Source organism: Bacillus sp. F56 (assembly GCF_001748205.1).
Lineage (GTDB): Bacteria > Bacillota > Bacilli > Bacillales > Bacillaceae > Bacillus > Bacillus stercoris.
Genome location: NZ_BDFC01000008.1, coordinates 230,687 through 346,029 on the forward strand (window position 1 = coordinate 230,687; position 115,343 = coordinate 346,029).

117 protein-coding genes, 1 pseudogene and 2 riboswitches (2 of these 120 running past the window's edge) are annotated in these 115,343 nt (G+C 45.2%); of the genes and pseudogenes, 79 read left to right on the forward strand and 39 right to left on the reverse strand.

Annotated features, from left to right (window positions below; all coding sequences use genetic code 11):
• The 6 genes from BFW96_RS14775 to bsdA all read right to left on the reverse strand — a co-directional run.
• On the reverse strand, positions 1-41 hold the 5' end (the start) of the coding sequence (locus BFW96_RS14775) for a 4'-phosphopantetheinyl transferase (protein ID WP_069839838.1). 634 nt of this gene lie to the left of the window's left edge; 41 of the gene's 675 nt are visible here — the first part of the coding sequence; the start codon lies at positions 39-41; its stop codon lies beyond the left edge, outside the window.
• Between the two features lie 103 nt (positions 42-144).
• Positions 145-792, reverse strand: coding sequence for a YczE/YyaS/YitT family protein (locus BFW96_RS14780; protein ID WP_069839839.1), 648 nt, complete (start codon positions 790-792; stop codon positions 145-147).
• Between the two features lie 319 nt (positions 793-1,111).
• Positions 1,112-1,855 (reverse strand): cystine ABC transporter ATP-binding protein TcyC, encoded by a 744-nt coding sequence (gene tcyC / locus BFW96_RS14785; RefSeq protein ID WP_003246629.1) that lies wholly within the window; start codon positions 1,853-1,855, stop codon positions 1,112-1,114.
• Between the two features lie 13 nt (positions 1,856-1,868).
• Positions 1,869-2,573, reverse strand: coding sequence for a cystine ABC transporter permease TcyB (gene tcyB / locus BFW96_RS14790; protein ID WP_014662754.1), 705 nt, complete (start codon positions 2,571-2,573; stop codon positions 1,869-1,871).
• Positions 2,560-3,366, reverse strand: coding sequence for a cystine ABC transporter substrate-binding lipoprotein TcyA (gene tcyA / locus BFW96_RS14795; RefSeq protein ID WP_069839840.1), 807 nt, complete (start codon positions 3,364-3,366; stop codon positions 2,560-2,562). Before tcyA ends, tcyB begins: the two co-directional genes overlap by 14 nt.
• Before the next feature lie 115 nt (positions 3,367-3,481).
• Positions 3,482-4,354, reverse strand: a complete 873-nt coding sequence (gene bsdA, locus BFW96_RS14800; RefSeq protein ID WP_069839841.1) for a transcriptional regulator BsdA — start codon at positions 4,352-4,354, stop codon at positions 3,482-3,484.
• An 89-nt stretch (positions 4,355-4,443) separates the two neighbouring features.
• On the opposite strand from bsdA, the gene BFW96_RS14805 reads away from it, so the two are divergent.
• The 5 genes from BFW96_RS14805 to BFW96_RS14825 all read left to right on the forward strand — a co-directional run bounded on the left by BFW96_RS14805 (position 4,444) and on the right by BFW96_RS14825 (position 8,097).
• Positions 4,444-5,058, forward strand: coding sequence for a non-oxidative hydroxyarylic acid decarboxylases subunit B (locus tag BFW96_RS14805; RefSeq protein WP_069839842.1), 615 nt, complete (start codon positions 4,444-4,446; stop codon positions 5,056-5,058).
• A gap of 2 nt (positions 5,059-5,060) precedes the next feature.
• On the forward strand, positions 5,061-6,482 hold the full coding sequence (gene bsdC / locus BFW96_RS14810; protein ID WP_069839843.1) for a phenolic acid decarboxylase BsdC: 1,422 nt from the start codon (positions 5,061-5,063) through the stop codon (positions 6,480-6,482).
• A 16-nt stretch (positions 6,483-6,498) separates the two neighbouring features.
• Positions 6,499-6,726, forward strand: coding sequence for a phenolic acid decarboxylase subunit BsdD (gene bsdD, locus BFW96_RS14815; protein WP_019257455.1), 228 nt, complete (start codon positions 6,499-6,501; stop codon positions 6,724-6,726).
• Positions 6,723-7,187: a pyridoxamine 5'-phosphate oxidase family protein gene (locus BFW96_RS14820; RefSeq protein ID WP_069839844.1), complete on the forward strand. Its 465-nt coding sequence runs from the start codon at positions 6,723-6,725 to the stop codon at positions 7,185-7,187. Before bsdD ends, BFW96_RS14820 begins: the two co-directional genes overlap by 4 nt.
• A 64-nt stretch (positions 7,188-7,251) precedes the next feature.
• A complete protein-coding gene (locus BFW96_RS14825; protein WP_069839845.1) occupies positions 7,252-8,097 on the forward strand; it encodes an alpha/beta fold hydrolase in 846 nt (281 codons plus the stop codon).
• Between the two features lie 39 nt (positions 8,098-8,136).
• Here the strand turns inward: BFW96_RS14825 and BFW96_RS14830 are convergent, their stop codons facing one another.
• The gene (locus BFW96_RS14830; RefSeq protein WP_014662760.1) at positions 8,137-9,615 is read right to left on the reverse strand and encodes a peptide MFS transporter; all 1,479 of its coding nucleotides are present in this window, start codon (positions 9,613-9,615) and stop codon (positions 8,137-8,139) included.
• A gap of 279 nt (positions 9,616-9,894) precedes the next feature.
• Between BFW96_RS14830 and BFW96_RS14835 the strand changes: the two genes are divergently transcribed.
• Positions 9,895-11,649 carry a right-handed parallel beta-helix repeat-containing protein gene (locus BFW96_RS14835; protein WP_069839846.1) on the forward strand — a complete coding sequence of 585 codons (1,755 nt, stop codon included), beginning with the start codon at positions 9,895-9,897 and terminating at the stop codon, positions 11,647-11,649.
• A 14-nt stretch (positions 11,650-11,663) separates the two neighbouring features.
• Here the strand turns inward: BFW96_RS14835 and BFW96_RS14840 are convergent, their stop codons facing one another.
• On the reverse strand, positions 11,664-11,885 hold the full coding sequence (locus BFW96_RS14840) for a YczF family membrane protein (RefSeq protein WP_069839847.1): 222 nt from the start codon (positions 11,883-11,885) through the stop codon (positions 11,664-11,666).
• A 124-nt stretch (positions 11,886-12,009) separates the two neighbouring features.
• Between BFW96_RS14840 and gerKA the strand changes: the two genes are divergently transcribed.
• The 3 genes from gerKA to gerKB are packed head-to-tail and all read left to right on the forward strand — an operon-like array spanning position 12,010 to position 16,003.
• Positions 12,010-13,644 carry a spore germination protein GerKA gene (gerKA, locus tag BFW96_RS14845; protein ID WP_069839848.1) on the forward strand — a complete coding sequence of 545 codons (1,635 nt, stop codon included), beginning with the start codon at positions 12,010-12,012 and terminating at the stop codon, positions 13,642-13,644.
• On the forward strand, positions 13,634-14,857 hold the full coding sequence (gene gerKC / locus BFW96_RS14850; RefSeq protein ID WP_069839849.1) for a spore germination protein GerKC: 1,224 nt from the start codon (positions 13,634-13,636) through the stop codon (positions 14,855-14,857). Before gerKA ends, gerKC begins: the two co-directional genes overlap by 11 nt.
• Before the next feature lie 24 nt (positions 14,858-14,881).
• The gene (gene gerKB / locus BFW96_RS14855; RefSeq protein ID WP_069839850.1) at positions 14,882-16,003 is read left to right on the forward strand and encodes an endospore germination permease GerKB; all 1,122 of its coding nucleotides are present in this window, start codon (positions 14,882-14,884) and stop codon (positions 16,001-16,003) included.
• Between the two features lie 104 nt (positions 16,004-16,107).
• On the opposite strand, the gene BFW96_RS14860 is transcribed toward gerKB, so the two are convergent.
• Positions 16,108-16,788 (reverse strand): ABC transporter ATP-binding protein, encoded by a 681-nt coding sequence (locus tag BFW96_RS14860; RefSeq protein ID WP_069839851.1) that lies wholly within the window; start codon positions 16,786-16,788, stop codon positions 16,108-16,110.
• A 15-nt stretch (positions 16,789-16,803) separates the two neighbouring features.
• On the reverse strand, positions 16,804-18,279 hold the full coding sequence (locus tag BFW96_RS14865) for an ABC transporter permease (protein ID WP_069839852.1): 1,476 nt from the start codon (positions 18,277-18,279) through the stop codon (positions 16,804-16,806).
• 212 nt (positions 18,280-18,491) lie between these two features.
• Between BFW96_RS14865 and yclJ the strand changes: the two genes are divergently transcribed.
• From yclJ to phrC, 4 genes are all read left to right on the forward strand, one after another.
• On the forward strand, positions 18,492-19,175 hold the full coding sequence (gene yclJ, locus BFW96_RS14870) for a two-component system response regulator YclJ (protein ID WP_041521471.1): 684 nt from the start codon (positions 18,492-18,494) through the stop codon (positions 19,173-19,175).
• Positions 19,162-20,583 carry a two-component system sensor histidine kinase YclK gene (yclK, locus tag BFW96_RS14875; protein ID WP_083252891.1) on the forward strand — a complete coding sequence of 474 codons (1,422 nt, stop codon included), beginning with the start codon at positions 19,162-19,164 and terminating at the stop codon, positions 20,581-20,583. The genes yclJ and yclK overlap by 14 nt, the downstream gene beginning before the upstream one ends.
• A gap of 162 nt (positions 20,584-20,745) precedes the next feature.
• Positions 20,746-21,894 carry a response regulator aspartate phosphatase RapC gene (rapC, locus tag BFW96_RS14880; protein ID WP_069839854.1) on the forward strand — a complete coding sequence of 383 codons (1,149 nt, stop codon included), beginning with the start codon at positions 20,746-20,748 and terminating at the stop codon, positions 21,892-21,894.
• Complete coding sequence (gene phrC, locus BFW96_RS14885) at positions 21,878-22,000, forward strand: phosphatase RapC inhibitor PhrC (RefSeq protein ID WP_014662771.1); 123 nt, start codon at positions 21,878-21,880, stop codon at positions 21,998-22,000. The genes rapC and phrC overlap by 17 nt, the downstream gene beginning before the upstream one ends.
• Positions 22,001-22,097: 97 nt before the next feature.
• Here phrC and BFW96_RS14890 read toward each other — a convergent pair whose 3' ends face one another.
• Entirely contained in the window at positions 22,098-22,208 is a 111-nt protein-coding gene (locus BFW96_RS14890) for a YjcZ family sporulation protein (protein WP_040084173.1), read from the reverse strand.
• A 111-nt stretch (positions 22,209-22,319) separates the two neighbouring features.
• Entirely contained in the window at positions 22,320-23,684 is a 1,365-nt protein-coding gene (locus tag BFW96_RS14895) for an aspartate kinase (RefSeq protein WP_069839855.1), read from the reverse strand.
• Positions 23,685-24,068: 384 nt separating this feature from the next.
• On the opposite strand from BFW96_RS14895, the gene yclN reads away from it, so the two are divergent.
• Genes yclN through yclQ form a run of 4 tightly spaced genes read left to right on the forward strand, consistent with a single transcriptional unit; the run spans position 24,069 to position 27,686 of the window.
• Entirely contained in the window at positions 24,069-25,019 is a 951-nt protein-coding gene (gene yclN / locus BFW96_RS14900; RefSeq protein ID WP_014662773.1) for a petrobactin ABC transporter permease YclN, read from the forward strand.
• Positions 25,012-25,959: a petrobactin ABC transporter permease YclO gene (gene yclO / locus BFW96_RS14905; protein WP_069839856.1), complete on the forward strand. Its 948-nt coding sequence runs from the start codon at positions 25,012-25,014 to the stop codon at positions 25,957-25,959. The genes yclN and yclO overlap by 8 nt, the downstream gene beginning before the upstream one ends.
• Positions 25,953-26,711 carry a petrobactin ABC transporter ATP-binding protein YclP gene (gene yclP / locus BFW96_RS14910; RefSeq protein ID WP_040084168.1) on the forward strand — a complete coding sequence of 253 codons (759 nt, stop codon included), beginning with the start codon at positions 25,953-25,955 and terminating at the stop codon, positions 26,709-26,711. Before yclO ends, yclP begins: the two co-directional genes overlap by 7 nt.
• Before the next feature lie 21 nt (positions 26,712-26,732).
• Entirely contained in the window at positions 26,733-27,686 is a 954-nt protein-coding gene (gene yclQ, locus BFW96_RS14915) for a petrobactin ABC transporter substrate-binding protein YclQ (protein WP_069839857.1), read from the forward strand.
• 47 nt (positions 27,687-27,733) lie between these two features.
• Here yclQ and BFW96_RS14920 read toward each other — a convergent pair whose 3' ends face one another.
• The 4 genes from BFW96_RS14920 to BFW96_RS14935 form a co-directional block, all read right to left on the reverse strand.
• The gene (locus BFW96_RS14920; protein WP_069839858.1) at positions 27,734-29,152 is read right to left on the reverse strand and encodes an MDR family MFS transporter; all 1,419 of its coding nucleotides are present in this window, start codon (positions 29,150-29,152) and stop codon (positions 27,734-27,736) included.
• Positions 29,153-29,171: 19 nt separating this feature from the next.
• On the reverse strand, positions 29,172-30,050 hold the full coding sequence (locus BFW96_RS14925) for a TetR/AcrR family transcriptional regulator (protein ID WP_069839859.1): 879 nt from the start codon (positions 30,048-30,050) through the stop codon (positions 29,172-29,174).
• A gap of 163 nt (positions 30,051-30,213) precedes the next feature.
• Positions 30,214-30,963, reverse strand: coding sequence for an oxygen-insensitive NADPH nitroreductase (gene nfsA / locus BFW96_RS14930; protein ID WP_069839860.1), 750 nt, complete (start codon positions 30,961-30,963; stop codon positions 30,214-30,216).
• A gap of 16 nt (positions 30,964-30,979) precedes the next feature.
• Positions 30,980-31,267, reverse strand: coding sequence for a putative quinol monooxygenase (locus BFW96_RS14935; RefSeq protein ID WP_014662780.1), 288 nt, complete (start codon positions 31,265-31,267; stop codon positions 30,980-30,982).
• 140 nt (positions 31,268-31,407) lie between these two features.
• Between BFW96_RS14935 and BFW96_RS14940 the strand changes: the two genes are divergently transcribed.
• A complete protein-coding gene (locus BFW96_RS14940) occupies positions 31,408-31,722 on the forward strand; it encodes an ArsR/SmtB family transcription factor (protein WP_003234476.1) in 315 nt (104 codons plus the stop codon).
• A gap of 1 nt (position 31,723) precedes the next feature.
• On the opposite strand, the gene gabR is transcribed toward BFW96_RS14940, so the two are convergent.
• The gene (gene gabR, locus BFW96_RS14945; protein ID WP_069839861.1) at positions 31,724-33,163 is read right to left on the reverse strand and encodes a MocR-like transcriptional regulator GabR; all 1,440 of its coding nucleotides are present in this window, start codon (positions 33,161-33,163) and stop codon (positions 31,724-31,726) included.
• A gap of 105 nt (positions 33,164-33,268) precedes the next feature.
• Between gabR and gabT the strand changes: the two genes are divergently transcribed.
• Positions 33,269-34,579 carry a 4-aminobutyrate--2-oxoglutarate transaminase gene (gabT, locus tag BFW96_RS14950; RefSeq protein ID WP_069839862.1) on the forward strand — a complete coding sequence of 437 codons (1,311 nt, stop codon included), beginning with the start codon at positions 33,269-33,271 and terminating at the stop codon, positions 34,577-34,579.
• A 68-nt stretch (positions 34,580-34,647) separates the two neighbouring features.
• Positions 34,648-36,036, forward strand: a complete 1,389-nt coding sequence (gene gabD / locus BFW96_RS14955; RefSeq protein WP_069839863.1) for a succinate-semialdehyde dehydrogenase — start codon at positions 34,648-34,650, stop codon at positions 36,034-36,036.
• 99 nt (positions 36,037-36,135) lie between these two features.
• Here the strand turns inward: gabD and BFW96_RS21230 are convergent.
• From BFW96_RS21230 to BFW96_RS22115, 4 genes and pseudogenes are all read right to left on the reverse strand, one after another.
• Positions 36,136-37,281, reverse strand: a pseudogene (locus tag BFW96_RS21230) (IS3 family transposase).
• Between the two features lie 179 nt (positions 37,282-37,460).
• Entirely contained in the window at positions 37,461-39,218 is a 1,758-nt protein-coding gene (locus BFW96_RS14965; protein WP_069839864.1) for an ATP-binding cassette domain-containing protein, read from the reverse strand.
• Positions 39,219-39,510: 292 nt separating this feature from the next.
• The gene (locus BFW96_RS14970; protein ID WP_069839865.1) at positions 39,511-40,095 is read right to left on the reverse strand and encodes a hypothetical protein; all 585 of its coding nucleotides are present in this window, start codon (positions 40,093-40,095) and stop codon (positions 39,511-39,513) included.
• Positions 40,085-40,618 (reverse strand): MauE/DoxX family redox-associated membrane protein, encoded by a 534-nt coding sequence (locus BFW96_RS22115; protein ID WP_069839866.1) that lies wholly within the window; start codon positions 40,616-40,618, stop codon positions 40,085-40,087. The genes BFW96_RS14970 and BFW96_RS22115 overlap by 11 nt, the downstream gene beginning before the upstream one ends.
• Before the next feature lie 357 nt (positions 40,619-40,975).
• Between BFW96_RS22115 and glcU the strand changes: the two genes are divergently transcribed.
• Together glcU and gdh are read left to right on the forward strand one after the other, a co-directional pair.
• The gene (gene glcU, locus BFW96_RS14980) at positions 40,976-41,839 is read left to right on the forward strand and encodes a glucose uptake protein GlcU (protein ID WP_014662784.1); all 864 of its coding nucleotides are present in this window, start codon (positions 40,976-40,978) and stop codon (positions 41,837-41,839) included.
• A gap of 19 nt (positions 41,840-41,858) precedes the next feature.
• Entirely contained in the window at positions 41,859-42,644 is a 786-nt protein-coding gene (gene gdh / locus BFW96_RS14985; RefSeq protein WP_014662785.1) for a glucose 1-dehydrogenase, read from the forward strand.
• Positions 42,645-42,688: 44 nt separating this feature from the next.
• Here the strand turns inward: gdh and BFW96_RS14990 are convergent, their stop codons facing one another.
• The 3 genes from BFW96_RS14990 to cutR are packed head-to-tail and all read right to left on the reverse strand — an operon-like array spanning position 42,689 to position 45,549.
• Positions 42,689-43,303, reverse strand: coding sequence for a YcnI family copper-binding membrane protein (locus BFW96_RS14990; protein WP_069839867.1), 615 nt, complete (start codon positions 43,301-43,303; stop codon positions 42,689-42,691).
• Between the two features lie 13 nt (positions 43,304-43,316).
• Positions 43,317-44,942 (reverse strand): copper transporter YcnJ, encoded by a 1,626-nt coding sequence (ycnJ, locus tag BFW96_RS14995; protein WP_069839868.1) that lies wholly within the window; start codon positions 44,940-44,942, stop codon positions 43,317-43,319.
• A gap of 34 nt (positions 44,943-44,976) precedes the next feature.
• Entirely contained in the window at positions 44,977-45,549 is a 573-nt protein-coding gene (gene cutR / locus BFW96_RS15000; RefSeq protein ID WP_069148960.1) for a copper uptake transcriptional regulator CutR, read from the reverse strand.
• A gap of 164 nt (positions 45,550-45,713) precedes the next feature.
• Between cutR and BFW96_RS15005 the strand changes: the two genes are divergently transcribed.
• The 6 genes from BFW96_RS15005 (at position 45,714) to sipU (ending at position 51,111) form a co-directional block, all read left to right on the forward strand.
• Positions 45,714-46,067 (forward strand): hypothetical protein, encoded by a 354-nt coding sequence (locus BFW96_RS15005; RefSeq protein ID WP_003246726.1) that lies wholly within the window; start codon positions 45,714-45,716, stop codon positions 46,065-46,067.
• A gap of 173 nt (positions 46,068-46,240) precedes the next feature.
• Entirely contained in the window at positions 46,241-47,677 is a 1,437-nt protein-coding gene (locus BFW96_RS15010; protein WP_069839869.1) for a PTS mannitol transporter subunit IIBC, read from the forward strand.
• A gap of 24 nt (positions 47,678-47,701) precedes the next feature.
• Positions 47,702-48,133, forward strand: a complete 432-nt coding sequence (locus BFW96_RS15015) for a PTS mannitol transporter subunit IIA (RefSeq protein ID WP_069839870.1) — start codon at positions 47,702-47,704, stop codon at positions 48,131-48,133.
• A 1-nt stretch (position 48,134) separates the two neighbouring features.
• A complete protein-coding gene (locus BFW96_RS15020) occupies positions 48,135-49,256 on the forward strand; it encodes a mannitol-1-phosphate 5-dehydrogenase (RefSeq protein WP_069839871.1) in 1,122 nt (373 codons plus the stop codon).
• Positions 49,257-49,349: 93 nt separating this feature from the next.
• Complete coding sequence (locus BFW96_RS15025) at positions 49,350-50,414, forward strand: tartrate dehydrogenase (RefSeq protein ID WP_083252892.1); 1,065 nt, start codon at positions 49,350-49,352, stop codon at positions 50,412-50,414.
• Between the two features lie 133 nt (positions 50,415-50,547).
• Complete coding sequence (gene sipU, locus BFW96_RS15030; RefSeq protein ID WP_069839872.1) at positions 50,548-51,111, forward strand: signal peptidase I sipU; 564 nt, start codon at positions 50,548-50,550, stop codon at positions 51,109-51,111.
• 61 nt (positions 51,112-51,172) lie between these two features.
• Here the strand turns inward: sipU and BFW96_RS15035 are convergent, their stop codons facing one another.
• Entirely contained in the window at positions 51,173-51,781 is a 609-nt protein-coding gene (locus BFW96_RS15035; protein ID WP_069839873.1) for a dienelactone hydrolase family protein, read from the reverse strand.
• A gap of 85 nt (positions 51,782-51,866) precedes the next feature.
• Between BFW96_RS15035 and BFW96_RS15040 the strand changes: the two genes are divergently transcribed.
• Positions 51,867-52,259 carry a 3-hydroxyacyl-ACP dehydratase FabZ family protein gene (locus tag BFW96_RS15040; RefSeq protein WP_014662795.1) on the forward strand — a complete coding sequence of 131 codons (393 nt, stop codon included), beginning with the start codon at positions 51,867-51,869 and terminating at the stop codon, positions 52,257-52,259.
• Between the two features lie 32 nt (positions 52,260-52,291).
• On the opposite strand, the gene BFW96_RS15045 is transcribed toward BFW96_RS15040, so the two are convergent.
• Entirely contained in the window at positions 52,292-52,456 is a 165-nt protein-coding gene (locus BFW96_RS15045) for a hypothetical protein (protein ID WP_069839874.1), read from the reverse strand.
• 132 nt (positions 52,457-52,588) lie between these two features.
• Here BFW96_RS15045 and BFW96_RS15050 point away from each other — a divergent pair, with 132 nt between their 5' ends.
• The 9 genes from BFW96_RS15050 to BFW96_RS15090 all read left to right on the forward strand — a co-directional run bounded on the left by BFW96_RS15050 (position 52,589) and on the right by BFW96_RS15090 (position 60,007).
• Positions 52,589-53,338, forward strand: coding sequence for a Cof-type HAD-IIB family hydrolase (locus BFW96_RS15050; RefSeq protein ID WP_069839875.1), 750 nt, complete (start codon positions 52,589-52,591; stop codon positions 53,336-53,338).
• A 201-nt stretch (positions 53,339-53,539) separates the two neighbouring features.
• Positions 53,540-54,313 (forward strand): 5-oxoprolinase subunit PpxA, encoded by a 774-nt coding sequence (pxpA, locus tag BFW96_RS15055; RefSeq protein ID WP_069839876.1) that lies wholly within the window; start codon positions 53,540-53,542, stop codon positions 54,311-54,313.
• 14 nt (positions 54,314-54,327) lie between these two features.
• The gene (locus BFW96_RS15060; protein WP_014662799.1) at positions 54,328-55,542 is read left to right on the forward strand and encodes an NRAMP family divalent metal transporter; all 1,215 of its coding nucleotides are present in this window, start codon (positions 54,328-54,330) and stop codon (positions 55,540-55,542) included.
• 23 nt (positions 55,543-55,565) lie between these two features.
• Positions 55,566-56,339, forward strand: coding sequence for a putative hydro-lyase (locus BFW96_RS15065; RefSeq protein ID WP_083252898.1), 774 nt, complete (start codon positions 55,566-55,568; stop codon positions 56,337-56,339).
• Positions 56,340-56,383: 44 nt separating this feature from the next.
• The gene (gene pxpB, locus BFW96_RS15070) at positions 56,384-57,106 is read left to right on the forward strand and encodes a 5-oxoprolinase subunit PxpB (RefSeq protein ID WP_069839878.1); all 723 of its coding nucleotides are present in this window, start codon (positions 56,384-56,386) and stop codon (positions 57,104-57,106) included.
• Between the two features lie 2 nt (positions 57,107-57,108).
• Positions 57,109-58,116: a 5-oxoprolinase subunit PxpC gene (pxpC, locus tag BFW96_RS15075; protein WP_083252899.1), complete on the forward strand. Its 1,008-nt coding sequence runs from the start codon at positions 57,109-57,111 to the stop codon at positions 58,114-58,116.
• A gap of 15 nt (positions 58,117-58,131) precedes the next feature.
• Entirely contained in the window at positions 58,132-58,884 is a 753-nt protein-coding gene (locus tag BFW96_RS15080) for an IclR family transcriptional regulator (RefSeq protein ID WP_069839880.1), read from the forward strand.
• A 63-nt stretch (positions 58,885-58,947) separates the two neighbouring features.
• The gene (gene lipC / locus BFW96_RS15085; RefSeq protein WP_069839881.1) at positions 58,948-59,589 is read left to right on the forward strand and encodes a spore germination lipase LipC; all 642 of its coding nucleotides are present in this window, start codon (positions 58,948-58,950) and stop codon (positions 59,587-59,589) included.
• A gap of 172 nt (positions 59,590-59,761) precedes the next feature.
• Positions 59,762-60,007, forward strand: coding sequence for a YczI family protein (locus BFW96_RS15090; protein WP_014662805.1), 246 nt, complete (start codon positions 59,762-59,764; stop codon positions 60,005-60,007).
• 5 nt (positions 60,008-60,012) lie between these two features.
• Here the strand turns inward: BFW96_RS15090 and BFW96_RS15095 are convergent, their stop codons facing one another.
• Positions 60,013-60,300, reverse strand: a complete 288-nt coding sequence (locus BFW96_RS15095) for an antibiotic biosynthesis monooxygenase family protein (RefSeq protein ID WP_069839882.1) — start codon at positions 60,298-60,300, stop codon at positions 60,013-60,015.
• A gap of 150 nt (positions 60,301-60,450) precedes the next feature.
• Here BFW96_RS15095 and pbpC point away from each other — a divergent pair, with 150 nt between their 5' ends.
• From pbpC to BFW96_RS15115, 4 genes are all read left to right on the forward strand, one after another.
• Positions 60,451-62,457, forward strand: coding sequence for a penicillin-binding protein 3 (gene pbpC, locus BFW96_RS15100; RefSeq protein WP_069839883.1), 2,007 nt, complete (start codon positions 60,451-60,453; stop codon positions 62,455-62,457).
• 100 nt (positions 62,458-62,557) lie between these two features.
• Positions 62,558-63,460, forward strand: a complete 903-nt coding sequence (locus BFW96_RS15105) for an aldo/keto reductase (protein WP_069839884.1) — start codon at positions 62,558-62,560, stop codon at positions 63,458-63,460.
• Positions 63,461-63,646: 186 nt separating this feature from the next.
• Positions 63,647-65,731 (forward strand): mannitol operon transcriptional activator MtlR, encoded by a 2,085-nt coding sequence (gene mtlR, locus BFW96_RS15110; protein WP_069839885.1) that lies wholly within the window; start codon positions 63,647-63,649, stop codon positions 65,729-65,731.
• Positions 65,732-65,942: 211 nt separating this feature from the next.
• Positions 65,943-67,454, forward strand: coding sequence for a class I adenylate-forming enzyme family protein (locus BFW96_RS15115; RefSeq protein ID WP_069839886.1), 1,512 nt, complete (start codon positions 65,943-65,945; stop codon positions 67,452-67,454).
• 18 nt (positions 67,455-67,472) lie between these two features.
• Here BFW96_RS15115 and BFW96_RS15120 read toward each other — a convergent pair whose 3' ends face one another.
• Positions 67,473-68,069 (reverse strand): class I SAM-dependent methyltransferase, encoded by a 597-nt coding sequence (locus BFW96_RS15120; RefSeq protein WP_069839887.1) that lies wholly within the window; start codon positions 68,067-68,069, stop codon positions 67,473-67,475.
• Between the two features lie 150 nt (positions 68,070-68,219).
• Between BFW96_RS15120 and BFW96_RS15125 the strand changes: the two genes are divergently transcribed.
• From BFW96_RS15125 to amj, 5 genes are all read left to right on the forward strand, one after another.
• Complete coding sequence (locus BFW96_RS15125; protein WP_069839888.1) at positions 68,220-69,080, forward strand: SDR family oxidoreductase; 861 nt, start codon at positions 68,220-68,222, stop codon at positions 69,078-69,080.
• A 15-nt stretch (positions 69,081-69,095) separates the two neighbouring features.
• A complete protein-coding gene (gene lyxE / locus BFW96_RS15130; RefSeq protein ID WP_069839889.1) occupies positions 69,096-69,599 on the forward strand; it encodes a D-lyxose ketol-isomerase in 504 nt (167 codons plus the stop codon).
• An 87-nt stretch (positions 69,600-69,686) separates the two neighbouring features.
• On the forward strand, positions 69,687-70,232 hold the full coding sequence (locus BFW96_RS15135; protein WP_069839890.1) for a GNAT family N-acetyltransferase: 546 nt from the start codon (positions 69,687-69,689) through the stop codon (positions 70,230-70,232).
• 83 nt (positions 70,233-70,315) lie between these two features.
• Entirely contained in the window at positions 70,316-70,738 is a 423-nt protein-coding gene (locus tag BFW96_RS15140) for a pyridoxamine 5'-phosphate oxidase family protein (protein WP_069839891.1), read from the forward strand.
• Positions 70,739-71,242: 504 nt separating this feature from the next.
• Positions 71,243-72,052: a lipid II flippase Amj gene (gene amj / locus BFW96_RS15145; RefSeq protein ID WP_069839892.1), complete on the forward strand. Its 810-nt coding sequence runs from the start codon at positions 71,243-71,245 to the stop codon at positions 72,050-72,052.
• Positions 72,053-72,096: 44 nt separating this feature from the next.
• Here amj and BFW96_RS15150 read toward each other — a convergent pair whose 3' ends face one another.
• Positions 72,097-72,387, reverse strand: a complete 291-nt coding sequence (locus BFW96_RS15150; protein ID WP_014662816.1) for a DUF3817 domain-containing protein — start codon at positions 72,385-72,387, stop codon at positions 72,097-72,099.
• Between the two features lie 184 nt (positions 72,388-72,571).
• Between BFW96_RS15150 and lrpC the strand changes: the two genes are divergently transcribed.
• The 10 genes from lrpC to BFW96_RS15200 all read left to right on the forward strand — a co-directional run bounded on the left by lrpC (position 72,572) and on the right by BFW96_RS15200 (position 87,062).
• Positions 72,572-73,006, forward strand: coding sequence for a transcriptional regulator LrpC (gene lrpC, locus BFW96_RS15155; protein ID WP_069839893.1), 435 nt, complete (start codon positions 72,572-72,574; stop codon positions 73,004-73,006).
• A 64-nt stretch (positions 73,007-73,070) separates the two neighbouring features.
• Complete coding sequence (locus BFW96_RS15160; RefSeq protein WP_069839894.1) at positions 73,071-75,254, forward strand: DNA topoisomerase III; 2,184 nt, start codon at positions 73,071-73,073, stop codon at positions 75,252-75,254.
• Between the two features lie 201 nt (positions 75,255-75,455).
• Positions 75,456-76,544, forward strand: a complete 1,089-nt coding sequence (locus tag BFW96_RS15165; RefSeq protein WP_069839895.1) for a glycosyl hydrolase family 8 — start codon at positions 75,456-75,458, stop codon at positions 76,542-76,544.
• Positions 76,525-77,376 (forward strand): cyclic-di-GMP receptor EpsK, encoded by an 852-nt coding sequence (epsK, locus tag BFW96_RS15170; RefSeq protein ID WP_069839896.1) that lies wholly within the window; start codon positions 76,525-76,527, stop codon positions 77,374-77,376. Before BFW96_RS15165 ends, epsK begins: the two co-directional genes overlap by 20 nt.
• A 10-nt stretch (positions 77,377-77,386) precedes the next feature.
• A complete protein-coding gene (locus BFW96_RS15175; RefSeq protein ID WP_083252901.1) occupies positions 77,387-79,096 on the forward strand; it encodes a DUF2334 domain-containing protein in 1,710 nt (569 codons plus the stop codon).
• Complete coding sequence (locus BFW96_RS15180) at positions 79,089-80,351, forward strand: glycosyltransferase family 2 protein (protein ID WP_069839898.1); 1,263 nt, start codon at positions 79,089-79,091, stop codon at positions 80,349-80,351. The genes BFW96_RS15175 and BFW96_RS15180 overlap by 8 nt, the downstream gene beginning before the upstream one ends.
• A gap of 5 nt (positions 80,352-80,356) precedes the next feature.
• Positions 80,357-82,468, forward strand: coding sequence for a cellulose biosynthesis cyclic di-GMP-binding regulatory protein BcsB (locus BFW96_RS15185; protein ID WP_069839899.1), 2,112 nt, complete (start codon positions 80,357-80,359; stop codon positions 82,466-82,468).
• A gap of 136 nt (positions 82,469-82,604) precedes the next feature.
• Positions 82,605-82,748, forward strand: a riboswitch (cyclic di-AMP (ydaO/yuaA leader).
• A 193-nt stretch (positions 82,749-82,941) separates the two neighbouring features.
• The gene (gene kimA, locus BFW96_RS15190; protein ID WP_014662824.1) at positions 82,942-84,765 is read left to right on the forward strand and encodes a potassium transporter KimA; all 1,824 of its coding nucleotides are present in this window, start codon (positions 82,942-82,944) and stop codon (positions 84,763-84,765) included.
• A 56-nt stretch (positions 84,766-84,821) separates the two neighbouring features.
• Entirely contained in the window at positions 84,822-85,271 is a 450-nt protein-coding gene (locus BFW96_RS15195; protein ID WP_069839936.1) for an NUDIX hydrolase, read from the forward strand.
• 66 nt (positions 85,272-85,337) lie between these two features.
• The gene (locus BFW96_RS15200) at positions 85,338-87,062 is read left to right on the forward strand and encodes a pyruvate oxidase (protein WP_069839900.1); all 1,725 of its coding nucleotides are present in this window, start codon (positions 85,338-85,340) and stop codon (positions 87,060-87,062) included.
• A gap of 293 nt (positions 87,063-87,355) precedes the next feature.
• Here BFW96_RS15200 and BFW96_RS15210 read toward each other — a convergent pair whose 3' ends face one another.
• The 4 genes from BFW96_RS15210 to BFW96_RS15225 form a co-directional block, all read right to left on the reverse strand.
• Positions 87,356-87,622, reverse strand: a complete 267-nt coding sequence (locus tag BFW96_RS15210; RefSeq protein WP_069839901.1) for a hypothetical protein — start codon at positions 87,620-87,622, stop codon at positions 87,356-87,358.
• 104 nt (positions 87,623-87,726) lie between these two features.
• On the reverse strand, positions 87,727-89,004 hold the full coding sequence (locus tag BFW96_RS15215; protein WP_069839902.1) for an Nramp family divalent metal transporter: 1,278 nt from the start codon (positions 89,002-89,004) through the stop codon (positions 87,727-87,729).
• A 229-nt stretch (positions 89,005-89,233) separates the two neighbouring features.
• On the reverse strand, positions 89,234-89,491 hold the full coding sequence (locus BFW96_RS15220; RefSeq protein WP_003246519.1) for a GlsB/YeaQ/YmgE family stress response membrane protein: 258 nt from the start codon (positions 89,489-89,491) through the stop codon (positions 89,234-89,236).
• Between the two features lie 77 nt (positions 89,492-89,568).
• Positions 89,569-90,021 (reverse strand): DUF2188 domain-containing protein, encoded by a 453-nt coding sequence (locus tag BFW96_RS15225; protein ID WP_069839903.1) that lies wholly within the window; start codon positions 90,019-90,021, stop codon positions 89,569-89,571.
• A 118-nt stretch (positions 90,022-90,139) separates the two neighbouring features.
• Between BFW96_RS15225 and BFW96_RS15230 the strand changes: the two genes are divergently transcribed.
• From BFW96_RS15230 to BFW96_RS15245, 4 genes are all read left to right on the forward strand, one after another.
• Positions 90,140-90,958 carry an EcsC family protein gene (locus tag BFW96_RS15230; protein ID WP_069839904.1) on the forward strand — a complete coding sequence of 273 codons (819 nt, stop codon included), beginning with the start codon at positions 90,140-90,142 and terminating at the stop codon, positions 90,956-90,958.
• A 128-nt stretch (positions 90,959-91,086) separates the two neighbouring features.
• Complete coding sequence (gsiB, locus tag BFW96_RS15235) at positions 91,087-91,458, forward strand: glucose starvation-inducible protein GsiB (RefSeq protein ID WP_024714471.1); 372 nt, start codon at positions 91,087-91,089, stop codon at positions 91,456-91,458.
• Between the two features lie 133 nt (positions 91,459-91,591).
• A complete protein-coding gene (locus BFW96_RS15240; RefSeq protein ID WP_069839905.1) occupies positions 91,592-91,933 on the forward strand; it encodes a cupin domain-containing protein in 342 nt (113 codons plus the stop codon).
• Positions 91,927-92,286: a YdbC family protein gene (locus BFW96_RS15245; RefSeq protein WP_069839906.1), complete on the forward strand. Its 360-nt coding sequence runs from the start codon at positions 91,927-91,929 to the stop codon at positions 92,284-92,286. Before BFW96_RS15240 ends, BFW96_RS15245 begins: the two co-directional genes overlap by 7 nt.
• A 36-nt stretch (positions 92,287-92,322) precedes the next feature.
• Here BFW96_RS15245 and BFW96_RS15250 read toward each other — a convergent pair whose 3' ends face one another.
• Both BFW96_RS15250 and dctB read right to left on the reverse strand, forming a co-directional pair.
• Positions 92,323-93,144, reverse strand: coding sequence for a manganese catalase (locus BFW96_RS15250; protein ID WP_015382816.1), 822 nt, complete (start codon positions 93,142-93,144; stop codon positions 92,323-92,325).
• A gap of 84 nt (positions 93,145-93,228) precedes the next feature.
• Positions 93,229-94,281 carry a C4-dicarboxylate TRAP transporter substrate-binding protein DctB gene (dctB, locus tag BFW96_RS15255; RefSeq protein WP_069839907.1) on the reverse strand — a complete coding sequence of 351 codons (1,053 nt, stop codon included), beginning with the start codon at positions 94,279-94,281 and terminating at the stop codon, positions 93,229-93,231.
• A gap of 69 nt (positions 94,282-94,350) precedes the next feature.
• Between dctB and dctS the strand changes: the two genes are divergently transcribed.
• The 9 genes from dctS (at position 94,351) to BFW96_RS15300 (ending at position 104,185) form a co-directional block, all read left to right on the forward strand.
• Positions 94,351-95,958 carry a two-component system sensor histidine kinase DctS gene (dctS, locus tag BFW96_RS15260; RefSeq protein WP_069839908.1) on the forward strand — a complete coding sequence of 536 codons (1,608 nt, stop codon included), beginning with the start codon at positions 94,351-94,353 and terminating at the stop codon, positions 95,956-95,958.
• A complete protein-coding gene (gene dctR, locus BFW96_RS15265) occupies positions 95,948-96,628 on the forward strand; it encodes a two-component system response regulator DctR (RefSeq protein ID WP_069839909.1) in 681 nt (226 codons plus the stop codon). The genes dctS and dctR overlap by 11 nt, the downstream gene beginning before the upstream one ends.
• Positions 96,629-96,747: 119 nt before the next feature.
• A complete protein-coding gene (gene dctP, locus BFW96_RS15270) occupies positions 96,748-98,013 on the forward strand; it encodes a C4-dicarboxylate transporter DctP (RefSeq protein WP_014475862.1) in 1,266 nt (421 codons plus the stop codon).
• 147 nt (positions 98,014-98,160) lie between these two features.
• Positions 98,161-99,213, forward strand: coding sequence for an AI-2E family transporter (locus tag BFW96_RS15275; protein ID WP_069839910.1), 1,053 nt, complete (start codon positions 98,161-98,163; stop codon positions 99,211-99,213).
• 48 nt (positions 99,214-99,261) lie between these two features.
• Positions 99,262-99,392, forward strand: a riboswitch (cyclic di-AMP (ydaO/yuaA leader).
• A 72-nt stretch (positions 99,393-99,464) separates the two neighbouring features.
• Positions 99,465-100,703 carry a dicarboxylate/amino acid:cation symporter gene (locus tag BFW96_RS15280; protein WP_041521244.1) on the forward strand — a complete coding sequence of 413 codons (1,239 nt, stop codon included), beginning with the start codon at positions 99,465-99,467 and terminating at the stop codon, positions 100,701-100,703.
• A 90-nt stretch (positions 100,704-100,793) separates the two neighbouring features.
• Positions 100,794-101,720 carry an ABC transporter ATP-binding protein gene (locus BFW96_RS15285; RefSeq protein ID WP_040084122.1) on the forward strand — a complete coding sequence of 309 codons (927 nt, stop codon included), beginning with the start codon at positions 100,794-100,796 and terminating at the stop codon, positions 101,718-101,720.
• On the forward strand, positions 101,713-102,480 hold the full coding sequence (locus BFW96_RS15290; protein WP_069839911.1) for an ABC transporter permease: 768 nt from the start codon (positions 101,713-101,715) through the stop codon (positions 102,478-102,480). Before BFW96_RS15285 ends, BFW96_RS15290 begins: the two co-directional genes overlap by 8 nt.
• A gap of 94 nt (positions 102,481-102,574) precedes the next feature.
• On the forward strand, positions 102,575-102,910 hold the full coding sequence (locus tag BFW96_RS15295) for a hypothetical protein (RefSeq protein ID WP_003225151.1): 336 nt from the start codon (positions 102,575-102,577) through the stop codon (positions 102,908-102,910).
• Positions 102,911-103,039: 129 nt separating this feature from the next.
• Positions 103,040-104,185 carry an acyl-CoA dehydrogenase family protein gene (locus tag BFW96_RS15300; protein ID WP_069839912.1) on the forward strand — a complete coding sequence of 382 codons (1,146 nt, stop codon included), beginning with the start codon at positions 103,040-103,042 and terminating at the stop codon, positions 104,183-104,185.
• A 24-nt stretch (positions 104,186-104,209) separates the two neighbouring features.
• On the opposite strand, the gene fbpB is transcribed toward BFW96_RS15300, so the two are convergent.
• Together fbpB and BFW96_RS15310 are read right to left on the reverse strand one after the other, a co-directional pair.
• Positions 104,210-104,389: a Fur-regulated basic protein FbpB gene (fbpB, locus tag BFW96_RS15305; RefSeq protein WP_083252893.1), complete on the reverse strand. Its 180-nt coding sequence runs from the start codon at positions 104,387-104,389 to the stop codon at positions 104,210-104,212.
• A complete protein-coding gene (locus BFW96_RS15310) occupies positions 104,343-104,507 on the reverse strand; it encodes a Fur-regulated basic protein FbpA (RefSeq protein WP_069839913.1) in 165 nt (54 codons plus the stop codon). The genes fbpB and BFW96_RS15310 overlap by 47 nt, the downstream gene beginning before the upstream one ends.
• Before the next feature lie 246 nt (positions 104,508-104,753).
• On the opposite strand from BFW96_RS15310, the gene BFW96_RS15315 reads away from it, so the two are divergent.
• Positions 104,754-105,626: a cation diffusion facilitator family transporter gene (locus tag BFW96_RS15315; protein WP_069839914.1), complete on the forward strand. Its 873-nt coding sequence runs from the start codon at positions 104,754-104,756 to the stop codon at positions 105,624-105,626.
• A gap of 14 nt (positions 105,627-105,640) precedes the next feature.
• Here BFW96_RS15315 and BFW96_RS15320 read toward each other — a convergent pair whose 3' ends face one another.
• Positions 105,641-105,961: a thioredoxin family protein gene (locus BFW96_RS15320; protein ID WP_003234326.1), complete on the reverse strand. Its 321-nt coding sequence runs from the start codon at positions 105,959-105,961 to the stop codon at positions 105,641-105,643.
• A gap of 153 nt (positions 105,962-106,114) precedes the next feature.
• On the opposite strand from BFW96_RS15320, the gene BFW96_RS15325 reads away from it, so the two are divergent.
• The 5 genes from BFW96_RS15325 to BFW96_RS15345 all read left to right on the forward strand — a co-directional run bounded on the left by BFW96_RS15325 (position 106,115) and on the right by BFW96_RS15345 (position 112,654).
• On the forward strand, positions 106,115-107,200 hold the full coding sequence (locus tag BFW96_RS15325; protein ID WP_069839915.1) for a D-alanine--D-alanine ligase: 1,086 nt from the start codon (positions 106,115-106,117) through the stop codon (positions 107,198-107,200).
• A gap of 71 nt (positions 107,201-107,271) precedes the next feature.
• Entirely contained in the window at positions 107,272-108,645 is a 1,374-nt protein-coding gene (locus BFW96_RS15330; protein WP_069839937.1) for a UDP-N-acetylmuramoyl-tripeptide--D-alanyl-D-alanine ligase, read from the forward strand.
• Between the two features lie 401 nt (positions 108,646-109,046).
• Positions 109,047-110,531: a degradosome RNA helicase CshA gene (gene cshA / locus BFW96_RS15335; protein WP_003246685.1), complete on the forward strand. Its 1,485-nt coding sequence runs from the start codon at positions 109,047-109,049 to the stop codon at positions 110,529-110,531.
• A 172-nt stretch (positions 110,532-110,703) separates the two neighbouring features.
• Entirely contained in the window at positions 110,704-111,183 is a 480-nt protein-coding gene (locus BFW96_RS15340) for a PH domain-containing protein (RefSeq protein ID WP_014662848.1), read from the forward strand.
• Positions 111,173-112,654 (forward strand): PH domain-containing protein, encoded by a 1,482-nt coding sequence (locus BFW96_RS15345; RefSeq protein WP_069839916.1) that lies wholly within the window; start codon positions 111,173-111,175, stop codon positions 112,652-112,654. Before BFW96_RS15340 ends, BFW96_RS15345 begins: the two co-directional genes overlap by 11 nt.
• Here BFW96_RS15345 and BFW96_RS15350 read toward each other — a convergent pair.
• Entirely contained in the window at positions 112,651-113,250 is a 600-nt protein-coding gene (locus BFW96_RS15350) for a rhomboid family intramembrane serine protease (protein ID WP_040084115.1), read from the reverse strand. The two genes, BFW96_RS15345 and BFW96_RS15350, sit on opposite strands and share 4 nt — an antisense overlap.
• A gap of 94 nt (positions 113,251-113,344) precedes the next feature.
• On the opposite strand from BFW96_RS15350, the gene acpS reads away from it, so the two are divergent.
• From acpS to alr, 3 genes are all read left to right on the forward strand, one after another.
• Positions 113,345-113,710 carry a holo-ACP synthase gene (gene acpS / locus BFW96_RS15355; protein WP_069839917.1) on the forward strand — a complete coding sequence of 122 codons (366 nt, stop codon included), beginning with the start codon at positions 113,345-113,347 and terminating at the stop codon, positions 113,708-113,710.
• A gap of 165 nt (positions 113,711-113,875) precedes the next feature.
• The gene (locus BFW96_RS15360; protein WP_003234282.1) at positions 113,876-114,892 is read left to right on the forward strand and encodes a LolA family protein; all 1,017 of its coding nucleotides are present in this window, start codon (positions 113,876-113,878) and stop codon (positions 114,890-114,892) included.
• A gap of 114 nt (positions 114,893-115,006) precedes the next feature.
• A protein-coding gene (alr, locus tag BFW96_RS15365; protein ID WP_069839918.1) for an alanine racemase crosses the window boundary here: on the forward strand, positions 115,007-115,343 show its start. It continues 833 nt past the right edge of the window; the window shows 337 of its 1,170 coding nt (coding positions 1-337); its start codon is at positions 115,007-115,009; its stop codon lies beyond the right edge, outside the window.

Here is a 115,343-nt window from a genome sequence, read left to right on the forward strand (position 1 = left end):
TGTGAAAGCGGGCGGTCCATATAAATTCCGTAAATCTTCATTCTAGGTCCTCCGTCTGCAAAAGATTGTCAAAACCATCCTATCATACATCAACAAGACTCATATAGAGGAGAAAATAAAAAACAAAGCCAAGACGGCTTTGTTTTAGTGTACAGGCGGAGATGCTTTCACAGCGGCTGTCCGCCTTGCCACGGCATAATTCAGCAGCTGGATTGACTGCGGCAATGAAAAGCGCAAAATGAGTCCGGTGAAGATGGCGGTCAAAATGGTGCCAAAACCGATCGGGCCGCCCATGCCCCATGCCGCAAATAAAATAGTTAATTCCATGCCGTTCCGCACCCATTGCACATTCCAGCCGGTTTTTTCTGTAATCAGCATCATCAGTGAATCACGCGGCCCCGCGCCAAGGCCTGCTGATACATAAACACCGACGCCGTAACCGATCAGCACCACGCCGAGAGAGAAGACGATGACGGAGCCCGTGTAGGTCGAGGGAGCAGGCAGAAGAAAATTGAAAAAGTCTATAAATACACCGATGAGCACCATATTCAGGATCGCTCCAATTTTTGGCCAAGCCCTCGTGAACAATGACGTTAATCCGACGATGAGCGCTCCAATAATGATGGACCACTGGCCGACGGTAAGCCCGTAGTGCTGAAACAGGCTGTAATGAAATGCATCCCACGGACTAATGCCGAGTGCTTTTCCTTCTATCGTCAGGGATACACCAAAAGCCAAAATGATCAAACCGGCAAAATAAAATGTCCAGCGCAGAACAAGTTCTTGCTTCACGTGAGGTCCCTTCTTTCGTAAAATCAGTCGATTGTCATTGTAGCACATCTGACAGAAGGGCGGAATAGGCGAAAGGGGCTCAACAAAAAAACAGGGCCGCCGCAGGCGCCCTGTTTCAGCGTGTTGGCAAACCCTTGCATTCGTTGTCAGGCCTGTGCTTCGGTGCTCACGAATTTAACATTCGCTGTGCTCCAATGCTCGCCCTTCCTAGACTTCAAAGGTTTTCAATCACGCTGAAAATCACAAAATCCTAAAACGAAAATCGTTTTAGGATTTTGTCAATAATCTGAAACAGGGCGCTGGCGCCCTGTTTTTCTTATTACAGCGGGTTCAAAATCCGGTTCAAGAACCGCTGTGTCCGTTCTTCTTTTGGTGCGGAGAAAATTTGCTCCGGCGGTCCCTGCTCCACGATTACACCGCCGTCGATGAAGATGACTTCATCGGCAACCTCCTGCGCGAACTTGATTTCGTGGGTCACCACGACCATGGTCCAGCCTTCATTGGCTAAGTCCTTGATAACCTTCAGCACCTCTCCGACGAGCTCCGGATCAAGCGCTGAGGTCGGTTCGTCAAACAGCATGAGCTCAGGCTGAATCGCCAGTGCGCGGGCGATGCCGACACGCTGCTGCTGGCCGCCGGAAAGCTGGAACGGATATAAATCCATTTTGTCCTTCAATCCGACTTTATCAAGAAGCTGGATCGCTTCTTTTCTGACTTCCTCTTTGTTCCGTTTTTGCACCTGAACAGGGCCCTCCATCACGTTTTCGAGGGCTGTGCGGTGCGGGAACAGGTGATACGCCTGAAACACCATTCCGGATTTTCGGCGAAGCTTTAGGATATCCGCCTGTTTCACCTTTTTGGAGAAATCGATGGAGAAATCATCAAATGCAAGCTCTCCGCGATTCGGGATCTCCAGCGCGTTCAGGCAGCGGAGCAGCGTCGTTTTCCCTGAACCTGAAGGCCCAAGTATGGCGATGACTTTTCCTTTTTCAATCTTCATATCTATCTTTTTTAAAATTTCATTTTCACCGAATGATTTGTTTAATCCTTTAACGGTAAGCATACTCGGAACCTCCTTATTTGGCCACGTAGCGGTCAAGACGCCGTTCGATGACATGCTGGACGAGTGAAAGCAGGAAGCAGATAATCCAATAAATAAAGGCTGCTTCAATATAGATCACTAAAATTTGATCAAGATTCCGCGCGCCGATTTCCTGGGCTTTTCTGAACAGCTCAGCGACCAGAATTTGAGAGGCGAGGGATGTATCTTTAATCAGGCTGATAAAAGTATTGGATAATGGCGGGATCGACACACGAAACGCCTGCGGCAGTATGACGCGGAACAGCGTTTTCTGATGTGTCATGCCGATTGTGTAGCCGGCCTCCCATTGCCCTTTCGGCACGGATAAAATAGATGCCCGGATGATTTCAGATGCATAGGCGCCGACGTTTAATGAAAAGGCGATAACTGCGCTTGGAAATGGATCTAATGTGATGTTAAAGGCCGGGAACAGATAGAAAATGATGAACAATTGAACGAGAAGAGGAGTGCCGCGTATTGCGGATACGTATACGCTGAACACCCATCTCAAAGGTCTCACTTTCGACATTCTGGCAAGCGCCGTAATCAGCGCCAGAATCATTCCAAATATAAAGGAAAGAATCGTAAGGGGAATCGTATAGTAGATTCCCCCTGAAAGTATCGGCCAGAATGACTGCTGCACCAGATCCCACGGGATCGCCGTGCCAAGCGTCAATGCCGGCAGATTATTTAGAAACATCTTCGCCGAACCATTTTTTAGAAATTTTAGAAAGAGTCCCGTCCTCTTTCATTTCTTTTAATGCTTTGTTGACTTGATCAACAACCTCGCCGCTTCCTTTACGGAACGTGAAATACGTTTCCTGCGGATCGCCTGTTTCAAACGCGATCTTCACGTTTTTGTTGCCGGATGTTTTTAAGTAGTTCAATACGGCAAGCTTATCGTTGTAGGTCATATCAACGCGGCCTTGCTGGATCATTTGGAGGGCCTGCGCCATGCCCTCAACGCCTTCTACTTTAGCGCCGGCATTCGTAGCTAATTTGTTGTAGTTGCTTGTCAGTGATTGAGCTGACGTTTTTCCTTTTACATCTGCTTCAGACTTAATATCGTTGTTGTCTTTTTTCGTTACGACAACGGCTCTTGATGTTGTGTATTTATCTGAGAAATCATATTGGTTTTCACGATCTGTTTTTCCGACTTGGTTGGCAACAACGTCAAACCGTTTGGAATTCAGGCCGGCAAACATGCTGTCCCATTGTGTTTCTTTAAAATCGACTTTAAGCCCGAGGCGTTTTGCGACTTCTGTGATGACTTCGACATCATAGCCAGTCAGCTTGTCAGTGTCTTTGTCGTGGTAAGTGAACGGCTCATATGTTCCTTCCGTTCCGACTGTGAGCACACCTTTTTTCTTGATTGAAGCCCAAAGATCGCCATCTTTGGCATTATCTTTTGACTGATTGTCATTTCCTGCTCCGCAAGCTGCAAGAGCTGCAATACTTACGACCATGAATAAAGCCAATAATGCTTTTTTCATCTTATTCCCCACTTTTCTGGTTGATTTTATTGAAATAAAAAATTAGCTTACAAATCTAAAGGATAACTTTTTTTTAGTATGAGTCAAGTATTTGGTTTTCATAAGACAAAATCTTTTAAAATAAATCCAAAAATTGCTGTGCCGGTTTAGGCAAATAACTGTCCGTTCTCCACATGACAGCCGGCGTCATAATGAAGGGATTATTTTCGATATGAACGGTGTGAACGTGATTTCGCATATGAACGGGAATCATTGTGACAGGCAGAATAGACGCGCCAAAACCGGATGACACGAGGCTGAGCAAAGTTGCAGAGTCATGGCATTCACAAACAATGCTCGGCTTCAGGTTCAAACGATGAAATTCATTCATGACCTGATTATAAACGCCTTTTCCGTTAACAGGCCGGAGTAGTATCAGCGGAAACGAAGGAATGTCCTCCATCTTAATCGTGTCTCCGCACGGATATCCGGCTTCATCTGAAAGCACGAGCACACATGGAATGTCATCAAGCTGCTTGAATTGTACTCTGTCACTTTTGATCAGTGTTGTCGTGACCGCCGCATCGATTTGCCGGCTTTCCAGCAGTTCCAACAGTGTCGCAGGCTCATTTTCCCAAATATTAAAGGTGAGATGGGGGTATCTCTCTTTGATCTGTGTGACTTTTTCAAGCATCAGAGCCGCGCAATAAATTGTTGAACCCACGGCAAGCGTGCCGGCTACCTCCTCCTTCAGCTCCTGTACCTCGATGACGGCATCTTCAAACCTATGCAAAATCTCTTTTGCTCTTTTCAGAAAAACAGTTCCTTCATATGTAAGCGTCATTTGTTTTTTCTTGTTCCGATCAAACAGAACAACACCAAGTTCGTCCTCCAGCTGTTTGAGCTGCCTGCTTAAAGGCGGCTGCGCCATGTGAAGCTTTTTGGCTGCGGACGTGATTTTCTGTTCTTGGGCAATGGTAATGAAGTATCGAAGCTGGCGAATGTCCAAAAGAAAGCGCCTCCTTAATATACCTTTTAAGTATTAAATATAGATTTTATAGATATTTTTCATATGGATATATCAGGAGTATGATTGAAATGAAAGCAGAATTCAAGCGTAAAGGAGGGGGCAAAGTGAAACTCGTTGTCGGAATGACAGGGGCAACAGGGGCGATTTTCGGGGTCAGGCTGCTGCAGTGGCTGAAGGCCGCCGAAGTGGAAACCCATCTCGTTGTGTCTCCTTGGGCGAACGTCACGATCAAACACGAAACAGGCTATACCTTACAGGAGGTAGAACAGCTGGTCACATACACTTACTCACATAAGGACCAGGCGGCAGCCATTTCAAGCGGATCGTTTGATACCGATGGAATGATCGTTGCGCCGTGCAGCATGAAATCTCTCGCAAGCATTCGCACCGGAATGGCGGATAATCTGCTGACACGTGCGGCGGATGTCATGCTCAAGGAGAGAAAAAAACTCGTCCTCTTAACGAGAGAGACGCCTTTGAACCAAATACATCTCGAAAATATGCTAGCGCTTACGAAAATGGGTACAATCATTCTTCCTCCGATGCCGGCATTTTATAATCAGCCGAGCAGCTTAGAGGAAATGGTTGACCATATTGTATTTAGAACGTTGGATCAATTCGGCATTCGCCTTCCTGAAGCGAAGCGCTGGAATGGGATTGAAAAACATAAAGGAGGAGCTTGATCATGGCTTATCAAGATTTCAGAGAATTTCTCGCAGCCCTCGAAAAAGAAGGACAGCTGCTTACAGTGAATGAAGAGGTAAAGCCGGAGCCTGATTTAGGGGCCGCCGCACGCGCAGCCAGCAACCTTGGCGATAAAAGCCCCGCGCTCTTATTTGACAACATTTATGGCTATCATAACGCGCGAATTGCGATGAATGTCATCGGCTCTTGGCCGAACCATGCAATGATGCTGGGCATGCCGAAAGACACACCGGTAAAAGAACAGTTTTTTGAATTCGCAAAGCGTTATGACCAGTTTCCGATGCCGGTCAAACGTGAGGAAACAGCGCCATTTCATGAAAATGAAATCACAAAAGATATCAATTTGTTCGATATACTGCCTCTTTTCAGAATTAACCAAGGTGATGGAGGCTACTATTTAGACAAAGCATGTGTCATTTCCCGTGATCTTGAAGACCCTGACAACTTCGGCAAACAAAATGTCGGCATTTACAGAATGCAGGTCAAAGGAAAAGACCGCCTCGGCATTCAGCCTGTCCCGCAGCACGATATTGCCATCCATTTGCGCCAAGCTGAAGAACGCGGCATCAATCTTCCAGTCACGATTGCGCTTGGCTGTGAGCCGGTTATTACAACAGCGGCATCGACTCCGCTTCTCTATGATCAATCAGAATACGAAATGGCAGGCGCGATTCAAGGCGAACCATATCGCATCGTCAAATCAAAGCTGTCTGATCTTGATGTTCCGTGGGGCGCTGAAGTGGTGCTTGAAGGTGAGATTATTGCCGGAGAGCGCGAATATGAAGGGCCGTTCGGTGAATTCACAGGCCATTATTCCGGCGGACGCAGCATGCCGATCATTAAAATTAAACGCGTCTATCACAGAAACAATCCGATCTTTGAACATTTATACTTAGGCATGCCTTGGACAGAATGCGATTACATGATCGGCATTAACACATGCGTGCCGCTTTATCAGCAGTTAAAAGAAGCGTATCCGAACGAAATTGTGGCAGTAAACGCCATGTACACACACGGTTTAATCGCGATTGTATCCACAAAAACCCGTTATGGCGGATTTGCGAAAGCGGTCGGCATGCGCGCATTGACCACACCGCACGGACTTGGCTACTGCAAAATGGTCATTGTTGTTGATGAGGATGTCGATCCATTCAACCTGCCGCAGGTCATGTGGGCGCTTTCGACCAAAATGCATCCGAAACACGATGCGGTCATCATTCCGGACTTATCTGTTCTGCCGCTTGATCCGGGATCTAATCCGTCAGGAATCACTCACAAAATGATTCTTGACGCGACTACACCGGTTGCGCCGGAAACAAGAGGCCACTATTCACAGCCGCTTGATTCTCCGCTTACAACGAAAGAATGGGAACAAAAACTAATGGATTTAATGAATAAATAAGGAAAGGATGTTCGAAATGCATACATGTCCTCGATGCGACTCAAAAAAGGGAGAAGTCATGAGCAAATCGCCTGTAGAAGGCGCATGGGAAGTTTATCAGTGCCAAACATGCTTTTTTACATGGAGATCCTGTGAACCGGAAAGCATTACAAATCCCGCGAAATACAATCCGGCGTTTAAAATTGATCCGAAGGAAACAGAAACAGCCATTGAAGTTCCGGCGGTGCCGGAACGAAAGGCTTGATCAGCGTGAACTGTCTATCAGACCGTCTTTTTGAACTGCTTGACGGGGATCGCCTAAATGAGAAGCAGCATGAGGCCTTCGTTCTGCAAACAGTATCAGAGGATGGCTGGCCGCATGCCGCTATGATCAGTGCGGGGGAAATGATCGCGCTGAACCGAACTGATATCCGAATCGCTCTGTGGAAAAACACAATGACTTCGGCCAATATCCTTCGCACAGGAAAAGCTCAGTTCACGGCATGGTGGAAGGGAGCCGCTTATTATGTAAAGCTTGAATGCACGCCTTTGCCGCCTTTGAAAGATGCCGAATATGATAGAGACCGTTTTTCCTGCCGGGTCGTTTCAGTGAAGGAAGACATTGCGAAATACGCTGATTTGACTTCTGGTGTTTGTATCCAGCTTCATAGCCCTGAAGAGGTGCTGAGCAGATGGAAAAAGACCCTGGAAGAAGTAAAACGGTAATATCGAGAGCCTGACGCCATGCGTCAGGCTTTTTTTATATAATGAAAACAAAGGGGGCGGAAAAATGGAACGTACGGGGATCTGTCACTCGGACGGTTTTGATTTAGCTTATCGAATTGAGGGCGAGGGCGCACCCATCCTTGTGATCGGGAGTGCGGTTTACTACCCGCGCCTTTTTTCCTCAGATATCAAACAGAAATATCAATGGATCTTTGTCGACCATAGGGGATTTGCTAAGCCTAAACGAGAGCTTCGTGAGGAGGATTCGAGGCTTGATGCCGTTTTGGCTGATATTGAAAGGATGAGAACATTTCTTCAGCTTGAGGATGTTATCATCCTGGGACATTCCGGGCATGCTTTTATGGCTTTAGAGTATGCCAGGACATATCCTGAACATGTCCGGAAGGTGGCGCTCTTCAATACTGCGCCTGATAACAGTGAAGAAAGACAACGAAAAAGTGAATCATTTTTTATGGAAACAGCCAGTCTTGAGAGAAAGAAACGATTTGAAAAAGATATCGCGAATTTGCCGCAGGACATTGAAAACGATCCTGAAAGACGCTTCGTACACATGTGTATTCGCGCTGAAGCGAAAAGCTTTTATCAAGAGCGGCCGCATGCAGCTGCTTTATGGGATGGCGTATTTACGAATATGCCGATCATGGATGAATTATGGGGGAATACATTTGCCCGGCTGAATCTCATTCAGCGGTTAGCTGATGTACAAGTGCCGGTGTACATCGGCTTAGGAAGATATGATTATTTGGTTGCGCCTGTTACGCTATGGGATACTGTTGACGATTTATATCCCCATGTGGAGAAGGTTATTTTTGAAAAGAGCGGCCATCAGCCGATGCTGGAAGAACCGCAAGCCTTCGAACAAAGCTTCAGGAAATGGCTTGATCAATAAAAAACAGCCCGCAGATCAACATCCGCGGGCTGTTTCTGATTATAAGACCCCTTTCATCGCGCGTTTGATCACCGGCGAGAGCAGCAGGAGAATGCCGCCAAGAACGATAGAAATCAAACCGATGGTGCCGAAGTACGTTGTTTCAGGAATTTTATCAAACAATCCGGCTACTTGGGCATTGATCGCTTGGGCTGCTGCGTTCGTCAGAAACCACATACTCATTGTCTGTGCAGAGAAGGCAGCTGGCGCCAGTTTCGTTGTCACGGATAAACCGACTGGAGACAGGCACAGCTCTCCAAGCACAACAAGGAGGAAGCTGAGAACGAGCCAAAGCGGGCTAACGAGGGCTTCTTTTCCTTGCATAGCCGGGAATACCATAATGATAAATGACAATCCGGCAAGTATAATTCCGATTGAGAATTTAACTGGCGTAGACGGCTGGCGTTTGCCGAGCTTCATCCAGAGCCATGCGAATATTGGCGCAAATATGACGACAAACAATGGATTTAATGATTGGAACCAAGATGATTGAAGTTCGAATCCACCCAAAGAAAGTCTTATGCGTTCATCAGCGTATACCGCAAGAATGGTCGCTCCCTGTTCCTGAATGGCCCAGAACATGACAGCACCGATAAACAAAGGAACGTAAGCGGCAAGACGGGATTTTTCTGTTTTGTCCGCTTTTTTGCTAGTAAACATAATGATGAAATAAATAACAGGAATCAAAATACCGAGAATACTTACAAGGTCGATGAAACGCTTGATCGTCAGCACGCCTGTTTGTACGGAGATAATCACTGCGATCGCCACAATGATCACACCGATTCCGGTGCCAATCGCAGATTTTTTAGACAGCGGATTCGGCACATTGGAACCTGCAAGACCGAGGTTTTTCTTTCTTGTCAAAGCAAATACGATAAGTCCGAGAAGCATTCCGACCGCGGCAGCTCCGAAGCCGAGATGATAGTTGTACTTCTGTCCGAGTGTTCCGACAATTAACGGCGCAAGTAAACCACCGAGGTTAATCCCCATGTAGAAAATACTGAAACCTGAGTCGCGGCGCGGGTCTTCTTTCGTGTAAAGATCCCCAACCACGCTTGAAACGTTTGGTTTTAATAAGCCTGTTCCGACAATGATAAGCACCATGCTGATATAGAATGCTATCGAACTGCCCGGATAGGCGAGTGCAATGTGGCCGAACATAATGAATATGCCGCCGTAAAACACGGTGTTTGCGGTACCGAATACCCGATCAGCGAGCCATCCGCCAATAATAGTGGACATGTATACGAGTGAGCCGTAAATCGACATAATGGCAACCGCAGTGCCTTTGTCAAAACCAAGCCCGCCGTTTACCGTCTCTGTATACAAATAGTAAAGTAAGATTGCTCTCATTCCATAGTAAGAGAAACGCTCCCAAAATTCGGTGAAAAATAGTGTAAATAGTCCTCGCGGGTGACCAAAGAACCCTTTTTGCGGGACGCTTTTGATGATACTTTCGTTATCAATCGAAGCCATGTCAGCCAAACCCTTTCTAAAAAAAGTGTATTATAAAAATCATATTCTTATATAATACTTGTGTCAATATAATTTATACTCATTTCAAATAGTTCCATAATGGAAAAATTATAAATGCCTAAAAATAGTGATTTTCTCCTAATTTTTATACTCTTTATCGTGAGATTTTCTTACACAACTATTCCTTTATATTTTTTTAATAAAATTTTAGAGAAATGTACAAGCAGACCGGGCCTTTGTGAGTAACATGATAGTAATCATAGAGAAGGAGGCTCGCAATTGGCTGAATTCATATTAAATGCAGCAGATTTCGGTGTTCCTGGAGATGGTCAAACGGATTCGACAGAACTGATTAATCAGTGCCTTAGTACAGCTGTTTCTCAAGGCTATCATACTGTCTGGTTTCCAAAGGGAACATATTTAATAGATGGAACGCTTGGCGGAGATTTTAATCAGAAGTTTCGAAACGCGGGAATCATTGTTCCCGGCAACCTTGAGATTATGATGGACCCGGAGTGTATCATGAAAGTAATCCCGAATCGTTCTTGGGGTTATTCCGCATTTTATGTAGGCAAGCAAGAGAATATAACCATTTCCGGGGGACAAATTATCGGCGAACGCGATGAGCATATCTACGCCTCAGCGGGGATAAGGTCAACCCATGAATGGGGCTTTGGCATATGTATTGAAGGATGCTCGAATGTTGTCATTGATCAAGTGAAAATTTCTGATTTTACCGGCGATGGGATCATTGTCAGTCCGAGGGGATTAAAGACCAATCAAGATTATCGAACGTCAAAGCAAATTATCATCCGCCGCTGTGAGGTTCGGCGGTCGAGGAGAAATAACATTTCCATTACCGGATGTGACATGGTCACAGTGGAGGAATGCGTGATTGAAGACGCCGGAACGGGGAATGGGACAGCGCCGAAATACGGAATTGACATTGAAGGATATGGCGAAGGTGATGTTGATTATGAGGAACCGATTAATGTATCAATTCGCAATAACTACTTTATTGGAAACGTTTCAAGTTCTGTGACCAATTTTAACGGGTATGGCGTTTTAATAGAAGGAAATCTCTCAGATAATACAATCAGTTATGGATATGGGACGCAAACAGTGATCAAGGGAAATATTCTGAGAGGTTCTGGAGATGCGGCGGCTGCGACAAGAGTCGGGATAACCGGACTCGGTGTGTCACAAGGAAAAGAGACCAGTGATGCGGTGATCGCTGGCAATCTGATTACCGGATTTTCAACTGGAATTGATGTCAGGGGAAAGAGCGTTCTTGTGACCAACAACAAAATCAGCAACTTTGAAAACACAGGGATATTGGTTTATCAGTCTTCTGACGTAAAGGTAGACGGAAACCACATTCAAAACGGACTGTCTGAAACAAGGCGTAGCATCGGTCTTCGCGCAGTGCTGTCAGATGACATCGCGTTTCTGAATAACTGTCTCATTCAAGTCATTGACGGTGTGAACATCTCCGGAGGCGACGTGATCATTAAAGATAATCTCCTGAGAAAATTCAGCCGGGGCATTTGGATCGCTCAAGGGAATGCGGTGATTGAAGGCAATACACTGCATCCTGACACGTTTGAAGCGGTCCCGGAATCATATGCTGTTTCCGTCACAAATAATGCTGGCGCTATCATCAAAAACAATACATTTAAAGAGTTTAAAAATTACCCGATTTACTGCTCCACAAGTGCAAAAACCTCAATTATCGGCAACCACCTCGAGAAATCTCCGCTTTTGGTCACCGTCTATATCAGCACAGGTGTGCATGAGATTTTTGATAATACCATTTCAGTCAACAGAACAGCCGGGAATCCGATTGTGATTTATGTCAATGGATCAGCAGGCTCTATCATTTCTGGAAACACCATCAATAACCTCTCCGCAGGCACTGCGACAGCTATTCAAACAAACACCTCAACCAATTCCAAAATCATTGGCAACCGCATTTTTAAAGGGACCATCAACAAACACAGCAGTGATACACTAGACGGCAATATTATCGCCTGAAAAAAAGCGCCCCTCTAGGGGTTCTTTTTTTTCGATTTATAGATCACGTACATTTCCCTCACAAGGACTAACACAAAAAATAAAAGTACAACCCATTCCGCAAACGTTGTCATCTTAAAGCTGGACATATTGTTATAAATCGCTTTTGTTAAACTGAACCCTTGAAGCATGTCCATCAATACAGAAATAGTTAATAAACAAATTAATATGACTCCTGTCACGCCCAATATCTTCATTCTTCATCATCCTCCGCTTTTAGTGTCTATCGTTGGCGGAGAAGTTATACGGCATCTAAACCTATGCATAATCTTAATTCTAATAGGAAGAATATGAGAAAACGACAAGGAAAGGTATTTGTGTATGCCTTTATTTTCTAAGCGAAAGAACAATACCGGTTCAAAAGACAAGCGGAATACAGAAGAAAAGAATCAGGAACGGCAGCAAGAAAAAGAAAGGCCGGCTCTCATTTCTCCTAGTTTGGCAAAGAATATAGCAGAAACGAAAAAGGAAGTCGGAAGCAGCTCTGACGTTATCATTCGCGAGATTAAAATCGGGGAGCAGGATCGTGTCCATCTAGCTGTTATTTATATTGCTGGGCTGGTCGATAATAACACGATCCATGAGTCGTTAATCGATCCATTGGTACAGGATGAGTCTATCCAGAATACTCATGCGATCCAGCAAATTCTTGAAAAAACGCTCCCACTGGGCGGGGTGAAAGCGGAAAAGAGCTGGGATAAGCTTTTTTCCGAGTTAATGCTCGGCAATGCGCTCGTTTTTGCCGATGGCTATGCCGAAGCGCTGATTTGCAGCACTCAAGGGGGAGAGCAGCGCTCCATTCAAGAGCCGAGCACCCAGGTGTCATTCCGCGGCCCGCGCCAAGGGTTTACAGAATCTCTGCAAACCAATATTTCCATGATCCGGCGATACATTAAAAACCCGAATTTATGGGTTGAAAAAATGAAAAAAGGTTCTGTCACAAATACGGATATCGCCCTCATGTACATTGAAGGAATATGTGATGAAAAGGTGCTGAAGGAAGTGAAGCAGCGCCTGGAAAAAATAGATATTGACAGTATTTTGGAATCTGGATATATTGAGCAGCTGATTGAAGATGAAACCTTTACGACGTTTCCGACTATGTATCATACAGAACGCCCTGATGTTGTAGCGGGCAATCTGTTAGAAGGAAGATTCGCGATTATTGTGGACGGAACACCGTTTGTGCTTATTGCTCCGGCATTATTTGTCCAATTTTTTCAGTCTGTTGAAGATTATTATTCCCGTTTTGACATTGCGACAAGCATACGGATCCTGCGGGTTTTAGTCTTTTTCATTTCGCTTGTGGCTCCGGCTGTGTACGTGGCAGCCACAACGTTTCACCAAGAAATGATACCGACTCAGCTGTTAGTGGTCATTGCGGCTCAGCGGGAAATTGTTCCGTTTCCGGCTGTTGTGGAGGCGCTAACGATGGAGGTTGCTTTTGAGATTCTGAGGGAAGCGGGGGTCAGGCTGCCCCGGGTTGTTGGCTCGGCAGTATCAATCGTAGGCGCGCTCGTAATCGGCCAGGCTGCCGTACAAGCTGGTATCGTCTCTCCGGCAATGGTGATTATCGTGGCACTCACCGCGATTGCGAGCTTCGCAACGCCGGCATTTGCAATGGCGATTTCAGCCCGGCTTATCCGGTTTATGTTTATTATTGCCTCAGCTGTTATGGGTTTTTACGGGCTGATTTTAGGGATCATTATGATGTTTGTGCACTTATGCAGTCTTCGTTCATTTGGCGTTCCATATATGTCGCCGCTTGCACCCTTTTCTTCACAAGGCGTAAAGGACGCGCTTTTCCGGGTTCCGTGGTGGGCCGATGAAAAGAGGCCGGAATCGGTCAGTAAGAAAGATAAGGTGCGGCAGGGGCAAGATCAACGCCCAGAGCCGGCCGGTTCACGAGGAATGGTGAACAAAGATTTGGAAGAAGGGGATCAGAATGGTACGTAAATGTCTATTAGCCGTTCTCATGCTTTTGAGCGTCATTGTGCTGCCCGGCTGCTGGGATAAGCGGGAGCTGACGGATCTTGCGATTATCTCGGCAATTGGCATCGATCGGACAAACGACGGCAACTACGTGCTGCATCTTCAAATTATCAATCCAGGAAATGTTGCCGGCGGCCTTCAAGGAGGCGGTGCTGGAGACAGGCCGCCTGTATCTGTCTATTCGATTGAGGGTAACAATATGACGGAAGCACTCAGGAAAGCCTCCATGAAGGTATCACGCCGGCTTTATTTTGCCCATACCAATCTGGTCGTGATCAGTGAAAAGCTGGCAAAAGAAGAAGGTTTGGATTTTGTATTAGATAATCTTGACCGGGACACAGAATTCAGGACAACGGCAACATTCGTCGTTGCTCATAAAACAAAAGCTGAAAATATTGTGAAAATCTTAACGCCGATTGATAAAATTCCGTCAAATAAAGTCAATAAAACCCTGGATTTCACCGAGGCGCAATACGGGCGGGTGGTCAAAACCAACATTCAGGACGTTTTGAAAACACTTGCCGCCAACACAATGGCACCGGTAATCCCCGGATATATGATGATTGGTGACGATAAAAAAGGAGTCAGTATGGAAAACACGCAGGCGACTGACCCGAAAGCCATTCTTCAGGCAGATGGTTTGGCGATTTTTGATAAGGCAGGGTATTTAAAGTATTGGCTTGAAGATGATGAAAGCGTGGGGGCAGTCTGGCTTATGAATAAGATCCAGCATACGTTTATTAATGCTGACTGGGACAAGACGAAGGATGCGGTCAGCTTGCAGGTTACCCATCAGGATACAAAGCTGGTACCGGAGATGCGGAACGGACGTCCATACATCCATGTGAAAGTGTCGGTTGAAGGTATTATAGATGCTGTCAAATACCCTTTCCAATTGTCTGACCCCAAGGTGCTGGCCGCTATTGAAAAAGCGCTCAACAAAGAGCTGGAAAAGGAAATCAGCCATACTGTGAAAAAGATCAAAAAGAATCAAATAGATTTTATCGGTTTTGGTGACACGATATATAGAAAGTATCCGGAGCAGTGGGAGAAAATGAAGGACACATGGGACAAAGAGTATTTACCGGAACTGCCCATCGATGTGAAGGCCGAGACGTATATCAGAAGAACGGGATTGCGAAACAATCCGATCAAACACCAGTTTAAAGATGATTAGGTCTGAAGAAAGGGGAAGTGACAGATGGAAAAAGCCAGAATAAGCATAAGGCAGCTGTTTGTCATGATTATCATTTTTGAACTGGGCAGCTCCTTATTGATTACACCGGGATCAATGGCGGGCAGGGATGCTTGGATAGCAGTTCTATTAGGCTGTGCGGCCGGACTGTTTCTTTTCTATTTGTATCAAGGCATTTATCAATGCTATCCGGAATCTTCGCCGAAAGAATATATGGATGATATGCTCGGAACCAAGCTGAGCTGGCTGTTTTCATTTCTCTATATCTTGTACTTTGCCTATATTGCCGCAAGGGTGCTGCGTGACTTTGGAGAAATGCTGCTGACGTTTGCTTATCATGATACACCTATCATTATTGTAAATGCTTTATTAATGGTCGTAAGCATATATGCCGTAAGAAAAGGAATTGAAGTGCTCGCACGCGCGGCCGAACTTCTTTTCGGGGCCATGTATTTACTGGGCGCGATCGGCCTCGTGCTGATTATTGTCTCAGGCACTATAGACCCGCACAATTTAAAGCCGGTTTTGGCAAACGGCATTTCTCCTGTCCTTCACTCTGTTTTCACACAGACCATGTACGTTCCGTTTGGTGAAGTTGTTTTATTTGTGATGATTTTCCCTAACCTGAATGACAGAAAAAATGTGAAAAAAATGGGGATGATCGCCATGGCTATTAGCGGATTGGTTGTGGCGCTCACCGTGGCGATTAATATCAGCGTGCTTGATGTTGATCTTACACTCAGATCCCAGTTTCCGCTTTTAAGCACGATCCAGACAATCAAAGTCGAAGAATTTTTAGATCGGCTTGATGTCTTTTTTATGCTGGCGCTGATCATTGGCGGCTTCTTTAAAGTCAGTCTCTACTTATATGCCACTGTGGTGGGGACATCTACGCTCTTTAAGGAAAAGAATCCCTCCCAATTGGCTTATCCGATGGGATTGGGCATCTTGATCCTCTCTATTACGATTGCGACTAACTTTTCGGAGCACTTGAACGAAGGCCTGAAAGTGGTGCCGCTGTATATTCATTTGCCTTTTCAATTATTGTTTCCGCTCTTTCTGTTTATTCTGGCTGTTTGGAAAAAGAAGCGAAGAGAGAAGTCAAAAGGGGCAGGAACGAAAAAATGATAAAAAGAGCGGGGGGATGCAGCCGCCGCTCTTTTTATGTTCACTTCTATATAAAAGGGGGATATAGGTTGCGCCCCTGTCTGCACTGGCAGAGGCGCGTTTTGTTATACCACTGCGACGTTTTCCTTCACAGTAAAGCTTCCTCTTGAAAGTCTGATATTAATGTCGGATACTTTTGCAATTTGCTCATCGTGCGTCACCATAATGACGCATTTATCTTCCTTGTGCGCCAGATCTTGAAAGAGACGTACAATTTCTTTTGATGTGTCCTCATCAAGGTTTCCGGTCGGTTCATCGGCTACGATAAGATCCGTGTCACAGCAGAAAGCTCTTGTAATTGATACCCGCTGCTGCTGTCCGCCGCTCAGTGTGAGCACTTTTTGCCGGGCTTGTTTTTCGTTGATGCCGACCTTCTGCAGCATGTCAAGCGCATACGATTCTTTGTTCTTTTCTTTAGATCCTGTGATTTCCATAGCGGTTGTGACGTTCTGCAAAGCCGTCATATACGGAAGCAGGTTGTACGCCTGAAAAACAATTGATACATATTGATTTCTGAAATTGGTTAAGCCGATTTTAGAAACCGCTTTTCCGTTGTAAAGGATGTTTCCTTCTTTTGGTGCGTCAAGTCCGCCTGCCAGAGACAGGAAAGTAGTTTTCCCTGTCCCTGATGTGCCAACAATGGTGTAGAATTTTCCTTTTTGAAAGCTGATGTTAATATCCTGAAACAACGGCTGGCTCTTGTCTTTATACCAGTAGCCGACTTGTTGAAATTCTAATAAGCTCATAGGTTCCGCCTCTTTCTATTCCTGTTTTGTCAGTATCGTTTTCGGATGAAGCCGCAGTACTGAAATGGACGGCAGCAATGTTGCAATGATTGCGATAAGGATGCCGATCCCGCCAAGAACAAGCATGTCGTTCATAGAAACCGCGACGTTCAGTGAATCGATAACGTCCGCGTTTGATGAACTGTGGCCGAACATTCCGCCGCCCATTCCGCCACCGCCGCCAGGCATTTGTCCGTTTTGCCCGCTTGCAGTTTGCGTTGAATCGGTTGATGAACTGATCTGCTGGGATAAAAGCTGATTTCCAAGCTGATTTGCGACGAGATTTCCAGTCACCGATGCAAGGCCGATCGCGATAACGGCCACGATCAGAATCTCAGTCAAGAACTGTCCAATCAATTTCCACCGTTTTTCACCGATGGCCATTAACACGCCCATTTCGTATTTGCGCTCCCTGATCGACATCATGACAATCAGGCCAAGAATGACAGCCCCTGCCACTGATACAAGATACACCACGTTTTTAGAAAAAGAAGCTACATTTTCAATCGGGCCGACCATTTGCTGGTACAACTGATCGTTTGTATTCAGTGTGTACGTATCGAAGTCAATGGATGTTTTCTTCGCTGCTTTTACGAAAGCATCCATATTTTTCGCATCGTCCATATAGTAAACGGCTGAGTCAATCGTATTTTGATAGTCGTCGCCTTTCAGCGCCGCTGTTGCTGTGTAAGGTGTATAAAGCTTGTTATAAGGATTTAAGAAAGAGAAATTTTGGGCTTGGTCATCGCCTGAAGATGTTGTTTTATAAATACCGACGATCTTCAGTTTTACTGTTGTATCCTCATCTGTTGCTGATTCAATTGTGATCGAATCGCCAACGCTTAAATCATTTTCTTCCGCTAATGTTTCGTTGATCACTGTTACTTTTTTGCCGACATCTGATTTTGTAATCGCGCGTCCGTCAGTGATTTTTGAATCCCCGTCAGAGAAATCATCAACTAATGCTGTGCTGATGACACCTTCAATCGAAAGATCGGCTTGCACCATTTGCGGTCCGCCTTGTCCGCCGCCTTGGCTGTTTTTAGCATTTGAGTTTGAACTGCTTAAGCTGGAATCGCTTGAACTGGAGCTTGAGCTCTCAATCGCATCAAAGTTCCCCGCGTTGGCTGAAGCTGATGTGATGTAATTGTAGCTTTTCACATAATCGAGTGCTGCAAGCTTATTTGCATCAGACACTTTGATCGGTGTTGATTCGAAGCTGCGTTTTTCGCCGCTGTCCTGCTGTTTTTCCATTTGCTTTTGGCGGTCAACCTGTAGTGTCACGCTTCCGCCTAGCTCCTGTCTGGCCAGTTCGCTTGATTTTTGTGCTGCCGACTGGATGGTGAGCCCTGATAGAACAAAGACACATATGACTGTAAACACAAATAATTGCAATAACGTTTTTCCCTTTTTAGCCTTCATATTCCAAAAGGCCCGTTTGATAAAGTTCATTTATGTTCCTCCGTATAGGTATTGTTATTGATAAGGCCGCCTCTGGGGCGGGCTTGCTTGTTGATAAATTAATAGTAGTCCAAAGGTATGAAAAAAATATGAACAATCTATTTCTAGTTGATGAAATAAAAACTAACAATTGCGAAACGCAAAACCTTCTGTTTAAAATGGTGCTATTATATAAAAAAGCATCAAAACAACCGGAGGATATAATGAAAATATTAATGATAGAAGATAATGTTAGTGTCTGTACGATGACGGAGATGTTCTTTTTTAAGGAAGGTTTTGAAGCGGAATTCGTTCATGACGGATTAGAGGGATACCAGCGTTTTACGGAAGAAAATTGGGATCTGATCATTTTGGATATCATGCTTCCATCTATGGACGGCGTGACCATTTGCAGAAAAATAAGAGAGACAAGCACGGTGCCGATTATCATGCTTACTGCCAAAGACACTGAATCAGATCAGGTCATCGGTTTTGAGATGGGAGCGGATGATTATGTCACGAAGCCGTTCAGCCCGCTGACATTGGTTGCCCGCATCAAAGCCGTCATCAGAAGATACAAGGCGACAGGCAAAGCGGTTGTTGATGAAGATATGATCGAATCGGAATGCTTTACAATTAATAAGAAGACGAGAGAAGTCTTTTTGAACGGAGAGCCTGTAGAAAATCTCACGCCGAAGGAATTCGATCTGCTTTACTACCTTGTCCAAAATCCGCGGCAGGTGTTCTCCAGAGAACAGCTGCTTGAACAGGTATGGGGCTATCAATTTTATGGAGATGAGCGGACGGTTGACGTTCATATCAAACGGCTGCGGAAAAAGCTTGCCAGCGAAGACAAGCCTTTCCTATATACCGTGTGGGGAGTAGGGTATAAATTTGATGAAGATTAAATATTTATACCAGCTGCTGCTGAGCCATATCAGCATTTTGATTTTAGCGTTTGTCATTATCATTTCGCTATTTTCTCACTTTGTGAAAGATTTTGCCTATCAAAATAAAGTAGAGGAACTGACGTCATATGCGGTGCAGATCGCGAATGAATTCCAAGCAGGCCAGGTTGATATGCGCAGGCTCTATCCTTATCAGGACATTTTAAGCACAAGAAAGACTCAGTTTATCATCTTCAATGAAAAGCAGCAGCCTTATTTTCTTCCTGAAGGCTTTCATCATCAGCCAAGGGAACAGCTGAAGAAATCAGAATGGAACAAGCTGAAAAAAGGGCAGACTGTCATGATCAGGGCCGATGGCCGTTTTGATGATGAAGTGTCTCTTGTGGCGCAGCCTATATTTGTTCAGAATGAGTTTAAAGGCGCCGTTCTGCTGATTTCTCCAATCAGCGGCGTTGAACAGATGGTCAATCAGGTCAACCTCTATATGTTTTACGCTGTAATCAGCACGCTCGTCATTACGATTCTTGTGAGCTGGCTCCTATCCAAATTCCATGTCAAACGGATTCAAAAGCTGAGAGAAGCGACAGATAAAGTGGCTTCCGGCGATTATGACATCCACTTGGAAAACAGCTACAGGGATGAAATCGGCGTACTGGCGTCCGACTTTAATATTATGGCGAAAAAATTAAAGCAGTCGAGGGATGAAATCGATCGCCTTGAGAAGCGGAGAAGGCAGTTTATCGCTGATGTGTCACATGAATTAAAAACTCCGCTGACGACGATCAACGGTTTGGTTGAAGGGCTGAATAGCCATACGATTCCTGAGGATAAGAAGGATAAGTGCTTCTCGCTGATCAGTGAGGAAACGAAGCGCATGCTGCGGCTCGTAAAAGAGAATCTGGATTATGAAAAAATCAGGTCCCAGCAAATTACCTTGAACATGCTGGATGTTCCGCTGATCGAGGTGTTTGAAATCGTGAAAGAGCACTTGGAGCAGCAGGCGGAAGAAAAACAAAACAGGCTGATGATTCAGGTAGAGGATCACGTGATCGTTCATGCCGATTACGACCGGCTCATTCAAATACTCGTCAACATTACGAAAAACAGCGTCCAATTTACGCAAAACGGTGACATTTGGCTGCGCGGAATAGAAGGTTATAAAGAGACGATTATTGAAATTGAAGATACGGGGATCGGCATTTCAAAAGAGGATATTGAGCATATTTGGGAGCGGTTCTATAAAGCAGATATTTCAAGAACGAACACGGCATACGGTGAATACGGACTCGGTCTCTCGATCGTCAAGCAGCTCGTTGAAATGCATCGGGGCACAGTAGAGATCAAGAGTGAAGAAGGGAAAGGCACAAAATTTATCATCCGCCTTCCCTTAACGGCAAAGCAGCAATAGCATACAGGGCGGCAGCATCATCAGATGAGCCGCCTTTTTTGCACACCGCTTCGGTTTATTGCGTGCTCCCGAAAACAAAGATTGCGTGTTTTTCGGGTTAGGACAGTCTATAAACATGATAAAATATGACATAAACAGTTTTTGATGGGAGAGGGTGAAGGAATGAAGAGCGGGGTAATTCCTTCTTCAGCGGTCGGTCAAAAAATTAACGAGTGGTACAAATATATCCGGACATTCAGCGTGCCGGATGCCGAAGTGTTAAAAGCTGAAATCCAGCAGGAACTGAAACACATGCAGCATGATTCCAACTTGCTGCTTTATTATTCACTAATGGAATTCCGGCACCAGCTTATGCTGGATTATCTTGAGCCGTTAGAAAAATTAAATATCGAAGACCAGCCAAGCCTGTCTGAATTATCACGAAACATTGACAGCAATCAGGCAGATCTTAAAGGGCTGCTCGACTATTACGTGAATTTTTTCCGCGGGATGTATGAGTTTGATAAGCGGGAATTTATTTCTGCCATCACATACTATAAACAGGCGGAGAAAAAGCTTTCCTTTGTCGCAGACCATATTGAACGGGCTGAATTCTACTTTAAAATCGCGGAAGCTTATTATTATATGAAGCAAACGTATTTTTCATTGATTAATATCAAAAACGCCTATGAAATTTACGTGGAGCAGGAAACCTATAATGTGAGAATCATTCAATGCCATTTCGTGTTCGGGGTTAACCTGATGGATGAAAGAAATTTCGAACAAGCCGCGCGCCATTTTAAATTGGCGCTCAATATGGCCCAAGCGGAACAAAAAGCCCAGCTGGTCGGAAGAGCATACTACAATCTCGGATTATGCTATTACAATCAAGACCTTCTTGACCCTGCCATTGAGTACTTTGAAAAAGCGGTCTCCACGTTTGAAAGCAGCAGGATCATCAATTCTTTGCCGCAAGCCTATTTTTTAATCACCCTGATTTATTATAAACAGGGAAAACATGATAAAGCTTCGGAATATCACAAGCGGGGCTATGAATATGCTAAAGAAACAGACGATGCAGACTATGCCGTGAAATTCGAGTTTTTGCAATCCCTATATCAGGATCAGCCCAGTGAAGAAGGAATCGAACGATGTTTTCAATACCTAAAAAATAAAAATATGTACGCTGATATAGAGGATTTAGCCCTAGAAGTAGCAAAATATTACTATGAACAGAAGTGGTTTAAACTGTCTGCTTCCTACTTTCTACAAGTTGAAGAGGCAAGAAAACAAATACAAAGGAGTGAAGGTTTGTATGAAATTGAAATCTAAGTTGTTTGTTATTTGTTTAGCCGCAGCCGCGATTTTTACAGCGGCTGGCGTTTCTGCTCATGCGGAAGCACTCGACTTTCATGTGACGGAAAGAGGAATGACGTAAGAACCAGCCCCTTCTCTTTGGTGAGAAGGGGTTTTTCTTTTCAAAAAAACACCGCAAGACATAGTCTTGCGGCGCCCCCGCAGAGACGGTCAGCAGCTTAGTAGCCGCCAACAAACGCAGTCCCTACGATAATTAAAAGAATGAACAATACAACGATTAAAGCGAAAGAACTGATGCCGTAACCGCCGCCAGTAGAGTATCCTGACATAAGGTTTCACCTCCCTATGAAGGATACTATAAGATATGCTGAGCCGATCTGTTTGGCAGGGATAATAGTGGACAAGAGAAAAAAATGAACAATTCGGCTATTTATGTACGATTAAGAGATCAGCACGCCCGCGAAAAATTCCTGGTATAACGCTTGAACGGCTTTTCTTTCTTCGGCTTCTTTTACGCCAAACATCATGCTCACTTCAGATGATCCCTGATTGATCATTTCGATATTCACCTTAGCCTCTGATAATGCTTTGGCGGCTCTTGCTGTTGTACCGACATTGTGGCGCATCGCTTCTCCTACAACCATAATCAGTGCGAGATGATGCTCGACAATGACTTCGTCGGCATGCAAATCCTTTTCGATCCGTTTGATCACGCTGCGTTCAGTGGCGGCATCCATTTGACCCTCCCGCAAGATGATGGTCATGTCATCAATTCCCGATGGAACATGCTCATACGTCAATCCGTGCTCCTCCAGGATTTGAAGGGCTTTGCGGCCAAATCCGATTTCTCTGTTCATTAAATACTTGCTGATATAAATGCTGCAAAAACCGGTATCGCTGGCAATGCCGACGACAGGCCCGTTCGTGTTATCCCGCTTGCTGACGACACGGGTGCCTTCGGCTGAGGGGTTGTTCGTATTTTTGATCTGAACAGGAATCCCCGCTCTGAATGCCGGAATGAGCGCTTCATCATGAAACACTGAAAAACCGGCGTAAGACAGCTCCCGCATCTCTCTATATGTCAGCTCACTGATTTCCTTTGGATTTTCAACGAAGGACGGATTGACAGAATACACAGCGTCCACGTCTGTAAAGTTTTCGTACAAATCAGCTTGAAGTCCGTTGGCAAGAATCGAGCCGGTAATATCAGAACCGCTCCGTGAGAATGTGATCACATCGCCATCCTTGCTGAATCCGAAAAAACCGGGAAAAATAATGAGTCCGTCACGTTCCCGAAGACGATAGAGATTTTGATAGGATTCAGGAAGAACTTGCGCGTTGCCGGGTTCATTTGTCACAAAAAGGCCGGCATCCTTCGGGTTGACATATTCCGCTTTGACGCCTTTATAACGGAAATAAGCGGCGATCAGCTTGGCGTTGTTATCCTCCCCGCTGGCCTTAACTGCGTCAAGATATTGCTCGGGATTGCTTTTGTCTCCTTCTAAAAGCGTAAACAAATCATCTCTGATTTTATCGATAATGCTTTGCCCCAGCTGAAGCTCATTGGCGATGAGAGCGTACCGTTCCACAACCGCTTCCGCCAGTTCAGGTGCACTGCCTGATGCCAAATATTGTTCCGCACATGCGATTAACAGATCAGTCACTTTCGTATCCTCGGCATAGCGTTTTCCCGGAGCTGAAACGACTACAGCTTTCCGTGCCGGGTCTGAGGTAACGATGTGAAACACCTTGTCAAGCTGGGCGCCTGAAGCAAGTGAGCTGCCTCCGAATTTAACGACCTTCATGTTTACATCTCCTAATGTTTAAAATTTTCACACAAATTTAGTATTTATTATCTCTCTTTCAGTCCTGTAAATCAAGGGATAATTTCTCTCCGGAATGAACATTTGTATTTTCCACGAGGAATGATGTCAGGTTTGCTGACCGTAAACAGGCGTTCAAAAGATAAATATGGTAAACAGCCTAACGTTTTGGGATGGAAAATGGTTAGAATGATTAGTAAAATTGATAAATGACCAGGTTAATATTTTTAAAGAATATTGACTAACACTAGAAAAATGGTAATATGTAAATGATAATGATAATCAATTACTATATGGCCATATTGTTTTGAGTCCTTGCGGAGTAGGAGATACGTTCTTTTTGCTGTAAGGATGTAAGGAGGCAGCATGAAGCTACGTTACTTATTTATTCTACTTATCATATTAGCCGTCACATCTGTATTTATCGGCGTAGAAGATCTGTCGCCGCTTGATCTCTTCGATTTAAGCAAACAAGAGGCGTCAACGCTGTTTGCAAGCCGTTTGCCGCGATTGATCAGCATTGTCATCGCGGGCTTAAGCATGAGCATCTGCGGCTTGATTATGCAGCAGATCAGCAGAAACAAATTCGTGTCACCGACGACGGCGGGCACGATGGATTGGGCTCGGCTCGGCATTTTAATTTCCTTGCTGCTGTTTACATCCGCCAGTCCTTTAATCAAAATGCTGGTCGCGTTTGTCTTTGCCCTAGCAGGCAACTTTCTGTTTATGAAAATCCTTGAAAGAATCAAGTTTAACGACACCATCTTTATTCCGCTTGTCGGTTTAATGCTCGGGAATATCGTCAGTTCAATCGCGACTTTTATCGCGTATAAATATGACTTGATCCAGAACGTGTCATCATGGCTTCAGGGAGACTTCTCCTTAGTCGTGAAAGGGAGATACGAGCTTCTTTATCTGAGTATTCCGCTCGTCATCATTGCCTATGTGTATGCGGATAAATTCACATTGGCCGGTATGGGAGAAAGCTTTTCTGTCAATCTCGGCCTAAAGTACAAGCGGGTAGTGAACATCGGGCTCATTATCGTGTCCCTGATCACGTCTCTTGTCATTTTGACTGTCGGTATGCTCCCGTTTCTCGGTTTAATCATCCCGAATATTGTATCGATTTACAGAGGAGACAATCTGAAGAGCAGCCTGCCGCATACTGCGCTATTGGGAGCGGTTTTTGTGCTGTTTTGCGATATATTGGGCAGAGTTATTATCTTCCCTTACGAAATCTCGATTGGCCTGATGGTCGGAATCATCGGCAGCGGCATTTTCCTGTTTATGCTGTTAAGGAGAAAAGCCTATGCGTAACCAGATGAAAATAGCTTTGCTCGTTGGTTTAGCCATTGTATGTATTGGCTTGTTTCTGTTTTATGACTTAGGCAATTGGGATTACACCCTGCCGAGACGAATCAAAAAGGTCGCCGCCATTGTGCTGACGGGGGGAGCGATTGCGTTTTCGACCATGATCTTTCAAACGATTACGAACAACCGCATCCTGACGCCGGGCATCTTGGGCCTTGATTCTCTCTACATGCTGATTCAGACCGGCATTATCTTTCTGTTCGGCTCTGCGAATATGGTCATTATGAATAAAAACATTAACTTTATCATCTCTGTTCTTCTGATGATACTGTTTTCTCTTGTTTTATATCAGATCATGTTCAAGGGTGAGGGGAGAAATATCTTTTTCCTTCTGCTTATCGGTATCGTGTTTGGCACGCTGTTCAGCAGCCTGTCTTCCTTTATGCAGATGCTGATTGATCCGAATGAGTTCCAAGTGGTGCAGGACAAGATGTTTGCCAGCTTTAACAACATTAATACAGATTTGTTATGGCTCGCGTTCATCATCTTCCTGCTGACTGGCGCGTATGTCTGGCGTTTTACAAAGTTTTTCGATGTGCTGTCGCTCGGACGCGAGCACGCCGTGAATTTGGGCATTAACTACGACAAAGTGGTGAAGCAGATGCTGATCGTGGTTGCGATTTTGGTTTCTGTGTCAACAGCGCTAGTCGGGCCGATTATGTTTTTAGGCCTTCTTGTCGTCAACCTGGCGAGAGAATTCCTGAAAACCTATAAGCATTCATACTTAATCGCAGGCTCTGTTTTCATCAGCATCATTGCGCTGGTCGGAGGGCAGTTTGTGGTTGAGAAAGTGTTTACCTTCTCAACGACGCTGAGCGTCATTATTAATTTTGCCGGCGGGATTTATTTTATCTACTTGCTGTTAAAGGAGAATAAATCATGGTAGAGGTCAAAAATGTAAGCAAACAATATGGCGGGAAAGTTGTCCTTGAAGAGACGTCAGTCACGATTCAAAAGGGCAAAATCACCTCGTTTATCGGTCCTAACGGCGCCGGCAAAAGTACGCTGCTGTCTATCATGAGCCGCCTGATCAAAAAGGATTCCGGCGAGATTTACATAGACGGACAAGAGATTGGATCATGCGACAGCAAAGAGCTTGCCAAGAAAATGAGCATTTTGAAGCAGGCGAACCAAATCAATATCAGGCTCACGATCAAAGACCTCGTCAGTTTTGGCAGGTTTCCGTACTCACAGGGCCGGCTGACAGAAGAAGACTGGGTTCATATCAACCAGGCGCTCAGCTATATGAAGCTGGAAGACATTCAGGACAAATACCTGGACCAACTGAGCGGCGGACAGTGCCAAAGGGCATTTATCGCCATGGTCATTGCCCAGGACACCGATTATATCTTTCTGGATGAGCCGCTGAACAATCTGGATATGAAACATTCAGTTGAAATTATGAAACTGCTGAAACGGCTGGTAAAGGAGCTTGGAAAAACGATCGTCATCGTTATTCACGATATCAATTTTGCTTCTGTCTATTCGGACTATATCGTAGCTTTGAAAAACGGCCGCATCGTAAAAGAGGGGCCGCCTGAAAAAATAATAGAAACCTCTGTGCTTGAGGAAATCTACGATATGACCATCCCGATTCAGACGATTGATCATCAAAGAATAGGTGTCTATTTTTCTTAATATATAGAAGAGGTGAAGAGCATGAAAAAGTTCGCATTACTATTCATCGCTTTGGTGACGGCAGTTGTCATTTCTGCATGCGGAAACCAAAGCACAAGCAGCAAAGGTTCTGATTCAAAGAAAGAACAAATCACGGTGAAACACCAGCTGGACAAAAACGGCACAAAAGTACCGAAGAACCCTAAAAAAGTTGTCGTATTTGACTTTGGAAGCTTAGATACATTAGATAAACTAGGACTTGATGATAAAGTAGCGGGCCTGCCGAAACAAGCCCTTCCTAAATATCTGTCCAAATTCAAAGATGACAAATATGCTGATGTCGGAAGCCTAAAAGAGCCAGACTTCGAGAAAGTGGCAGATTTAGACCCTGACTTGATCATTATCTCAGGAAGACAATCTGAGTCTTACAAAGAATTCTCTAAAATCGCTCCGACAATTTACCTTGGCGTAGACACAGCGAAGTATATGGAATCATTTAAATCAGACGCGGAAACAATCGGTAAGATTTTCGATAAAGAAGACGAAGTGAAAGATGAACTCGCAAAAATCGATGATTCAATCGCAGATGTAAAGAAAACGGCTGAAAAGCTTAACAAAAACGGTCTAGTGATTATGGCGAACGACGGGAAGATCAGCGCATTCGGCCCTAAATCAAGATACGGCCTGATCCATGACGTGTTCGGCGTGACACCGGCTGATAAAAACATCAAAGCGTCTACTCACGGACAAAGCGTTTCATACGAGTACATTTCAAAAACAAACCCTGATTACCTGTTTGTCATTGACCGCGGTACAGCGATCGGTGAAACATCATCTACAAAACAAGTCGTTGAAAACGATTATGTGAAAAACGTAAACGCAGTGAAAAATGATCATGTCGTCTACCTTGATTCTGCTACTTGGTACTTATCAGGAGGCGGTCTTGAGTCTATGGCGCAAATGATTAAAGAAGTGAAAGACGGTTTAGAAAAGTAAAACCAAAAAGAGCCTCCGCTAAATCAGCGGGGCTCTTTTTTTGTTGATCAGCGTGCCGGCTGCTGTTCGGCAGGGCGCTGAGGTTTCTTTAGTGTGAATGAGAGAAGGAAGCCGACAAGTGCTATGACGGCAGCCACAATAAAAGCGGCGTTCATGCCGTGCAGGGCGGCGTGCTTTACATTTGTCGTGCCTGCATGTGCCGCCTGGTTGCTCATCACGGAAACCAATAGCGCGGTTCCGATCGAGCCGCCGACTTGGCGAATCGTGTTGTTCATCGCCGTTCCGTGCGGAATCAGGTGGCGCGGCAGCGCATTGATGCCGGCTGTTGTCACCGGCATCATGATCATGGCGGTGCCTAAGAGACGAACGGTGTATAAAACGACAATCCAAGCGAGTGACGTATGATCAGTCAGCTGCATAAACGGCAGTGATGTCAGGAAGATGATGCAGAAACCGGCAATCGCCAGCCCTCTTCCGCCGACACGGTCAAAAACTCTGCCGATAATCGGCGACATGAAGCCCATCACAACGGCTCCCGGCAGAAGCATAAGCCCTGTATCAAAAGCTGTGACGTTTCTGACGTTTTGTGTATAAAGCGGCAGGATGGTTTCCGTACCGATCAATAATGCAAAGACAAGGGTTCCCAGCAGTGTTGTTAAGCTGAAAACGCCAAACGTGAAGACGCGGAATTCCAGCATTGGTTTTTCAAGCTTCATTTGTCTTGTGATAAACAAGAGCAGCGCGATGACACCCACCAGCAGTGAAATCAAGACGGTTGAACTGGACCAGCCGTAAGAGCCGACGCTTGAGAAGCCGTACAGAAGGCCGCCGAACCCAAATGTTGAAAGGATGACTGATAAAATATCAATCTGTGTTTTTCTTAAAGTCGTCACGTTTTTCATCAGGATGCTGGCAAGAATCAAATCAATCACAGCAAACGGAAGAATAATATAAAACAATGATCTCCAAGAGAAAGCTTCGACAGCCCATCCCGAAAGAGTCGGTCCGATCGCAGGAGCGAATGAGATGACCAATCCAACCATACCCATAGCCTGGCCGCGCTTTTCAATCGGAAAGATTGTCAGGAATACAGTCTGCATGAGCGGCATCATAATGCCGGCTCCGGCCGCTTGAATGATACGAGCCGTCAGCAGAACCGGGAAGTTCGGCGCGAATGCCCCGACAATCGTTCCGGCGGTGAAAATGCTCATTGCTGTGATGAGCAGCGCCCGGCTTGTGAATTTCTCAATTAAAAACGCGGTAATCGGAATTAAGATCCCGTTGGTTAACATAAATGACGTGGTCAGCCACTGTGCTTGGTTGGCATCAACATTGAAATCCCTCATGATATGGGGGAGGGCGGTAATCAACAATGTCTGATTCAAAATCGCCACAAATGCTCCGGCTAACAAAATGCCGACAATGACAGAACGGTTAAAAGGTTTCGGTTCAATACTTGTGTCCAATACATATCCCTTCTTTTCTCTAAGTGATTAACAGTGTTTTTAACATGGAAACGGGCTGTGTTAAAACACCGATTTGTTCCAGGTAGCCAATCAGTGATTTGAGTAAAAAAGCGCGGGGTTCTTCCTTCTTCGCTTCTTCCTCCAGCATGGCGGCTGCGGATGTCAGTTCATCTACGTCATAGTCCGCGGCAGGCAGGGAAGAGATGCCTTTATGTAATTCCTTCAGGCTTTCCGATAATAGGACTGACTTATCCTTTGGCTTGTAGGAGGATGCCGAATGAATATAAAGCTCGATGGCTTCGGGCGGAAGAAGAGACTGATGGGTTTCCCTGTTTTTGACAATCTGATTGAGGGTGCTGATGATAAACGCTGCGATCGGGTCAAGCTCAAGCGGTTTGTCCTCGATTTTGATCAGCATTAAAAACTCGCGCATCATGCCGTGAAGAATGATGACCAAATCCCACACAAACGGGAGAATGGTTTCTCCATACGCCTGGATCAGCGAATCACGGTGCCAGCAGATAATCGTCGATCTGGTCTGATGGATATGCTGTTTGACCCGGTCATTATGCAGCTTGGGATTTCCGTAGGTCAGCATATTGAAAAACTGCTGATTCCGCCTGAAGCCCTCCAGTTCCATTTTGACCTTTTGCGTCAAACGCTCCTCCGGTGTAAGTGCGGTATTTTCCTGAAGTCTTGAGGCCGCGGCCACCATTTGCTTCTGGTTAAATGACAGCAGCTCCAAAAGCAGGTCTTCTTTAGATTGAAACAGCTTATATATCGAAGCTTTTGACATCTTACATTCTTCTGCGATCGCCTGCATGGAAACCGACGTAAAATCCTTTTCCGAAAAAAGCTTTCGCGCGGCTAACAAGATATCTGTTTTTTTATCAAGCATCTCATGGCTTCCTTCTTTCTTGAGCATTAGAAAACCCATTGGTTCACAGAAAACCAATGAGTAACAATGAAAAAATTTTACCAAATAAACAAATTAGAAGTCAATGGATTTTAACCGGGTAAATGAAAGGCCTGCCGGAAAATCCGACAGGCCGGGTGAAGGCTTATTTTTCAACCTTAAATCCTTGTTTTTCAAGCATTTCACGGATATGCGGATAGTACAGGCGCTCATAGTAGGAAGCGATGCTCTGTGACCAGTTTCTTGTTTCTTTTCCGTTTGTCCGTTTATTCATGTATTCAGACATCTGTTCGTCGTATGCCTGAATGTGAGACGTCAGCTCATCCTGGTTCAAATAAGTTTCCTGATGATTGACTGCTGCCTGTGGAAGGCGCGGTTTTTTCGCGGAACGGTCAGCAGGATACCCAATGACAAGTCCTGACAAAGGGAACACGTATTTCGGAAGCTCAAGCAGTTCGATCAGCTCTTGAGGGTTTCCGCGGACCGCGCCGATCGGAACTGTGCCAAGTCCGAGTGACTCAGCGGCTGCTGTCGCTGTGCCGAGGGCAATACCAGCGTCTACTGCGCCGACAAGAACAGATTCCAATCCATTTGTGATTTCCATTTTGAAATCATGCAGATCTTCAAGCGCGATTTTGGCCCGGTTGAAATCTGCGCAGAACAGCAGGAAAACAGGGGCTTGATCGATCCATGGCTGACCGCCTGCCAGCTCAGAGATTTTCTTTTTGCGCTCTTTATCCTGCACTGTGATCACAGTCACTTGCTGCCCGTTGATAGAAGAAGGGGCTGCTTGCACCGCTTCAATGATTTGGTCCAATTGCTCTTGAGCTACAGGTTCATCTGTGTAGCTGCGAATTGAGCGGTGGTCTGTTAATGATTTAATCACTTCATTCATATGAGACACCCTTTCTTTACTCGCTAAGCTCTGTGCGGACAACATCAAGAGGAGCGCTCAGCAGTTCTTTTGCTTTTGCGACAAACCCTTGGAAGTGTGCAGTTTCATTGTGGGATTTCATCGCTGCTTCACCTTTCCATTGTTCAAGCATGACAAATGTATTTTCTTCGCCTACTTTTTCAAATAGGTCGTACTGCGCGTTGCCTTCCTCAGCTCTTGAATGCTGAACAAGCGATTGCGCCTCGCTCAAAAATTCCTCGCGTTTTTCTGGTTTTACTTTCATGTAAGCTTGTAATACGATCATTCTAATCTCCTCCATCGTTATGCTGAATTTATTGTTCGAATTTAATCGAACTAACTGTACCATGTAATCTACATGAGGTAAAGGAAAAACCCTTAATTAGTAAAATTGTCATTCTAATTGTTGTGTGATACATTTGTGTCATGAACATTCCAAACCATCCAGAAACAGAAACATTGCAGCTGACAAAGGTTCTTCATGCACTTAGCGATCCGCTTCGTTTAGAGCTGGTCAAGCAATTAGCTGAAGCGAAAGAAAAAACGTGCAGCACCTGTGCGGATGTGCAGGTTGCTAAATCGACTTTGTCGCATCACTTTAAAGTTTTGAGAGAATCAGGCATCGCGCAAGTTCGGATAGAAGGAAAGCGCCGGTATTACTCGCTTCGCGCTGAAGACCTTGAAAAGGCATTTCCGGGCCTGCTTGAAGCCGTGCTGAATGTAGACCAGGACCGCTGGTGAATCAATCCCCTGTAACGGGGATTTTTTTATGTCCGTAAACAGCTTTGAAAAGCCGCTGCACACCCTCCTGAATATCCTCTTCCTTCAGCCGGGCAAAGCCGATAATGAGTGATGGCCTGCCTGTTTGCCGCTGGTTTTTCTTCAAGTTAAACCGGCTCATTCCGAATATTTCAAGCTGCAGGCCGGCGGCATGTGAGAGGATGTCTTGTTCGGTGCGGCTGGTATCAAATTCGGTAACAAAGTGCAGCCCCGCATTTGCTCCTTTAACGGTAACTGCTCCGCTAAACCCTGCTTCTAAAGCGGTGATCAGGCGTTCTCTCTTTTCTTTATAATGCTGCTTCATTTTTTTAATATGCTTCTGGTATTCACCAGACTCGATAAATTCCTGCAGGGTGAGCTGCGTCAGTGACGAGCAAGTCTGCAGATCATAGCCCCGCTGTTTGTATGTCCTCAACAGCTCAGGCGGCAACACCATATAGCTGATCCTCAAGCCGGGGAGAAGGGACTTCGAAAACGTTCCCATATAGATGACATTTTGAAAACGATCTAAGCTTTGCAGTGCCGGTATACTGTCTACATCATATGTAAATTCACTATCATAATCGTCCTCAATGATGTATCGACGCGGCTTCCCAGCTGCCCAGTTCAGCAGCTGAATTCTTCTGGATACAGGCATAATCGTTCCGGACGGAAACTGATGCGACGGGGTCGTCACCAGCACATCAGGCTGCTGTCTGGTGATTTCAGCAATCGACATGCCTTTTTCATCCAGCATGATCGTTTTTACTTGTTTTCCTGCATTCCTCAAAAGCTGGTACATGCGCCTGTAGCCAGGCTCCTCCATCGCATACACGGCTTCCTTGGGCAAAAGCTCAGTCAACAGCTGCATGAGCACCTGTGTGCCTGCCCCTATGATTATTTGTTCCGGCCTGCATTTTACACCCCGCGTCAGAGAAATGAGCCTGGTAATGGCCGCTCTTACTTCATATATCCCTTGCGGATGCGACATCTCGCCGAGCGTGCGGTATGAGCGGGAGGCCGCTTTTTGCTCGCAGCGAAACCAGCTTTTGATCGGAAAATGGTCTGTATCGGAGCTCATGTGTGAAAACGAAATCCAATCGCTCTGATCAATGTGAATCTCTTTCAGGTCATCGGGCAGTGCATATGGAGTATGCTCCTCGGCGGAAAACATGTCTAACTCCTCCACGAAGAAACCCTTTCGCTCAATGGCGTACAAATACCCCTCAGCCAGCAGCTGCTGATAGGCTGAATTCACTGAATTTACGCTGACCTTCAGATTTACAGCCAGCTCCCGCTTGGAGGGAACCTTCGAGTGTGGCAGCAAATTGTGGCTGAGGATTTCTTTTTTCAGCTTTTGATAAATTTGCTGATAGATATAATCAGCTTGTTCTGAACGATCGAGTGTAATCGTGATATCCATTTGCAGATTCTCCTTCTGATACCATCCAAAAGTTATAATTGGTACTTTTCATCATACCAAAGAGAAGTCAGAATGATAAGAAAATACCGACAGGGGGATATTCACATGAGTCAAACAACAGCAAGCATCACAACTGCACAATGGCAGCAAAAACGGGATCAATTTGTGTCAAAAGGTGTGAGCAACGGCAACCGCAGTCTGGCGGTCAAAGGAGAAGGGGCTGAGCTGTACGATCTGGACGGCCGGAGATTTATTGATTTTGCAGGCGCCATCGGAACGTTAAACGTCGGTCACTCTCATCCGAAGGTGGTTGAGGCTGTGAAGCGGCAGGCGGAGGAGCTGATTCATCCAGGCTTCAATGTCATGATGTATCCGTCTTATATCGAATTAGCCGAAAAACTGTGCGGCATTGCACCGGGCGGCCACGAGAAAAAAGCGATTTTTCTTAACTCAGGGGCGGAAGCGGTCGAAAACGCTGTGAAAATCGCCAGAAAGTATACAAAACGTCAAGCGGTTGTCTCGTTTACCCGCGGGTTTCACGGGCGTACGAATATGACGATGAGCATGACAAGCAAGGTAAAACCTTATAAATTCGGTTTCGGGCCTTTTGCGTCAGAGGTTTATCAAGCGCCGTTCCCTTACTATTATCAGAAGCCGGCCGGCATGAATGATGAAAGCTATGACGACATGATAATCCAAGCGTTCAATGATTTCTTTATCGCTTCCGTTGCGCCTGAAACGGTAGCGTGTGTCGTGATGGAGCCGGTGCAGGGAGAAGGCGGATTTATTATTCCTTCAAAACGCTTTGTGCAGCATGTTGCTTCATTCTGTAAAGAACACGGCATTGTTTTTGTTGCTGATGAAATTCAAACGGGCTTTTCCAGAACTGGCACTTATTTTGCGATTGAGCATTTTGATGTAGTGCCTGACCTGATCACGGTGTCTAAATCGCTTGCGGCAGGCCTGCCATTAAGCGGTGTGATTGGCCGTGCGGAAATGCTAGATGCGGCAGCGCCAGGCGAGCTAGGGGGCACGTATGCCGGCAGCCCGCTCGGCTGCGCGGCGGCTTTGGCTGTCTTGGATATTATTGAAGAAGAAGGGCTGAATGAGCGATCTGAAGAAATTGGCAAAACCATTGAAGGCAAGGCGTATGAGTGGAAACAAGAATTCCCGTTTATCGGTGACATCCGCAGACTCGGGGCGATGGCGGCAATCGAAATCGTCAAGGATCCTGACACGCGTGAGCCTGATAAAGCAAAAGCAGCAGCGATTGCTGCCTATGCGAATCAAAATGGATTACTTTTGCTGACAGCGGGAATTAACGGTAATATCATCCGCTTTTTGACACCGCTTGTCATCTCAGACAGCCTTTTAAATGAAGGGCTAAGCATCCTGGAGGCGGGCCTGCGAGCTTAATCATTGGAAAGAAAACGGCTGGGTCTGCTATCATTTTAAGTAATCATGAAAAGAAAGGAATGTTCAATATGCCAGATCAATTAAAGGTCTACAACCCGGCTACGGGCGAGGAGATCAAAACGATCCCTCAGCAATCAGCCAAAGAAGTAGAAGAAGCCATTGAACGTTCACATCAAGCGTTTAAAACGTGGTCTAAAACATCAGCGAACGAAAGAGCGTCTCTTTTGAAAAAATGGTATGAGCTGATTGTTGAACATAAAGAAGAACTTGCAGATTTAATTACAAAGGAAAACGGAAAACCCTATCAGGAAGCAGTCGGAGAGGTACTATACGGCGCAGGCTATATCGAATGGTTCGCAGAGGAAGCGAAGCGTGTGTACGGAAGAACGGTCCCCGCTCCGACAACGGGTAAACGAATTGTGGTCACACGCCAGCCCGTCGGTCCCGTTGCCGCTATCACGCCTTGGAATTTTCCGAATGCGATGATTACACGCAAAGCGGCGCCTGCTCTTGCCGCTGGCTGTACATTTATCATCAAGCCGGCGCCGGACACACCGCTGTCTGCCTATGAACTGGCGCGCCTCGCATATGAAGCGGGCATTCCGAAGGATGTTCTTCACGTTGTGATCGGCGATGGAGAAGAAATCGGAAATGTGTTCACAAGCAGTCCGAAAATCCGCAAAATCACGTTCACAGGATCAACACCAGTAGGGAAAATCCTCATGAAAAACAGCGCGGACACTGTGAAACACGTTTCAATGGAACTCGGCGGACACGCCCCGCTGATCGTAGATGAAGATGCGGACATTGACCTTGCCGTTGAACAGGCGATGGCGTCCAAATACCGGAACGCCGGGCAAACATGCGTATGTGCAAACCGCCTGATCGTTCATGAATCCATCAAAGATGAATTTGCTGCGAAACTGAGCGAGCAAGTGTCTAAGCTGAAAGTCGGAAATGGACTTGAGGAAGGCGTCAATGTCGGCCCGATCATCAACAAAAGAGGCTTTGAAAAAATCGTCAGCCAAATTGATGATGCGGTTGAAAAAGGCGCGAAAGTGATTGCTGGGGGCACATATGACCGAAACGATGACAAAGGTTGCTACTTTGTGAATCCGACAGTGCTTACCGATGTTGATACGTCCATGAATATCATGCATGAGGAAACATTCGGCCCAGTCGCCCCGATCGTCACGTTTTCTGATATTGATGAAGCGATTCAGCTTGCCAACGATACACCGTACGGCTTAGCTGCTTACTTCTTCACAGAAAACTACCGCCGCGGCATCTATATTTCCGAGAATCTAGAGTATGGCATTATCGGCTGGAATGACGGCGGACCATCAGCGGTTCAAGCGCCATTCGGCGGAATGAAAGAAAGCGGCATCGGCCGTGAAGGCGGTTCAGAAGGCATCGAGCCGTACCTTGAAACAAAATATTTGTCCATCGGTTTGTAAAACTTAATATGTTATGAAAATGCGAATGAAAAGCGAAAACAAAAAACCTTTGTCGTAAGGGACTGACCCCCGTTTTTGAGACAGGGATCACAACACCTTTTATACAGCCAACTGCCGATGTTTATCGGTGATTGGCTGTTTAGTTTCATTTGAATACGAGTGTTGTTATATTAATGAATGTATTCTTTGACGGTGCGTTCTACGATGTCGGTCGTAGTACGACCAATGCTGTTCAGATAGAACGTTTTAAACTTTAATGGGGAATGAAACGATTCAATGGTGGCATTATCAGTGGGCATCCCTTTGCGGGACATGCTCATGGTAATGCCTTTTGTTTTAACAGCTTTCTGATACTCTTAAGATGTATACACAGATCCTTGGTCACTATGTAAACGCAGTTCACAGGCAGTGTTGGCAACTGATCAAGTGTGTTTAGAACAAAATCTGTGTCCTGTTTATCTCCAATCGTAAAAGCAATCACTTCTCCATTGTATAAATCCAATATATTGGAAAGGTGCAATTATTTCTGTCCAAGGCAAATACGTGATGTCCGTTACTAGTTTTTCTAGAGGACGATCAGACTGAAAATTCCGATCCAATATATTATCGATCACGGCATATGGACTACCCATTCTTCTTATGCTTTTTCACCTTAACCCGGCACTGCCACTGATTTTCCTGCATAATACGTTGAACCGTTTTATGGTTGATACGCATTCCCTTTTTTAATATGGCTGTGATTTTCCGATATCCATATCGATACTTGTGCTGTCCGCACAACGTGCCGATTTGTTTTTCCAAATGGCGCTTGGGATGATCTTTCGTCAGATTCTTCTTCTAACGATAATAAGACGCACGTAAGATACCTAAATGAATACAGACATCCTGCACGGTCATTGTGCTGTGCAATACTTCTACAAGTTCGACTGACGTTTCGCTATCAACTTCCTTTTTAATTCGTTGTACTTTTTTAAAACTTCATTCTGTTGTCTCAGTTAACGAATCTCTTCTTGCAGTTTCTCTAATTCGGAAGAATACTCCGAACCTTTACCGTAAGTGTATTGCTTACCAACAGGCTGTTCAAATCGATGTTTATCACCAGCCTTATACCATCTGACCATGCTTAATCTACGTATTATTTTTGATATTCAACTCCTTCATGATCTCTTTCATAGGCAAGCCTGCCAATCTCATTTCTACAGCCTTCTGTTTCACTTCAACCGGATAACTCACTCTTGTCCCCATAGAAAAAACACCTCCAAGTCTAATTTTGGATAACAATCATCCGTATCCAAACTTGAAGGTGTTTTTATTTGTCTCATCTTATGGGATCAGTCCCGTAAATTCAAAGGCTTTTGTTTAAATTATTTTCACGTAAAGAATTTTTATTCAAATGATGCTTCTAAGACAACAGAAGTTGAATGTCATAACTTAAGATATCCATCTTGAGTTTGAGATGTATACAACTTATTGTAGTATGAACTTGATTTGATTAGCTCTTTATGTGATCCAATGTCAGTTATTTTACCATCTTTCATAACTATTACTTTGTCAACTAAAGTACATACATTTAAACGATGAGTAAGTATAATAATGGTTTTATCTTTGTCTTCTTTAAACAAATTCTTATAAATTTTATTTTCTGATATGGGGTCTATTGCGGATGTGGGTTCATCCATAACCATTATATTAGAATCCCGATAGTATAATCTAGCTAAAGCAACTTTTTGCCATTGCCCACCAGATAAATCAATTCCCTCTTCAAAAGAAGGATCAAGCACCGTTTTTAGTTTTAACGGTAATTTTTTTGCAAATTCATTAACTAAGCTTTTTTCTAAAGAATAAGTTAAATCAGGATCAATTTTTCTCATATTACCTAAATATACATTTTCCTCTAGAGAATATGGATATTCTATAAAGTCCTGAGCTAACCAGCCTATTTCTTTTCGTATCGTGTCTTGATTATATTCTTGTATTTCTCTGCTGTCATAATATATACTTCCATCATAATTATCATATAGCCCTATTAAACATTTAATTAAAGTGGTTTTGCCAGACCCATTAAACCCAACAACTGCAACTTTTTCACCTTTTAATATTTCTAAATTGACATTTTTTAAAGAGTAGGATTCTGAGTTAGAGTATCTAAAACTTAAATCTTTTACACGAATACTATGTTCTAATTTATCGAAATTAATTTTCTTAGTGCCAGTCGATTCTTCCTCTTCCTTATTTAATATATTGAAATATAGAGGAAGGTAAATTATAGTTTGATGCAAGTTTGTTAAAGAACCGACTATCTGATGAGAAAAGCCTTGGAATTGTGATATTGCTTGAATTAGCAACATAAATGTTCCAATTGGTATATTAGGCCAATTGGAAATAATGAAAATGATTAGAATAACCAATTGCAAAATTTGAGTACCAATCATTAAAATTTGAACTAGAAATTCTCGTTTATTGTTAAGCCTTCGTTCAGGATTTACTGCTTTCCAGTAATATTTACTCCACTTGTTTATTAAATAAACGCCAACTTGAAACATTTTTATTTGAACAACTGATTCTCTGTTTTTTAACAGATCCCAAATTGTATCTTTTTTTCTTTTTATTTCACTAGTTTTATTCAAAATGGCTAGTTCCTCTTTATTATACAACCTTGACATAAGAAAATTAATGACGCTGATAATTACTAATAAAGTAACGATCGACCAGTGCAAATTCTTAAGGATTACAATTAATCCAGTTATGGATAAAATACCTTTAAATAGCTCTATAATATCAATTAATAAACGAGTCCCCATCAAAGGGATTACTTGGGAAACTTGTAGGATATCATTATATATTGTGGAATTATCTAAAGTGGAAGTCTTAATCTTACCTACTTTATTAATTAATTTTAATTCAAAATGGTACGTGAATTTGTAGTCTAAATTATTTTCGATGATGCTATTGATCAAAGAAAGTATCTGAATGCTAATATATAAGATTGCTTGAAAAATCAATAACCAGATAATCTTTGAAAAATCAGTCGAATTTGAAATGTTATTGCCTATCTCCTCAGTAACTGTAAGTGAATAGATAGGGAGTATAGAAAGCATAACAGAAAACAAAAGGAGAATAATCAAACTAAGTTTTGATATATGAAAGTAAATTTTAATAATTTTAAAAACGTTTCTAAACATTTTTAACCTCTTCAAAACGAACTAATAGTTTAAATTTGTTAAAGTGGAATTAATAAGTGAAATTAAATAAAAAAGAAAGACTTTAAAAGTCTTTCTTTTTTATTTATGCTTTGATACAAGGTTTAGCTGAGCATTTAGGCATTGCAACGATTACAGATTCACCCTTTTTGCAACCCCAAACCTCAGTATAACGGTAATATGAATAACCTACAAGATGGTTACATTTTGAGAAGTTATAAACACATCTATTCTTTGTTTTACATGCCATTGTATTCACCCCCTTTCATGATACTCACATTTTATTCCAAGTTGATAAATCACGTAAGACATCAATATTACCATGATACGTACCTAACGATCGACCTTCATAATCGATAGCCATAATTAATGGAAATTGATTGAATTTCAATTGTTCAAGTGTATCAACAGAGCTAATATAGTGAGTTATTCCTGGCAATTCTTCGATCACACTAAAATGTCTTTTTCTATCTTTGTCAGGAATAACATTAGCTTCTGGAGGCATAAATGATAATACAACTATATTTTCATTCATGTTTCTTAAGTTATAAATAGAAAGGTCCTCCAGCAACTTTTGACATTCACCACAGCCGACTGCTGTAAATAACAGAAAACCACCTTGTAAGGTATTTGAAGGGATTGCAGTTTCTTTGTAATTTACAGGATCAATAATCGTAAATTCAGGAATAATATCGCCTTTTTTAATTCCTTGATCTGTTACCTCATGAAGTTCTATTTTTTTCTTAATTGATAACCCAGTTTCATTCTTTTGCAATAGATTAGTTATCTTCCACATCAAATACAAAATTATAATTAATAAAAGCATTATTATAAGGTTGAAAATCAGATCAATCTGCATTTAAATCCCACTTTTCATCTAATAAATTATGAATATTCCGAGCGATAATAAAACCTGTAAATAAAAAAAAGATTCCTAGTTCTAGTAATATGAAATAGTATACATTTACTGTATTTGTTTTGGTGGGAATAATTAGTATAGCGAAAGATAAGAGCAGTAAGCTCAAATTTCTGAGAATGGTTTTTTTTCCAATAAAACTGCTTCCAAGAATTCCTCCACAACTACATTTTATAATGTTTTTTTTCTTTAAATTAAATGAAATTAATAATGTAAATACTAACAACAGAATTGATATTCCAAGTGCTCCAATCCATCGCGTCGATTGAAAAAATAATAATAATGATAAAACTAACTCTGCAGCAATGACAAATATAGAAAAAGTTAAAATGATTCGTGAATTATTAATTTTAGTAAAGGAAAAAACTGTTTTTTTAAAATTTGTGAACTTCATTATTTTTGAAAAACTCGTACTTATAAATATATTTGCCAGGAGTAAACGAAAAACTAAGGAGATACTTATCATTCTATAACAAGCCTCTTTTCAATCTTATATATGGAAATGGTAACTATTTCTTCTGAAAGGTATCATAACATCAGACGGATAGATTTACAATATATTTCATTATTTTTCATGTAATATACTTAAACGCTGATTTGTTGTTTGTCTTGTTAAGTTTTTTACCATAGACTAACTATTTAAAGTGAACTGAAATTATTATTATTTAAATATTTTTTTTGAAAATAAATTATTACTGCAGCTTGTTCTTGGGATTTTGATTCGATTGTTAAAGATGGTTAAAAAATGTTTCTTTAGGCGAATAATCACAACAATTCCAGCCAAAATAACAGCAAATACATTTTGAAAGAAGGTTCCCCAACGATGGATTTATTATTGGCTCTTCTCCCAGCTTTGTTTTGGGGGAGCATTGTTCTCTTCAATGTGAAATTAGGCGGCGGGCCGTACAGCCAGACACTGGGAACGACGATCGGGGCGCTCATTGTTTCTATCGTTATTTACTTTTTTGTTCAGCCCGTTCTGTCACTTCGCATCTTTATTGTTGGAATCGTATCCGGCTTATTTTGGTCACTTGGACAGGCCAACCAGCTGAAAAGCATTCAATTGATGGGCGTATCTAAAACAATGCCGATTTCCACAGGAATGCAGCTCGTTTCCACCTCGCTGTTCGGTGTGATCGTGTTCCGCGAATGGTCAACACCGATTGCGATTACGCTTGGCGTTCTCGCTTTGATCTTTATCATTGTGGGAATCATTCTCACGTCCTTGGAAGATAAGAATGATAAAAAAGAAGGCGAGCCAAGCAATTTGAAAAAGGGCATTTTGATTCTCCTCGTCTCGACTCTTGGTTATTTGGTTTATGTAGTCGTGGCTAGATTGTTCAATGTGTCCGGCTGGTCCGCGCTGCTGCCGCAGGCAATTGGCATGGTGGTCGGGGGGTTAGTTTTAACCTATAGACACAAACCCTTTAACAAGTATGCAATCAGAAATATCCTCCCAGGCTTAATCTGGGCAGGCGGAAATATGTTTTTGTTTATTTCTCAGCCGCGAGTTGGCGTTGCAACGAGCTTCTCCCTTTCACAAATGGGAATTGTCATTTCTACGCTCGGGGGTATTTTCATCCTGCGTGAAAAGAAAACGAAACGTCAGCTAATAGCAATTGCAATCGGGATTATCCTGATTATTGCGGCCGCCGTCTTCTTGGGTATCGCGAAATCAAATTCATAACAAATGGAGGAAGATGTATATGTATCCGGATTTAAAAGGAAAAGTCGTTGCCATTACAGGAGCTGCATCAGGGCTTGGAAAGGCAATGGCCATCCGCTTCGGCAAAGAGCAGGCAAAAGTGGTTATCAACTATTATAGTGATAAACAGGATCCAAACGAGGTAAAAGAAGAGGTCATCAAGGCGGGCGGTGAAGCTGTTGTCGTCCAAGGAGATGTCACGAAAGAGGAAGATGTAAAAAATATCGTGCAAACGGCAATTAAAGAGTTCGGCACACTCGATATTATGATTAATAATGCCGGGCTTGAAAATCCTGTGCCGTCTCACGAAATGCCGCTTAAGGATTGGGAAAAAGTCATCGGCACGAACTTAACGGGTGCCTTTTTAGGAAGCCGTGAAGCGATTAAGTACTTCGTAGAAAACGATATCAAGGGAAATGTCATCAACATGTCCAGCGTGCATGAGATGATTCCGTGGCCCTTATTTGTCCACTATGCCGCTAGTAAAGGCGGAATTAAGCTGATGTCTGAAACGCTGGCTTTGGAATACGCGCCGAAGGGCATTCGCGTCAACAATATCGGGCCAGGTGCGATCAACACGCCAATCAATGCTGAAAAATTTGCTGACCCTAAACAGAAAGCGGATGTAGAAAGCATGATTCCGATGGGATATATCGGCGAACCAGAGGAAATCGCAGCAGTAGCGGTGTGGCTTGCTTCGAAGGAATCCAGCTACGTCACAGGCATTACGCTGTTTGCAGACGGCGGAATGACGAAATATCCTTCCTTCCAGGCAGGCCGCGGTTAAACATAAAAAGCGACCCAGACATGACATCTGGATCGCTTTTTTTATTAGGCGCGTTTTTTCTTAACAAGCGCTGCTACAGATAAAATAATGGCAGCCGCGGACAGCACAATCGCTGTAATGTCTAGAGCTGAAGAACCTGCGTTTTTGGAATCATCTTCAGTTTTCGTGGCGCCGTGCTCATCTGTCACTTGTTTTGCAGAAGTGATCTTTGTAATGGAGTGAGGTGTATCGGCATTCTCGTCACCTGTCCATTCAACAATGCTGCCGTCTTTATAATATTGATATGCGTCCCAAGCGGCTTCCTCCGCTTTGTCAGGGTTTTTGGCAACAAAGGTAAACTGCTGGAACTGTCCTTCCTGAATGCCGCCGCCAGTCGCTTCCCACGTCACGGACACTGATTTGTCATCATGTTTTTGGGTGGAAACCTTCCAGCCTGGAATTGGCTCGTACTGCTGGAATTCAACATCCTTCGGCATTTTGAGGACAACCTTCGTTGTCGGTTGATTTTTCTCGGAAGGAACCTTCATTGTATACGTTTCCCAAGAGCCTGCAGCAGATTCAGCCGGTTTTACAGAAACATGCGCGCTGGCAGGAGCCGTAAAGAATAAGAGAGAGCCGACAATAGCCGGACATAGTGTCAATGCGATTTTTTTCAACAACGTAAACACTCCTTTAATTGGTCTTTGTAAACATGATATTGATTTCGTTAAAGTCACCGGTCAGTCCGTGGACTTTGATCTTCCAGTTTCCCTTCTCATTAATGGACAGGTTTTCATCCTGGAAGACGCCTTTTGTTTTCTCTTTTAATTGAAACGTGCTTTTGTTTTCGTTGCCTGACAGCCCTGTTTTATAAATGGTTAACGTGATTTGCTGGATGTTTTTCACCGGATCTCCGTTATGGTCGGTGACTCGCAGCTCAAAAACATTTTTCCCTGGCTGGTTTGGGCTGATGCTGAGTGAAACGCTTTGTCCGTTCTCAATCGCTTTGGTTTGGTAGAACGGTTCCGGCTGCGGCTCAGGCGGGCTTGGCAGGCTTGTAAACACGGCAGCCGTGATCAATACAGCAATGCCGATTGCCCACTCCGCTTTCAACGTTCGGCTGATTCCTGTGCGGCGCTGCTTTCTGGTGAGAAGAAAATGAATCGCGCCTAAAACCAGCATGAAAACAAACAGCCCGCTTTTCACTAAAAGTGCTTGGCCATACGCCGTATGGAACAGTGAATCCATTGAACGAATGATGAAAAATCCATTGAGCAAGCCTGAAAACAAAATGACGCCGACTGCAGTGAGTGCCCATGGGGAGAACCGGCTTACCGTTTCCCATGCGAGCGTTTTGTCAGGCTGCCTCCATTCTTTTGAGAGCAGCAAAACGAGTGCCGCAATTCCGCCGACCCAGATGGAAGCGGAAGATAAATGAAGGAAATCCATCAAAATGCCCACTGTTTTTTCTTCAACGACAGCCGCATGCCCTGTAAACGCCTTGGCAAGCAGGAGACCGAAAAAGAAAATAAGCGGCGCAGTCCAATAGCCAAAAGATGAAAAGCGGTTTTTCCGTATTGCAGGGATTACAGACAGTGCGAGCAGCACGAACAGCGCGGCCTGTATAATCCAAATAGAGCCGCCTGCTGTCTCAAACAGTGTTTCTCTGATGTAGCCCGGCTGGAATGCGCTGCCCCAGCCACCGCCTGCGTTCGCTTTTGTTTGAATCGGAAGCTGAAGCAAAAGCGCCAGACCCAGTGCTGCGATCGAGACGATCAGGATACGTCTCGTCCGTTTCACGAGCTGTTCTGGTTTCCCTTTATACCAGAAAAGATGGAAGAAAACCGTTCCGATAAACAGAGATAAGGCTGTATACAGAATCGCGCGATCTGCGGCTGTTCCCGGATTCAGCGCTGAAACGGATGCTTTTTGGCTGCTGAATCCGCCATCCGCTTTCCCGATACTGAACGGAATGACGCCGGAAACCGGATGCCCGTCCGCGGATACCGCATTCCATTCCGCTCTGTACACATCATGAGGCAGATTCTTTTTTAGCTTCACTGTCATGATGTGATTGTTGTCTTTTTTGATTTCCGTCTTATCCATATCCACCCGGTCGCCGTTTGAATTATAGACTTTAATGTAATGAAACCCTTCTTCAACTGGTTCATTAAATTCAATCTCCACCTGTGCAGGCGCGGTTTTTAATTCGCTGTTTTCCCCAGGTGAGGATTTGACAATATAGGCGTGAGCAAAGCTTGTTTTCGGCAGGAAAACAAGAAAAAGCAGCAGGATGATCCACCATCTGTTTCGCTTCATCACTCAGACACCACCTTCCGCTGTATGTGTTGTGTTATTTCTTGGTGCAGCTGCAGCGTTTCTTTCTGTCTTTGAGCATGTCTTCCAGCGCTTGGTCGAAAGTACGGACGGCGCCGCCGAATCCTTTTTGAAATCGTTCGGCATGGTCAAGCGTCGCAAACGGAATGGCCTGCGGCTGGCAGCAGTGCAGGTTTAATTCAGCATTTACGACGAAATAAGCTGAACCGGCACTGACGGTTGTGTGTAACAGAAAATCTCTGCAAATCAAGTGTGAAACCTCTTCCGTTTTATCGGCGTAACGCAAAAATGCACAATGTGCGCAGCATAGCTGTTCAATGTCTTGGTTTACCGTAATCAGCTGAACCGAATGAGCTTGATTGACGGGCTTCAAGCAATAGCTGCACATATGATCTGTTTGAGGTGTTCGGACGGGAAGCGTGATACCGCCGGCTGTTTTGATGACTTGATTTGACTGAACCAGCTGATTGACATCTCTATATACCGTCATTTCCGAAACGCCGAACCTTGCGCTGATGTCAGAAATTCTAAGCGAGCCTTCTTCTTTCAGCCACTTTAGTATGTGTTGCTGTCTATTAATCGGAAGCATTCATACACCCTCTTCATTAAGATCTATTTAAGCGTAGAGGATTTTAGAGACGGAGACAAGTAAGTGGATGATAAAAAATGTGAAAATGTGTTGAACAGCAACAAAACGTAACAGAAGGGACTCTGGTATAATAGACAGATGGAATAGAAAGTGAGGAATACCCTATGAAAGAAACACCATGCCCGAACTGCGGCAAACCTTTGACAGGCGATATGGTCAGATCATCAAATGTGCCTTGTCAATTTCGCTGCGGCCACTGCCGGGAACGGCTTTATGAATATAAAGTTTCAGCTCCGATTATGCTGGTATCATTAGCGGCTATCGTGCTGCTTATTTATCTTTTGATGCTCCTCCGCAATGCGGCAGGCTCAGTGCTGCCAGCTGTACAGCACGTGCCGATGGCTGTATTTGCGCTTGTATGCGCGTATCCCGTTTTTATTGTGAGTGAGCGGATGATTGCAAAGTACGTGATTCAAAACGGCAACATCATTTATAGAGGAAAGAGAAAAGGCTCCTGATATCAGGAGCCTTTTTATTTTTAAAAAATTGTCACAGTCATGTGCCAAAGTCCTCTTTACTTTCAATTGTATAGGGGCTGTAAGCGTTTTAACATAGAGTCAAAGGGAAGGCATCATTCTCTAAACATATCTTTGTATCTTATAGCGACAAACAAAACAGGGAGGGTTTATATATGCAGCAGCAAGAACAGCAGCAAGGCGGCATGAAAGTGAAAGTGCAGCGCTTTGGGAGTTATTTGAGCGGAATGATCATGCCGAACATCGGCGCGTTTATCGCGTGGGGCATCATTACCGCGTTGTTTATTCCGGCAGGATGGTTTCCAAATGAACAGCTGAATACGCTTGTCAGCCCGATGATCACGTATTTACTGCCGCTTTTGATAGCGTATACAGGCGGAAAAATGATTTACGACCACCGCGGCGGAGTCGTCGGGGCGACAGCGGCAATCGGGGTGATTGTCGGGTCAGATATTCCAATGTTTCTAGGCGCAATGATTATGGGTCCCCTTGGCGGATACCTCATTAAACAGACAGATAAATTGTTCAAGGATAAAGTCAAACAAGGCTTTGAAATGCTGATCAACAACTTTACGGCAGGGATTGTCGGCGCGGCTTTAACGATTCTCGCGTTTTACGCCATCGGCCCGGTTGTCCTGACACTAAACAAATTGCTGGCGGCTGGTGTGGAAGTCATTGTACACGCGAATTTACTGCCGGTAGCCAGTGTTTTTGTAGAACCGGCGAAAGTGTTGTTCCTCAACAACGCCATTAACCATGGAATCTTAAGCCCGATCGGAATCGAGCAAGCATCTCAAACAGGAAAATCCATTTTGTTTTTAGTGGAAGCAAACCCAGGACCGGGGCTCGGCATTTTGCTGGCGTACATGTTCTTCGGCAAGGGATCTTCAAAATCAACGGCTCCCGGTGCGGCGATCATCCATTTCTTCGGCGGGATTCACGAGATTTATTTCCCGTACATTTTGATGAAACCGGCCCTGATTCTCGCAGCCATTGCCGGCGGAGCAAGTGGACTTTTAACATTCACGATCTTTAATGCCGGACTTGTCGCAGCGGCGTCACCGGGAAGCATTATCGCATTGATGGCGATGACGCCAAGAGGAGGCTATTTCGGCGTATTGGCGGGTGTATTGGTCGCTGCAGCTGTATCGTTCATCGTTTCAGCAGTGATCCTGAAATCCTCAAAAGCAAGTGGAGAAGACCTGGCTGCCGCAACAGAAAAAATGCAGTCCATGAAGGGGAAGAAAAGCCAAGCAGCCGCTGCTTTAGAGGCGGAACAAACCAAAGCGGAGGAAGCGTCTGAGCTGTCTCCTGAAAGCGTAAACAAAATTATCTTTGCGTGTGATGCGGGAATGGGATCAAGTGCCATGGGGGCATCCATCTTAAGAAACAAAGTGAAAAAAGCAGAGCTTGACATCAGTGTGACCAACACGGCCATTAACAATCTGCCAAGCGATGCGGATATTGTCATCACCCACAAAGATTTAACAGACCGCGCGAAAGCAAAGCTGCCGAACGCGACACACATATCAGTGGATAACTTCTTAAACAGCCCGAAATACGATGAGCTGATTGAAAAGCTGAAAAAGTAATCTTATAGAAAGAGAGTGATACTCATGCAAGTACTCGCAAAGGAAAATATTAAACTCAATCAAACGGTATCATCAAAAGAAGAGGCTATCAAATTGGCAGGCCAGACGCTGATTGACAACGGCTATGTGACAGAGGATTACATTAACAAAATGTTTGAACGTGAAGAAACGTCTTCTACGTTTATGGGGAATTTCATTGCCATTCCACACGGCACAGAAGAAGCGAAAAGCGAGGTGCTTCACTCTGGAATCTCAATCATACAAATTCCAGACGGTGTTGAGTACGGAGAAGGCAACACGGCAAAAGTGGTATTTGGCATTGCGGGTAAAAATAATGAGCATTTAGACATTTTGTCTAACATCGCCATTATCTGCTCAGAAGAAGAAAACATTGAACGCCTGATCTCCGCTAAAAGTGAAGAAGATTTGATCGCCATTTTCAACGAGGTGAACTGACATGATCGCCTTACATTTCGGTGCGGGAAATATCGGGAGAGGGTTTATCGGCGCGCTGCTTCACCACTCTGGCTATGATGTGGTGTTTGCGGATGTAAACGACACGATGGTCAGCCTCCTCAATGAAAAAAAAGAATACACAGTCGAACTGGCAGAAGAAGGACGTTCATCAGAGGTCATTGGCCCGGTCAGCGCGATTAACAGCGGCAGCCAGCTGGAGGAGCTGTACCGGCTGATTAATGAGGCTTCACTCATCACAACAGCTGTCGGCCCGAATGTGCTGAAGCTGATTGCTCCATCTATCGCAGAAGGTTTAAGACAGAGAAACGCTGCCAACACACTGAATATCATTGCGTGCGAAAATATGATTGGCGGAAGCAGCTTCTTAAAGAAAGAGATATACAGCCATTTAACGGAAGCAGAGCAGGAATCCGTCAGTGAAACGATAGGTTTCCCGAATTCTGCCGTTGACCGGATCGTGCCGATTCAGCATCATGAAGACCCGCTAAAAGTATCGGTTGAACCATTTTTCGAATGGGTCATTGATGAATCAGGCTTTAAAGGGAATACACCAGTCATAAACGGCGCGCTGTTTGTTGATGATTTAACGCCGTACATCGAACGGAAGCTGTTTACGGTTAATACCGGACATGCGGTGACAGCGTATGTCGGCTATCAGCGCGGACTTAAAACAGTCAAAGAAGCAATCGATCATCCGGAAATCCGCCGTGTCGTTCATTCGGCGCTGCTTGAAACTGGTGACTATCTCGTTAAATCGTATGGCTTTAAGCAAACTGAACACGAACAATATATCAAAAAAATCATCGGGCGCTTTGAAAATCCTTTCATTTCGGACGATGTGACCCGCGTAGCGAGATCGCCTCTCAGAAAATTGGGAGAGAATGATAGACTTGTAGGCCCGGCAAAGAAAATAAAAGAGCCGAACGCACTGGCGGAAGGAATTGCCGCAGCCCTGCGCTTCGATTTTACCGGTGACCCTGAAGCGGTTGAACTGCAGGCGCTGATCGAAGAAAAAGGATACAGCGGCGTACTTCAAGAGGTGTGCGGCATTCAGTCCCATGAACCGCTGCACGCCATTGTTTTAAAGAAACTCAATCAATAACCAACCACCACCCGTGACACAATGTCACGGGCTTTTTTTACAATCTCGCTATCTAGTATAATAGAAAACGCTTACGATAACAGGGGGAGGAGAATGACGATGAAACAATTCGAGATTGCGGCAATACCGGGAGACGGAGTAGGAAAAGAGGTTGTAGCGGCTGCTGAAAAAGTGCTTCATACAGCGGCTGAGGTGCACGGGGGTTTGTCATTCTCATTCACGGCTTTTCCATGGAGCTGTGATTATTACTTGGAGCACGGCAAAATGATGCCCGAAGATGGAATACATACGCTTACTCAATTTGAAGCCGTTTTCTTGGGAGCCGTCGGAAATCCGAAGCTGGTTCCCGATCATATTTCGTTATGGGGGCTGCTGCTGAAAATACGGAGGGAGCTTGAGCTTTCCGTTAATATGAGGCCAGCCAAACAAATGGCGGGCATTACGTCGCCGCTTTTGCATCCAAATGATTTTGACCTCGTGGTGATTCGCGAGAACAGTGAGGGTGAATACAGTGAAGTCGGCGGGCGCATTCATAAAGGCGATGATGAAATCGCCATCCAGAATGCCGTGTTTACAAGAAAAGCGACAGAACGTGTCATGCGCTTTGCCTTCGAATTGGCGAAAAAACGGCGCGGCCATGTGACAAGTGCGACAAAGTCTAACGGCATTTATCACGCGATGCCGTTTTGGGATGAAGTCTTTCAGCAGACGGCCGCTGAGTATAGCGGAATCGAAACGTCATCCCAGCATATTGATGCGCTGGCCGCTTTTTTTGTGACGCGTCCGGAAACGTTTGATGTTATTGTGGCGAGTAACTTGTTCGGTGATATTTTAACCGACATCAGCTCGAGCCTGATGGGAAGCATCGGCATTGCGCCTTCTGCGAACATCAATCCATCCGGCAAATATCCATCCATGTTTGAACCGGTTCACGGCTCGGCTCCTGACATTGCCGGACAGGGCCTTGCCAATCCAATCGGCCAGATTTGGACAGCGAAGCTGATGCTGGACCACTTCGAGGAGGAAGAACTGGGGGCGAAAATTCTGGATGTAATGGAGCAAGTAACTGCCGACGGCATCAAAACACGCGACATTGGGGGACAAAGCACAACGGCTGAGGTCACTGATGAAATCTGTGCGCGTTTAAGAAAGCTCTGATGAAACAGGCCGGGGAAGTTGGCTGCCCCGGCCTGTCCATTTGCTTACGAAAATTTCCACAAAAGTCTAACCAAGCTGATCCAAATGCTGTATAATAATTTGGAATTCTTAGGAAAGCACTGGGTGAAGGAAGTTGAATGCAAAAACAATCACGTTAAAGAAAAAAATAAAAATCAAATGGATCGTTGTACTCAGTATCGTTATGATCGCAGCTCTCATATTTACGATCAGATTGGTGTTTTACAAGCCCTTTCTCGTTGAAGGCTCATCGATGGCCCCAACGCTTAAAGATTCAGAAAGAATTCTGGTTGACAAAGCAGTCAAATGGACTGGCGGGTTTCATAGAGGCGACATCATAGTCATTCATGACAAAATGAGCGGCCGCTCTTTTGTCAAACGTTTAATCGGTTTGCCTGGTGACAGCATCAAAATGAAGAATGATCAGCTATACATAAATGATAAAAAGGTGGAAGAACCGTACTTAAAGGAACAGAAACAAGAGGTCGAAGAGTCAGGTGGAACCTTAACAGGCGACTTCGAAGTTGAGGTGCCATCCGGTAAATATTTTGTAATGGGAGATAACCGTCTCAATTCACTGGATAGCAGAAATGGAATGGGCATGCCTTCTGAGGAAGATATCATCGGTACTGAATCTCTCGTCTTTTATCCATTCGGTGAGATGAGACAGGCAAAATAAAACGCAATGCAAAAAGTACATGGAACGTATGACGGCACTGATAAAAAAGCGCCGTGCACGTTTAAAAAAATGATGATGAAGCAGGGCGGAGACGTTTTTCCGCCCCGTTTTTTATGATGGAAAGCGTTTTGAAGAAAAGGGCTCTGTCGAAATAAACAGAATCAGGATTGGCGAAGCCGTGAAGCGCATCAAATTGATAAATCTTCAGATGGGCATGCTGTTTCTCCCGAAGGTTTTTGATCAGAAGCGTCACGTCAAACGATGGCTCATAAGAAGGGAAAAACAATAGCACCGGGCAGGCTGGCACGTGATGAAGAGAATCACGTATCCGGGAACCGTAATAACAAACAGCTCCGCTAACCTCGGGCATACTGCTGCATTTCCATGCGATGGTAGCCCCTACGCTGAATCCAATCACAAAGATGTGCCGTCCGGTGTTTTGCCTGATCACATTCTGGATGATGGTTTCTCCCGTTTTCAGCCGTTCATGTTTTGTAAATTGTTCGTATGCCGTTTTTTCCTCTAGCAGTGTGTAGACTTCTTCCGGTTCGAGCAAGTTGGGCGTCAGCACGTCATATCCAGCCATGTTGATCAGCCGGGCCATCTTTTTCATATGGCTGTTTACACCGTATATTTCGTGGACAAGAATGACAAGCGGTTTTGGGGACATAACGGCCTCCTTTTGTGTTTTTCCCATTATATCCTATCGTTACGCTTTAGGCTGATATATAATGGTCAAAAAAAGGAGATATACAATGAACCCATTATCTTTGCCTCACCGCTACCCGTTTTTGTTTATTGATGGCGTGACGGATAGCGAGCCCGGCAAACACGCGGCAGCTTATAAACGAATTAGTGAGAATGACTGGTTTATTACTGATGCCCAAACAGAAATGCCGTTTTCACTTGTGATTGAAGCGCTAGCGCAAACCGCTGCTTTTACAGGAATTACAGATGAGAACAGCTTGGGGTTATTGTCTTCGGTGAAGAAAGCGGAAAAGCTGGGAGCGGCTGTGCCTGGTGACCGGCTTGATCTTACGTTTGAAGTCACGCGCAACCGGCGCGGATTTGTGTTCGGACATGCCAAGGCGTCAGTAGGAGAGCAGCCTGTTGCTGAAGCTGAAATCGGCATCTATATTGAAAAATGAAAAAAACCCTTCACAACATTTTGTGAGGGGTTCTATTTTGTGTCGTAATCCCGTTCGCTTTGAGAGTCATCTCTTTGCTGGCGTTTGTGTTTTTCATCATTCATATTTTCCTTCAGCTCTTCATTAGGAATTGGATCGGTTAAGTCGTTGTGCTCGGGATTTTCATTTGGTTTGTTTTGCTGTTTTCTTTCTTCCATGTTTGATCACCTCACCGTTTGTTTTCCTCTTATCAGTTCACCTCAAACATGGGAAATCGCTTTTTTGTCCCGCTGGGTATAATGTATTAGAATAGAGAGAAGCACAACAAAAAGATAAAGAGAGGTACATATATGTCTGTTCAAAGAGAAGATGTAGATATCAAGCTGATCGCAATTGATATGGATGGAACATTGCTGAACGACGAGCAGCTGATCTCGGAGGAAAACCGCAAAGCCATTCGTAAAGCGGAGGATAAAGGTGTGTATGTGGTAATCAGCACGGGCCGGACGCTGATGACGTGCCGGGAGCTGGCGGAGTCGCTGAAGCTGTCATCCTTTCTAATCACGGCAAACGGCAGCGAAATCTGGGACTCGAATTTTAATTTGGTGGAACGGAAGCTGCTCCATACAGACCATATTCAAATGATGTGGGATTTGCGGAATAAACACAACACCAATTTCTGGGCTTCTACCGTGAACAAAGTATGGAGAGGCGAGTTTCCGGAAAACATTACGGATCATGAATGGCTCAAATTCGGCTTTGACATCGAGGATGACGACATCCGAAACGAAGTGCTGGAGGAGCTAAGAAAAAACAAAGAGCTCGAAATCACAAATTCAAGTCCGACAAACATTGAAGTTAACGCGCTCGGCATCAACAAAGCGGCAGCCCTTGCCAAGGTTACGGAAAAACTCGGCTTTGCGATGGAGAATGTGATGGCGATGGGCGACAGCCTCAATGACATCGCGATGATTAAAGAAGCGGGTCTGGGCGTCGCAATGGGTAATGCGCAAGACATCGTGAAAGAAACGGCTGATTGGATCACGGATACAAATATTGAGGATGGTGTCGCTAAGGCGATTCGCCATTGGGTACTATAAAAAAGAGAGTCCTAAGATGGACTCTCTTTTTGTTTGGCAGGTTTTCTTCTGGGACCATGGTAGGTTTTCTGACAAAAGTATTTCACAAACTAATATGCTTGACTTATAATGAAATAAAGTTCAAAAATTCGGAATAGTCGTTCCGAATTTCGGGACAATAAATACATAAAGCATATCGTTTGCTTTGGCAGGAGGGATTCTGTGTTTCAAATTGATTTAAACTGTGATTTAGGAGAAAGCTTCGGAGCCTACAAGATAGGCCTTGACCAAGATATTTTAGAGTATGTGACATCAGCGAATATCGCATGCGGATTTCATGCTGGAGATCCTAGTGTGATGCGAAAAACCGTCGCACTTGCAGCAGAAAGAGGCGTGAAAATCGGCGCGCATCCGGGCTTGCCGGATTTACTCGGTTTTGGGCGCCGCAATATGGCGATTTCACCTGAGGAAGCGTATGATCTTGTCATTTATCAAATTGGCGCGCTCTCTGGCTTTCTAAAAGCAGAGGGACTTCACATGCAGCACGTCAAGCCGCATGGCGCTTTATACAATATGGCGGCAGTCGATCAAAAACTGTCGGATGCGATCGCGAAAGCTGTCTATAAGGTTGATCCCGGCCTGATTCTTTTCGGTCTTGCTGAGAGCGAGCTTGTAAAAGCGGGAGAACGGATCGGACTTCAGACCGCAAATGAAGTGTTCGCCGACAGAACATACCAATCGGACGGCACGCTGACACCGCGCTCCCAGCCGGACGCACTCATTGAAAGTGATGATGCCGCCGTCACCCAGGTCATCAAAATGGTGAAAGAAGGGGCGGTCAAATCTCAGCAAGGACATGATGTGTCATTAAAAGCAGATACAGTCTGCATTCATGGAGATGGAGCCCATGCGCTGACATTTGCCCGAAAAATCAGAAAAGAGCTTAAGGCGGCAGGAATTGAAGTGACAGCTATTTCAGAACAGAAGTCCACATAAAGGAGGAACAATAGATGGAGCAGGAGAAAAAAACAGCAGGAAAAAAAGCGGGCAGCTGGTCATTGCTGATGGGCGCCGCCTTTTTAATGGCAACCTCAGCAATCGGACCGGGCTTCCTCACCCAAACTGCAACTTTCACAAACACACTCGCGGCAAGCTTCGGTTTTGTCATCTTAATCTCTATTATTTTAGATATTTTTGCCCAAACCAATGTATGGCGCATCATCGCAGTTTCTGGAAAACGCGGTCAGGAAATTGCGAATATGGTGCTTCCGGGACTGGGGTATTTCATCGCCATTCTCGTCGTGCTTGGCGGGCTTGCCTTTAATATTGGGAATATCGGAGGTGCCGGGCTGGGGCTTCAGGTGCTGTTCGGCATTAAACCGGAAACAGGCGCATTGATCAGCGCTGTTATCGCCATTTTGATTTTTGTCATTAAAGAAGCGGGAAAAGCGATGGACCGTTTTACGCAAATCGCGGGCTTTGCCATGATCATCCTAACGCTGTATGTCGCAATCACGTCTGCACCGCCAGTCGGACATGCGGTGGCGAACACGTTTGCCCCTGAACACATCAGTATTTTTGCTATTGTTACACTGGTGGGCGGAACTGTCGGCGGATATATCACATTTGCCGGGGGACACCGTTTGCTGGATGCGGGCATTAAAGGGAAGGAATCCATTCCCCAAGTAACAAAAAGCTCGGTTGTCGGCATTTTAATTACCTCTGTCATGCGGATCGCTCTTTTCCTTGCGGTGCTTGGCGTTGTTTCAAAAGGCCTGCATATCGATGAAAGCAACCCTGCGGCTTCAGTCTTCAAGCTTGCTGCTGGAAATGTCGGTTATAAAATTTTCGGATTGATTATGTGGTCTGCGGCCATTACATCTGTGATTGGAGCAGCTTATACATCTGTTTCGTTTTTCAAAACCTTTTCTCCAAAAATTGAAAAGAATTCACGCGGCATTATTATCGGATTTATTGTGATTTCTACGTTAGCTTTTGTCACAATCGGACAGCCTGCGAAGATCCTCGTCCTTGTCGGATCGCTGAACGGCTTGATTTTGCCGATTGCACTCGGAACACTGCTTGTTGCCGCCTACAAGAAAAACATTGTTGGTGATTATAAGCACCCGCTATGGCTGACAAGCACAGGCGCGCTTGTAGTGATTGTAATGGCAGTTATGGGAATCTACACGTTATGTACACAACTTCCTCAATTGTGGAGCTGATATAAGTGGAGCAATTAAACAAAATGGCGCCAAAAGATGTACGTGCCCTGATACGAGAGGGAAAAATAAACGGGCCGACCGCAGGCATGTCCGGCGGATATGCCCAAGCGAATCTTGTGGTTTTGAAGAAAGACCTTGCTTTTGATTTCCTGCTGTTTTGCCAGCGAAATCAAAAGCCCTGCCCTGTGCTCGATGTGACTGAAACGGGTTCGCCTGTGCCGTCTCTGGCTGCGCCGGATGCTGATATCAGAACGGACTTTCCGAAATACCGTATTTACAGGCACGGTATCTTAACGGAAGAAGTATCTGATATTACGCCATACTGGGAGGACGATTTTGTCGGCTTTCTGATCGGATGCAGCTTCTCCTTTGAACAGGCACTGATCAACAATGGGATAGCGGTCCGGCATATTGATGAGGGGACAAATGTCCCGATGTATCAAACGAATATCGATTGTGTTCCGGCGGGGGCGTTTCACGGACGGATGGTTGTCAGCATGAGACCGGTTCCTGAACGGCTGGCTGTACGTGCCGCGCAAGTGACCTCGCGTTTTCCGGCTGTGCACGGAGGGCCGATCCATATCGGCAATCCGGGAGCAATCGGCATTCGCAATCTGGACAAACCGGATTTCGGAGATGCCGTTTCCATTCGTGAAGGCGAGGTTCCTGTTTTTTTGGCATGCGGAGTGACACCGCAAGCCGTGGCTATGAATGTAAAACCTGAAATGGTCATCACACATGCGCCGGGGCATATGCTCATCACAGATATTCGAGACGAGTCGCTTGCGGTGCTGTAACCTCTCGTCATCCTGATGAACGAGAATTAAAAGAGGTGAGAAAGATGACTGTACGATATCAAATCGAACAGCTCGGTGATTCTGCAATGATGATCCGATTCGGAGAAGAAATCAACGAACAGGTCAACGGCATTGTCCATGCCGCGGCCGCTTATATAGAAGAACAGCCATTTCCGGGATTCATTGAATGTATCCCGGCTTTTACAAGTCTAACCGTATTTTATGATATGTATGAAGTGTACAAGCATTTGCCTCAGGGTATAAGCTCACCTTTTGAGAAGGTCAAGCGCGATGTCGAAGAGCGGCTGGTAGAAATAGCTGAAGACTATGAGGTCAACCGCCGTATTGTAGAAATTCCCGTCTGCTATGGCGGTGAATTCGGCCCTGATTTAGAAGAGGTGGCGAAGATCAATCAGCTGTCACCGGAGGAAGTGATCGACATTCATACAAGCGGTGAATATGTGGTGTATATGCTCGGATTCGCGCCTGGTTTTCCTTTTCTAGGCGGGATGTCAAAACGCATTGCAGCTCCGCGAAAATCATCGCCAAGACCGTCGATTCCCGCAGGTTCGGTCGGTATTGCGGGATTGCAGACAGGTGTTTATCCGATTTCAACGCCGGGCGGCTGGCAGCTGATCGGCAAAACGCCGCTGGCGCTTTTCCGGCCGCAGGAAAATCCGCCGACATTGCTGCGGGCGGGAGATACTGTGAAATTCGTTCGCATCTCAGAAGAAGACTATCACGCCTATAAGGAGGAGTCCAATTGAGCATGAAAGTATTAAAGCCCGGACTGCTCACAACGGTTCAGGATATAGGCAGAACGGGTTACCAAAAATACGGCGTTCTGGCCAGCGGCGCCATGGACACGGTTTCGCTGCGCATTGCCAATTTGCTGATCGGAAACGGCGAAAATGAAGCAGGTCTCGAAATAACGATGATGGGGCCGGGTCCGTCGTTTCATGTTGCAAAAACGACGCTGATTGCGGTGACAGGGGCGGATTTCACGCTGCGTATTAATGACGAGGAAGCGCCTTTATGGAAGCCCGTGCTCGTCAAGGAAAACAGCACGGTCAGCTTTGGCCCCTGCAAGCTCGGCAGCCGTGCTTATGTAGCCGCAGCCGGCGGCATCGATGTGCCTGCCGTTATGGAAAGTAAAAGCACATACGTCAGAGCAGGCATCGGCGGACTTCATGGCAGAGCGCTTCAAAAAGAAGATGAACTGTCTATTGGAGAGATGTCAGCTCTTTCGCAAACCATCCTTTCCCGTTTAAGTCCGCAGCTTGAAAAACAGGGATTTGCAGCACCGAAGTGGTCGGTCAGCCGCGGCAGATTTCTGCCGCTGAAGAAGAATCCCATCATTCGGGTGCTGGAAGGAAAGCAATTCGCCTTTTTCACAGAAGAATCAAAAACGCGTTTTTATGAAGAAGCATTTCGTGTCACGCCGCAATCTGACCGTATGGGCTACAGGCTCAAAGGAGAACCGCTCGAACTGAAAGCCCCGCTTGAGATGGTGTCAGAAGCGGTTTCGTTTGGAACAGTTCAGGTGCCGCCTGACGGCAACCCGATTATCCTGCTTGCAGACCGGCAGACGACTGGCGGCTATCCGAGGATCGCGCACATCATATCCGCTGATCTTCCGGTTGTTTCCCAAATCATGCCGGGTGAGCACGTCCAGTTTGAGCCTGTGTCCCTTCAGGAGGCAGAAGCGCTTGCGGTAGAACGGGAACAGCATATAAAAGCACTGAAAACGAGAATGAAGATGGAATGGCTGACATAGCAAAGGGGATGAAGGATGCAGAATAAAAATAAAACCGTAGTCAAATCTATGGCGCTGCTTAATTTGTTTTTGCATAAACCAAGCCTAACCTTAAGTGAACTGGTGGCGCTGACAGGAATGCCGAAGACCTCTGTTCACCGGATGGTCAGCTCCTTGGAGGAAATGGGGTTCCTCAGTCGGGATGCGTCCGGCGCTTATTCGCTGGGGTTGGTGTTTTTGGAATTCGGACAGCTTGTCGCTGACAGGCTGGATATCAGAAAAATAGCGAAACCCGTGATGGAAGAGCTGTGCCGGGAAGTGGACGAGGCCGTGCAGTTGATCATGAGGGACGGCAATGAAGCGATATACGTTGAGAAAATAGAAGGAACACAGACTGTGCGGCTGTATACGGCAATCGGCAGGCGTTCCCCCCTGTATGCGGGAGCGTGCGCCAGAAGCATTCTGTCCTTTCTTCCCCGTGAAGAAATCGAAGCATACATCAAACAAACTGAGCTCATTTCAATTGGCTCCGGAACGATTACCGATCCCGAAAAACTGCTTCAGGAGATTGATGCCTCTGTGCAAAATGGCTATACTGTCAGCTATTCAGAGCTCGAAAACTATACGGCGGCGATCGGCGCCCCGATCTTTAACCATAAGCGACAGGTGGCAGCCGGCATTAGCATTGCAGGCTTTGAAGCGAGATATACAGAAGACAGGCTGCCCTATTTAACAGAAAAGGTGAAGGACGCCGCTTTACAGATTTCAAGAAAATTAGGATATACATAAGTAGCCAATCTTTTCTCTGCTGCGTACATTAACGTATCGACGTTCAAGAGTGGAGGAAAGAACATGGTGCTACGATATACAGCTCTGGGCGATTCCTTAACGACAGGGAGAGGCTCCGGGCTGTTTTCACCCGGCTTCGTCCAGCGTTTTGGGGACATGATGGAAGCTGACTTGAAAACAAAAACGACAATAGCCATATTTGCCAGATCAGGCCTGAATACAGAGGAGATTCTTGGACTCCTGTCATATCCCTATGTGCAAAAATGCATTCGAGATGCTGATATGATAACGATCACAGGGTGCGGAAACGATCTCATCGATTCGGTCTTAGCCTACCAAACCTCTAAGGATGAAACGATTTTCAGCCGTGTATCCGCCCATTGCCATGAGAATTTTGAAAAGATGATTGCCAAGATCGCCGAGATCAAAGGAGAAAACCCTTCCCCGTACGCCATCCGAGTGTTCAACTTATACAACCCGTTTCCCGGCATTGAAATCGCCGGCAAATGGATCACATCCTTCAATTCACATTTAGCAACACTTGCATCAGCACCCCATGTCAAAATCGCGGATGCCTACAGCATCTTCAAAGGCAAGGAGCAGGAATACCTGTCCCTTGACGGTGTCCATCCGAACAGCAAAGGCTATCAAGCGATGGCTGAAGCCGTTCACAAGTTAGGCTATAGAGAATTGTCAGTTTCATAGAAAACGCGCCTCATGACAGGCGCGTTTTTTATGTGTGATCGAAATATTAAAAGAAACTTAAAATTCCCTTTCTTCTGTTCTACATCCCCAAAAAGTGCGCTAGAATAATGGAGGGCGTAGGCAAATATAGCCATAACGTTCAATATTTCGTATATAAGGAAGGATGGTCCTTTTGTTTCGCATTGTTAAAATGTCCTTTGCGGTTATCATTATTTTATTGGCGCTTATTGCTTTTAAATATACGGAACACACCTCTGTTATCCAATCGGTTATGCTTGTTTTTCTTGGCGCAGTCATGTTTATGCAGGGGCTTGAAGAACGCAAAAAAGAAAATGACGGCTCAGGCGCTTTTAATATTTATACCGCCGTTTTTGTATGGTCTGTCTCCCTTATCGGTTTTACACTTCATATTATATAAATCTATTACACATCCTGAAAATGCTCGACCGTCGGGAACGGGGTATAGAACCGATGAAGCAAGGCTTTCCACTCTTGATACTCTGAAGAACCGCGAAAGCCTTCCGTATGGTCCTCAAGTGTTTCCCACTCCACAAGAAGCAGATATTTATGCGTTTCCTCCATGCATTTTGATAACGAGTGAGTGATATAGCCCTTCATGCTGGAAATGATCGGCGCCGCTTGCCGGAACGCCGCCTCAAACTCTTGTTCAAGCCCTTCTTTAATGTGAAGCATTGCTGCCTCTCTGACCATGCTATCCCTTCTTTCTGTCTTTTCAAATAGTCTACAGCAAACGATAGGAGATTTCTGCAAAATCGGTGAACTTTTCCTTCATTTTCAAAAAAATCTTGCACGCACCAATTCAATTAAGAGAAAATAACAAGTGGAAGGCAGGGGAAAGTCATGTTAAAAAAGTGTATTCTACTAGTATTTCTATGCGTCGGGTTGATTGGGTTGATCGGATGCTCCAAAACAGATTCACCAGAGGATCGCATGGAAGCATTCGTGAAACAGTGGAATGATCAGCAATTCGATGACATGTATCAAAGCCTGACTAAAGATGTCAAAAAAGAAATCTCCAAAAAAGATTTCGTCAACAGGTATAAAGCCATCTATGAGCAGGCCGGTGTAAAAGATTTGAAAGTCACTGCGGGAGAAGTAGATAAGGACGATCAAGACAACAAGACGATGAAACATATCCCGTATAAAGTCAGCATGAACACAAATGCCGGCAAAGTCAGCTTCAAGAATACTGCTGTGCTGAAATTAGAAAAAACAGATGACGAGGAGTCATGGAATATAGATTGGGACCCATCGTTTATTTTCAAACAGCTGGCTGACGACAAAACCGTGCAAATTATGAGCATTGAACCGAAACGAGGCCAAATTTACGATAAAAATGGAAAAGGGTTAGCCGTCAATACAGATGTTCCGGAAATCGGGATTGTTCCCGGAGAGCTTGGCGATAAAAAAGAGAAAGTCATAAAAGAGCTCGCCAAAAAACTTGATTTGACTGAAGACGACATCAAGAAAAAGCTGGATCAAGGCTGGGTAAAAGACGATTCGTTTGTGCCGCTCAAAAAGGTCAAGCCTGACCAGGAGAAGTTAGTTTCTGAAGCGACGTCATTACAAGGCGTAACAAGAACGAATGTCAGCTCTCGCTACTATCCGTATGGCGAAAAGACAGCCCATTTGACAGGGTATGTCCGCGCCATTACAGCGGAAGAACTAAAGAAAAAGAAAGCAGGAACGTACAGCGATACGTCTAACATCGGCATCGCCGGACTTGAAAATGTGTATGAAGATAAGCTAAGAGGCACAACTGGCTGGAAAATTTACGTGCCGCAAACCGGGGAAGTCATCGCTGAAAAGAAAGCAAAGGACGGCGAGGATCTTCATCTTACAATTGATATTAAAACGCAAACGAAGCTGTATGATGAACTCAAGGATGACAGCGGGACGGCAGTCGCGCTGCAGCCGAAGACAGGCGAAACACTTGCACTTGTCAGCGCGCCTTCCTACGATCCGAACGGGTTTATTTTCGGCTGGAGCGATAAGGAATGGAAAAAGCTAAACAAAGATAAAAACAATCCGTTTTCAGCGAAATTCAATAAGACGTACGCACCGGGTTCCACGATTAAACCGATTGCGGCTGCTATTGGAATCAAAAACGGCACCCTTAAAGCCGATGAAAAGAAAACAATCAAAGGTAAGGAGTGGCAAAAAGATTCGAGCTGGGGCGGCTATTCAGTGACACGCGTGTCTGAGAGACTTCAGCAAGTCGATTTGGAAAATGCCCTTATTACGTCAGACAATATTTATTTTGCCCAGAACGCGCTTGATATGGGAGCGGATACCTTCACAAAAGGCTTGAAGACATTCGGTTTTTCAGAGGACATTCCGTATGAATTCCCGATCCAGAAATCGTCTATTGCAAATGACAAGCTTGATTCAGACATTTTGCTTGCGGATACAGGCTACGGACAAGGGCAAATGCAAATGTCTCCGCTTCACTTGGCAGCTGCTTACACGCCATTTGTTGACAATGGAGACCTTGTCAAACCGACGCTGATCAAAAAAGACTCGCAAACAGCTGATGTTTGGCACAAGCAAGTGGTCACCAAGGAAGGAGCGGCAGACATTACAAAAGGTCTGAAGGGCGTTGTCGAGGATGAGCGCGGATCAGCCTATCAGCCTGTCGTGAAAGGAATCACAGTGGCCGGAAAAACAGGAACAGCCGAGCTGAAAACATCCAAAGATGATAAGGATGGCGCGGAAAATGGCTGGTTTGTCGGCTACGATTACAAAAACAAAGACCTGCTTGTCGCCATGATGATCCAAAATGTGCAGGACCGCGGCGGCAGCCACTACGTCGTTGAGAAAGCGAAAAAGCAATTTCAATCGAATTAAAATGTCTTTTTAAAAGGGGCGAAAGGAAAAAGGGGATCTGAGGCCGAATGAACTAGTAAGGGGCAAAACCCGGTTTATACAAGGAAAAGAGGGATTTTGCATGCAACGTATTCAATTGGCGGAGGATCTTCAATTTTCAAGAGTCATACACGGCCTTTGGCGGCTGAATGAATGGAACTATTCAGATGCTGAACTGCTGAGTCTCATTGAATGGTGTATCGATCACGGCATCACGACCTTTGATCATGCGGATATTTATGGGGGCTATACGTGCGAAAAGCTGTTTGGAAACGCCCTTGCTCTTTCGCCCGGATTAAGAGAAAACATAGAGCTGGTCACAAAATGCGGCATTGTTCTTGAATCGCCTGAACGGCCAGCTCACAGATCGCATCATTATAACACAAGCAAATCGCATATTTTGGCATCTGTTGAGCAATCACTTATGAACCTTAGGACGGATTATATCGATGTGCTGTTGATTCACAGACCGGACCCGCTCATGGATCCGGAGGGGGTAGCAGAGGCGTTTCAAGCGCTGAAATGCTCTGGCAAGGTCAGGTACTTCGGCGTTTCGAACTTTAAAGATCACCAGTATCGGATGCTGGAATCGTATTTGCCTGAGAAGCTCGTGACCAACCAGATTGAGCTTTCCGCTTATGAATTAGAAAATGTGCGCGACGGCACTTTGAATCTCTGTCAGGAAAAACGGATACCGCCGATGGCTTGGTCGCCTCTGGCAGGCGGCAAAGTTTTCACTGCTGACACGGAAAAAGACCGGCGTGTCCGCACGGCGCTTGAATCCGTTCAAGCAGAGATCGGCGCCGCTTCTTTGGACGAGGTCATGTACGCATGGCTGTATACGCATCCGGCAAACATCATGCCGATTGTCGGAAGCGGAAAGCGCGAGCGGATTTCTGCCGCGATAAATGCGATGTCCTACAAGCTTGACCAAGATCAATGGTTTCGCATTTTTACAGCCATACAGGGTTACGATATTCCATAAAAAGCATCAGCTTACCAGCTGATGCTTTTTCAATGTTGTCACACCGCTTAGTGCCAAATTACCATTTATAACTGATTGATTCTTTTGTGAAAGCGTTTTATATTAAAAGGAAACCTCTCTATATCCTCTACTGCATCTCCTTGCGACTTCATCCGCACATCAAGATTGTCTAGGAGGTCTTTTTTTATGTATATGACTGCCAGAGAACAAAAGCTGTTAAAGCACTTGTTATTACAAAATAGATATATAACCGTAACTGAGCTTGCTGAGCTGATGGAGGTCAGCACGAGAACCATTCACAGGGAGCTCAAATCAATTAAGCCGCTGATGGAAACCGTCGGGCTTACGCTTGATAAACAGCCCGGCAAAGGGTTGAAAGCAGTTGGAAGTCCCGAAGATAAACAAAAGCTGCTCACCGATTTATCATATGAACAGCATGAATACAGCGCGGACGAAAGGAAACTGCTCATTCTCTGTTCGCTATTAGAGTCTCAGGAGCCCGTCAAACTGTACACGCTTGCTCATGATCTTCAGGTGACAAATGCCACGGTCAGCTATGACTTAGACGAGCTGGAGAAATGGATTTCTCCCTTCGGACTGACACTGATCCGCAAAAGAGGTTTTGGCATCCAGCTCATAGGGCCGGAAAATGCGAAACGGAAAATTGTCGGCAACTTGATTGTGAACCGCCTCGACATCCAAATGTTTTTGGAAGCGGTCGAATTAAACATCAAAGGAAAACCTGATTCTTCTGAGAAAATGTTCGGTGTTGTCAGCAAAGGTGAGCTGCTAAAAATGGAGCGTATCTTATTTCAGCTGAAGGAAAAAATCGCTTTTTCATTGTCCGACAGCTCCTATATAGCGCTCGTCGTCCATCTGACGTATGCGATCGAACGGATTAAGCTTGGGGAAACCATCACCATGGAGCAAAATGAGCTTGAGGAGATGAAGAATGCGAGAGAATACAGCTCGGCTCTTGAAATCGCAGGCGAGCTTGAACGAGCCTTCGGCGTGACGATACCCGAGGCAGAGGTCGGCTATATTACAATCCACCTTCGAAGCGCCAATCGAAAATACAAAACAGAATACAAAGCGCAGGGAATTGAGTTGGAAACAGCCCTGCAAACAAAGCGGCTCATTGCTTTTATTTCAGATAAAATCCGAATGGATCTCACGAAAAACTACTCTTTATATGAAGGCTTGATCGCCCATTTGGAGCCGGCCGTCAGCCGCATAAAAGAAAATATTGAGATATACAATCCGATGAAGGAACAGATCAAGCGCGATTATTTTCTGCTTTACATGGCGATCGAAGAAGGCGTCGAAAAATATTTTCCGGGCATGTCCTTTTCTGATGATGAAATCGCTTTTATCGTTCTTCACTTTGGCTCGGCTCTTGAAATCAAAAAAGAAGAAGCAAAAGTGAAAGCGCTTGTCGTCTGCTCAAGCGGGATCGGCTCTTCGAAAATGCTTGCCTCAAGGCTGAAGAAAGAGCTGCCGGAAATTGAATCGTTTGATATGTCATCCCTGATCGAGCTAAAGGGGAAGGATGTTCAAGCGTATGATATGATTGTGTCCACTGTTCCGATTCCTTATGAAAACATAGATTACATCATGGTCAGCCCGCTATTAAATGAGGAAGACGCAAACCAGGTCAAGCAGTATATCAAGCGGAAAATTCCCCTTATTCTTAACAAAAAAAGAAGCCCCAAGGAAGAAACGCAGCAAGCTGATGCACCTGATATGCTGGAAGCGGCGGAAAGCATAGGTCGGTATATGGAGATTATTCAAGATGTTTTACGCCATTTTTCACTAACTCAACTCAAAACAAACTCGGATCATAGCATGCTTCTATTAGAACTTTTTCAGCAGCTGAAAAAGGATGGCTTGATCCGTGATCCGAAAAAAGCCGCGGTTTGCCTGGCTGAGCGGGAGAAACAAGGGGGATTGGGCATCCCGGGAACAAACATGGCGCTTTATCATCTCAAAAATGATGAAATCGTCCTGCCTTTTTTCAAAATGTTTGATCTCAGCACCTCCTATGAAGTGGATGGCATGGACGGAAATACCCTCATCATGACACGCATCCTCGTCATGATGGCGCCTGGTTCATTATCTGCTGAAGGCTCGGAAATTTTAAGCGCGATCAGCTCGGCAATTATCGAGAGCGGAGAAAGCATGGCGGGGTTTCAGGAAGAAGGAGAACAAGAATTGTATCAGCGGTTAAACCGCATATTTTTCACTTGGATGAAAGAAAAAAACATACTGTAATCCTTCATGGCACACGTCAAAAAATTGGCGTGTGTTTTTCTGTGGACGGGGAACAAAATAAGAAAATGTGGGACTATTTTATCATTCAGTATTGGAATAATTCCAAAATGAAATAGTTTTACAAGTTATCTTTTTTGGGTTAAAATGGGTGAGGTAAGGAAGAAAATCTAACAAATTATTGAAGATTCAAGAGAATATAGGAGATGACGATATGGAAACATTACAGCATCTGATTCTGCATGACATGCCGGATAGCAAAGAAATAGAGGCTGTAAAAAGCGGAGACCATACACTGACATATAAAGGTTACCGTAAACGGATTAATCAGCTGGCGAATGCCATGCTGCAAAAAGGAATTCAAAAGGGCGACCGTGTTGCATTGCTTTGCAAAAACGGCCATCCCGCATCAACTGTTATGTTCGCCGCGCTTGAAATAGGTGCTGTTGTTGTACCTGTCAGCTGGCAGCTGAAACCATATGAAATGACAGGCATTTTAAAAGCAAGTGAACCGAAAGCGATGTTTTATGGAGCGGAGTTTAAAGAGACGCTGGATGAAATTCTTCCTGAATTGTCCTCACTGTCTTTAACAATGGAGACAGGAACAGCTTATGAAACATCTGCTGAATTTGAAGCGCTGTTTGCCGGTCCTGATCAATTGCCGGAAACGGAAATGGTTTCCCCAGATGATACAGCACTTCTCATGTTCACGTCTGGCACAACGGGAAACCCGAAAAGATGCATGATCACACATGGCGGCATATACAGATACGTCAAAAAATCCAACAGCTCAGTAACACGCATGAAGGGCCTTCGTTTTCTCGCGTGCCATCCGATTTATCATACGAGTGCGCTCATTTGCATCATGCTTGGAACGTTTGCAGGAACAACCTTTGTGTTCACAAAGGATCAAGATCCTGTTCACATGCTGAAGGTCATTGAAGAAGAGAAAATTCAGACCGTGATGGCTCTTCCTGTGTTTTACACGTATTTGCTTGAAGCGTGGGAAACGCACCAAACTGACTTATCGTCGCTTGTTATTTTAATGACAGGCGGAACAAAAGTGCCGAGCAGCCTAATCCGCCGCTATCTTGATATCGGCATTCCGCTCGCGCATGGCTATGGAAGTACTGAGGCTTGGGGAATCAGCACATGGATGCCTGATATGGGAATGGATAAAGCGGCATCGGCGGGGAAACCTGTGGAAGGCGTTAAAGTCAAAGTCGAAGATCCTCTGACGGGAGAAGAACTCCCCCAAGGAGAAATCGGCGAAATCGTTGTTCATACTCCATTCTTATTTAAAGGCTATGAAGACAACCCTGAAGCAACAGCGAAAGTGCTGCAAAACGGATGGTTCAGAACCGGAGATTCAGGCTATGTGGATGAAGATGGCTTTATTTTCATCACTGGACGCTACAAGGATGTCATTATTTACGGAGGCGATAACGTCTATCCTGATCAGGTTGAAGAAGTTATCCAGCAGATCCCGGGAATCCTTGAAACGGCGGTGGTCGGAATACCAGACCCGCTTTACGGTGAAAAACCGAAAGCTTTTATCGTGAAAAATGGCGGCCAGCGCATAACGGAAGAGGATGTCATCGCATTCTGTAAAGAGCGCCTGTCCGCTTACAAAATACCTGAAGTTGAATTCGTTAACGAACTGCCGAAAAACAACCTCGGCAAGGTGAAAAAAGACGTCCTGCGCAACCAGGCTGTACATTCATAAAAGAAGAAGCCCGCCACTTTATGTGGCGGGCTTCTTTGCAGTTGCACAAACGGCAAGCTCAGGCCTAATGTTCTTAAATTGTATATCAATGTCCTCGAAGCCGGCTGCTTTGAAGTCGGCAATCATCTGTTTTCCAAATGATTTGGTTTTCCCAGGGCTGGCATCCGCTTCCCGCGGCTGCATCGTAATGGCTGCTTTGCCGCCGGGCTTTAATGCACGATAAATCTGTTTCATGCCTTTTGTTTGGTCATTCCAAATGGTGTAGTTGTTAACGGAAATCACTTTATCATAAAACGAGGCGGAAAGAGGAAATGTCTCGACGCTTCCTTGTATCAGGCGTACCCCCTCTGATTTCACTCTGCGGGCGGCCAGCTTCAGCATGGCTTCTGACACATCAATCCCATGAAGATGAACATCCTTTTCGCGTTTCAATATCTGCTGCATGCAGTATCCAGGGCCAAACCCGACTTCTAAAATGCTGTCCCCGCGCATGATCTCAAGCTGATTGATTGTCCACTGATTCAGTGTCTGATTTTCAGCAGCCATGATGTACCCGGCAATCATGCCGATGACGCCTTTAGGTCTGCTGAATTTTTTTGAAAGCATGTTAATCATTCAGTAACCCCCTTTTCAAGTTATTTCCTCCCAGCGTTCCATGTGAAACATTTTTCTGATAAAGCAATACGAAGGTGCCAACCCATGTTTATCCAAAGAGCGTGTGAGGTACACAACAAATAGACAAGAAACCAAAGGAGGAGAATCATCATGGCACATTATCCAAAAGAACTGCCGGCACAAACCCAAAATCGCCAGCCGGGAATTGAAAGCGAAATGAATCCAAGTCCGGTGTATGAGTACGAGGATTATAAAGGAGCAGACAAATTAAAAGGAAAAGTTGCGCTCATTACAGGCGGCGACAGCGGGATCGGACGCGCGGTTTCCGTCGCTTACGCAAAGGAAGGCGCTGATATCGCCATTGTATATAAGGATGAGCATGGAGACGCCGAAGAGACGAAGAAACGCGTTGAACAAGAAGGTGTAAAATGCCTGCTGATTGCCGGTGACGTCGGTGAAGAGGAATTCTGCAATGAAGCGGTTGAAAAAACGGTCAAAGAACTAGGCGGCCTTGACATCCTTGTCAACAATGCCGGTGAACAGCATCCGAAGGAAAGCATCAAAGACATTACAAGTGAACAGCTTCACCGCACATTCAAAACAAACTTTTATTCTCAATTTTATTTGACTAAAAAAGCAATTGATTACCTGAAACCGGGGAGCGCCATCATCAATACGACATCCATCAACCCGTACGTAGGAAACCCGACACTCATTGATTATACAGCGACAAAAGGCGCGATCAATGCCTTTACAAGAACAATGGCGCAGGCGCTTGTCAAAGACGGCATCCGTGTGAATGCAGTTGCGCCGGGACCAATCTGGACGCCATTAATCCCAGCTACGTTCTCTGAAGAAACAGTCGCCCAATTTGGGCAAGATACGCCGATGGGCCGTCCTGGACAGCCTGTTGAGCACGTCGGCTGTTATGTGCTGCTGGCATCAGATGAATCATCTTACATGACAGGCCAGACACTGCATGTCAACGGCGGTAATTTTGTGACGACATAAGAGGGAGTGTGACATATGGGCATCACGAAAGAAGAAGTGAACAGCTACTATCAAAAGGCAGGCATTGTATTAACGGACGAGGAAGTAGACCAAATCCAGCTGATGGACTACGGCTTAGGAAAAGAAAAAACAGTCGGGCTCCAGCTCTTTGTCTACGTCAATACAGACCGTTATTGTTCAAAGGAACTGGTGCTGTTTCCGGGACAGACTTGCCCGGAACACCGCCATCCGCCGGTCGACGGCCAGGAAGGCAAGCAGGAGACCTTCCGCTGCCGCTACGGAAAAGTGTATCTTTACGTAGAAGGAGAAAAAACGCAGCTGCCAAAGGTTCTCCCTCCTCAGGAAGACAGGGAACACTATACGGTCTGGCACGAAATTGAGCTGGAACCGGGCGGGCAATATACGATTCCGCCGAATACAAAGCATTGGTTTCAAGCTGGGGAAGAGGGGGCCGTCGTGACGGAAATGTCGTCTACGAGCACAGATAAACATGATATCTTTACCGATCCAAGGATATAAGGATGAGGCTTAGCAGCCCATCCTTTTTTGTATTGAAAAAAACGGAATCATCGCTATAATGGGTAAAAAAGGAAAGAGGGAGAGGCAATGTTCACTTGCAAGGTAAATGAGCACATCACCATCCGATTGTTGGAGCCGAAGGATGCGGAGCGGCTGGCCGAACTCATTATCGAAAATCAGGAGAGGCTTAGCAAGTGGCTGTTTTTTGCGGAAAATCCAAGCAGCGCTGAAACGTACCGGGAAACAATCATTCCAGATTGGCGGCGCCAGTATGCCGACCTGAACGGCATTGAGGCGGGGCTTCTTTATAACGGCAGCCTATGCGGCATGATCAGCCTGCATAACCTTGATCAAGTGAATCGAAAGGCAGAAATCGGATATTGGATTGCCAAAGAATTTGAAGGGAAAGGCATTATTACCGCTGCCTGCCGAAAACTCATTACGTATGCTTTTGAAGAGCTTGAGCTGAATCGTGTGGCGATCTGTGCGGCTGTCGGAAACGAAAAAAGCAGAGCGGTTCCGGAACGGCTTGGCTTTCTAGAGGAAGGAAAGGCACGGGACGGCTTATTCGTAAATGGCAGGCACCATGATCTTATCTATTACAGCTTGCTAAAGCATGAATGGAAAGGATGAAAATAAAGAGCACACTTTCTTGTTTAAATCTTCCCCGGATGTGGAAAAGTAACAGCGGAGACGTTAAAAAGGAGTGATTCGAGATGAATCAGAAAGACATAAAACAAAAAGTGCTTGATGTTCTAGATCACCATAAAGTAGGTTCGCTCGCAACGGTTCAAAAGGGCAAACCGCATTCCCGCTACATGACTTTTTTCCATGACGGGCTGACGATTTACACACCGACAAGCAAGGAAACTCATAAAGCGGAAGAAATTGAGAACAATCCCAATGTCCACATTTTATTAGGCTATGATTGTGAAGGCTTTGGCGACGCCTATGTCGAAGTTGCCGGAAAAGCCAAAATCAACAATTCGGCAGAACTGAAGGACAAAATATGGAGTTCTAAATTAGAGCGCTGGTTTGACGGCAAGGATGATCCGAATCTGGTGATTCTTGAAATTGAACCGGAGGATATCAGATTAATGAATGCCGGAGAGAAAACACCGGTCTCACTCGAACTATAAAAAATTTGTGTTTTCAGGGGCGATATGTTATTATGAATAGCTAGTAAGAAAAATAAGCAAATAAAAAAGAAAGTAAACTTCTTTTTTCTGTTTTGAGAGAGAAGCTTACCGCTTCCCAAGCAGCATAATCAGCTGCCCTTATTCTTTTCCTTCATAACAAATCGCCCCTAACGATGAGATGGAAAAAAGACTTTTTTGTTTTACAATTCACACCGGCGCGGCTTCGGAGCCGCAGTGACGATTGAGAGGTAGGGCTTTCGTTGTCTTGTGTTCAAGAAATTTCCATGGTGTTTACTTTCCAGAAAGATTCTTCGGAACAATGCTTTATGAATCTAACCCGCCCGAGCTGGCGGATGATATAATCTTTATTTGCGTATAGAAAAGAATAAGACAAACCGCCCGGCGTACGCCGGCGGTTTTTTTATTGCAAAAAACACATCGTACTGAAACCTAATTGCCTTCTTTCCAGTCTTATCTCTAGGATGAAATTGGAGGAAGAATAACGTGCATGTCATTACAACACAAGTACTTTTTATATTTTGTTTTTTATTGCTGATTCATTCGATAGAAACCTTAGCCTATGCCACAAGGCTTTCCGGGGCCCGCGTTGGATTTATTGCGTCCGCGCTTTCCCTGTTTAATGTCATGGTCATTGTGTCCAGAATGTCGAACATGGTGCAGCAGCCCTTTACCGGGCATTTAATTGATGATGCGGGAAAAAACGCACTGGCGATTGTAGGCGAGCAGTTCCGCTTCTTGATTTTCGGATCGACAGTCGGCACCATCCTGGGCATCATCCTGCTCCCGTCTTTTGTCGCTCTTTTTTCACGGGCGATTATTCACTTGGCGGGTGGCGGCGGCTCCGTTTTTCAAGTATTCCGAAAGGGATGCTCGAAACAAGGATTTAAAAATGCCCTTTCCTATTTGCGTCTGCCGTCTATTTCATATGTAAAAGGGTTTCGTATGCGCTTGATTCCGAAGCGTTTGTTTGTCATCAACATGCTGATCACATCGATTTATACGATCGGCGTGCTTTCGGCTTTGTACGCAGGCCTGCTGGCGCCGGAGCGCAGCACGACAGCCGTCATGGCATCGGGCTTGATCAATGGAATTGCGACGATGCTGCTGGCCATTTTTGTTGATCCTAAGGTATCCGTTCTTGCTGATGACGTGGCAAAAGGAAAACGAAGCTATGTCTATCTAAAATGGACCTCTGTCACAATGGTCACATCAAGGGTGGCGGGCACACTCCTCGCCCAGCTCATGTTTATTCCGGGGGCCTACTATATCGCCTGGCTCACAAAATGGTTTTAATAAGAAAGGCTGGATCAAAAAGATTCAGCCTTTTTTGCGTTTCCTTATTTAAAATTCCTCAATCCGCGATCGTACAAAAAGTTTCCGAATGGGACGAAAGCGACGATGAAGCCGGCGGCTGACCATTTCAGCGGCCATTTGACAGAGAAGGTTGCATAAGCCAAGACAAGCAAATACAAAATGAACAACCCTCCGTGAACCGAACCGACAATTGTCACTGCAAGCGGAAGGCCTGCCCAATATTTAAGCGGCATAGCGATGAACAGCAGGATTAAGAGTGACATTCCTTCAATAAAACCCATCGTGCGAAGTCTTCCGATCGGCGTGTGCAGCATAAATCGCCCTCCTTGTGGACACGTTTTCATTTTATACTATAAACAATCCGGAGGGGCATATGACAGCTTTCGAAAAATGTTCGGAAAACATTCATTTTTACATGCCTTTTTCAGGGAACTGTACTTGTCATTTACAAAAATACCCGAGATAATGTGTACAAAATCATAAAAGAAGGATGTTGAAATGAAACTTGACCAGATTGATCTGAATATCATTGAGGAGCTGAAGAAGGACAGCCGTTTGTCAATGAGGGAATTAGGCAGAAAAATTAAGCTGTCACCTCCATCTGTGACAGAACGGGTAAGGCAGCTTGAATCGTTTGGCATCATCAAGCAATACACGCTGGAGGTCGACCAGAAAAAACTGGGCCTTCCCGTTTCCTGCATTGTGGAAGCAACCGTTAAAAACGCGGATTACGAGCGGTTCAAAAGCTATATTCAAACATTGCCGAGTATTGAATTTTGCTACCGAATTGCGGGTGCAGCCTGCTATATGCTGAAAATCAATGCCGAAAGCCTTGAAGCGGTAGAAGATTTCATTAACAAAACATCGCCCTACGCGCAAACCGTCACTCACGTCATTTTCTCAGAAATTGACACGAAAAACGGGCGCGGTTAGAGAGTGCCGCGCGAAGTCTGTTATAATAACAGGATGAGCGTGAAAGAAAGAGAAGTGATCAAGCATGTCAAAAACAGTTGTATTAGCTGAAAAACCTTCAGTCGGCCGGGATTTAGCCCGGGTGCTGAAGTGCCATAAAAAAGGAAACGGTTATCTCGAAGGTGATCAATATATTGTGACCTGGGCTTTAGGCCATTTGGTGACACTTGCTGATCCGGAAGGCTACGGAAAAGAATTTCAATCATGGCGTCTTGAGGATCTGCCAATTATCCCAGAACCATTAAAGCTTGTGGTGATTAAAAAAACCGGAAAGCAGTTCAATGCGGTCAAATCCCAGCTTACCCGTAAAGACGTCAATCAGATTGTCATCGCGACTGACGCAGGCCGAGAAGGTGAGCTTGTTGCGCGCTGGATCATTGAGAAAGCGAATGTCCGCAAACCAATCAAGCGGCTGTGGATTTCTTCTGTAACGGATAAAGCGATCAAGGAAGGATTTCAAAAGCTTCGCAACGGCAAAGAATACGAAAACCTGTACCATTCTGCTGTCGCCAGAGCGGAAGCGGATTGGATTGTGGGGATTAATGCGACCCGTGCGCTGACAACAAAATTCAATGCCCAGCTCTCATGCGGGCGTGTGCAGACCCCGACGCTTGCCATGATTGCAAAGCGCGAGGCAGACATTCAAGCGTTTACGCCAGTTCCATATTACGGCATCCGTGCTGCAGTCGACGGCATGACGCTGACGTGGCAGGATAAGAAATCAAAGCAGACGAGAACGTTCAATCAAGACGTAACAAGCCGTTTGCTAAAAGACCTCGAAGGAAAGCAAGCGGTCATAGCCGAGCTGAAAAAAACAGCGAAAAAAAGCTTTGCGCCTGCGCTTTATGATTTAACGGAGCTGCAGCGTGACGCCCACAAGCGCTTCGGTTTTTCTGCTAAAGAAACGCTTTCTGTGCTGCAGAAGCTGTATGAGCAGCATAAGCTCGTCACATATCCGCGGACGGACTCTAGATTTTTATCCAGTGACATCGTCCCGACGTTAAAAGACCGTCTGGAAGGCATGGAAGTAAAACCGTATGCCCAATATGTCAGCCAAATTAAAAAACGTGGCATCAAATCCCATAAGGGCTACGTCAATGACGCGAAGGTGTCAGACCACCACGCGATTATCCCGACCGAAGAGCCGCTCATTCTCAGCAGTCTGAGTGATAAGGAACGAAAGCTGTATGACCTGATTGCGAAACGTTTCCTTGCAGTATTAATGCCTGCATTCGAATATGAGGAAACAAAGGTCATCGCAGAAATCGGCGGAGAAACCTTTACGGCAAAAGGCAAAACCGTACAGTCCCAAGGATGGAAAGCTGTTTATGATATGGCGGATGAGGATGATGAGCAGGACGATGACAGAGATCAGACACTTCCTGCGCTTCAAAAAGGCGACACACTTGCCGTCCGCACGTTAACGGAAACAAGCGGCCAAACGAAGCCGCCCGCCCGCTTTAACGAAGGGACCCTGTTGTCAGCGATGGAAAACCCAAGCGCGTTTATGCAGGGAGAAGAAAAAGGTCTCGTCAAAACGCTTGGAGAAACAGGCGGCCTCGGCACGGTGGCAACGCGTGCCGACATCATTGAAAAACTGTTCAACAGCTTTTTAATTGAGAAAAAAGGCCAGGATATCTTTATCACGTCTAAAGGGAAACAGCTCCTGCAGCTTGTTCCGGAGGATCTGAAATCACCGGCCTTAACGGCAGAATGGGAGCAAAAGCTGTCTGCGATCGCGGCCGGCAAATTGAAATCGGCTGTCTTTATTAAAGACATGAAGGCTTACGCTCACCAAACGGTAAAAGACATCAAAAACAGCAGCCAAACCTTCCGACATGACAACATCACGGGAACGGCATGTCCGGAATGCGGCAAAATGATGCTGAAAGTAAACGGCAAACGCGGGACGATGCTCGTGTGCCAAGACCGTGAATGTGGAAGCAGAAAAACGATTGCCCGAAAAACAAACGCGCGCTGCCCGAACTGCCATAAAAGAATGGAGCTTCGCGGCCAAGGTGAGGGCCAGACCTTTGCGTGTGTGTGCGGTCACCGCGAGAAGCTCTCTGTATTTGAAAAACGAAAAAACAAAGACAAAGCGCGTGCTTCCAAACGGGACGTGTCCTCTTATTTGAAAAAACAAAATAAAGATGAGCCGATTAACAATGCGCTGGCAGAACAGCTGAAAAAACTCGGTTTGGATAAATAATAAAAAACCTGTGCCTATCGCACAGGTTTTTCTATTGGACTTAGGTCCCGTTTTTTAAATGTTCAAAAAGGGAAAAAAAAGCTAGCAATCTGCATTTTTTTCTTTTATAGTAAATGTACTTTGTAACATGGCAGTCATATTTTCTTCTATAACTATTTGTGAGCGTCTGATTCGCTTCAGGCGACAAAGGGGGATTTGCCTGTGAGGCATGCACTAATTGCTGTCATCTTATTCTTCTTATCTATCGGACTTTCCGCAGGGTGTGCTGAAGCTGGAAATAAGGCCCAAAATCAGTCGGCGGCAGAAGTGAACACCAGCCCGCTGCAGCCAGCGGAATATTTCATCTATCATAATCTAATGAATGATCAAGGGCTGATCAAAACCGATTTTTCAGACCAGCCTTCGTATTTATCGGAATCTCTCGGCCTGTGGATGGAGTTTCTGCTCAGCAAAAATGACGCACCGCATTTCCAGGATCAATATCAGCATCTGACTGATTCATTTCTGATGAGCAATCACTTGGTGACGTGGAAGATTCAAAATGGCCAAGCGAGCGGGACGAATGCGCTGATAGATGATATGAGAATTATGCTGTCTCTTGACCAAGCCGCCGCAAAATGGGGCCGCAGCGACTACGCGCAAACGGCTAAGGATATCGGCACGGCTTTGAAGACATACAATATGAACAACGGTTTATTCACAGACTTTTACGACTCACAGGCCGCTTCAAAGGATGTGACGCTTTCATACGTCATGCCTGATGCCTTAGCTGTTTTAAAGAAGAATGGAATCATAGACGAAGAAACAGAACAGCGGAATGCCAATGTTCTCTATTCAGCTCCTTTAAAAAATGGCTTTTTGCCGAAGACATACAGCTCGGAGACGAAGGAATACACATATGACAGTGAAATCAACCTGATTGATCAGCTTTACACTGCTTGGCATTTGCCGGAAGGGGATGAAAAAGCATCTGTTTTAGCGGACTGGATCAAGCAGGAATTTCAGACAAACGGAAAACTGTACGGGCGATATTCGGCAGATACGAAGGAGCCTGCCGTCCAATATGAATCGTCATCCGTATATGCATTAGCCGTATTGTTTTTGACAAAACAGCATGAAAACAGCTCTGTCATCAAAGCCATATATGACAGAATGAATGACTTTGAAATTCATGATCCGGTGAAATCGTATTATGGAGGCTATATGAGCGGCACTCAGACGCATTCATTTGACAATCTGCTGCCGCTGTTAGCCGAAAGGAAGCTTTTTAATGAAAATATCATTCAATGAATCACAAAAATTATTTGCTTATTTTTCAGGGCTCATCGCGGCCCTGTCTCTGTTTATTTATTATGTGTCAGCCCAGCAATCGGAAGGCGCCCTGATCCTTTGCATCACGTTTGTCGTCATCGCCGCAGGTATCTGGTTCGGCCCGATTTACGCGCTGGCGGTGACCTTAATCGTACTTTTTGTTCTCGGCACCTTAATGATGTTTTTCCAGACTGGACAGGCATCGCTCTTTCCAGCTGAGGAAGGGCTGCGAATGCTTGTCGTGTGGGGAATCGCGCTTTTGCTGTTTTCTTTTATTTCCGGAAGAATCCACGATATCACAGCAGAGCTTCGGCGCTCAATCACACGGCTTCAATCCGAAATCAAAAGTTTTGTTGCTGTTGACAGAGTGACCGGGTTTGATAACAAGCAAAGGATGCAGCTGGAACTTTCAGAAGAAATGAAGCGGGCGGAGCGCTATGGCAATTCTTTTGTGTTTTTGCTGCTCCATATGCATTATTTCAAAGAGTTTAAGTCCTTGTACGGTGAAAAAGAAACGGATCGCCTCTTCCAATATGTCGGTCAGCAAATCAGGACGAGTGTTCGGGAAACGGATAAGAAATTCCGCCCCTCTGACGAGCGTATCGGGATCGTGCTGACGCACACGCCTGCTCAACATATGCCAGCCGTTCTGACCAAGCTGAAGAAACAATTGGATACATATCAGCTGGAAAATGGAAAGTATGTCTCGCTTACGTTCCACGTTTGCTATTTGCCCTACCGGAAAGATATCAAAACAGCTGATCAATTTTTAGAAGAACTGGAAAATGAGATGATGATGAATGAACTATAAAGGAATCACACTGCTCTGCATCATGCTGCTTCTGTTTTCAGCGATTGCTTCTTTTCCCGCTTCAGCGCAAGCGAAGGAGCGGGATGCCGGCATTCTCATCATCTATTCAACCTTGGACGGCAAAGAGTCGTCTCAAGTCAAAATGCTCGATTTGCTTGCGGGACACTTTACATCCCATGTAACAGTCAAAAGAGATTCAGATGTTGAAGCGTCGGATTTCAAAGGAAAAGATCATGTGATGTATTACGGCCAAACGAAAAGAAAGCTCAGCAAAAAATTGCTGTCTCTTATCAGCGGCGTAAAAAAACCGGTTGTCGCCATTGGCTATAACGCAGGACAAATCAGCCAATTTTCCGGGCTTTCATTAGCCCGCAAAGAAAATGTGTTTCAAGTTCACAGCAGGCCGGAAAAGGCCGATGTGTCTCTGGAAAGCGGGCTTAATGTGCTGAGCGTATCAGGCCTGAAAGGAACGGCGCTTTACACCTTCAAAGTCGACGACGGCAAAACACATTCTTTTATATGGAAAACAAAAAAAGGGAATGTGTACATTGGATTAACGAATTTGTTAAATGACAATTTGATCGTGGCGAAACAGCTCAGAGAAGCCTTCGGAGAGAAGGCGGGGACGACGTTATTGTATTTGCGTCTCGAGGATATCAGCCCGATGTCTGATGAAAAATTGCTGCTACAAGCCGGTACATATCTGCATAAGCGGCATATTCCTTTTATCCTGGCGGTCATTCCGGTTTACTTGAATCCGGAAACAGGCGACAAAGTGTATTTGTCTGATCAACCGAAGATGGTCAAGGTGCTGAAAAAGCTGCAAAGCATGGGTGGCAGTATCATTGTTCACGGCTATACTCACGCTTATCGCTACAGTGAAACAGGAGAGGGCTTTGAATTTTGGGATGCAAAGGCGGATCAGCCGATTACATCCGGAAATGCCGAAGACCCCCCGTCCATTTTGGAGAAGGCACAGGACTTCCCGAACGAACAAGCCTACCGCAGCTATCTCGAACCATTTCGGGAAAAGGAAGAAACGTATACAAAGCAAAAACTGACGCGGGCCATTGAGGATTTGACATCATCGGGTCTTTACCCGCTGGCGTTTGAAGCGCCGCATTACACGATGTCCGAATACGGCTATCAAATCGCTTCACAGTATTTTTCAAGCATTTTCGGCCAGATTCAGCTCAGCGACACAACGTGGAAAACCTCCGGTGCACCTCCGTTCGTGACCGCTCCCTCGATGCTGCACGGAATGACGCTTTATCCGGAGACGATCGGCTTTGTTGATACATCAAAGCAAAACCCGCTCGGCGATATGGAGGAGCACATCTCCCAGATGATTGATTTTGAAGGCGGAGTAGCCGGTGGGTTTTATCACCCGTACCTTGGGATGAAATATCTGCCGGAGTTGGTTGATCAGATGGAACGCATTCCAGACAGTGAATGGCTTGATTTAAAGAAAACGCAACAAACCGTCAAAACAGACAAAGTGGAAATTCATACAAGCGGTGATGGAACGATTCAGGTGAAAAACGGCGTAAGCGCCATAGACGAGTTTTTCGATCATCATCGGCAAACCCCTCTGGAAAAGGCATTATGGATTCTCTCCGCTGTCGTGCTCTTATTTGTCATCATGTTTGTCAGTTATACGTTTTACTTGAGAGCCACATTGAAAAAACGAATTTTTAAGGAGAGAAGAAGCCTTGGGTAATACGCTGTTCTTTATCTCGCTAAGTTTAATATGGGTGATGCTTCTCTACCACATGTTCCTCATGCAGGGCGGGTTCCGCCACTATATGACCTTCGAACGGAATATCCCGAAGTGGAGAGAAAACATGAAGGAGCTGCCAAAGGTCAGCGTCCTCATCCCGGCGCATAACGAAGAGGTTGTGATTCGGCAGACGCTGAAGGCGATGGTCAACCTTTATTATCCGAAGGACCGGCTGGAGATTATCGTCGTGAATGACAATTCATCAGACCGGACGGGTGATATCGTCAATGAATTTTCCGAGAAATACGATTTCATCAAAATGGTGATTACGAAGCCGCCGAACGCAGGTAAAGGAAAATCCTCTGCACTCAACTCGGGTTTTGCCGAATCGAATGGCGATGTGATCTGTGTGTATGACGCCGACAATACGCCTGAGAAAATGGCCGTGTATTATCTCGTGCTCGGCCTGATGAATGACGAAAAGGCAGGCGCCGTGGTAGGGAAATTCCGCGTTATCAATGCGGCAAAGACGCTGCTGACGAGGTTTATTAATATCGAAACGATCTGTTTTCAGTGGATGGCCCAGGGAGGCAGATGGAAGTGGTTTAAAATCGCCACGATCCCAGGCACCAACTTCGCGATTCGCAGAAGCATTATCGAAAAGCTCGGAGGCTGGGATGACAAAGCGCTCGCTGAGGATACGGAGCTGACCATCCGGGTGTACAATCTCGGCTATCACATTCGCTTTTTCCCTGCGGCCATCACGTGGGAGCAGGAGCCCGAAACCTGGAAGGTATGGTGGCGCCAGCGCACCCGATGGGCGCGCGGCAATCAATATGTCGTGCTCAAATTTTTGGCGCAGTTTTTTAAGCTGAAACGAAAACGGATTATCTTTGATTTGTTTTATTTTTTCTTTACGTACTTCCTGTTTTTCTTTGGCGTGATCATGTCGAATACGATTTTTGTAGTGAATTTGTTTTATGATTTGCATTTATCGGTTGGATTTTTGGCAATGATTCTCTGGATTTTGGCATTTTTCTTATTTATGACAGAGGTCATGATTACGTTGAGCATTGAAAAAACAGAAATGAACAGGCAAAACTTTTTTATCGTATTTCTCATGTACTTCACATACTCGCAGGCATGGATTGTGCTTGTTATCTACTCTTTATTCGTAGAAATCAAGCACCGTTTATTCAAGCAGGAGGTCAAATGGTACAAGACAGAACGATACAACCAACATAAAAGCGGGTGACCTTTTTGAAACAAATAATGATTTTTCTCACAAGCTTCATGCTGCTGGCGATGGCTGGACAACCGGCTCTTGCCAAGGATGTACAGGTCAGCGGTTCGCTTCTTGGGAAAAGCAGCCAAGAACAAGCCAAACAGCAGGTGCTGACAAGCGAGCTGATTACACTGTATGGATCAAAAGACAGCGCGGAGCTGACGTATCAGATCCCGGCAGGCGCCTCTTCAGGCAATCAGCAATTGGTCATTGAATACGAAGCATCAAATCTTTTAATCTCTCCTTCATCGTTAACGGCTGTCATTGATGATGAACCAGTCAAAACGTTAAAGCTTAATGGTGATTCCAAACGGAAAACAGTGAAGCTGAATCTGAATAAAAGCCAGTCAGCGCAAGGCTATCACAACGTATCGCTGAAATTTTACGGCGTAATGAAAGAGGGCGTGTGTGTCAGACAGGATACGTCTGGCAACTGGATCAAAATTTATCCGGACAGCCGGCTGACACTTGCTGACAGCGGTGAAGCGAAAGGAACGTCGCTGGACCATTATCCGTACCCATTCGCCCAATCTGGAAACACAACCGAAGAAACCGCCCTCGTCATTCCGGATGACCCAAGTTCGGCGGAAATTGAAGCTGCGGTTAAAACAGAAGGCTATTTGAAAACGGTGGACAGCAGTGTCAGGATTGCGTATGTCACAGAATCAGTGCTGAAAAAAATCGATAAGCCGACGATTGTTATCGGAGTGGACAAGCATTGGAACGGCAAAGTGAAAAAACTGATGAAACAAGCCGGCTTACAGGCAAAAGGAAAAGAACTTCTGCTTGCTGAGCGGGTGCTGAAAGCGGAGGGCAAGCAGCAGCCGGTTCTGTTTGCGCAAGCGGCATCCGAGGATGTGCTCGCTAAAAAAATCAGCGTGATGACAGATCAGACATACACAGGCCAGCTCAGCGGCGATACACTTTCAATCAGCAAGCTTAAGCAGACTGAAAAAAAAGAAAGCGATAAGCTGACCCTCGAGAATTTTGGAGCGGGCGATATCACAATTGGAGCCGATAAAACATCTTCAGCACATTATTTTTATCCGGCTTCGGCGGTTTTGGATGAAAACCAATCAGCGAAGCTGTCGCTTAAACTGAAAAAGTCTGAAACGATTCAAGCCTCAACGGACGAAAATGTATCGGCTTCTCAGGCTTCAGAGCTGAAAGTGATGATCAACGGCCAGCCGCACTCGGTCCGGCTTGATGACTTAGGAAAAGAAGATAAAAACGGATTCTATCATGTTACGGTGAAAGTGGACCCTAAGCTGCTGCAAAAAAACCGCTACATTGATATTCAGTTCGTCACAACCGGGTTAAAGGAAAACAACCCTTGCAACACGACTGATGAAGAAAAGTGGGTCTTTATTGATAAAAGCAGTACATTATCATACGCCATCAAAGGGATGTCCCCGTCAGCGGATTTTCAGGAGTGGCCGCTTCCTTACGCCGGAAATCAGGATCAAACAACGGTAATCGTGCTTCCTGACACCGTAAGCCAATCGAAGCTTGAGGAGCTTTCTCTCGTAACAGAATCCTTTGGCAGCGAAGCACAGCATTCATACACGGTAAAGAAATCATCTGACGTTACAGCAAACGATGCGAAAGGTCGAAACCTCATTTTTATAGGGGGGATCAATCAATTTTCTCTTCTGAAGGAGAAATCATCAGACCTGCTTGTGCCGCAGGCAAAAAACGGCTCGTTTGATGTATCTGGTTTCGAGATGCTGAATGAGACGACAAAACAAGTGGTATTTACCCAAGCATCGCCTTGGGATTCACACTATACAATGGCTGTATTTGCACCGGCAAAAGGAGAAGGCACGGCTGTCACGAAAGAGATCATCAATTATCTGAACAGCAACGATGATTCGGCAACCGTCCTTAATGAAACAAATAGCCAGCAGGTGTTTACAAACCACCAGCAGCTCAAATCGGAGACAATCAGCTCCGGCGCAGAACAACCAACACAGGATCATAGCCAGAAATGGATGTATATTGGTGTGCTGGCACTTATTATGGTGATTGCGGCAGTGTTCATTTGGGTTACCGTAAGACGAAGAAAAAGAAAGACAGATACAGAATAAAAACAGAGGCAATCTAGCCTCTGTTTTTTTTATTTTTGGTATGTAAATTCCATTTGTGGAACCTATCATTTTATTTTTTCCGCCGGGCCAATAAGCCTCTTTACAACGTGTGGGAACGGGAGTATGATCTCTTTTAGAAAACAAATCGCTTAATCTGAAATCAGAGCGGGGGACCCATTAGAATGGCTTTTTGCCGTTGGGGTGAATCCTTTTTAGGTAGGGCTAACTCTCATATGCCCGAATCCGTCAGCTAACCTCGTAAGCGTTCGTGAGAGGAGATGAATGAAACCTGTGTTCGATGTTATGGCACAGGGGCATCCGTTTGCCTCTGTGTTTTTTGCCGTTCATTTTTAGGAATGTAAATCGCATACAGAGACATCATAGCAGAAAGGACTATTGCAAAATGTGAGAGCAAGACACTGATGTTTTATTGTTTTAATTGAAAAATGAGAAATTAAAAGGGGAAGACATCGATGTATCATTCAATCAAACGTTTTTTGATTGGGAAACCACTAAAATCTCAAGCAGCGGGAGAGCAAAAACTGACGAAATTAAAAGCCTTGGCAATGCTTTCCTCAGATGCGCTGTCATCTGTCGCTTATGGGACAGAGCAAATTCTAATCATTTTAGCAACAATCAGTGCTGCCGCATTTTGGTACTCCATTCCGATTGCGGTCGGCGTTCTCATATTACTGCTCGCACTGATTCTTTCATACAGGCAAATTATTTACGCTTATCCGCAGGGCGGCGGGGCCTATGTTGTTTCGAAAGAAAACCTCGGTGAAAAGCCGGGATTGATCGCGGGCGGTTCATTGCTTGTCGATTATATTTTAACGGTAGCGGTAAGTATTTCCGCAGGAACGGACGCCATCACGTCGGCCTTTCCTGCATTGCATGATTATCATGTGCCGATCGCTATTTTTCTCGTGTTAGTGATTATGATTTTGAACCTGCGCGGGCTTTCGGAATCGGCATCCATTCTTGCCTACCCGGTTTATCTGTTTGTGGTGGCGCTATTGGTTCTCATTGCCGTCGGGTTGTTCAAGCTCATGACAGGACAAATAGACCAGCCGGTTCATCATACACCGCTTGGCACACCTGTAGCCGGCATTACGCTGTTTTTGCTGCTTAAGGCTTTTTCCTCCGGATGCTCAGCGTTGACCGGAGTTGAGGCCATTTCTAACGCCATTCCTGCTTTCAAAAATCCGCCTGCGCGAAACGCGGCAAGAACGCTTGCGATGATGGGGATTTTGCTGGCGATTCTGTTTTCCGGCATCACGGTGCTCGCATACGGATATGGAACGGCGCCTAAGCCCGATGAAACAGTGGTTTCACAAATTGCGTCCGAAACCTTCGGGCGGAATGTGTTCTACTATGTCATCCAAGGTGTCACATCGCTTATTTTGGTCCTTGCGGCAAATACGGGATTTTCAGCCTTCCCGCAGCTTGCCTTCAACCTGGCGAGAGACCAGTATATGCCGCGAATGTTTACAGTTCGGGGTGACCGCTTAGGCTTCTCAAATGGGATTATCTTTTTAGGCTTTGCCTCCATTATTCTCATTATCTTATTCGGAGGACAGACGGAGCACTTAATCCCGTTATATGCTGTGGGCGTATTTATTCCATTTACGCTTTCACAAACCGGCATGTGCATAAAATGGATCAAGCAAAAACCAAAAGGCTGGATCGGAAAAATGCTGATCAACTCCTGCGGCGCTCTGATTTCGTTTATGGTTCTATCTATCCTTTTTGTGACAAAGTTTAATGTCGTATGGCCTGTGTTAATCTTTATGCCTATCGTCGTTTTGCTGTTTTTTGCGATTAAAAATCACTACACAGCGGTTGGTGAACAGCTTCGCATCGTAGACAAAGAGCCGGAAGAAATCAAAGGCACCGTTGTGATTGTGCCTGTAGCAGGTGTCACCACCGTCGTGCAAAAATCGATTCACTATGCGAAATCACTGTCCGATCAGGTGATCGCCGTTCACGTGTCATTTGACAGAGAACAGGAAAAGAAAGTTGAAAAACGCTGGGAAGAGCTCAATAATGGAGTGCGTCTCGTTACGCTTCACTCCTCGTACAGAAGCCTTGTTCATCCGTTTGATAAATTTTTAGAAACAGTTGAGGCAAAAGCGAAGAAGGAGCAGTTTTCTGTCATGGTGCTGTTTCCGCAATTTATAACGAAAAAACGCTGGCACACCATCCTTCACAATCAATCGGCCTTCCTCCTCAGAGTTCGGCTGTTCTGGAAAAAGGACATAATGGTTGCCACACTGCCGTATCATTTTAAAAAGTAAAGTCTAGGACCAAGGGAATCACCTTGGTCTTTTTTGCGGGAAAGAGAGGAATGGCGGTGTATACTCAAGGTGCTTTTGTAATCGTACTGAACGAAAATCAGCAGATTCTATTGGTCAAACGAAAAGATGTCTCTTTATGGGATCCGCCGGGCGGCAGGATTGATTCCGGGGAATCGGCTGAGGCAGCGGCGGTACGTGAGGTATTGGAAGAGACGGGATACAATACAGCGCTTTCCGCGAAAATAGGTGTCTATCAAAGGCCAAAGTTTCTAGATGAACAGCATGTGTTTTTCGGAAGCATAACAGGCGGACAAGCAATAGCGGACGGCACAGAGACAGCACAATTAAAGTGGTTTTCTCCGCGGCGTTTGCCGCTTTTTATGGTACCGAACCGAAAACGGCAAATCAAAGATTACGTGAATGGCGCCTTAGATGCAACCATCACCCTCAAGGACGTCGGCATGCTTGCGGCGATCGATCTGTTGAAAAGAAGACTTGGCAAGTGATTCAGGTCTCCGGGTTTTAAAGCCTTTCTCCTGTGGTATTGAAAAAAGGAAAAAGGAGGATACGTTATGGCACACAAAACTGCAGGACAAGCAATGACAGAGCTGCTTGAACAATGGGGAGTTGATCATGTTTACGGCATCCCCGGAGATAGTATAAATGAGTTTATTGAGGAATTAAGACACGAAAGAAATCAACTGAAGTTCGTTCAAACCCGCCATGAAGAGGTGGCGGCACTAGCAGCCGCGGCTGAAGCAAAACTCACCGGCAAGATCGGAGTCTGTCTGTCGATCGCAGGGCCGGGAGCAGTGCACTTATTAAATGGTTTATATGATGCAAAAGCGGACGGCGCCCCTGTGCTGGCCATTGCAGGACAGGTTTCATCAGGTGAAGTCGGACGGGATTATTTCCAGGAGATCAAGCTGGAGCAAATGTTTGAGGACGTGGCTGTGTTCAACAGAGAGGTACATAGCGCGGAAACATTGCCGGATCTCTTGAATCAGGCGATCCGCACCGCCTACAGCAAAAAAGGCGTTGCGGTATTGAGCGTGTCAGATGATCTGTTTGCGGAGAAAATTAAACGCGAGCCTGTGTATACTTCACCAGTGTATATTGAAGGGAACCTTGAACCGAAAAAAGAACAGCTCGTCACCTGCGCGCAATATATTAATAATGCTAAGAAGCCGATTATCTTGGCGGGGCAGGGAATGAAAAAGGCGAAACGGGAGCTCTTAGAATTTGCGGACAAAGCCGCCGCTCCGATCGTTGTCACACTACCGGCAAAAGGCGTCGTTCCCGATAAGCACCCGCATTTTCTCGGCAACCTCGGGCAAATTGGCACAAAGCCGGCTTACGAGGCAATGGAGGAATGTGATTTATTAATCATGCTCGGAACGTCATTCCCGTACCGCGATTATTTGCCAGATGATACACCGGCCATCCAGCTCGATTCAGACCCGGCGAAAATCGGAAAACGCTATCCGGTGACAGCGGGCCTTGTCTGCGATTCGGCTCTCGGCCTGCGCGAATTGACAGAGTATATTGAACGGAAGGAAGACAGAAGATTCCTGAATGCCTGCACAGAACATATGCAGCATTGGTGGAACGAAATTGAAAAAGATGAGACAGAGGCAACAACACCGCTTAAACCCCAGCAGGTCGTGGCACGTCTTCAGGAAGCGGCTGCTGATGATGCGGTGCTCTCTGTAGATGTCGGCACTGTGACAGTTTGGATGGCGCGTCATTTCAAAATGAACGCGAACCAGGATTTCATCGTTTCCAGCTGGCTTGCGACAATGGGCTGCGGCCTGCCGGGAGCAATCGCAGCAAGCTTGTCCGAACCGGAACGCCAGGCGATCGCCGTCTGCGGTGACGGGGGATTTTCCATGGTCATGCAGGATCTTCCGACAGCCGTCAAATATAAGCTCCCGATCACTGTCGTCATTTTAAACAACGAAAATCTCGGCATGATTGAGTACGAGCAGCAGGTTAAAGGCAATATCGATTATGTCACACAGCTTCAAAATGTCGACTATGCCGCATTTGCAGAAAGCTGCGGAGCAAAAGGCATCAAAGTGACCAAAGTGGAAGAGCTTGCGCCGGCTTTCCATGAGGCGCTGCGCTCTGACCAACCGGTCGTTGTGGATGTCATGATTGGGAACGAACCGCCGCTGCCTGGCAAAATCACCTACGGGCAGGCAAAAGGCTTTAGCAAGTACATGCTGAAAAACTTCTTCGAAAACCAAAAAATCGAAATGCCGTCACTGAAGAAAAGTTTGAAACGGTTATTCTAAAAAAGAGGCCCTTTTATAGGCCTCTTTTTTGTGTTGGAAACAAATGTATTTTGGGTTATCGTTGTATTATATTGGTATGAGGAGGATTACATGTTTGAGTTCATAAAATTATTGTTGTATGCATTAGGATCTGCAGGAATGATCTATGCGTCATATCACGATTTTCGCCATGCTTAGAACGGGCAAAAGGACAAATGCACCTTCTTTCAAAGCAAAAAGACCAGCGCATTTGTCCTTGTATGTTTCATTTGTTTATTCTTATCAAATCTTACAGAGCTCTTCTCAGTATAGGGTTATTTCTCTTTTTTCTTCAGCCCGAAAAAGAAAGGAAAAGCAGAACCGACCAAGAAGGTGCCGAATAAAAACATGCCGCCGATAAACACGTGAAAATTCGTGTGTCCGGCTGTAAACGCGGTGATCAAGGAAATGATACTGAGCACGATCATGGCCATGCCGGGCGCGATTCTCATTTTCCCTTTGGATTTATAGGCAGCGACAGAACATATAATGCCGATGACAATAGGAACAATCCACAAATAAAACAAAATAAATACTGACATCATCAAAACTCCGATTTTTTCTTCTATCATAACAAATTTCTGTCAAAAAGGGTATCAATGAGCTTTTGCCAAAAAATAAAAACCGGCTTTTGCAGCCGGTTTTTTTATCGAAACGTATCTACAATTAAAAACACATTCAAAGCGACGATCAATACTGCAATCAGCCAAGACACCACTGTGACCCATTTGGCGTTGATCAGAGATCCCATGATCCGTTTATTGCTTGTAAACAGAATCAGCGGAATGAGGGCAAAGGCGATCCCGAAAGACAGCACGACCTGGCTCAAGACGAGAGCGGTCGTCGGATTTACGCCAGACGCGATGATCAAGATCGGCGGAATGATCGTGATAAACCGCCGTACATACAGCGGGATGCGGTAGTTGATAAATCCTTGCATAATCACGTCGCCTGAAAGTGTGCCGACAGACGAACTGGATAGCCCGGCAACGAGCAGCCCAATTCCGAATAAAGCCGCAGACATAGGGCTGACAAGATGTCCGAATTGCTGAAACGCGACATCAAGGTCCTCAACAAACAGGCCGTTTTTGTAGAATAATGCAGCAGCCACAATCAGCATACTTGCATTAATAGCTCCTGCAATTAGCATCGCTATTAAAATATCAATAAATTCAAATCTGAAGATTTTTTTCCGTTCTGCATCCGTTGTGCCGACCACCCGCCGCTGTGTAAGGGCAGAGTGCAAATAAATGGCGTGCGGCATAACAGTTGCGCCGAGAATACCCGCTGCAAGGAGCACACTGTCAGTGCCATGAAACGCCGGGACAAAGAGGCCCTTCATCACTGACACGGCATCAGGCTTTGCGAAAAATGTCTGCAGTGCAAAGGCGATCACGACCACAAACAGCATACCGGCGATGCCGGCTTCAAGTGAGCGATAACCGCGGCGCTGAAGCTCCAAGATCGCGAAAGAACCGATCGCCGCTATAATAGACGCTTCAAGCATCGGAATGCCGAACAGCAAATACAGTCCCAGAGCCGCTCCGATAAATTCCGCCAAATCAGTTGCGATAATGACAAGCTCGCCCTGAATCCATAATCCAATCGAGACAGGCTTCGGGAATTCTTCACGGGCAACCTCAGGCAGATTTTTGCCTGTCGCAATCCCAAGTTTGGCGGATAGAGATTGAATTAAAAGCGCCATGATATTGGAAAATAATATTACCCATAAGAGCATATATCCGTATTTAGAACCCGCCGAGATATTCGTTGCGAAGTTGCCGGGATCAATATAGGCAATGGCTGCTATAAATGCAGGGCCGAGAAAAGGGAGCAGCCCTCTGAATCCTCTGATTTTCCCGTCAAGCGCATCTTGGACGGCTTTGGAACGGGGAGATTGTGCTGTGATGTCCTTGTTCATCATGTCTCACCTGAATTCTGATTGTTTTTGCCGTACAACAAAGAGTTTCCTTAAGGCAAATTATTTTATCTACATCATATGACCATCCCGGTTTCTTGTCAACCGAAAATGTTCAAAATACACTTCTGAATTTTTCCCTGTTATGTAACATGATATGTAGGGATTCGGGATAAGGTCCCATATAAAAAGACATCGTTTCAGTTCGAAACGATGCCTCCTGTATCTAATGAGTCTAGGCTTCCTTCCGCAGCCCGCGGAATATAAGGCCCAGCAAGAACACGAAGATGGCTGCCCCGATGATGGCCGGGAAAATAGCAAAGCCGGCGAGGCTCGGTCCCCAAGTGCCAAGAAGTCCGTGTCCGATCCAAGCGCCGATCAGCCCGGCAATCATAGAGCCGAAAATTCCTCCCGGCAGCCGGTTTCCTACAATGGCGCTTCCAATTAATCCGATAACGATAGCAACAACTAATGAAACCAAAAAGCTAAGCATCATGATCACCTCTCATAAATGATTTACCAATCAATAACCGCTCCTGATTATTTCGAAACACCTAAAAGCACATCGCTTTATGATCCCGTTTTGATCGTTCTCTGCACACTGCCGTCAGCCAAATGGACAACGACCTCAGTGCCTTTATGCGCAGCGATTTCCTTTGCCCGTTCAATCGCTTCTCTCTTTGTATCCTTGATGTCAGATGCGCGTTGGGCTCCCTCGGCTTTGACTGCCCAGCCGTTTTTATGCTTGATGACATGCTCTGCCTTATGCATGAGTTCAGGGTCTCCGCCGCTGTTAGAACCATCATCGCGTTCTGTCTCGTCATCATGTTTAAGGAAATCATCAATTTCATCTGTAGATGCGTTTTCCGCCCATTCCTTCGCTTTGCTTGTCGCGATCGGGATCGCACGTCCGTCCTCATAGCCCTCATCAATCATCGCATTCGCAATCTCAATTGCTTTTTTCTTGACCGGCTTCTCAAGGTTTTTTAATGAAGCGGGATAATCCTTCATCGACCATGGCATGTCCCATCACTCCTTTTTCTTTTATAAAAATGGTACCCGCAGGTGAAAAATAAAAACGCATCTGAACAAATGAAGGTATACTATATAGTAGAAAAAACGGAAGGGAAGTGCGGGTTGGGTGACAACAGAACGAAAAGAAGACTTACACCAGCAATTAAAAGAGATAGAGAAATGGGAAAAAGCTCAGCAAAAAGTCTGGTTTTGGGAAAAGCTCAGCCGTCTCCCGTTTCAGCTGCTGGACAAGCTGACACCTGAATTCATTCAGAAAAAGATCGGCAAGCTCTTGGATGAGATCGGCAGCTTTGTTCAAACAGGCGGACAGTACCTGACATCTGAAAAACAGATTATCAAGATGTTTCAAAAGGAACTGCCGGAGGAGATCTTTGAATCGCTGGAGGACGTCCGGAAAGCGCCTCTTCCTGTCATGGATAAAATTGCGGAAGGAATGGGCAAAAACAGAATCAACGCAGCAACCGTTCAAGGCGCGACAACCGGTGTGGGCGGCGTGTTTACACTGGCGGCAGACATTCCGGCAGTGCTTGGCTTATCACTAAAAACATTACAGGATATCGCAGTTGCATACGGCTATGACCCAAAGGAGAAAAAAGAACGCGTCTTCATTGTGAAATGTTTGCAGCTGACGTCGGCTGATGTTGTCGGCAAAAGATCGATTTTGCAAGAATTAAAACACTACGATCAAGACCGTACATATAAGAATGTCGCATCTCAAATCCAAGGCTGGCGAGAAGTCGTTTTAGGCTATCGGGACACGTTTGGCTGGAAAAAGCTATTCCAGCTGGTGCCGGTCGCCGGAATGGTTTTTGGCGCCGCTGCCAATCGCTCAACATTAAACGATATTACCGAGACAGGCATGATGCTGTACAAAAAGAGGCGCATTCTTGAACGACTGAAAGAAACAGAACGAGAGATGGAATAGCAGAAAGCAGACGGACACCGCGATCCGCCTGCTTTTTTTATTGAAAACATACCCAATGTGTTTTATTTGTTTAAAAGAATTGATAGCGGGAATACAACAACCAACACCAATTAAAGGAGGAATTCAAAATGGCAGACAATAACAAAATGAGCAGAGAAGAAGCAGGTAGAAAAGGCGGAGAAACAACAAGCAAGAACCATGACAAAGAATTCTATCAAGAGATTGGGAAAAAAGGCGGAGAAGCCACTAGCGAAAATCATGACAAAGAATTCTATCAAGAAATTGGCGAAAAAGGCGGAGAAGCCACAAGCCAAAACCATGACAAAGAGTTCTATCAAGAAATCGGTGAAAAAGGCGGAGAAGCCACTAGCGAAAATCATGATAAAGAATTCTATCAAGAAATCGGCCGTAAAGGCGGAGAGGCTACAAGCAAAAATCATGATAAAGAATTCTACCAAGAAATCGGCTCAAAAGGCGGAAACGCCCGCAACAACGACTAATCAAAAGCATAAAGGCAGACAACCTGTAAATAAAAAGCGATCCGGCACATCAGCTGGATCGCTTTTTATTTCAGGAATTTTCTCAATTTATGCGACAATTGAGATACAATAAGTGAAAAAGGGGTTTTCGCTAATGTCCGAAATGCAAAATTTGCTCGCCATCGCAAACGAAGTCAAAGAAAAACACGCCAATTTTTCAATTTCAGAGGTCAACGACCACTGCGTGCGCCTTGCGGTGTTTACAGGAGAATATGACTGGCACCATCACCCTGACTCTGACGAATTGTTTATTGTTCTTGAAGGTGAGCTGCTGATCGACTTTAAGGACAAAGAAACCGCGGTGCTCAAAGCAAATGACAGCCTGCTCATCCCGAAAGGCACGGTTCACCGCACACGCTCTTACGTCAGAACGGTGAATCTCTGTGTTGAGCATAAACAAGCCAAAACCGTCATCATAGAAGAGTTGCCATGCTGATCAAAAGGATTGTATGTGAAGTAGACGCTGCAAACGCTGAAGCATTTGCAAAAGCGCAGTCAGAGTGGGGAGCACTATCACATGTGAATGGCTTCATCAAACAGGCCGGCGGCTGGCGAAAGACAGCAGACGGGCCGCTCACCGCAGAAATCATCAGTGTATGGGAAAACAGAGAAGCCTATGATCATTTTATGGAGAATGAACATGACAGCATTTACGAGGAAAACGAACAGAAGGCTGTGATTCGTTCGATAGAGGTGACGCTGTACGAAGAGGATAAATCGTTCGTTCACGATGTGTTACATAACCCAGACATCCAACACGAACCAGACTGGACGGTTCTGAAGGCATAATCAAAGCCCAAAACATCATGTTTTGGGCTTGTGTCTTTACTCGCGTCCCGGAAGTGTATTATGAACAAAAGGCGGTGCTGGTTTTAACTCCGGTTTTTCTCCAAACGTTTTTGCTTCTTTCACATATTCAAAGGCTTCTCCATCAGGCGCTTTTTCATTCAGCCAGTTTTGCTTGGCGCTTTCTTCGCCTTCAGAGAAATTGATCAGCTGATGTGAGAACTCTTGTTTTTCGAGCGCTTTCGGGAATGTGCCCGGCACAACCGGACCTTCCTGTGCTTCTAATTCTTTAATGGCGGCGAGCCATTGATTTTGGTGCATCGTGTCACGCGCCAGCAGGAAGCTGAGCATATCTTTGACGCCTTTGTCATCCGTCATTTCAAACAGGCGTGCGACCTGCAGACGTCCCTGTGATTCCGCATTCAGGTTGGCGCGGAAGTCTGCCAGCAGGTTTCCGCTTGCTACGATATAACCGCCGCTCCAAGGTACGCCTGTACTGCTTTCCGGCATGGCGCCAAGTCCTGATACAATTGCATGGTGAGGGTTCATGCCGCCCAGGATGGAGCCGATGACCGGATCTTCAGCGGCTTTTTCCTGCTGATCAAGAGGGGCGTCCTCTAGAAGTCTGGCGATCATCGTTGCGATCATTTCAACATGCCCGAGCTCCTCGGTTGCCGTATCCATCAGCAAGTCCTTGTATTTTTCATTTCCTCTTGTGTTCCAGCCTTGAAATAAGTACTGCATGGCAACTGAAATTTCTCCGAATTGCCCGCCTAAAATTTCTTGCATTTTTTTAGCGAATAATGGATCTGGACGATCTGGTTTAGCAGGATGCTGCAGCATTTTTGTATGCTTAAACATGTACCCATCTCCTTTTTCGATTATCTCTTTTTATATTTCCGATCAATAGAAAGATAAACGAAAACCAGCGTATCGAGATGGGAACTATGAATCTTTTCGGAGCTCCAATAATTCCTTGATCAGCTTCCGGCCAAAGATTGGCTCGTACTGCCGGTAAACAGGATCAAGACGCTTCATCCATTCTTTTTTCTCTTGATCTGACAGCTCATAAATATGTATAGCAGAATTCTTTTTGATTTCCTCCAGCTGCTCCTTGTTCATTTGTTCGGCATACGTTTCATTCCACTCCGTCGTCTCCTTCATCGCTTCAGTCAAAATGCGCCTTGTTTCTGGGGTTTGCGCCTTCCAGAAGTGCTCATCAGTCATGACAGCGTAGCCGAGGTAACCGTGGCTGCTTATTGTCAAATAGTCCTGAACATTATAAAATTTTTTAGAATAGATGTTTGAGATTGTATTTTCTTCACCATCAACTACATTGTTTTCTAGCAGCTGAAAGGTAGAATTGAAGGATTCCTGATGAGGTATTGCGCCAAGCAGCTTGAACTGATTCTCAATCACATCGCTTTGCATAATGCGCAGATCCTGCCCTTTTAAATCATCCGGGGTTTTGACCGGCCCTTGATTTGTCGTGATTTGTTTAAAGCCGTTTGTCCAATAGGCCAGTCCTTTTAATTGGTTTTTCTTTAGAGAATCAAACAGCTGTGTGCCGATGCTTCCGTTCAGCCCTTTTTTGGCGGCATTGTAATCTGTAAAAGCATACGGCAGATCCAGCACTCCCCATTCAGGCGAGAGCATGCCGAGCTTCGATGTGGAGGGGGCGATAAATTGAACATCGCCGTTTTGCAATGCTTCGATTTCTTCAATGTCCGAGTACAGGCTTCCATTCGGAAATACTTCAATTTTTATTTTCCCGCCTGATTTTTCGTTCACCAAATCAGCGAATTTATTGGCGGCCAGCCCTTTTGGCGTATTTTCAGCAACCACGTGGCTGAATTTAAACACGATTTGATCCTGCAAGCCTTCCTGGTCGTCATCATAAACAATCTCTTTATTGCCGGTATGATCATGGAATCCGATAAATAAAGCGGTTGCAATTCCAGCGATCATCAGCGCGAGACATGCAAGCAAACTCTTCATGAAAAGCCCTCCCCTATGTTAAGAATAATGGGGGCAATGACATTCGTAAAGACCTGAAAGGAGAAGCTGATGAACAAAAAGAAGCTCTCAATCCGTTGGAAAATCACGATCTTATCCTATATCCTCGTCATTTTCTCCTTTTTGATCGGCGGCATTGTGCTCATCGGCAACATTCAGCATACAGAGGAGCGGGAGCTGAAAAAGCGGCTGATGAATACGGCCCGGACGGTGTCAGAGATGACAGAAGTAAAAGAAGCCTTGGCGCGAAAAAAACGGACAGAAGCGGTTCGCCATGCGGTTGAAGAAATCAGGATGATTAATGAAGCAGACTATATTGTCGTCATGGATATGAATCACATCCGATATACGCATCCCGTCAGCACTAGCATCGGCAAAAAATCAGAGGGAGCCGACGAGGAGGCGGCGTTTGCGGAGCACATTTATTTCTCTGAAGCAAAGGGTGAGATCGGCACGGCGGTTCGCGCTTTTTATCCGGTTAAAGATCACGACCTGAACCAAATAGGCGTGGTGCTTGTCGGAAAAACACTGCCGGGGATTGCTGACATCCTGCTTCATTTAAAGCGTGATATCGCATTCATCGTTGTGCTGACACTCGGCTTCGGGCTTGCGGGTTCCTTTTTGCTTGCCCGTCATATCAAAAAACAAATGTTTCAGCTTGAGCCACATGAGATTGTCCGAATGTATGAAGAGCGGACGGCGACGTTTCACTCAATGAATGAAGGGGTGATCGCCATTGACAACCGTCTCATCATTACGATTTTCAATGAAAAAGCGAAACAGATCTTTGAAGTGCAGGGGGATCTGATCGGCAAGGTGATCTGGGAGGTTCTCAAGGATTCGCGCCTGCCCGAAATCGTGGAGCGAAACAAAGCGGTTTATAATGAAGAAATTCGTGTCAGCGGTAAGGTCATCATGAGCAGCAGAATACCGATCGTCATGAAGAAAAAAGTGATCGGCGCCGTCGCGATTTTTCAGGACAGAACGGAAGCAGCCAAGATGGCAGAGGAATTGACTGGTGTCAGAAACTTTGTGGAGGCGCTCCGTGTCCAAAATCACGAGCATATGAATAAGCTGCACACGATCGCCGGTCTCATCCAGCTGGGGAAATCCGAAAAAGCCTTGCAGCTTGCATTCCAGGCATCAACTGAGCAGGAAAATGTGACTGAATTTTTGCACCGCTCGATTCAAAATGACGCTGCGGCCGGCCTTCTATTAAGTAAAATCAGAAGGGGAAGGGAGCTCGGCATTGCTGTTCATATAGATGAAAACAGCAGTCTTCAGCAATTTCCCGAGCATGTTGATCAGCATGATATCGTCGTGCTTTTGGGGAATCTGATTGAAAATGCCTTCGGTTCTTTTGAAGCCGTTCAATCAGATGACAAACGAATTGACATTAGCATCGAACAAACGGATGATATCCTTGCTATTTTAATAGAAGATAACGGCTGCGGGATTGAACAGGCACATATGCCGCACCTTTATGACAAAGGTTTTACGGTCAATAAAACAGGCGGCACAGGCTATGGCCTGTATTTAGTGAAACAAATCATAGACAAAGGATCGGGCACGATAGAAGTTGATTCACATGCGGGGCAGGGGACATCTTTTTCTATCGTTTTTCCAATGAAGGGGGAGGAAGCACAGCATGGCTCGTAAAGAATGGAAGGTTCTGCTCATTGAAGACGATCCGATGGTTCAAGAGGTCAATAAGGATTTTATTACAACTGTTAAAGGCTTTACTGTCTGTGCAACAGCAGGAAACGGAGAGGAAGGCATTAAGCTGATTAAAGAAGAACAGCCCGATCTCGTCATTCTCGATGTGTACATGCCGAAAAAAGACGGCATCAAGACCTTGCAGGAGATCAGAAAGCAAAAGCTTGAAGTGGATGTCATTGTCGTCTCCGCTGCAAAAGACAAGGAAACGATCTCTCTTATGCTGCAAAACGGGGCGGCTGACTATATCTTAAAGCCGTTTAAGCTTGAGCGAATGAGACAGGCGCTCGAAAAGTACAAGCAATATAAACAAAAAATCGAAGCGAATGATACGCTGTCCCAGGAACAGCTCGATGCGATCCTGAATATTCCGCAGCAGGCCGTACAGGATCTGCCGAAAGGGTTGAATCACTTCACGATGAATGAAGTCACTGCATTTTTGAAACAGCAAACCGCATCCCTTTCTGCGGAAGAGGTCGCCAAGGCGCTCGGCATCGCCAGAGTGACAGCCAGACGATATCTTGATTACTTAGAAAAAACCGGGATCATCAAATTGGACGTTCAATATGGCGGAGTCGGCCGGCCGGTCAACCGCTACGTGTTAAAAGGATAAATCTGAGACCAAAAAGACCAAAATGTCCGTTATGATCATAAACTTCCCCAGACTATATGAAAACGCTATCATTCTAGTAAGAAAGACACAAAGGCGAATAGGACAGGGGGATGAAGGAGATGAAACTGTTTAAAAATTTAACAGTTCAGGTCATAACCGCGGTCATCATCGGGGTCATTGTCGGGCTGGTCTGGCCGGATGTCGGCAAAGAAATGAAACCGCTTGGCGATACATTTATCAACGCTGTTAAAATGGTGATCGCACCAATCATTTTCTTCACAATCGTTCTCGGGATTGCAAAAATGGGCGATATGAAGAAGGTTGGAAAAGTAGGGGGAAAAGCGTTTATCTATTTTGAGGTTGTCACCACCCTCGCACTCATTATCGGTTTATTTGTCGTCAACATCATGAAGCCGGGTGCGGGTCTTGATTACAGCAAGCTTGAAAAGGGAGATGTATCACAATACACGCAAAATGGCGGTCAGGGAATCGACTGGATTGAATTTGTGACACACATTGTTCCGTCCAACATGGTTGATGCCTTCGCAAAAGGGGACATTTTGCAGGTCTTATTCTTTTCTATTCTTTTCGGAGTCGGTCTTGCGGCATTAGGTGAAAAAGGGAAAAGCGTCATTGATTTCTTCGACAAGGTTTCTCACGTCTTTTTCAAAATTATCGGCTACATTATGCGAGCTGCGCCAATCGGGGCATTTGGGGCGATGGCGTATACGATCGGGCACTTCGGGCTCGATTCCATCAAACCGCTGGCAAGCTTAATGATGTCTGTTTATATTACGATGTTCCTGTTCGTATTTGTTGCTTTAAATATCATCTGCAAGCTTTACGGATTCAGCCTGTGGAATTACCTGCGCTTCATTAAAGATGAGCTTCTGATCGTGCTTGGCACAAGCTCTTCCGAATCGGTGCTCCCGCGTATGATGGATAAAATGGAGCGCTACGGCTGTTCCAAATCCGTTGTCGGGCTTGTGATTCCGACGGGCTATTCGTTTAACCTCGACGGCACATCCATTTATTTATCAATGGCGACGGTCTTTTTGGCACAGGTGTTTGGAGTAGATCTCAGCATCGGCCAGCAAATTACGATTATCCTCGTTCTGATGCTGACATCGAAGGGAGCGGCAGGTGTGACGGGGAGCGGATTTATCGTCCTTGCCTCAACGCTGTCAGCGCTTCAGGTCATTCCGCTGGAGGGGCTTGCACTCCTGCTTGGTGTCGACCGTTTCATGAGTGAAGGAAGAGCCATTGTGAACCTGATCGGAAACGGAATCGCCACGATCATTGTTGCAAAAAGCGAAAATGAATTTGATGAAGCAAAAAGCGTAGAGGCTGTTGAAGGCATGAAAAAAATGAAAACAGCAGTTTGAAAAAAGAACGGCCCATTCATGGGCCGTTTTTTTAATTGTTTAAGAATTATTAAGGTAAGGACAGAGACCTCAGCATTTTTTTGTTATATAATTTACAAATGGATACTATATTGAATGAAGGACGTTTGTCCTAACAGGAGTGTATAAATGGCCGCTTTAGTTAAATTTTTTCAGCACCCGGGAGTAAGACGTTTCTCCATCTTTGTCGTGTTAACTGGTGTGTTATATCTATTTAAGAGCATGATCAACTTAATATTGCTTACCTTCATTTTCACGTTTTTAATGGATCGTTTGGAGCTTGTCGTGCGGCAGTTTGTAAGCCAGTTCTTCTGCGTAAGCCAGCGGGTTGTCATTACGTTTCTTTACATGCTGCTGGCTGTGCTGCTTACAGTCGGGGGTTTTGTGTTTTATCCGGTCGTCGCGGCGCAGATCCAGCAGCTGGTTAAGCAGATTAAACATATTGCGTATCACCCTGACAGCATCCCTTTCTTTGATGAGATCACCAGTGTTTTCGGAGATATCAACATCAGTTCATATGTCAAAGAGGGCTTCAATGTAGTGTATACGTATCTGGCCGATATCAGCACATTCGGTTTGCAGGTCGTGATGGCGCTTATCCTCAGCATGTTTTTCTTATTTGAGAAAAAACGCCTTTCTGAATTCATGGCGAAATTTAAAACGAGCAAACTGAGGGTCTTTTATGAGGAAATTGCTTTTTTCGGAAGCAAATTTGCCAGAACGTTCGGCAAGGTGCTTGAGGCACAATTTATCATTGCGCTCGTCAATTGTATTCTGACGTTTATCGCGCTTTGGATTATGCACTTCCCGCAGCTGTTTGGGCTGTCTATTATGGTGTTCTTCCTTGGATTGATCCCTGTGGCAGGCGTCGTCATTTCCTTGATTCCGCTCAGCATTATCGCCTACAGCACTGGCGGCGGAATGTATGTGCTTTACATTGTGCTTGTCATATTCGCCATTCATGCGATCGAAACCTATTTCTTAAATCCAAAGCTGATGTCTGCGAAAACAGAGCTGCCAATCTTTTTCACCTTCACAGTACTCATTTTCTCTGAACATTTTTTCGGCATTTGGGGCTTAATTATCGGGATTCCGATCTTTGTATTTCTCCTTGATATTCTTGATGTCACCAACAAGGAGGATCGACCTAAAAGATCCAGAGAAAAAAGTAACAAAAAATAGTTTACAAAATTGGATCTTTTCTGTATAAATAAAATAGATCATATAATAGTAAGCCACACGCTTAATCCTATAACAAGGAGTGGGGGACCCGATCTTTTGGGGTTAATTTTTCATCTGAAAAACGGACATCTCTTCGTCCGAACCCGTCAGCTAACCTCATCAGCGTGAAGAGAGAGTCCTGTGGTTTGATTGTATAGCCAAAGCCCGCGGGAGTCTCTCGCGGGCTTTTTTCAAAAGAGGGAGGAATGCGGATGAAGCTGGCTACAAAGATTATCATTGCATTGGTGCTGGGTGCTGTGACGGGGATTATTCTTAACGTAACATCACCTGAATTATTTGAAAATTTAAATAAGTTTGTATTTGGTCCTCTAGGCACCATCTTTTTAAACCTCATTAAAATGCTTGTCGTTCCGATTGTCTTTTTCTCACTGACGCTGGGAGTAGCCGGGCTGGGCGATCCTAAGAAGCTTGGCAGAATCGGTGTGAAAGCCATTTCTTATTTTCTCATCACGACTGCAGTCGCGATTACGATTGCCATCATTTTAGCTCTTGTCATCAAACCGGGAGAGTTCGGAACGTATGATACTTCATCTGCCGAATTCACTGCTGAAAAAGCCCCAAGCATTGCAGACACTCTGTTAAACATTATTCCGACAAACCCTGTTCAAGCGATGACGGAAGGAAATATGCTGCAAATTATTGCTTTTGCCATTTTTGTCGGACTAGGGATTACAATGCTCGGAAAAAAAGCGGATATGCTTCTTAAAGTCGTTGAACAAGGAAATGAATTGATGATGTACTTGGTGAATCTTGTCATGAAGTTCGCTCCGTATGGTACATTCGGTCTGATTGCGACAGCTATCGGAAGCCAAGGATTCAGTGCAATGAAAGCGATGGGATTGTACATGGTTGTGGTAACCGTTGCATTGCTGATACATGCAGTCGTTACCTACGGATCTACAGTAGCGCTTTTAGCCAGAAGAAATCCGATCACGTTCTTTAAAGATTTCTCAGAGGTTATGGTTGTGGCGTTCAGTACTTCCAGCAGCAATGCGACACTCCCGGTATCTATGGATGTGGCTCAGAAAAAATTAAAAGTGCCTGAGCCGATCAGCAGCTTCGTCCAGCCGCTCGGTGCAACAATTAATATGGACGGAACAGCCATCATGCAGGGGGTAGCCACTGTCTTCATCGCGCAGGTGTTCGGGCATGATCTGACATTTACGCAGCTGCTGATGGTAATACTGACGGCTGTGCTGGCAAGTGTCGGAACCGCTGGTGTTCCGGGAGTCGGTTTGATTATGCTAGCCATGGTGCTTCAATCTGTCGGTCTGCCTGTCGAGGGAATCGGATTGATTCTTGGAATTGACCGCTTGCTTGATATGCTCCGTACAGTGGTGAACACAACAGGTGACGCGGCCTGCGCTGTCATCATTACAGAAACCGAAAAGAATAAGCAGACTGAGCAAGCGCCGACTCTATCGGTTTAACCAAACATTTGGAAGCAACAAATGCTATAATACAAACAGTGCCTAATTTTGGGCACTGTTTATTTTTGGTTGAAAAAGGAGGAAGGCTTTATGGCTGAGCCGATTTTACATATTGAAGGCCTCGATAAAAAGATTGGGTCTAAAGCGATTTTAAAACAGATCAGCATGGACGTCATGGAGGGTGAAATCATCGGTCTGCTCGGTCCGAATGGTTCCGGAAAAACAACACTTATCCGTATCATCGTCGGGCTGCTAAAACAAAACAGCGGAAGCGTGACAATCAGCGGATTCCAGCATGATACAGAGTTTGAAAAAGCGATGGAAGCGGTTGGAGCGATCGTCGAGAACCCTGAGTTCTATCCGTACCTGACAGGCTGGGAAAACCTCAAGCACTTTGCGAATATGCACAGGAAAATAACGGATGAACGGCTTGATGAAGTGGTGGAACGTGTCGGGCTGACGTCAGCCATTCATGATAAAGTGAAAACCTATTCTCTTGGAATGCGGCAGCGTCTGGGAATAGCTCAGGCAATTCTTCACCGGCCGAAGCTTCTCATTCTAGATGAACCGACAAACGGCCTCGATCCTGCGGGGATGAAGGATTTTCGCGATCATATTAAGGAGCTCGCAGAAGTGGAAGGAACAGCAGTCCTGTTCGCCACTCATTTATTGCGCGAGGTTGAAGATCTGTGCGACCGTGTCATCATCATTCAAAAGGGTGAGATCAAAGCGGAAGTCAGTTTACAAGGAACTGGTCAAACCACAGAAAAAGCGATTATAGAAGTGCAGCCGCAAGAAAAAGCGCTCAATTGGCTGACAGGCAATCAATATCAAGCTGAGCGCCAAGCTGGGACGATTGTAGTTGAGGTAGCAAAAGAAAACATTCCGGAGCTGAACCGATCACTTGTCGGACAAGGTCTGAATGTATTCTCCATTACGCCTTACACGCAATCACTGGAAGACGAATTTATAAAAGCGACGACTGCTCATCAAGAGGAGGGAGAAGAGCTTGTCTAAATTAATTTGGAATGAACATATGAAACTTTTTAATCGGAAGGTCACTTTGGTTTCTCTGATCCTGATGGCTGTCTTCCAATTCTTCATGGCATTGATCATTAAACGGATTGTCGTCAGTGCCGGGACAGATGAAAACTTCATCGGCTATTTATCGTATACACCGAGCCTGAACATTTTGCTGCAGGCCTTAACGATCGTGATTGCAGCGACAATTATTTCGATGGAATTTGATAAAAAGACGATCAAATTTTTGCTCATTCGGCCGGTTAAACGCCAAAAGGTTTTTTGGTCAAAATTAATCACAGTCGTAATGGTCAGCTTTTATTTGTATGTGGCATACTACATTTTGGCTTTATTATTCGGTCTCGTGTTTTTTGGCACATCCGTGACCTCGGAATCACAGACATTGCTGGTCAACACCTTGGCGCTGATCGGGTCAAACTGGCTTGAAGCCGTGATGATGGGATTATTCGGCCTGCTTTGTTCTTCGCTGTTCCGAAATAGCGCGGTAGCAGTTGTTGTTTCCTTTGTCGTTTTATACGGAGCGAGTACACTTGTTCAGCTCATGAAGTTGTTTGAAAACAAGTGGGGAAGCTTTTTGCTTTTTGCGAACACTGACTTTACACAATACAGAAGCGGAGAGACAGCGTTGTTTTCAGGCATGACGCCATTGTTTTCAATTGGGATTCTCATCATACACGCGATATTCTTCATCGTCGTTGGCTGGTGGTGCTTCTGTAAACGGGATGTTCGGGTCTAAAGGCAAGGAATGACATTTTTGTGAAAAAGCTCACGTAAATCAATATCATTTGATATTTTGGTTTATACTAAAGGTACTGACGGAGGTGTCTCGATTGAGGAACTTTATTACCGCTTTACCGATCGTATTGCTGCTTGGATTCTCATTTGTGTCATTCATGTTTCAGTTTGAACATCTTGTTTATTTCAGGCTCGCGCTAGGGTTGTTTTCTCTCGTGGGGCTGTACATGATATATAAAATGAAGACGGGCATTCGCTATTTTATCATCTATCTGTATGCCAGCTGGATTGTGTTGGCTGCAGTGACCGCTTTTGAAGAGCCGATTTTCTCAAGCTTTTTCTTTGGCGGCCTGGTGATGACAATGGGTTACCTGACATATATGCTGATTTATCTCGGCATGAAACAAGACCGGGATGCAAATCCTGTGTAATCGCGCTGTTCCCTAGGGGAACGGCGTGTTTTTCTATACTGGACAAAAAGATTAACAGTTGCGGAAAAATGGCAGGAAATCTATAATACATATTAAATTTATCGGAATTAAAACTTGGGGGGCTGCCGGATGTCATTATTTATACAAAACGATCAACAGCGGCAATGGATGGAGAAAATCGGACGGATTGCGGATGAATTTCAGCAAACTGCTGCTGAAGATGACGAACAGGGACGTTTTCCTGTGGAGAAAATACAAAAACTGCGTGATGCTGGCTATACGGCATTAACATTGCCAGCTTCTCATGGCGGAGGGGGCATTTCTGTTTACGAAATGCTCTTGTTTCAAGAACGGCTTGCACGGGGAGATGCTCCTGCGGCTCTTAGCATCGGCTGGCATTTGAGCGTAATCGGGGAGCTTGGAGAAGGAAACAGCTGGGATGAAGACGTATTTGCATTTGTTGCCAAGGAAGTCCAAAACGGAGCCGTCATTAACAGGGCGGCGACTGAAGCGAAAACCGGAAGCCCGACGAGAGGAGGGCGTCCGGGTACAAACGCCGTCAAAAAGGATGGCAAATGGGCAGTGAATGGAAGAAAAACCTTTACGACGATGTCACAAGCACTGGATTATTTTTTAGTAACCGCATGGATTGAAGACAAACAAACAACAGGCGTTTTTCTCATTCATAAAGATGATCCCGGTTTGTCGATTGAAGAAACGTGGGATATGATGGCGATGCGGGCGACAGGGAGCCATGATCTTGTACTGAACGAAGTCATGCTTGAAGAGAATAAGCTGGTTGAATTGCTTCAAGGGCCTCGTGGAGCTAAGCCGAATGGCTGGCTGCTTCACATTCCTGCGATTTATCTTGGTGTTGCTCAAGCTGCGCGTGACTATGCAGTGCAATTCGCATCTGAGTATTCTCCAAACAGTTTGAAGGGACCGATCAAGAATGTCCCGGCCGTACAGCAAAGGACAGGTGAAATGGAGCTTGAACTGCTTAATGCCAGACACTTTCTTTTCCATATCGCTCAATTGTATGACGATCCGGAGCGGCGTCCACACTTGACAAGCGAGCTCGGTGCGGCGAAGCATATCGTCACAAACGCTGCGTTGTCTGTTGTTGATAAAGCGATGAGAATTGTCGGGGCCAAAAGCCTTGAACGAACCAACCCGCTTCAGCGCTATTACCGTGATGTACGCGCCGGTCTCCATAACCCGCCGATGGATGACGCCGTGATACACACCTTGGCAGCAGAAGCGTTTAAGTCATAAAAAAAAGAGCCTTTCCGGCTCTTTTTATGTATTGTTTTGCTCTTGCAGATTTTTTTGATGCTTGCGGTCGATCCTGTCATAAATAACATTCATCAGCTTTGGATTGCCCATAATCGCCTCTTTGTTTTCCTGGATCAGCTGTTGGTAAGTTTTTATTTTACGCTTCGGCATGCTCCGGCTCCCTCCTGACATGTTTGTATTCACTTTCTAACTCCGTCAGCGACAATTCATACAGATGACGCTTTGACTTTTTGTATATACCATTCTGTATTAACAGATGAATGAGCTGTTTTTTTCTGATTTCTGCAGACTGAGGTGTCATTGTGTCACCAACCTCCAATCAAACGATATTGATAATCATTATCAATTAACTTCAGTATACAATGTCCGCAATAGCCTGTAAAGATGAAAACAGTCCTATTCTTTGCCAATTTACAAACATTCAACAAATCGACAAAAAGTTTCCCGGGCAATAATTGCTGTCGAAATGTCCCGCTTCATTGAACGCAGTTCTGCTATTTTTCATGTTTTGAACCATACTATGTAATAGAATGGAGGCTGGTATACAATGGAGCGGACAGAAAATCTGAAAAAGGGAGAAAAAGGGGCGCTCCTCAATATTTTTGCATATGTCATCCTTGCTGTTGTGAAGCTAGTCATTGGGATTCTATATCATTCTGAAGCGCTGAGAGCAGACGGGTTAAATAATGGAACAGATATTGTTGCGTCCTTAGCGGTGTTCATAGGATTGCGGATTTCCCAAAGGCCGGCTGACAGCGATCATCCATACGGCCATTATCGGGCTGAAACAATTTCGTCTCTTATTGCGTCTTTTATTATGATGGCAGTCGGCATTGAAGTGTTAATCGGCGGAGGAAAAGCGATTGCGGGAGGCACAACGGAAACGCCCAATCTTATCGCGGCATGGACGGCGTTAGGCAGTGCTGTGTTTATGTATGGCATCTATTTATATAACAAAAGGCTGGCAGCGTCCATTAAAAGCTCTGCCCTGATGGCAGCGGCAAAGGACAGCAGGTCAGACGCTTTTGTAAGTGCCGGCGCGTTTATCGGTGTTTTTTCGTCCCAGCTGCAGCTGCCGTGGATTGATCCGGTAACGGCTTTTATCATCGGCATCATCATTTGCAAAACGGCGTGGGATATCTTTAAAGACGCTTCACATTCTTTAACAGACGGCTTCCATTTAAAAGATCTTGAGCCTTACAGACAAACCGTCGCGAGGATCGGAAATGTGCATCGCTTAAAGGATGTGAAAGCGAGGTATTTAGGCAGCACAGTTCATATCGAAATGGTCATTACGGTTGATCCGAAGCTTACAGTAGAAGAAGGTCATGGAGTGGCTGATGAAGTAGAAGACAAAATAAAACATGAACACGATGTCACTCATGTTCATGTTCATGTAGAGCCCGACGACATAAAATAAGGCTGTTTAACGAATTAGCTTATATGTTCAGATAAAAATTCAGTCACTTCTTCAGGCGTTTTGGCATTGGCGCTGTGAAGGTGAGCTGTTTTTTCACCGTTTTTGAAGATAAGCAGGCTGGGAATGCCCATCACTTGGTATTTTTCAGCCAGGTCAGGAAGCTCGTCCTTATTCAGCTCATACCAGTCGTTTTGATTATATTCTTCCAAAATATCGCCGATGAACATATTCATGCGTGTGCAGTCTGGGCACCAATCAGCATAAAACTTTACAATGATTTCTTTATCAGATTGAATCAGTTCATTAAATTGTTCGTTCGTTGTGATTTTTTTCATATGTCACATCTCCTTTTCAATGCCATTTTAATATAAAATAAAAAGGAATTACATACAAATGCATTCAACATCAGCATGCCCAAAAATAATTAGATCATTTTCTTGTGAAAGTGATAAGATAGTAAAGATGAATTGTAGTGGGGGGAGTATCCATTGAAAACAAGTCTAGGATTAGTGTACGGAGGAAAGTCGGCAGAACATAATGTTTCCCTGCAGACAGCTCTGGCTGTAATCAAAGCGCTAAATACTGAGAAGTTTGATATACATCCGATTTATATAACAGAAAAAGGCGAATGGGTAAGAGGCGCCCGTTTAACTGAGCCTGTTTCAAACGTGAAAATGCTTCAATTTGAGCAAGGAGGCAGTGCTTTTTCTCCAGCTGCCCTGAACCAGGAGATGTTTCCGCAGGAAGCGTCACAGCAAAATGAAGCAATCGACGTCGTATTCCCGCTCCTCCACGGACCGAACGGAGAAGACGGTACGATCCAAGGGATGCTAGAGCTCTTGAACATTCCTTATGTCGGCAACGGAGTGCTTGCTTCCTCAGCTGGCATGGATAAAGTCGTTATGAAACATTTATTCGCGCAGGCCGGCCTTGCTCAAGCTAAATACGCAGCTTTCCTTAAGAAGGAATGGACTCATTCTCCGGAAGAATGCTGTGAGCAGGTTGAACAGCAATTAGGCTACCCTTGCTTCGTAAAACCGGCAAACCTTGGTTCAAGTGTCGGAATCAGCAAATGCCGAAACCGTGAAGAACTGCAAAAAGCGTTTGAGCTTGCTTTCCAATATGACCGCAAAGTCGTCGTCGAAGAAGGCATCAACGGCCGCGAGATCGAAATCGGCGTTCTTGGAAATGACGATCCTAAATGCTCTGTTGTGGGAGAAATCGCACCGAAGACGGATTTCTACGATTACAAAGCGAAATATGAGGATGGAGATACTGATCTGATGATTCCGGCGATTGTCACCGAAGAGGAATACGCAACAATCAGTGATATGGCGATCAAAGCGTTTAAAGCGATCGATGGCTCAGGACTCGTCAGAGCGGACTTTTTCCTGACAGCTGACGGCGAAGTTCTAATCAATGAAGTCAACACAATGCCTGGCTTTACGCCTTTCAGCATGTTCCCGCTGCTCTGGAAAGAAGCCGGAGTGGAATATGCTGACCTGATTGAACAGCTTGTGGAGCTTGCAAAAGAACGCCACGCTGAAAAACAATTGATCAAGCATACATTCTAATGAAGAAGGACACTGCCGGTAAAAGGGCAGTGTTTTTTCCCGTATATACAAAAGAAAGAGAGGGACCTCACTTGATTAAGCGAACAGTAAAAAACATTGCCGAAATGGTCAATGGCACGATGACAAATCCGAAATATGAACAAACAGTCATTCATGGAGTGGCAACTGATACAAGAAAACTGGAACAACATCAGCTTTTCATTCCGCTGAAAGGGGAACGTTTTGACGGCCACGCTTTTGTGGAGCAGGCTTTTGAAGCCGGTGTAGCGGCCGTTCTTTGGGATCGGTCAGAGCCAAACCCGCCTGAGAATCACGCCGTCATTTTAGTGGATGATACCCTTATCGCACTTCAGCAGCTTGCAAAAGCCTATTTGCAGGAGCTTGGCACGCGTGTCATCGGAGTAACCGGAAGCAACGGCAAAACGACAACGAAAGATATGATTCACGCCGTCCTGGGAACCCGGTACCATGTCCACAAAACAGGAGGAAACTTCAATAATCACATCGGTCTGCCGCTGACGGTTTTAGCGATGCCTGAAAATACGGAGATCGCCGTATTGGAGATGGGAATGAGCGCCAAAGGAGAAATTGACCTCTTGAGCCGCCTGGCAAACCCGGATGCGGCAGTGATTACGAATATCGGCGAATCGCATATGCAAGACCTTGGCTCTAGAGAGGGTATCGCGGAGGCGAAGCTTGAAATCATTAACGGGCTTAAAGAAGATGGAGTGCTGATTTATATCGGGGACGAACCGCTCCTTCAAAATGCATACAGCTGCCGGACGAAAACGTACGGAACGGGAGCGCATAATGATTATCAGCTTCAGGATGTCAGCCAGAGTGAGGAAGGCACCCATTTTACAATCAAAGGGATGGAAACATCGTTTTTTATTCCGATACTCGGCAAGCACAATGTGATGAACGCCATGGCTGCAATTGCTGCTGGGGCTTATTTTGGCATCACGCCTGAGGATGCGGCGACAGGACTGAGCGGCCTAAGGGTAACCGGCATGAGACTTGAACTCATCAAAACAGACAGCGGCCTTTCGATAATCAATGACGCTTATAATGCGAGTCCGACCTCCATGAAAGCTGCGATTCAATTGACAGAAAGTCTTGAAGGCTATAGCAAAAAAATGCTCGTGCTCGGCGATATGCTTGAACTCGGCGATCTTGAAGAAACGTTCCATCAAGAGTGCGGCGCTGTGATCAGCCCTGAGAGAATTGACCGCGTTTTTACGTACGGAAAATTGGGAGCTTTTATCGCGGAAGGCGCACTGAAACACTTTGAGAAAGACCGTGTCAGCCACTACACTGAGAAAAAAGATCTCCTCCAAGCTGTGAAGGGAAACGCATCAAAAGGCGATTTGATTTTATTCAAAGCGTCCAGAGGTATGAAGCTTGAAGAAATCGTTAAAGATTTAATAGAGAGCCCGCTTTCATAAGAAAATAATTTGCGAAAAAAATCATATTACATCATAAAATCATACGATGTGCAAACACTAATGTATGCCGGCCGGAAATTATGTATATCTGGCCGGCTGCGGCTATGATACAATATATATAGGTTATTTCGCGATACGAACATATTCGTCCGGCCTTTTCATCCGCTGACCCAAAGTTCTCCGCCGGACAAATGGGAGCGGATGGAGCAGCAGCCGGCATATTCGAGAAGCCGATCTGCTTCTCATCTTATTGAAAAACAAGTAGTGTAATGGTAAGATAAAACTTAAAGTAATTCGGGCTTTGTATACGGATGGATCCTGTCCCTTTTGTCTAAAGGGCAGTTTTATAAGTGGTAAATCACGACATTACTGAAACAGCAATTAGAAGGAGTTTGAATAATTTGACTATAACGTTTCAAGATTTTAATTTAAGTTCTGATCTCATGAAAGCAATTAATCGTATGGGATTTGAAGAAGCAACACCGATTCAGGCACAAACAATACCGCTCGGACTTTCAAATAAAGACGTCATTGGACAAGCGCAAACAGGTACAGGTAAAACAGCTGCGTTTGGTATACCCCTTGTTGAAAAAATTAACCCCGAGTCTCCTAATATTCAAGCAATCGTAATCGCGCCAACCCGTGAATTAGCCATTCAAGTATCTGAAGAATTATATAAAATCGGACAAGATAAACGTGCGAAGGTTCTTCCTATTTACGGCGGACAGGATATTGGACGACAAATCCGGGCGTTAAAGAAGAATCCGAATATTATTGTCGGAACACCTGGACGTCTTCTTGACCACATCAACCGCCGCACAATTCGTTTAAACAATGTAAATACTGTTGTAATGGATGAAGCGGATGAAATGCTGAACATGGGATTCATTGACGACATTGAATCTATCCTTTCAAACGTGCCGAGCGAGCATCAGACACTTCTGTTCTCTGCTACGATGCCTGCACCGATCAAACGCATTGCAGAGCGCTTTATGACTGAGCCGGAACACGTAAAAGTAAAAGCGAAAGAAATGACGGTTTCTAACATTCAGCAGTTCTATTTGGAAGTGCAAGAACGCAAAAAATTCGATACACTGACTCGACTTCTTGACATTCAGTCTCCTGAGCTTGCGATCGTATTCGGACGTACAAAACGCCGTGTCGATGAGCTGGCTGAAGCCCTGAACCTTCGCGGGTATGCAGCTGAAGGAATTCACGGTGACTTAACGCAGGCGAAACGTATGGTTGCGCTTCGTAAATTCAAAGAAGGCGCAATCGAAGTTCTTGTCGCAACTGATGTTGCCGCTCGCGGACTTGATATTTCAGGCGTAACACACGTGTACAACTTTGATGTGCCGCAAGATCCTGAAAGCTACGTTCACCGTATCGGAAGAACGGGCCGTGCAGGAAAAACAGGTATGGCAATGACGTTTATTACACCGCGTGAGAAAAGCATGCTTCGCGCAATTGAACAAACAACAAAACGCAAAATGGACCGCATGAAGGAGCCTACACTTGATGAAGCGTTAGAAGGCCAGCAGCAGGTTACTGTTGAACGTCTTCGCACAACAATCAGTGAAAACAACCTGAACTTCTACATGACAGCGGCAGCTGAGCTGCTTGAAGATCATGATGCAGTAACAGTGGTTGCGGCGGCTATCAAAATGGCTACAAAAGAGCCAGACGACACACCGGTTCGCTTAACAGACGAAGCACCGATGGTCAGCAAACGCTACAAAAACCAGCGCTCTTCTAAACGCAGAGACGGCCAAGGCGGCGGTTACCGCGGCGGAAAAGGGAAAAGCAACAACCGTTCTTCCTACGACAAAAAGCGCTCAAATGATCGCCGTTCTTCAGGTGACAGACGCCAGAAAAAATCTTACTAATTCGATCGATTCAGAGCCCAAAACATCATGTTTTGGGCTTTTTTATATTCGCGATTTGTGATTCAGCAAACTTTCAGCTGACGGAAGCCATTTTTCTATGTATGCTTAAGAATGAAACCTTTCCGTACAAGAGACGTATAAGTAAAGACGAAAAAAAGGGAGGTAGGTATTTTTGAGAGAGCAGCCAAAAAACCAAATCAGTCCAGACGGATTAAAGGTTTGGCGACTTCAAGAGATCATCATATCCGCTGTTTGCTTGCTTATCGTCATAGCAGTTGCAGTGTTAAGCTATTATTTTCATTGGCCGTACTGGATCAGCGGCGTGCTCGGCGCGGTTTGGCTGCTGGGATCGATTGTGACGGTCTTTCTCATTCCGAAGGTCCGTCATAAGGTGTGGCGATATGAAGTCCATGAACATGAAATAGATATTCAGTCAGGTATTTTTGTGGTGACACGTGTGATTGTCCCGATGGTCAGGGTTCAGCACGTTGATACGTCGCAAGGGCCATTATTGAAAAAATACAATCTCGCAACGGTGAAAATTTCCACGGCTGCGACCGTTCATTCGATCCCCGCTTTAGAGATGGAGGAAGCGGACCGGCTGAGAGACTCCATTTCCCGTCTGGCAAGGGTGACTGACGATGATGTCTGAACCGAAACGTCTGCACCCGGCAGCAGTCATTTTGAATTTATGCCATACCATTATTCAAACAATAAAAAATATCATTCTGCCATTCTTTTTTGTGTATATCGTCAATTCAAACCATACTGTCCGTTTTTACGGAGCCATTGCGCTCGGTGTGCTGTTCATCTGGCTTGTAGCGGCAAGCATCATCAAATGGAGAAGGTTTACCTATCGAATTGAAGATGATGAATTTAGAATCGAAGAAGGCTTATTTGTGACGAAAAAGCGATACATATCGATTGATCGGATTCAAACGATGAATACGAGCGCGGGCCTTGTCCAGCAAATCTTTAAGCTTGTGAAGCTGCAAATTGAAACAGCAGGCGGAGGCAAGGAGGCAGAAGCCGTTCTTTCTGCTATTTCTGTGGAAGAGGCTGAACGCATCAAAGAAGCTGTCTTTAAGAAAAAAGCGCAAAGACGAGAAAATGAACTTGATGATGAACAGCTTGAAGCTGAGGAGGAGTTAGATCCTGCCGTTGAGGTGCAAGAGCACTATCGCATGAACGCGAAAGAATTGCTCATGGCCGCTTCTACCTCCGGCGGAATCGGAGTCATTATCTCGGCTGTATTTGCGCTTATTTCCCAGCTCGATGAAGTATTGCCGATGGATTGGTTATTCGATAAATTTTCCTTTCTTCAGCACGCCAGCATCGGTATTTACGCGGTACTCATTTTTATCGGTTTATTTATCGCCTGGATTTTCAGCATTGCGGGCATGATGTTTAGATACGCGAACTTTCAAATCATAAAAAAAGAGCAGGAACTGGTGATTTCAAGAGGAATTATTGAAAAACATCAAGTCACGATTCCGTTGCGAAAAATACAAGCCATTAAAATAAAAGAAAACATCATTCGGCAGCTTTTCGGCTTTGTAACGGTGTCCATCGTCAGTGCGGGCGGCGGCGACCGGGAAAAAGAAGAAGGTGCTTTGACCATTCTCTTTCCAATGATTCATAAAAAAAAGCTTCCGCTCATGCTCCGAACATTTACGCCGGAATACACGCTGGAAGAAAACTGCCGCCGCCTGCCGCGGCGCGCGTTGAAACGCTATTTGTTCCGTTCTGTCATTTTTTCACTCTTTTTGATCATCCCGTTATGTATCTTCTTTCAGCCATGGGGCTATCTGTCTGTCATCCTGCTGCCGATTGAATTGTTTTTCGGCTATCTCGCGTATAAAGACGCTGCGTGGACAATCAACGGGAACCGTCTGCAGCTGACGTCTAGATTTATAGGCAGAACAACCGCCATTGTACTCAAAAAACGAATGCAGGTTTGCAAGTTCAGCCAATCCTATTTCCAAAAGAAAGGCCGCCTGTATACCATTTCTACTTCAGTGAAATCATCGAGCCACATGGAAGAATTAACGGTGAGGGATGTAGGTGAAGAGGATGCAGCCTTCATTTTAAACTGGTACTCATATGAAAAAGCGGACGGTTAATACCGCCGCTCTTTTTTTTGCACACACAAAAACGAAAGAAGAAACCCGCCGCATAGTCCAAACAGATGAGCCATCATGTTAATATTGGAGTTGATAAACGACATGAGAACGGCAAATGCGAGCAGTGTGATGATCATTTTGGAATGCTCCTGCCCAATTAGCTCGTTGCGAAAAAGAACCATAAACAGGTACACGCCGAATAGCCCGAAAATGGCGCCTGAAGCCCCGACATGCACGTAATCAAGCGGCTCTGTAACATACGTGCCGATATTGCCGATGATGCCGGAGCCGGCGTACACAAGAAGGAAGCGCGCTTTTCCCAGCATGCGTTCCAAAGCCGGGGCAAATAAAAAGATGGACATGGAATTAAACAGCAGATGTGTGAAACCGGCGTGCAGCAAAATCGGTGTGATCAGCCTCCACCATTCACCGTTAGCGACACCTAGATTATAGCCTGCGACAGTATCCCTCCATAAAACGACTGAATGGACAGGAAGTGAAAAAAACAGCCAAAGAACAGCTTGCAAAGCCAATATAAAGGTGACAACGGGATAAAGCCTGATAAACGTTTGAAAATTTTCAGTCCGTATAAACATTCCGAGCCCCTTTTCTTCATTTTGGTATATCTATAGTAACACGTTTATGAGACAAACCATTTAAATAGTACGTGCGCAAAGGAGGTTATCATACATGATTTACGGCATTGGACTGGATATTACCGAGCTTAAACGGATCGCCTCTATGGCTGGACGCCAGAAAAGGTTTGCCGAGCGGATTTTGACGCGAAGCGAGCTTGACCAGTATCGTGAGCTTTCAGAGAAAAGAAAAATCGAATTTCTCGCAGGCAGATTCGCGGCAAAAGAAGCGTTCTCAAAAGCATTTGGCACCGGTATAGGGAGGCAGCTCAGCTTTCAGGACATTGAAATTAGGAAAGACCAAAATGGCAAGCCCTACATCATTTGTACCAAACTGAGCCAGGCCGCCGTTCACGTATCAATCACTCACACAAAAGAATATGCTGCCGCGCAGGTTGTGATTGAAAGGTTGTCAAGCTAGTCTGCATATTAGGGAAACCCCACTCATATATTTGATAGTGCATTAAGGGAGACAAGTTGTTTGAGGCTTTTATGGTACGCATCTGTTCTGCCTAAACGTGTACCGAGCGTACCGTTAAAGTCAAACAAGCGATTTCTTCCTTTTACATCAATTGAGAAAAAGGGGTTGAAAAAGGTGAGAAAAAGCTTTGTTTTGCTTTTAACGGGACTGCTTGCTGTTCTTATTCTTTCTGCCTGCGGGCAAAAAACACAGCAAGATATTGTGGCCGGGTTAGATGAAAAGGCGAAAGAATACACCTCGTACAAAGCAAAAGCGAAAATGACCATCGAGACAGGGAGTGAGCCTCAAGTATACAATGTGGAAATCTGGCACAAAAAGCCGTCTCTGTACAGGGTTTATTTAGAAAATCCGAAAAAGGACCAAAACCAAGTCATTTTACGAAATGAAAACGGAGTATTCGTTCTCACGCCGTCTTTAAATAAGAGCTTCAGATTTCAAAGCGACTGGCCGAACAACAGCAGTCAGGTCTATCTGTTTGAATCGCTCGTAAAGGATGTTCAAAACGATTCGGATGCAGTTTTCACAGCGAAAGAAAAGAAATACGTATTCGAAACAAAAACAAACTATCAGCATAACAAAATGCTGCCGACGCAAGAAATCACATTTAACAAAAAGGATATGAGCCCGTCATCTGTCAAAGTGATGGATACTGACCGGAAAGTGATGGTCAAAGTAGAATTCAGCAGCTTCGAATTTAATAAACAATTTGATAAAGAATCATTTGACGAAAAGAAAAATATGACCCTTTCTCAAATGGATGTTGCCACAAGCGCGAAGCCTTCCGATACATTCGCGGTCAAAACGCCGCTGGAACTGCCGCTTGGCGTAAAGCTGCTTGAAGAAAAAGATATTTCTACTGAAGACGGGAAGCGTATCATCATGACGTATGGAGGAGAAAAATCATTTACGTTAATTCAGGAAAAAGCCCAGATTGCCAAGGCCTCCTCCTCCGTTACGCTGAACGGCGAACCGGTAAACCTCGGCTACACCATCGGCGCTTTGTCGGATGCATCATTATCATGGACATATGACGGCGTCGATTACCTTCTCTCTTCTAAAGATCTTTCTAAAGAGGAAATGGTGACAGTAGCGAAAAGCATGCAGGGACAATCATCGAAATAACCGCCAAAGGCCAAACATGATTTGGCCTTTTTTTCGTTAGACATCGTTTCCCTTTGGCCTTTAATTTTAGTATGATATGTAAATGATATTGAATAAAAGCTAGGAAGTGTCGTAATGAGCACAAAACCTTTTTACAGGGATACGTGGGCGGAAATTGACTTGTCCGCGATAAAGGAAAATGTCAGCAATATGAAAGAACATATCGGTGAACATGTCCAGCTAATGGCAGTTGTAAAAGCAAACGCCTACGGGCATGGTGATGCAGAAACAGCAAAGGCTGCTCTTGACGCAGGTGCTTCATGCTTGGCCGTAGCCATTTTGGATGAAGCGATTTCACTGCGTAAAAAGGGATTGAAGGCGCCTATATTGGTGCTCGGCGCGGTTCCCCCGGAGTATGTGGCAATCGCTGCGGAGTATGACGTGACCTTAACAGGTTATTCCGTTGAATGGC

Excerpts from the sequence above, each read along its gene's own strand:
- BFW96_RS15065 (WP_083252898.1), top strand. The coding sequence starts at position 55,566 with ATGGCGCCAAAAGATGTACGTGCCCTGATACGAGAGGGAAAAATAAAC.
- BFW96_RS14840 (WP_069839847.1), bottom strand. The coding sequence starts at position 11,885 with ATGAAGATATTGGGCGTGACAGGAGTCATATTAATTTGTTTATTAACT.
- dctB (WP_069839907.1), bottom strand. The coding sequence starts at position 94,281 with ATGAAGAGTTTGCTTGCATGTCTCGCGCTGATGATCGCTGGAATTGCA.
- BFW96_RS15140 (WP_069839891.1), top strand. The coding sequence starts at position 70,316 with ATGAATCAGAAAGACATAAAACAAAAAGTGCTTGATGTTCTAGATCAC.
- gabD (WP_069839863.1), top strand. The coding sequence starts at position 34,648 with ATGCCAGATCAATTAAAGGTCTACAACCCGGCTACGGGCGAGGAGATC.
- BFW96_RS14890 (WP_040084173.1), bottom strand. The coding sequence starts at position 22,208 with ATGTCAGGATACTCTACTGGCGGCGGTTACGGCATCAGTTCTTTCGCT.
- rapC (WP_069839854.1), top strand. The coding sequence starts at position 20,746 with ATGAAGAGCGGGGTAATTCCTTCTTCAGCGGTCGGTCAAAAAATTAAC.
- BFW96_RS15150 (WP_014662816.1), bottom strand. The coding sequence starts at position 72,387 with ATGCTGCACACGCCGATCGGAAGACTTCGCACGATGGGTTTTATTGAA.
- lipC (WP_069839881.1), top strand. The coding sequence starts at position 58,948 with ATGGTGCTACGATATACAGCTCTGGGCGATTCCTTAACGACAGGGAGA.
- BFW96_RS14940 (WP_003234476.1), top strand. The coding sequence starts at position 31,408 with ATGAACATTCCAAACCATCCAGAAACAGAAACATTGCAGCTGACAAAG.
- gsiB (WP_024714471.1), top strand. The coding sequence starts at position 91,087 with ATGGCAGACAATAACAAAATGAGCAGAGAAGAAGCAGGTAGAAAAGGC.
- BFW96_RS15005 (WP_003246726.1), top strand. The coding sequence starts at position 45,714 with ATGAAAGAAACACCATGCCCGAACTGCGGCAAACCTTTGACAGGCGAT.
- gerKC (WP_069839849.1), top strand. The coding sequence starts at position 13,634 with ATGGTACGTAAATGTCTATTAGCCGTTCTCATGCTTTTGAGCGTCATT.
- BFW96_RS15240 (WP_069839905.1), top strand. The coding sequence starts at position 91,592 with ATGTCCGAAATGCAAAATTTGCTCGCCATCGCAAACGAAGTCAAAGAA.
- BFW96_RS15285 (WP_040084122.1), top strand. The coding sequence starts at position 100,794 with ATGGCTGAGCCGATTTTACATATTGAAGGCCTCGATAAAAAGATTGGG.
- dctR (WP_069839909.1), top strand. The coding sequence starts at position 95,948 with ATGGCTCGTAAAGAATGGAAGGTTCTGCTCATTGAAGACGATCCGATG.
- gabT (WP_069839862.1), top strand. The coding sequence starts at position 33,269 with ATGAGTCAAACAACAGCAAGCATCACAACTGCACAATGGCAGCAAAAA.
- BFW96_RS15210 (WP_069839901.1), bottom strand. The coding sequence starts at position 87,622 with ATGTCAGTATTTATTTTGTTTTATTTGTGGATTGTTCCTATTGTCATC.
- pbpC (WP_069839883.1), top strand. The coding sequence starts at position 60,451 with ATGTTAAAAAAGTGTATTCTACTAGTATTTCTATGCGTCGGGTTGATT.
- BFW96_RS14865 (WP_069839852.1), bottom strand. The coding sequence starts at position 18,279 with ATGAACTTTATCAAACGGGCCTTTTGGAATATGAAGGCTAAAAAGGGA.
- BFW96_RS22115 (WP_069839866.1), bottom strand. The coding sequence starts at position 40,618 with ATGATAAGTATCTCCTTAGTTTTTCGTTTACTCCTGGCAAATATATTT.
- BFW96_RS15015 (WP_069839870.1), top strand. The coding sequence starts at position 47,702 with ATGCAAGTACTCGCAAAGGAAAATATTAAACTCAATCAAACGGTATCA.
- BFW96_RS15035 (WP_069839873.1), bottom strand. The coding sequence starts at position 51,781 with ATGTCCCCAAAACCGCTTGTCATTCTTGTCCACGAAATATACGGTGTA.
- lyxE (WP_069839889.1), top strand. The coding sequence starts at position 69,096 with ATGGGCATCACGAAAGAAGAAGTGAACAGCTACTATCAAAAGGCAGGC.
- BFW96_RS15040 (WP_014662795.1), top strand. The coding sequence starts at position 51,867 with ATGAACCCATTATCTTTGCCTCACCGCTACCCGTTTTTGTTTATTGAT.
- BFW96_RS15115 (WP_069839886.1), top strand. The coding sequence starts at position 65,943 with ATGGAAACATTACAGCATCTGATTCTGCATGACATGCCGGATAGCAAA.
- nfsA (WP_069839860.1), bottom strand. The coding sequence starts at position 30,963 with ATGAATGAAGTGATTAAATCATTAACAGACCACCGCTCAATTCGCAGC.
- gerKB (WP_069839850.1), top strand. The coding sequence starts at position 14,882 with ATGGAAAAAGCCAGAATAAGCATAAGGCAGCTGTTTGTCATGATTATC.
- BFW96_RS15045 (WP_069839874.1), bottom strand. The coding sequence starts at position 52,456 with ATGGAAGAAAGAAAACAGCAAAACAAACCAAATGAAAATCCCGAGCAC.
- BFW96_RS15215 (WP_069839902.1), bottom strand. The coding sequence starts at position 89,004 with ATGATGAACAAGGACATCACAGCACAATCTCCCCGTTCCAAAGCCGTC.
- BFW96_RS15245 (WP_069839906.1), top strand. The coding sequence starts at position 91,927 with ATGCTGATCAAAAGGATTGTATGTGAAGTAGACGCTGCAAACGCTGAA.
- BFW96_RS15275 (WP_069839910.1), top strand. The coding sequence starts at position 98,161 with ATGGCCGCTTTAGTTAAATTTTTTCAGCACCCGGGAGTAAGACGTTTC.
- yclP (WP_040084168.1), top strand. The coding sequence starts at position 25,953 with ATGGTAGAGGTCAAAAATGTAAGCAAACAATATGGCGGGAAAGTTGTC.
- tcyA (WP_069839840.1), bottom strand. The coding sequence starts at position 3,366 with ATGAAAAAAGCATTATTGGCTTTATTCATGGTCGTAAGTATTGCAGCT.
- pxpC (WP_083252899.1), top strand. The coding sequence starts at position 57,109 with ATGAAAGTATTAAAGCCCGGACTGCTCACAACGGTTCAGGATATAGGC.
- BFW96_RS15280 (WP_041521244.1), top strand. The coding sequence starts at position 99,465 with ATGAAGCTGGCTACAAAGATTATCATTGCATTGGTGCTGGGTGCTGTG.
- BFW96_RS14970 (WP_069839865.1), bottom strand. The coding sequence starts at position 40,095 with ATGCAGATTGATCTGATTTTCAACCTTATAATAATGCTTTTATTAATT.
- BFW96_RS15315 (WP_069839914.1), top strand. The coding sequence starts at position 104,754 with ATGGAGCGGACAGAAAATCTGAAAAAGGGAGAAAAAGGGGCGCTCCTC.
- gabR (WP_069839861.1), bottom strand. The coding sequence starts at position 33,163 with ATGGATATCACGATTACACTCGATCGTTCAGAACAAGCTGATTATATC.
- BFW96_RS14805 (WP_069839842.1), top strand. The coding sequence starts at position 4,444 with ATGAAAGCAGAATTCAAGCGTAAAGGAGGGGGCAAAGTGAAACTCGTT.
- BFW96_RS15310 (WP_069839913.1), bottom strand. The coding sequence starts at position 104,507 with ATGACACCTCAGTCTGCAGAAATCAGAAAAAAACAGCTCATTCATCTG.
- phrC (WP_014662771.1), top strand. The coding sequence starts at position 21,878 with ATGAAATTGAAATCTAAGTTGTTTGTTATTTGTTTAGCCGCAGCCGCG.
- BFW96_RS15010 (WP_069839869.1), top strand. The coding sequence starts at position 46,241 with ATGCAGCAGCAAGAACAGCAGCAAGGCGGCATGAAAGTGAAAGTGCAG.
- ycnJ (WP_069839868.1), bottom strand. The coding sequence starts at position 44,942 with ATGAAGCGAAACAGATGGTGGATCATCCTGCTGCTTTTTCTTGTTTTC.
- kimA (WP_014662824.1), top strand. The coding sequence starts at position 82,942 with ATGTATCATTCAATCAAACGTTTTTTGATTGGGAAACCACTAAAATCT.
- acpS (WP_069839917.1), top strand. The coding sequence starts at position 113,345 with ATGATTTACGGCATTGGACTGGATATTACCGAGCTTAAACGGATCGCC.
- BFW96_RS15050 (WP_069839875.1), top strand. The coding sequence starts at position 52,589 with ATGTCTGTTCAAAGAGAAGATGTAGATATCAAGCTGATCGCAATTGAT.
- BFW96_RS15060 (WP_014662799.1), top strand. The coding sequence starts at position 54,328 with ATGGAGCAGGAGAAAAAAACAGCAGGAAAAAAAGCGGGCAGCTGGTCA.
- gdh (WP_014662785.1), top strand. The coding sequence starts at position 41,859 with ATGTATCCGGATTTAAAAGGAAAAGTCGTTGCCATTACAGGAGCTGCA.
- yclO (WP_069839856.1), top strand. The coding sequence starts at position 25,012 with ATGCGTAACCAGATGAAAATAGCTTTGCTCGTTGGTTTAGCCATTGTA.
- BFW96_RS15220 (WP_003246519.1), bottom strand. The coding sequence starts at position 89,491 with ATGCTTAGCTTTTTGGTTTCATTAGTTGTTGCTATCGTTATCGGATTA.
- BFW96_RS15025 (WP_083252892.1), top strand. The coding sequence starts at position 49,350 with ATGACGATGAAACAATTCGAGATTGCGGCAATACCGGGAGACGGAGTA.
- BFW96_RS14895 (WP_069839855.1), bottom strand. The coding sequence starts at position 23,684 with ATGAAGGTCGTTAAATTCGGAGGCAGCTCACTTGCTTCAGGCGCCCAG.
- dctP (WP_014475862.1), top strand. The coding sequence starts at position 96,748 with ATGAAACTGTTTAAAAATTTAACAGTTCAGGTCATAACCGCGGTCATC.
- pxpB (WP_069839878.1), top strand. The coding sequence starts at position 56,384 with ATGACTGTACGATATCAAATCGAACAGCTCGGTGATTCTGCAATGATG.
- BFW96_RS15300 (WP_069839912.1), top strand. The coding sequence starts at position 103,040 with ATGTCATTATTTATACAAAACGATCAACAGCGGCAATGGATGGAGAAA.
- BFW96_RS15160 (WP_069839894.1), top strand. The coding sequence starts at position 73,071 with ATGTCAAAAACAGTTGTATTAGCTGAAAAACCTTCAGTCGGCCGGGAT.
- BFW96_RS14925 (WP_069839859.1), bottom strand. The coding sequence starts at position 30,050 with ATGCTTGATAAAAAAACAGATATCTTGTTAGCCGCGCGAAAGCTTTTT.
- dctS (WP_069839908.1), top strand. The coding sequence starts at position 94,351 with ATGAACAAAAAGAAGCTCTCAATCCGTTGGAAAATCACGATCTTATCC.
- BFW96_RS14935 (WP_014662780.1), bottom strand. The coding sequence starts at position 31,267 with ATGATCGTATTACAAGCTTACATGAAAGTAAAACCAGAAAAACGCGAG.
- BFW96_RS14965 (WP_069839864.1), bottom strand. The coding sequence starts at position 39,218 with ATGTTTAGAAACGTTTTTAAAATTATTAAAATTTACTTTCATATATCA.
- mtlR (WP_069839885.1), top strand. The coding sequence starts at position 63,647 with ATGTATATGACTGCCAGAGAACAAAAGCTGTTAAAGCACTTGTTATTA.
- tcyB (WP_014662754.1), bottom strand. The coding sequence starts at position 2,573 with ATGTTTCTAAATAATCTGCCGGCATTGACGCTTGGCACGGCGATCCCG.
- BFW96_RS15200 (WP_069839900.1), top strand. The coding sequence starts at position 85,338 with ATGGCACACAAAACTGCAGGACAAGCAATGACAGAGCTGCTTGAACAA.
- glcU (WP_014662784.1), top strand. The coding sequence starts at position 40,976 with ATGGATTTATTATTGGCTCTTCTCCCAGCTTTGTTTTGGGGGAGCATT.
- BFW96_RS15105 (WP_069839884.1), top strand. The coding sequence starts at position 62,558 with ATGCAACGTATTCAATTGGCGGAGGATCTTCAATTTTCAAGAGTCATA.
- bsdD (WP_019257455.1), top strand. The coding sequence starts at position 6,499 with ATGCATACATGTCCTCGATGCGACTCAAAAAAGGGAGAAGTCATGAGC.
- yclN (WP_014662773.1), top strand. The coding sequence starts at position 24,069 with ATGAAGCTACGTTACTTATTTATTCTACTTATCATATTAGCCGTCACA.
- BFW96_RS15120 (WP_069839887.1), bottom strand. The coding sequence starts at position 68,069 with ATGATTAACATGCTTTCAAAAAAATTCAGCAGACCTAAAGGCGTCATC.
- bsdC (WP_069839843.1), top strand. The coding sequence starts at position 5,061 with ATGGCTTATCAAGATTTCAGAGAATTTCTCGCAGCCCTCGAAAAAGAA.
- gerKA (WP_069839848.1), top strand. The coding sequence starts at position 12,010 with ATGCCTTTATTTTCTAAGCGAAAGAACAATACCGGTTCAAAAGACAAG.
- BFW96_RS15225 (WP_069839903.1), bottom strand. The coding sequence starts at position 90,021 with ATGCCATGGTCGATGAAGGATTATCCCGCTTCATTAAAAAACCTTGAG.
- BFW96_RS15095 (WP_069839882.1), bottom strand. The coding sequence starts at position 60,300 with ATGGTCAGAGAGGCAGCAATGCTTCACATTAAAGAAGGGCTTGAACAA.
- BFW96_RS15080 (WP_069839880.1), top strand. The coding sequence starts at position 58,132 with ATGCAGAATAAAAATAAAACCGTAGTCAAATCTATGGCGCTGCTTAAT.
- yclJ (WP_041521471.1), top strand. The coding sequence starts at position 18,492 with ATGAAAATATTAATGATAGAAGATAATGTTAGTGTCTGTACGATGACG.
- tcyC (WP_003246629.1), bottom strand. The coding sequence starts at position 1,855 with ATGCTTACCGTTAAAGGATTAAACAAATCATTCGGTGAAAATGAAATT.
- BFW96_RS14825 (WP_069839845.1), top strand. The coding sequence starts at position 7,252 with ATGGAACGTACGGGGATCTGTCACTCGGACGGTTTTGATTTAGCTTAT.
- BFW96_RS15020 (WP_069839871.1), top strand. The coding sequence starts at position 48,135 with ATGATCGCCTTACATTTCGGTGCGGGAAATATCGGGAGAGGGTTTATC.
- BFW96_RS15350 (WP_040084115.1), bottom strand. The coding sequence starts at position 113,250 with ATGTTTATACGGACTGAAAATTTTCAAACGTTTATCAGGCTTTATCCC.
- BFW96_RS15135 (WP_069839890.1), top strand. The coding sequence starts at position 69,687 with ATGTTCACTTGCAAGGTAAATGAGCACATCACCATCCGATTGTTGGAG.
- BFW96_RS15125 (WP_069839888.1), top strand. The coding sequence starts at position 68,220 with ATGGCACATTATCCAAAAGAACTGCCGGCACAAACCCAAAATCGCCAG.
- BFW96_RS15320 (WP_003234326.1), bottom strand. The coding sequence starts at position 105,961 with ATGAAAAAAATCACAACGAACGAACAATTTAATGAACTGATTCAATCT.
- BFW96_RS15250 (WP_015382816.1), bottom strand. The coding sequence starts at position 93,144 with ATGTTTAAGCATACAAAAATGCTGCAGCATCCTGCTAAACCAGATCGT.
- BFW96_RS14830 (WP_014662760.1), bottom strand. The coding sequence starts at position 9,615 with ATGGCTTCGATTGATAACGAAAGTATCATCAAAAGCGTCCCGCAAAAA.
- yclQ (WP_069839857.1), top strand. The coding sequence starts at position 26,733 with ATGAAAAAGTTCGCATTACTATTCATCGCTTTGGTGACGGCAGTTGTC.
- BFW96_RS15345 (WP_069839916.1), top strand. The coding sequence starts at position 111,173 with ATGATGTCTGAACCGAAACGTCTGCACCCGGCAGCAGTCATTTTGAAT.
- epsK (WP_069839896.1), top strand. The coding sequence starts at position 76,525 with ATGAAAATATCATTCAATGAATCACAAAAATTATTTGCTTATTTTTCA.
- BFW96_RS14860 (WP_069839851.1), bottom strand. The coding sequence starts at position 16,788 with ATGAGCTTATTAGAATTTCAACAAGTCGGCTACTGGTATAAAGACAAG.
- cutR (WP_069148960.1), bottom strand. The coding sequence starts at position 45,549 with ATGCTTCCGATTAATAGACAGCAACACATACTAAAGTGGCTGAAAGAA.
- lrpC (WP_069839893.1), top strand. The coding sequence starts at position 72,572 with ATGAAACTTGACCAGATTGATCTGAATATCATTGAGGAGCTGAAGAAG.